Here is a 113,293-nt window from a genome sequence, read left to right as displayed (position 1 = left end):
GCCGGTTTCGGCATCGGTGACGATATTATCAATAAAATTTTCTAGAGTGCGATCGTTTGAGGTTCGCTCAACCGAGCGAGCCGAAAGCGTGAATCGCCCTCAGAAAAATGCTTAGCCTGATCGCACTTAAAGCGATCGGGCTAAACATAATCCTCGGCGCGGGTCTCGTCGCCCGCGCGATCCGAGCAGAACGCATTCATCGGCAGGCTCAACACCGCAGCCACCACCGCATTCAGCAGCACCGTCGCCAGCGCGATATAGCTCGGCAGCGTGAAGCCCAGCACATGAAACGCCCAGATCGACCCCGCGAAATGGTTCAGCGCCACCAGCCATGTGGCGCTGATGATCCCCACGGCCCACCCCGCCAACAACGCCCAGCCGTTAAAAAACCGCGTGAACACCGAGAACACGATCGCCGGAAACGTCTGGATAATCCACATGCCCCCCAATAGCTGGAGCTGCACCGCGTAGGTGGTGGGGATCACCAGAATAAACACCAGCGCCCCTGCCACCATCACCAGCGAGAAGAGTTTCGCCACCTTCGCCTCCCCGCTCGCGACACTTCCCGGCATGAACTGCGAATAAATATCGCGGGTGAAAATATTCGCCGAGGCGATGGCCATGATCGCGGCCGGCACCAGCGCGCCGATCGCGATCGCGCCAAACGCCACCCCCGCGAACCAGCCGGGGAACGCCTCAAGCACCAGCGCCGGCACCGCGAAGCTGGTGCCATATTGCTTAAACCCGGCGGCAAATTGCGGCATGTCCTTCACCCCGGAAGCCACCGCCATATACCCCACCAGCGCCAGCAACCCGAGCATGATGGAATAGGCGGGCAGCAGCACCGCATTGCGCCTTATCACCTGCGGCCCCGATGAGCTCAAAATCCCGGTCGTGGTATGCGGATACAAAAACAGCGCCATCGCCGAGCCAAGCGCCAGCGTCGCATAGCCGCTATAGGCCCCGGTGCTGCCCGCGGGGGGTGCCGCCAGCAGCAGCTTGGCGGGCGCAATCTTGGCAAAGACCGCGCCAAATCCTCCAAGTTCCGCCGGTATCACAATCACCGCGACAATCACGGTCAGATAAATCAGCAGATCCTTCACAATCGCGATCATCGCCGGCGCGCGCAGCCCGGAGGTATAGGTGAACGCCGCCAGCACCGTGAACGCCAGAATCAACGGCACATGCCCGGGAATTCCCAACGCGCCGATCACCGTCTGCATGCCGATCAACTGCAGCGCGATATAGGGCATGGTGGCGAAAATCCCCGTCAGCCCGATCGCGAGCGCCAGATGCTTGTTGCCATAGCGCCCGCGCACAAACTCCGGCCCAGTAATATACCCGTATTTATGCGCAACTTTCCAAAGTTTGGGAAACACCAGATACAAAATCGGATAGATCAGCACGGTATAAGGCAAGGCGAAAAACCCGACCGCCCCGGCGCCGAACATCAGTGCCGGAATCGCAATGAACGTGTAGGCCGTATAGGCATCACCGCCGATCAAAAACCACGAAACCCAGGTGCCAAAGCGCCGCCCGCCCAACCCCCATTCCTCGATATGTTCCAAATTCCCGGCATTCCACCGCGCGGCGGTGAAACCCAGCACGATCACCACGGCGATCAGCGCCAGAAACACAAGGGTTGCTGCGGGATAGGCCATTATTTTTCTCCCCCGTGCTCAACCCGGTAGACGATATAAATCAGCAGCGAGGCCACCGGCACCAGCGCGATCTGAAACCAGTAGAAAAACGGAAACCCGAACAGAGCGGGCGTGAGCCGGTTATAAAACGGCACGGCCAAAACCATCACAAACACCAAAAGCAACAGGATTTTTATCATGATTTCGCTCCCCTCATTTCTTACCGTTCCGGCTAGCGGAACAGCTTAGCGCATTCCACCAGGCCGTCCAACGAATTTACACGGCGACGGCAACAAACCCCACCGCATCCGGCCGTCCCGCCGCAAACCACCATTCTGGCTTTCCGGGAGGGCAGGGCAGGGCGATCAATGACGAACACACCGTGCCGAACCCATCCTTCTCGGGAATATTCAGCGTCGTCTCCCAATCCCCGGCGGCGTCCGCCAGTAGCGCCGCCCAATCCTCAAACGCCGCCGCCGAAAACCTTGGCAAATGCCTGGCAATTCGCGGATGCGCCACATCATTCGGCTCACCGGAGGTAATCATCGTCACCCCTTCGCCCAGCCGCGCCACATCCGGCTTTCCCTCGCCCAGCCCGCGTAATAAAAACGCGCCCGCCGCATCCGCCACCACCAGATTAAACGGCCGGTACGCTCCTGCATCCAGCCCGGCCAAAACCTGCGCCGCCGCGCTCGCCGAAGCTTCCCCCAGCGCCATCACCGGCAATTCCCCCCGGCTGCGTTTGCCCGCCGCCGGTCCCAGCGTGCCGGTCCGGTTCAGCACCGCCGCCACCACGCCATGCCGGTTCATCCCCAGCCAGGTGCCGCCCGCGAGTCTATCCCGCCCGGCGATCACCCCCGGCCAGAACTCCCCCGGCGGCTCCCAGGCGCGTTCCACCATCTCATCGCGGTTGGCGCCAATGAACACGCCTTGCGCGTCAATCCGCAGAATGATGGAACACACGCGCGCAAACCCTACCCAAACACGCGCTTGAAGATCACATCCACCTGCCCCAGATGCATCTCGGAGGCCATCGCCGCATCAATCTGCGCTTCGCTCACCCGCCCCGCGACCTCTTCATCGGCCAGCAAATTGGCGCGGAAATCGCGCGCTTCCGGCTGCCCCAGCTTCGTCCAGGTCGCCATCGCGTTGCGCTGCACGATCTTATACGCATCCTCGCGCAAAATCCCCGCCTTGGTCAGCGCCAGCAACACCTCGCCCGAATGCACAACCCCGCCCAGGCTGTCCATGTTCTCGCGCATCCGCTCGGGGTAGATCGTGAGCTTATCCATCATCCCCGCCAGCCGGCTGAGCGCGAAATCCAGCGTCACGGTCGCATCCGGCCCAATCCCGCGCTCGACCGAGGAATGGCTGATATCGCGCTCATGCCACAGCGCCACATTCTCCATCGCCGGCACCACCGCCGCGCGCACCAGCCGCGCCAGGCCGCATAAATTCTCCGAGAGCACAGGATTGCGCTTATGCGGCATCGCTGACGAACCCTTCTGCCCGGCGTGGAAAAACTCCTCCGCCTCGCGCACTTCCGAGCGCTGCAAATGCCGCACCTCGGTCGCCAGCCGCTCGATCCCGCACGCAATCACCCCCAGCGCCGCGAAAAACGCCGCATGCCGGTCGCGCGGGATCACCTGGGTCGAAACCGGCTCCACCGCCAGCCCCAACCTTGAGGCCACATATGCCTCAACCCGAGGGTCCACATGCGCGAACGTGCCCACCGCGCCGGATATCGCGCAGGTGGCAATCTCGGCCCGCGCCGCCACCAGCCGTTCCCGGTTGCGCGCGAACTCCGCATAATGCCCCGCCAGCTTCAGCCCAAAACTGGTCGGCTCGGCATGAATCCCATGGCTGCGGCCGATGGTCAGCGTATATTTATGTTCCAGCGCCCGCTTCTTCAGCGCCGCCAGCACCTCATCGATATCCGCCAGCAACAAATCCGCCGCCTGCGTCAGCTGCACCGCCAAACATGTGTCCAACACATCGCTTGAGGTCAGCCCCTGATGCACGAACCGGCTCTCCGGCCCCACGCTCTCCGCCAGCCAGGTCAAAAACGCGATCACATCATGGCGCGTCTCACGCTCGATCTCGTCAATGCGCTCCACATCCGCGGCATCAATCACCGCCAGCTTCGCACCGCCTTTCGCCCGGATCACTGCCGCCGCCTCGCGCGGGATCAACCCGGCCTCGGCCATCCCCTCGCAGGCCAGCGCCTCTATCTCGAACCAGATCTTGTACTTGTTCTCCTGCGTCCAGATGGCGGCGGCCTGCGGGCGGCTATAGCGGGGGATCATGGCTAACTCCTCATGTAAAATCTCAAGGCCCCGCCTAGCCTTCCGCCCCCGCATTGACAAGCCGCACAAGCGCAAGTCACTTCCCCATCATGGACCTCTCCGCGTTGCTCCCGCTGCTTGCCATCCTGCTGCAAGTCCTGCTGATCGACCTCGTTCTGGCCGGGGACAACGCCGTCGTCATCGGCCTGGCCGTCAACGGCCTGCCCCAGGCGCAGCGCCGTCAGGCCATCTGGTACGGCATCGCTGGCGCCACCGTCATCCGCATCGTCTTCGCCCTGGTTGCGCTGCAGATGCTGCACATCCTCGGCCTCACCCTGGCCGGCGGCATCCTGCTCCTCTGGGTCGTCTGGAAATCCGCCCGCGAACTGCATGGCGCCGAGGCCAACCACAGCATCAAACCCGCCGGCCGCCTGCGCGCCGCCATCTGGCGCATCATCATCGCCGACATCTCCATGTCGCTCGACAACGTCCTCGCCGTCGCCGGCGCCGCCCATGCCCACCCCTACGTCCTGGCGGCCGGCCTCGCCGTCTCCGTCGGCCTCATGGGTTTCGCCGCCACGCTGGTCGCCAAATTGCTTACCCGTTTCCCCTGGCTGGCCTGGGTCGGCATCGCAATCGTCCTATATGTATCCCTGAGCATGATCTACGACGGCACCCAGCAACTCCTCCACCACCCATGAGCGCCAGCCTCGCCCGGGCGGATAACCGCATCGCGCTCAGCGGCCCGCTCACCGCGCCGGGCCTGGGCAGGCTCTGGCCGCAGGCCATCAGCGCCGCCAGGGCCGCCAGCGGCACCCCCCTCACGCTGGACCTCTCAGGCGCCACAATCCTTGATACGTCCGGCGCCGCCCTCGTCCTCTCGATGGAAACCGCCCACGGCGGCCCGCTCACCCTCACCGGCGCCACCCCACACGCCACCGCCTTGCTCGCCCGGCTCCGCGCCGCCCAGCCGCCCCCCGGCGTTTCTCCCGGAACCCCCACACCCGAACGCCCCCCCGGCCTGTTTGAGCAGGCCAAAATCCGTATCGAATTCTTCGGCGTCACCGCTCTCGCCCTCACTGGTCTGCCGCGAAAACTCCGCTTCCTGCGCGGCGCTGATTTCTTCCGCATTGCCGACCGCGCCGGTCAGCAGGCGCTCCCGCTGGTCCTCATGCTCGGCTTCCTCATCGGCATGATCCTGGCCTTCCAATCCGCCATTCCCATGCAGCGGTTCGGCGCCGATCTCTACGTCGCCAACCTTGTCGCCATTTCGTTGTTCCGTGAGCTTGGCCCCCTTCTGGTTGCCGTCATCCTGGCCGGGCGCACCGGCTCAGCCTTCGCCGCCGAGCTCGGCACCATGCAGGTCAACGAGGAAATCGCAGCCCTCACCACCATGGGCATAGACCCCGCGACCATGCTGGTCCTCCCGCGCATCGCCGCCGCCATGCTGGTCATGCCCGCCCTCATCGTCGCCATGGATGTCTCCGGCCTGCTCGGCATGGGCTCCGTCCTCATGCTTTTCGGCTTTCCCGCCTCCGCCATCACCGCGCAGATCACCTCCGCGACCGGCCCGCAGGATTTTCTGCTCGGCCTGTTCAAAGGAATGGTCTTCGCCGCCGCGCTCGCCCTCATCGGCTGCCGCGCCGGCCTCACCGCGGGCAACGGCCCCCGCGCCGTGGGCGAGGCCGCCACCTCCGCGGTCGTCGGCGGCATTGTCGCCACCGTCCTGCTCGACGGTCTTTTCGCGGTCGTGTTCTACCGGCTGGGGCTATAGATGGCGCCCCTCATCTCCATCCAGAACGTGGCGCAAAAATTCGGCACCCGCACCATCTTCAAAAATGTCAGCTTCAACATTGAGCCCGGCGAAATCTTCGCCATCCTCGGCGGCTCCGGCTGCGGCAAATCCACCCTGCTCAAGCAGATCATCGGCCTGCTCGCGCCCACTTCCGGCCAGATCACCGTGGCCGGCCATTCCGTCGCCGATGAGGTGGAGGCCGTCCGCAAAACCATCGGCGTCATGTTCCAGTCCGGCGCCCTGTTCGGCTCCATGACCCTGCTGGAAAACGTCGCCCTCCCGCTCGCCGTCTTCACAGACCTCCCGGCCGCCGCCCGCAATGAGGTTGCGCGCATCAAACTGGCCCTGGTCGGCCTGGGCGCCGCCGCCGCGCGTCTCCCCGCCGAAATCTCCGGCGGCATGGTCAAGCGCGCCGCCATCGCCCGCGCCTTGGCGCTTGACCCTCCGATCCTCCTGCTCGACGAACCCTCCGCCGGGCTTGACCCCATCACCTCCGCCGAAATTGACCGCCTGATCCTCGACCTGCGTGACACCCTGGGCGCCACCTTCGTCGTGGTCACACATGAGCTGCCCTCCATCCTCGCCATCGCCGGCCGCTGCGCCATGCTGGACGCCAAGGCCCAGGGCCTCATCGCGCTCGGCCAGCCGCGGGAATTACAAGCCAATTCCACAATCCCCATGGTAAAAGCCTTCTTCAACCGGGAGACGCCGTCATGAACGCCCAGAGTACCGGTCTCAGAGTCGGCGTGTTCATCATCGCGGGCTTCATCGCCTTGCTGGCGCTCATCTTTTTCCTCAGCGGCGCGGCCCTTAACCCCGGCACGCCCTATGAGACCTATTTCCAGGAATCCGTGCAGGGGCTCGACACCGGCACTGCCGTCAAATTCCGCGGCGTCACCATAGGCAAAATCACCGACATCGGCCTCGTCGTGGCCGAATACCCGCCCGCCAGCGGCAACCAGGATGCGAAAGTCTACCACCAGGTCGTCGTCCGCTTCACCATCGACCCCAAAAAGCTCGGCCGCGCCAACAATATCGCCAACGCCATCGCCCACGGCCTGCGCGTGCAGATCGAACCCCAGGGCATCACGGGCCTCGCCTATCTGGAGCTGAGCTTCGTCAACCCGCAGCAATACCCCATCGCCACCGTCCCCTGGTTACCCGATTCCACCATCATCCCCTCCATACCCAGCACGCTCACCCAAATTCAGGACGCGCTGGAGCAGGTGATGTCCTCGCTCAGCCATGTTGATCTCGGCCAGATCGTCACCCAGATCAGCGCGCTCACCACCACGCTGCACGATGAAATCACCACCGGCGACGCGCATCAGGCCGTGGCCGCAGCCAACACCCTGCTCACCAACCTCAACACCACGCTCACCGCGACCGACCTGCCCGCCACCACAGCCTCCATCCGCTCCCTCGCCAGCGGCCCGCAGACGGTGCAGATCCTCGCCCAGCTCAACCAGACCACCGCGCAGCTCGCCAAAATCAGCGCGCAACTGCCCGCCCTGGTCGCCTCCTCCCAGGCCACCATCAACCAGGCCAACGAGACCACAGCCGACCTTCAGGCCCAGCTCCTGCCCATGCTGCAAGACATGAAAGCCACCACCGCCAATTTGCGCGCACTCTCCGCCGCGCTGTCGCGCAACCCATCCCAGGTGCTGCTCAGCGCGCCACCGCCCCCCGATGGAGCCAAACCATGAACCGCCGCTTCGCCTTCCTCGCCCCGCTGGCGCTCGGTTTATGTGCCCCGCTGGCGCTCAGTGCCTGCGCCTCGCTGCTGCCCGCGCAAAAATACATCCCGCGCACAACCTGGCCGCTTGACCCTCAGCCCCCGGCGCAAAACCCCGCCAACCCCTCCGGCCCCATCCTCATGGTGCGCGCCATCACCGCCGCGCCGGGGCTCGACCAGCAGGGCCTGCAATCGCTCGCACCCGGCGGCAGCCTGAACATTGACTATTACAACAACTGGGCCGCCGCCCCGGCGGATGCCGTCACCCAGGCCCTGATCAACTGGACGCAAGCCAGCGGCGCCTTCTCAGCCGTCATCTCTCCGGGCAGCCGGCTTACCCCCGCACTCATTCTGGAGGGCGAACTCACAACCCTGCTGGCCGACCCTGAGAAAAACCAGGCAACCGCCGTGCTCACCCTGGTCGTCATAAAACCCGCAGCTGGCCTCACCGCCAGCGCGCTCCCCCTGGTGCAAGAACGCATCACCGGCACCGCGCCGCTACAGGGCGCCACCCCCGCCGCTCAAGCGGCGGCCCAAACCGCCGCTCTTGCCAACGCGCTCACCCAGGCCATCACGCTCCTCACCCGCCAGGCCCGCTAGAGTGAGCTTGCGGCTGATTTTGTTCATGCAGCCTCAAACCGCAGCCTCTTCAGCTGCATTTTGACCAGCCGCACTGGTGGCAATTCAGGCAGCCGCCGTCCTTCGTAACGCCGGGCTGGTTGCATTGCGGACAGATCATGCCAAGCGCGCCCGCCGGTGCCGAGAGGTTGGCAACATGGGGTTGATGATCGGCATGGCCGCCGGGGGTCAGAAACCCGGTCTCGATCATGTGTTGCTCGATGATCCCGCCGATCGCGGCGATCAGCGAGGGCACATAGCGTCCGCCACTCCATTGCCCGCCGCGCGGGTCGAAAATATTCTTGAGCTCATCAGCCACAAACGCCACTTCGCCGCCCCGGCGGAACACCGCCGAGATCATCCGCGTCAGCGCCACCACCCAGCTGAAATGCTCCATGTTCGCAGATGAGATGAACACCTCGAACGGCCGCCGCCGCCCGGCTTCCTCAATGTCGTTGATGGTGATGTACATGGCGTGTTCGTTGTCGAGCCAGCGCAGCTTGTAGGTGCTGCCCGCAAGCTTGCCCGGCCGGGGGATCGGCGAGTGGTTCGGCTCAACCGGGATGGCCGCGGCCGCCGCCACGGCCTCCGCGTCGCTGGCGGGCTCGGGCGCGACCGAGAGGATGGAGCCGGTGATCGCGTTGGGCCGGTAGGTGGTGCAGCCCTTGCAGCCCTGGCGGTAGGCCTCAAAGTACACTTCCTGGAACGCCTCGAACGGAATATCCGCAGGCACGTTCACGGTCTTTGAGATGGCGCTATCGACATGGCGCTGCAGCGCGGCCTGCATGCGGATATGCTCCAGCGGCGTCAGCGTCTGCGCCGTCACGAAATAATCGGGCAGTTTCGCCTCCGCACCAAACTTCGCGCGATACAGCCGCACCGCATAATCCTCAACCAGCTCCTCGCGTTTTGAGCCATCGGGCTCGGTCACCTTGCGCACGAAACTATGCGCGAACACCGGCTCCACGCCGGAGGAGACATTATCGGCCAGCAGCGAGATCGTGCCGGTCGGCGCGATGGAGGTGAGCAGCGCGTTGCGGATGCCGTGCTCGCCGATCAACGCCCGCACATCGGCATCGAGTTCGCGCACAGTCTCGCCCGCCAGATACGCCGCCTGCTCGTACAGCGGGAACGGCGCTTTCTCGGCCGCGAGCCTGGCGGAGGCGATATAGGCAGCGCGGTTAACCTCGCGTGCCCAACGCTCCGCCGCCTCGGCCGCTTTGGGCGTGCCATAGCGCAAGCCCACCATCATCAGCGCGTCGGCCAGCCCGGTCAGCCCCAGGCCGATGCGCCGCTTGGCCATGGCCTCCTGGTGCTGCGCCTCCAGCGGAAAGCCCGAGGCATCGATGGTGTTGTCCATCATCCGCACGGCGACGGCGACGAGTTCGGTCAACGCCTCTTCATCGAGATGCGCCGCCGGCGTGAACGGTTCGCGCACCAGCGCGGCCAGATTGATCGAGCCCAGCAGGCAGGCGCCATAAGGCGGAAGCGGCTGCTCGGCGCAGGGGTTGGTGGAGTGGATCGTCTCGCAATAATACAGGTTGTTGCGCTTGTTGATGCGGTCGATGAACAGCACGCCCGGCTCGGCGTAGTCATAGGTCGCGCGCATCACGCTCTCCCACAGCGCGCGCGCGCGCAGGGTGCGGTAGGTGGTGCCGCCAAACACCAGCGGCCAGTCAGCATCGGCCTCCACAGCGGCCATGAAGGCATCGGTGATCAGCACCGAGAGATTGAAGTTGCGCAACCGCCCCGGCTCGCGCTTGGCGGCGATGAACGCCTCGATATCAGGATGGTCGCAACGCAACGTCGCCATCATCGCGCCGCGCCGCGCCCCGGCGGACATGATGGTGCGGCACATCGCATCCCACACATCCATGAACGAGAGCGGGCCGGACGCATCGGCGCTGACGCCCTTCACCACCGCGCCCTTGGGCCGCAGCGTTGAGAAATCATAGCCGATGCCGCCGCCCTGCTGCATGGTCAGCGCGGCCTCGCGCAGATGCGAAAAAATACTGCCGAGGTCATCTTCGATGTCGCCCATGACAAAGCAGTTGAACAATGTCACCCGCCGGTCGGTGCCCGCCCCTGCGATGATGCGGCCCGCGGGCAAAAACTTGAAATCCTCCAGCGCGGTATAAAACCGGCTCTCCCATAGTGCCGGCTCCGCCTCCACGGCGGCGAGCGCCCGGGCGATGCGGCGCCAGGTGTCCTCGATCGTGATATCCATGGGCGTTCCGCCGTCGCTCTTAAGCCGGTATTTGTCAGCCCATATCTGGCGCGAAATCGAGGATATCCGCTCAAGCGCGGGGGGCTGCGTCTGCGAGTGTCCGGCAACCATGTCCATCACATTGTCCTGTCTTCTATCCAAGCCGTTGTTCACCAACCGCGATCACGCAACCCTCGCACCGTCAAAGCAGCCCGGCTCAGGCGCTTCAACACGTCTCCATAATGCGACTCCACAAGCCTGCGGTCAGCTACTTTTTTAAGCCTGGACGGCATCGAATACAACACAATATGTAGTTGTTTATTTTTTATAAAACACAAAATAGAGGCTTGCGCTTAAGCTCCGGCCAGCCAAAAGCGGCGTGCCCGCTCCCCCTTTGGCGGGCGGCGGGCACGAAGCAAACTGGATTGAAGCATGCTTCAATCCAGTTTGCCCAAATCCATCCGCGAAAAAAAATCCTTTTTCAGCCGTGGCCGCTCAAAATCGCCAGCCGCACCTCTTCCGCCTTGGCCGCGATGTCAGCGGTTGCCTCGGGTGTCAGCGGTGGAAGGCCGAGGATGGTGTTCACCGCGGTCACCGTGTCGGCACTGATCGGGATGGTCTTGTCCGAGGCCGAGCCCAGGAAGATCGCATACAGATCGTTACTGGTCGAAGGCGTTACCGTCACCCCGGTCAGCGCGGTGGAGCCGGTCATCGACAGGTTCTTGAGCAGGCCCAGGTTTTCAAGCGGCGAATCAATCCGCACGATCGAGGGATAATACGTCTGCACGATATAGGCGAACTCAGCCGCGGGCAGCGAATAAAGCTGCGCCACGGTCATTGTCAGATCCGGCTGGCCATCAGCGGTGAGGGTCATCACCGTGGTGCCCATGGTGGTCCAATTGCTCACCGTCTCGGCAAGCGCTTTGTCGATCACGTGTTCCGGCGCCCGCGCCACGCTCAAGCGGCCAAGTTCAACGGCCGGGATACCTTCCTTCGCCCAAACCGGGCGCCCGCCGGTGGTGCCCGCCGCCGGCCTGCTGCTGTTGTCACCGCCGCCAAACCGCGGGCCTTGCTTGTCGGAGCTGGTTCCATCAGTCCCGGTTTCAGTCCCGGTGGAGCCGCCTTGCCCGTAATGGCCATTAACGCCGGTTGAACCCCCCTGGCCCATCGCGGAACCAGATGTCCCGCCAGGCGCATGGCTGCTACTGCCCCCCCCGCTGCCGCTGCCAGTGGATTGCGCATAGGCATTATCCGTTAGCCCGGAGAGCGAGCGCGACAGATGCGGCATCACAACCGCAAAGCTCAGCGCGGCCGAGCCAAGCAGAATATGCCGTAAAATCCGGGATGTGCGTGGATTGATTTTCATGTTCGTGTTCCTTCTGTTGTGCTGATAAAAATATGTGTTGTTCAGGGTGAGCGCAGAACCTTGTTGTCCACGCCCCAACTCCCCTGGCCCTCGTGGATGAAATGCTCACCCCCGTTCCCGCCGCCGATCGGCCCGGTCGCCGAACCATCTGCCGGCGGAACGATGCCGCCGCTGTCTCCGCCACCATCGTGGCCGCCGCCGCCGGTATGTCCGCCGTTTGATTCGCCGCCGCCCAGGGTTTTCCCGGTCCGCTGTCTGTGGCGCCGTGCGCGTTCCCCCGGCGTTTTGCCGGCGCCATGCCCGCCCCCAGACTCGCTCCCGCCAGACTCGCCGCCCCCGCTGTGGCCACCGCCAGACTCACCGCCCCCGGACTCGCCACCCCCGCTGTGGCCACCCCCGGATTCACCGCCACCGCCGGACTCACCGCCCCCTGCGTGGCCGCCACCCGTTTCGCCGCCCCCGCCAGCCTCTTGCGCCAATACACCGCGCGGGAGAGCAAACAGCAGCCCCGCCACCCCAAGCGTTCCCAACAGCCGCCGCCGTGGCATTTCCAAAGACGTTATCCAATTTGAATCATTTTGCATGGTAAAGCACCTTTTTGTCCTCTGGTCAGCGAGCGCCTTGCTGACGAAATGCCTCCGCCGCTGATTGAATGGCCTTGGCGCGCGCCGGCGTTGCGCTGACACACAGCAGCGCATTCACCTGGCGATAGCGTGCAACCGTAATCGGCACCGCGCTTGCCAGCGCCAGATAACTCGCAGCTAACGCCGTATCGGGCATGCGTTTTCCAAGTTCTGCCTGATAATCAGCTAATAAATACAATTCCGTCTTTGATGGACCGGCCACGAAACCAGGCGCCAATTCCATCTGGGCAGCTTGCAGGCGTTGAAGATTTGTCCCGGTAAAACGTTGTTTATCCGTAATGTCAAAACGATAATCACCACACCACGCACCACGTGGCGGCGGCTCAAACTTGCTCCCCGTCAACGGGTGCTGCGGTGACGAAACATTTTCGGCAGACGCGCGGCCAACCGGAAGTATCGCCAAAAAACCTGCAAAAACAACGCTATAAACCAACTTCATATCAGTAAATATGGCCATATCATATATCACCAGATACTATAAATGGCGTGGAACACGCCGGTTTTATGTTGCTAAGCTATTGCGTAATCAGATTGTGGTGTCATTGATATGAATCAAGCGTGCCACGCGCCATTCTGGAAATAATGAAAAAAAGAAGAATGAGTGCGCTAAATAAATGGTAATACGATAATGATGGTTGATGTGAATCAATGCATGACTGTATCCTTCATATAAAAGTGCCGTCATTAAAATTGTTGTAAATATGAATGTAAAGGCGCCCGCTCATGAGGCCTCTCAACGTTAAGCTTCAATCTCTGGCACTTCAATCTCTGGCAATTGCAGCGGCGATAGCGTTTGTTCCGCGGGTTGCGCATAGCGCCACCGGAAGTGACACGGTTACGCAACAACTTGGGGTTGCGGCGGAGGCGGGGCCTCGCGTTTTATTGGACAGTCTGGCGAGCATACTTGCCGCCGACCCATCCCTGGCAGCCACGCCCGAGGCGGCGGCCACACTTGCCCGCGCGGCGGCCTCCCCAGTGCCTGATTTCGTGGGGGCCAATCTGCCGGTTTATCTTGAGATCAGCAGCATGATTACCGCAGCCGCCCCGCCTGCACAGCGCGATGCGGTGCATCAGGCGGTAAGCCGCGAGCTGACCCGTTTCGTCGCGACGGATGTTCGCATCATGCCGCCGCTGCAGCCCGAGACCATCGGCAACGCCCCCCGGCAGGCGCCCGAAGTTGGTGGCCCAGGCTTCAAGGTTGGTTCCTTTACCGTCTACCCCGAGGTTCAGGCCGGGTTATTCTACGACAATAATATTTATGACACACGCACCGGCAAAGTCGCTGATAAAGTCGGCAGTATCTCTCCCCGTATCGCCCTAAAGTCCAACTGGGACCGCAATGCGCTCTATGCCGAGGCCGGAACCGATTTGACCGGCTACCTTACCAAAGGCAGCGAAAACACCGTTGATTGGCACGCGCTTGTCGAGGGGCGGATCGATGTCGATCGCAACACCCGCGTCCTGCTTGGCGCCTCCACGCTCATGGAACATGAAGACCGCGCCTCGCCTGACGCGGTGGAAGGGCTGACCCCAACCCCGTATTGGGAGCAGAACGGTTATGCCGGCGTGGTGCACCGCTTTGGTGATTTCAGCGTGCGCGCCGGTGGCGCCGTGGAGCGCATAACCTTTGGCAATGTCGAGGCCACGCACGGCTCGATCAACAATCATGACCGCGACCGCAACCGCTATACATTTGGTGTGTCCGTGCGCGACGATGCACAGCCAGGCTTCCGCCCCTTTGTCGAGTTCCTGGAAGACCTGCGCCGTTATGATCATTCCCCGGATGATTTCGGCTACAGGCGCAACTCTGACGGCTACCGCGCAAGCATCGGCGCGTTGTTCCGTATCTCCCCGGCCTTGTCGGGCGAGGCATCCGTCGGTGTGATGGCACGAAACTATACCGACCCGCGGTTTAAAACCATCACCACGCCAGCGGCCGATGCCAATATTCGCTGGCAGGCGGCGGATAACACCGCGGCCGTCGTGTTTCTGGACCGCTCGATCGAGGAAACCACGCTCTCCGGCAGTTCAGCCTATATATATACCGTGACGGGCGGCCGGGTGGAGCAGACGCTGAGCCCGGATCTGACCGGCTTTGTGCGCGCGGCATTCGCACATAGTGAATTCCAGCAATCTTCGCGATGGGACAACGAGGCGGATATGTCAGTTGGTGTGCGCTATTACCTTACCAGCCTGTTCTACATCGGCGCGGATTACCGCTACACGCAGCGTGTATCAGGTGACTCCACCGTGAATTTCTCGCGCCATCAAGCATATTTAATGCTCGGCACGGCATTCTGAGTTTTATTGTTCTGACGCCGTTTTGTAATTCAAGAAACCATTTCCACCATCATGTTTAATTTTTAATATGCCAGCAATTGAATTGAAAGTTTCAAATTATCCGATTTGATTCAGGTCAATGACCATTGATGTCTTCTTCGCTAGAAAATTTAAATCTGAATCGAGTATTTTATTTAAGGGAGAATTTTGTGATGAAAACGAGAGAAATGGTTTCTGACTCAAAACTTCGTGGAAGTGCCGTGATCGGATTTGGCGGTTTAATGGTAGTGCTGGCTGGCGTCGCGCTTATGAGTGAGTCCGCCATGGCGCAGACCCCGCTGCAGACCCAAACCCAGGATCAGTTGCAGACCCAAACACAAAACACAAACCAAAACCAAAATATGATGCAGAACCAAAACGGGACACAGACCCAGGGGCAACTGCAGAACCAAAATCAAAACATGAACCAAAATCAGAATATGATGCAGAACCAGAACAGGACACAGACCCAGGGTCAACTGCAAAACCAAAACATGAACCAAAATCAGAATATGAACCAAAACCAAAACCAAAACATGAACCAAAACCAGAACAAAAAACAAACCCAGGAGGAGCTGAAACAACAGGAGCGCAAGCGTAAACAGGAGGAGCTGAAACACCGTAAGCTCTTGGGCGGCAGCGGAATGGGCGGCCTTTCCGGCGGCGGGGGCATGGGCGGTGGCGGCGCTGGCGGTGGTGGCGGCAGCCACTAAAACGCGGCGAATATCTCCTCAGCGGCCCGTGCGTTGGTTGGCAAATATTGTCTTCGCCAACAGCCCGGGCCGTTGTATCGTGGCCCCCCGCGGGGGCGCACCACAATCATCAGCCGGTAAAATCCGGCCCGTTTATTGCGCCGTTGCCCCCAGAACATGGCCGTTCACCGTGGTGCCATAGAGCGAGAGCGGATTGTCGTGGAATTTCGCCCTTGTCTCGGCCACGCTGCCGGTGAAGCGCGGGTCCTGCGGGCGGTCCTGGCTGTCGATATAGGCCGCCACATCCCATGCTTGCTGGGCGCTCAGCGTGCCCGCCATGCCGAGCGGCATGTTGGCCTGAATAAAATCGGCCGCATTGTTGATCGTGCTCATACCCGCGCCCCAGTTGTAGGAATTCTTGCCCCAAACTGCAGGAAACACCACAGCCCCATGCGCCGCCGTCCCCGCGCCATCCGCCCCGTGGCAGAGCGAGCAGTTTTGCGCATACACCACCTGGCCGCGCTGGTAGCTTGGGGGCTGCGCCGGTTTGGGCAGCTCAGGGTAGCCGCGCCCCGCCATTTTGGCCCCGGTTGGCGCGTTCGTGGCAAGCCAGAACGAGTAGGATTCGAGGGCCACCATCACCGCGCTGTCAAGCGGCGGCGCCTTGCCGTTTTCGCTGAAGCGGAAACACCCCTGCAGCCGTTCGCCAAACGTGTTCACCTTTTTATTTTTCGAGCGATAGGCCGGATACGCAACATAAGCCGCCCACATCGGCGAGGAATTCGCCAGGCGCCCGCCGTCCAGATGGCAGTTATCGCAGCTCAGCGTATTGCCGGTGAACTGCGGCGCGTATTTTGGCGTGTTGCGGAAGATATTCTCCCCCAGTTTCACCGCATCGCCAAACGGCCCCGTGGGCATGGCGGCTTCTCCCGGCGGCGAAAATGTTGCGGGGGCCGGTGCCTGCGCCCGCGCCGCCCCATTGGGGAGCGCCAGCCAAGCAGCCCCGCACAATGCCAGCGTCAATACCCTGCGTGCTTCCAATTTAGCGGACTTCATGGCTTCGCTCCGTTAGCGGTGTTGGCGGGCAGGGCGGCATAATAGGCTGCCACGGCGCTAATCTGCGCCGGGCTAAGCCGGTGCGCGATGGCGGACATCAACCCCAGCGGGCCCGTTTTGCGCGTGCCGTCCCGCCAGCCGTTCAACTGCGCCGCCAGATACACCGCCGGCTGCCCCGCCAGCCGCGGAAACTGCGCCCCCACACCAGCGCCGCCGGGGCCGTGGCACGAATCGCAGGAGGGAATGCCATCGGCCAACCCCGCCTGCCAGTCTCCCCGCTGCGCCAGATCAGCGCCAGGGCCTGCGGGCAGGGCAGGGGGCACCGGTCCCGCCGGAACGGGCAGCGCCGCGTAATAATCGCCCAGCGCGGCCATATCCGGGCCGGTGAGCGGAGTGGCCATGCCACCCATGATCGCATTGCCCCGCTCATGGTTTTTGAACGCCGCAAGCTGCGCCTGCAAATACGCCGAGGGTAGCCCGGCCAGCGCGGGAAAGCCGGAAGCCTGGTTCCCCATGCCGTTGGCGCCGTGGCAGGCGGCGCATTCGCTGGCCTGCGGCGGCGTTGCCGCGGCGCTTATCGCCGGCCCGCCAAGGCAGACCGTCAGTGCAATCACGAGACCACGAAGAATACGAGACATGGCGTTTCCTGTTTTTGTTATCCCGCGGGGGCCGGGCCTGGCGTACTCCCCGTATAGGGCTTGAAGTCATAGCGTTCAAAAATTTCCAGCGCGGCGGGCGAGTGGATAAATTCCAGCCACGCCTTGGCGGCATCCGGGTGCGCCGCACCCTTCACCATCGCCCCCGCATAGATCGCGGTCGTGTTCAGCGCGGCGGGGATGGGAACATCGCTGATCGGATGCCCCGCCTGCTCCTGGAACACCGCTTCAGACTTCCAGGTGATCCCGGCATCGGCCAGCCCCTGCATCAAAAACAGCGGCGTCTGCCGGTGGTGGATATGCGTGAGAATCGTCGTGCCATTGGCAACGCCGGTCTCATAAACCTGCTTCTCCAGCGCCGCCCCCCCGGCCTTCACGAGTGATGCCTGAATTTGCCGCGCGATGCCCTCATATGCCGGGTTGGGCATCACCAGCCGCAGCCCCGGCCTGCCCAGATCCGCCAGCCCGGTGATATGCGCCGGGTTGCCCTTGGGCACCATGATCGTGAGATTATTGGTGACATAGGGCACCGCCGGTCCGGTGAGTTCGCCTGTGGTGATGAGCGCCTCAACCTTCTTCAACCCGGCGAAATACGCATCCGGCCTGGCCGTGAACGTCATGTTGCCGGAAGTGAAGGTCCCTCCCTCCTTCATCGCCGTCACCAGCATCCCCGGCGGAATCGTCACATAAAAAATGCGCCCTTTATACTGCGGGTTCTGCTGCTCAAACGCCGCCACCAGCGGCGCCATCGCAAAATAGTAGTTGCCGCCGACATAAAGCACGAGTTTGGGGTCAGTGAGATCGCCATGGAAATCCGCCATGACATCAACTTCCGGCACGGTGAATTCAAAACCCTTGTTCACCGCATCATTATTCTCGCCATGCTGCCAGGGCGGAAAAATCTGCCCCTCATAGCGCGGCGGCTGCGCCTTGCCGTTCCAGCCGATATCCGCCGCCGTGCCGGTGGCGGGCTGGGCGCGCGCATATCCAGCCATCGCGCCAGCCACCGCCAAAACAGCAATGGCCTGGAGACTCCTCGTCAACATAGACCTCTTCAAACACATGAGTCCGGCCTTTTCAGAAAATCAATGAATGTCAGGGCGGCAACAAAATCACACCGCGTAATCAAAACCTGCCTTCTGCAGCTCAGGCAATGTCCCAACCACGCCGGGGCTCAACACCACGCCTGGAATGAGATGGTTGGTCAGCTCCGCCGCCAGCGCCTCATGTGAAAGATTGTCTGGATTCACGCCATTTTTCAGCAACGCGGCGGAGAACTCCCACACCGCGTTGTGGCAGCCAACAAACACCACGCCACGGTTCTGCAACACCGTAATGCTGTTGGCCGCCGGAGAAAATGCCCCGGCCGGATTGTTGAAATCCGCCGCGTCAACCGCGGCCGCGGCCGGAACATCGATCAACGTGTTCGACGCGAACTTGCCCTTGGTGACATCCGCCAGTTTATACTTATCCCAGATCATTTGATCATATAACGCCAGATGCGCGGTGCCATGTGTGGCTGAGACCGCGAGAAAATCAGGGTGTTTCCAGGACCACACCTGCGCGTTCAACGCATTGCGCATCAGGTTGAGCCAGGGGCTCTCGATGACGGTATTATCCCAAACCTGCTTTGGTCCACCGCGATAGGCGATAAGCGCGTCCAACGCCTCGCTGTCCCACTGGTCGGGCGAAGTGAGAATCATCGGCACGGTCTTGAAATCCCGGCGGCGGGGAATCCCCGTCAGTTTCGCGGTCAGCGCCGCGAGCGTCCCGGCTGATTTCATCTCCAGCGATCCAGCCGATCCAGCCGGCGTTTGGGCCGAGGCGGTTTGCATCGCCATCGCCGTAAGCCCCACGGTGCCAATCGAAAGCCCGATCCCGCGCAGCAGATTGCGGCGGTTGGCACCGCTTTCGGCGGCAATGGCCTGATTCGAATCCTGCGTCATGGAAATTTCCTCATTATATGTTGTGATATGTTTTGTTGTGCAGAGCAAAATTTATACTTAACTGTGTGGATGCTATACTTATTGGATTTTCTGTACAATTAAATTTCTGAATGGGAATGATCGTTTTTCCTGATGGTTTTCGCAGGATGCGGCATTGTTGCGGAAATGACATTCAACGGTAAGCTTGCAGCCATGGGGACCATACACCAGGAGGACACCAAAGGTGGACGCGCAAACCGGGCCTGAACTCTCCAGCGCCGAAGCCGCCTTGCGGCTGCAACAATTCGGCCCGAACGCGGTGGCCGAGACCTCCGAGCACTGGCCGCGCGCATTGGCGGCAAAACTATGGACACCACTTTCCTGGATGCTCGAGGCGACAATCCTGCTGGAACTGTTTCTCGGTCACGGCCCGCAGGCGCTCATCATTCTGGTCCTCCTGCTCTTCAACGCGGTTCTCGGCCTCAGCCAGGAGGCGCGCGCCAAGGGCGCGGTCGCCGCCCTGCGGCAAAAACTCGCGGTGATGGCCTCGGTCCGGCGCGACGGCGCGTGGCTGCGCATTAATGCCGCGGGGCTGGTCCCCGGCGATCTGGTGAAACTCGCCCTCGGCGCGGTGGTCCCGGCTGACATTAAAATCACCGCCGGCACGGCGCTGATCGACCAGTCGATGCTCACCGGCGAATCCCTGCCGGTTGAACGCAAAGCCGGTGACACCGCCTATGCCGGCGCCATGGTCCGCCAGGGCGAGGCCACGGGCCTTGTCACCGCCACCGGCGCGCGCACCTATTTCGGCAAAACCGCCTCGCTGGTGCAGGATGCCCGCAGCGTCAGCGGTGAACAGCGCGCGGTGCTCGCCGTGGTGCGCGACCTGGCGCTCATCAACGGCGCCATCGTGCTGGCGATGCTGGTCTACGCGCATGAGATTGGCCGCAGCTTCGATGAGTCAGTGCCCCTGCTGCTCACCGCGCTGCTGGCCTCCATCCCGGTGGCGCTGCCCTCCACCTTCACCCTCGCCGCCGCGCTTTCCGCGCGCTCCCTGGTGCGCGGTTCAGTGCTGCCAACCCGCCTCGCCGCCATCAACGAGGCGGCGACGATGAGTCTGCTCTGTACTGACAAAACCGGCACGCTGACCAAAAACGCGCTCTCGATCCAGAGCATCGCCTGTTTCGGCGGCGCTGATGAGGGCGCCGTGCTGGCCGCCGCCGCCGCCGCCTCGTCGGAGGGCGGCGATCCGGTCGATCAGGTCATCATTGATGCCGCCCGCGCGCGCGGCGTGGCGGTGCCCCTGGCCGCCGCCTTCGCCCCGTTTGACCCCGCCCGCAAATACGCCCAGGCCAGCCTGCCGAACGGTGATCTGCTGCGCAAAGGCGCCCCCGGCGCCTTGCTCCCCGCAGGGCTGACCCCGGAGCAGGAGGCTGCGCGCCAGCGTCTCGCGCAAGCCGGATGCCGGATTCTGGCGGTCGCGCGCATCACCGGCAACACGGTGCAACTGCTCGGCCTGCTCGGCCTCGCCGACCCGCCGCGTGATGATGCCGCTGGCCTCATCGCCTCCCTGCGCGCTCTGGGGGTGCGCGTGGTGATGGTCACGGGCGACGCCCCCGAGACCGCCGCGGTGATCGCCCGCGCGGTGGGCATCACCGGCCAGGTCTGCGACTCAGCAACCCTGGAGACACTCAAAGCCCCGGACGATTTCGCCGTTTTTGCGGGCGTGTTCCCCGAGCAGAAATTCCGGCTGGTCAAGCTGTTCCAGCGCGATGGCCACGTGGTCGGCATGTGCGGCGATGGCACCAACGATGCCCCGGCCCTGCGCCAGGCGCAAATGGGCATCGCGGTTGCAAGCGCGACCGATGTCGCCAAGGCCGCCGCCGGGCTGGTGCTCACCTCGCCCGGTCTGGCCGGCATCCTCGGCGCCATCCACGAAGGCCGCGCCGCCTTCCAGCGTATCCGCACCTACACGCTCACAATGGTGGTCCGCAAAATCGCCTTTGCCGCCTATCTGGCGCTCGGTCTGGTCATCACCGGCCACGCGGTGCTCACCCCGCTGCTCATGGTGCTGCTCCTCATCGTGAATGACTTCCTGACAATGGCAATCACCACCGACCGCGCTTTGCCAAGCGCGCACCCCCGGCATTGGCGGATCGGCCGCATCATCGCCGAGGGCTGCCTCTACGGGCTGGCGACGCTGGGCTACGTCACGCTGATGCTGCTGGCCGGGCACGCAATCTGGCATCTGCCGCTGCTTCAAATCCGCACGCTCTCGTTTCTCACGCTCATGCTGGCGGTGCAGGCGAATGTCTATGTGGTGCGCGAGGAGCGCTGGTTCTGGTCCTCCGCGCCAAGCCCCTTGCTGGCGGCGTCGAGCCTGGTGATGGCCGCCTCCAGCCTCATGGCCGCTGGTTTCGGTGTGCTCATGGCGCCGCTTGGCAGCAACATTCTAGCCGCGATCGCCGCCAGTGTTATCCTGTTCCTGTTTCTGCTCGATCTATTGAAGCGTCTGGCCGGCCTCCTCGCGCATCGCCCGGCGGCCGAGGTGGCCTTTCCCCCGCCGCCCGGTGCATAAGGGCGCGTGACCGAGCCAACGCCCCCTCCCTACCGCGCCGCGATCATCGGCGGCGGCCCCGCCGGGCTGATGGCCGCCGAGACTCTGGCCCAGGCCGGTCTGGCCGTCACCGTGTTTGAGCGTATGCCAAGCCTCGGGCGCAAGCTGCTGATGGCCGGGCGCGGCGGCCTCAACATCACCCATTCAGAGCCGCTGGAGCGCTCCCTCACCCGCTATGGCCCGGCAGCGGATTGGATGTCCCCCCACCTCGCCGCCTTTCCGCCCGATGCGCTGCGCGCTTGGTGCGCCGGGCTGGGCCAGCCGACTTTCGTGGGCAGCAGCGGCCGTGTGTTCCCCACCATCATGAAAGCCAGCCCCCTGCTGCGCGCCTGGATCAAGCGGCTGGAAGCCCTGGGCGTCCATCTCGTCACCCGCGCCAGCTGGACCGGCTGGGACGCTACCGGCCGCCTGCAATTTGCCGATGGCGCCACCTATGCCGCCGATGCCGTGGTCCTCGCCCTGGGCGGCGCCTCCTGGCCCCGCCTGGGCGCCGATGGCGGCTGGACCGCGCTACTGCCCGATGTCCACATCACGCCCTTGCGCCCGGCCAATTGCGGCTTCAGGGTGAATTGGTCGGAACATTTCTCCCACCGCTTCGCCGGCACCCCGCTCAAGCGCATCACCCTCTCCTGCGCCGGGCGGAGCGTCCCCGGCGAGCTGATGCTCACCCGCGAGGGCATCGAGGGCGGCGCCGTCTACGCGCTCTCAGCCCCGGCGCGCGAGCTCATCGCCCGTGACGGCATGGCCGACCTGCGCCTCGACCTGCGCCCGGATCTCACCGCCGAGACCCTCGCCACCCGCCTGGCGGGCGGCGGCAGCGAATCCCTCACCAACATCCTGCGCAAGCGTGCCGGCCTCTCCCCGGCGGCCATCGGCCTGGTGCAGGAGGCCCGCCATGCCGGGGATGCAACACCCCTGGCCCTGCTCATCAAATCCCTGCCGCTGCGCTTAACCGCCCCCGCCGGTCTGGCGCGCGCCATCTCCACCGCCGGGGGCATCAGCCTGGAGGAGCTGGACGAAAACTTAATGCTCCGCCGCCGCCCCGGCGTGTTCGCGGCGGGGGAGATGCTGGATTGGGAGGCCCCAACCGGCGGCTACCTGCTGCAAGCCTGCCTCGCCACCGGCATAGCCGCCGCGCGCGGCGTGCTGACATGGCGCGCCTGCGCCGCCGCCCCTTGAGTTAGCGTGCATCTGCGGCCACAAGCCCTGCATGGCTTCTCCTCCGCTGCTGCTCCTCACCGATATCCGTGTCTCCCTCGGCTCCGTCCCCCTGCTTGATGGCGCGGGGATCGGCGTCGGCGCCGGTGAGCGCATCTGTCTGGTCGGGCGCAACGGCTCGGGCAAATCCACCCTGCTCAAAATCGCCTCGGGCGAGATCGCCTTTGACGGCGGAACCCGCTTCCTGCAACCCGGCACCACCATGCGCTACCTGCCGCAGGAGCCCGATCTCTCGGCCTTCGCCAACACCATGGAATATGTCGAGGACGGCCTCGGCCCCAATGATGACCATTACCGCGCCAAATATCTGCTCGAGCAGCTTGGCCTCACCGGGCTGGAAAAGCCCAAAAACCTCTCCGGCGGCGAGGCCCGCCGCGCCGCCCTGGCCCGCACCCTGGCCCCCAATCCTGATCTTCTGCTGCTCGATGAGCCCACCAACCATCTCGACCTCCCGGCTATCGAATGGCTGGAATCCGAGCTGAAAAGCCTCTCCGCCGGCATCGTCCTCATCAGCCATGACCGCCGCCTGCTGGAAAAACTCTCCCGCAGCATCGTCTGGCTGGACCGTGGCCAGACCCGCAGGCTCGACCGCGGCTTCGCCCATTTCGAGGCCTGGCGCGACGAGGTGCTGGAACAGGAGGAGCGTGATTTCCACAAGCTCGGCCGCCAGATCGCGCGTGAGGAAGACTGGCTGCGCTACGGCGTCACCGCCCGGCGTAAGCGCAACGTCAAACGCGTCGCCGGGCTGGCCGCGCTGCGCCAGGCCAAGCGCGAACACAACAAACAGGGCGAAGCCGCCAAAATGGGCGCCGCCGATGCCGCCACCTCCGGCAAGCTGGTGGTGGTGACCGATAAAATCAGCAAATCCTACGCCGGCCGGCCGATCGTGAAAGACCTCACCCTGCGCGTGTTGCGCGGCGACCGGCTCGGCATCGTCGGCCCCAATGGTGCTGGCAAATCCACGTTGCTGAAACTCTTTCTCGGCCAGGAGCAACCCGATTCCGGCGAGCTGAAACTCGGCACCAACCTCAACGTCATCACCCTTGACCAACAGCGCGCCGCGCTTGACCCGGCGGTGACCCTGGCCAGCACGCTCACCGGCGGCAAGACCGACATGGTCCAGGTCGGCGAGCAGAGCCGCCACGTCATCGGCTACATGAAGGACTTCCTCTTCAAGCCCGAGCAGGCGCGCACCCCGGTCGGCACCCTCTCGGGCGGCGAGCGCGGGCGCCTGTTGCTGGCCGCCGCCCTGGCCAAACCCTCCAACCTGCTCATCCTGGACGAACCCACCAACGACCTCGACCTTGAAACATTGGATTTGTTGCAGGAAATGCTGGGTGAATACCCCGGCACCATCCTGCTCGTCAGCCATGACCGTGATTTTCTCGACCGCGTCGCCACCTCAACCCTGGTGGCCGAGGGCGATGGCAAATGGGTCGAATACGCCGGCGGCTATTCTGACATGCTGGCCCAGCGCGGCCATGTTCTGGCCGAGCCGGTAAAACAGAAAACCACCGCCCGCACCGCGGCACTCGCGCCCACGGCTGCTCCGGCCACGGGAAAAATGAGTTTCAAGTTGCAGCATGAGCTGAAAACGCTGACCGCCGAGATCGAGAAACTCCACGCCACGATCAAAAAAAGCGAGAGCATCCTCGCCGAACCCGGCCTCTACAACAAGGACATCAAAAAATTCAAAGCCGCCTCCAACGCCCTCACCGAGGCGCAGGAGCGCCTGGCGGTGGCTGAAGAACGCTGGCTGGAGCTGGAAGTTCTGCGCGAGGCGGGTTAGAGCCGGATGACATGAGATGTAATCGCAACGCGATTCAATCTCATGTCTGAATCCGCCTCTTGATCATACGCTCGCTCTATTGCGCCGCCGTCGGGTCTGTCTTCGGCCGAGGATTAAAATCCGCCGGAATATGGTTGACGATGCCCTGGGCAATATCCACCGGCACAATCCCAATCACCTTGCAGCCTTGGTTGTTGTCAGGCGGTATCGCCGATATATCCGGCGTCATCGCATAAGCGGCGGGCAGGGGGCTTGTCTTGCCCTCCAGCCGCGCCGGGTCAAACGCCGAGAGCAGATTGCCCACCCCCGGCGTGTTATCATCAGCCGGCCCCAGATACGCCTGCTTGAACATCTTCAGCCCCGCCACCCGCGCCTGCGCTTCATCGGGCAGATCCGCCAGCGGCGGAAGATTATAGAGCAGATCGATGAATTTGATCACGCTGGCATGGTCGCCGCTCTCATGGCTCACCACATGCGCGCGCGCATACGGAGAGATGACAATCAGCGGAATCCGCGGCCCGCGCGAGAGCGGCAGCCCCTGCGGATCATATTCCACAAATGTTGGCGGCACATGGTCGTAATCACCCTCGGATTCATCATAGGTGATGATAATCGCCGACTGCGCCCAATATTTGCTCCGCGCGATCGCATTCACCTCGCGCGCCACCAGCGCCTCGGAGATCGCCGAGTCCGAGTATCCCGGATGATCGTCATCGCCCTGGAAATTATGCTGCACCGCTGGATCATTGAAAGCGGGCTTCAACCCAGCGATATTCCTGAACCCGCCGCGCAGGTAATAAACGCCCCCGGTGGATGACAACCGATCCGCACCAATGTCGCTAAAAAAATCTCCAAGCCCGTGCAGGTTCGCGGTCATTTCCGGGTTGTTGGCGACATAGCCGAAATACTGCGGCCCGTTATGATGGCCGATATAGCCGTCGTGCTTGTCAACACCCTTGTCATTCGGTTCGGTGTCATAACCTTCCTCATACCAGCCCCAGGGCAGCTCGGCCGCCTTGCTGGCGCTCAGCGCGGGAATATCCTGCCGCACATCGGCCAGATCAGTGGCCGGGTCCTTATCCGCCGCCGTCACTTTCCGCGCGTTATCCCCGGTCATGCTCAGCGGCAGCGACGCATAAGTCTGGTTCAGCGCCGCGATCACAGGATGTTTCGCGCCATCATGCGGATTTTGCGGCATGCCGCTGTTATCCCCTGCATTGCCGGTGCCCCACAGCGGATCATCATCCGTCACCACAGGTTCGCCCTGGCCCTTGAGCAACCCCTTGGCCCCCACGGCCTCATCGGGATGCTTCACCCATTGCGTCTCGCCCGTCTGCCCCGCGATCATCGCAATCGCGTTCGGCGTCGAGGGTCCGATGGTGTGCTGAAAAATATTGTCGAACAGCACAAAGCGGCTGGCGAAATTCCACATATACGGGATCGTGTTGCAATCCTCATAAGCCATGGTCAGCTCGCCATATTGCTTGGCCATCAGCGATGGCAGGCTCTGCCCCGGCGCGATATATTTCTTCTCTTCATCCAGCGCATAATGGTCCATCCTGGCCACGCCGTTCACCACGTCCATCTTCTCGGCCATGTTGATATGCGCATGGTCCACGTCATCAAGGTCCGCCGCATATTGGTCCGGGCCGAGGCGGAAGGGCGAGATCATCGCCATGCTGCCATCAACATTCTCAATCGGCTGCGAAAATCCCGGCGTCGCGGCGGGTGCCTGCGAAAACAACCCGTTGGCGCCGGGGAAGCTGCCAAAATAGGAATCGAACGAGCGATTTTCCTGAAAGATCACGAAGACATATTTCACATGCTTGCGCAGCAGCGCGATCTCCTGCGCCTGGCTGATCGCGGGCTCGCGCGCCACCATCGCCGCGCGCGCGGCGGCCGGGCCGCCCGGCTGCGGGCTCAGCGCATCGCCATAGGCAAATGGAGCCTGCAGCAGCGAGGACGCCGCCACCAACGCCGTGACACGTTGTAAAATCAGCTTAAAGGCCATGGGTATTTTCCTTGATGGTATGCGCAACCAGTGCAGCCCAGCCGGAAATGCCGGCGGGCGTGGCGGCGCGGATTGGATTATCGCCGAGATTATCAGGGAGAATGACATCATTGCGCCCCTCGTTCGCCCGCAGGCCAATGAGCAATGATTTGCGGGCCGTAATCGCATCGCAGCGTCCCGCCACATAAGCGTCGTGCATCTCATCGGTTTCCTGAAACACGAATTCGCGCAACGCGATCTTATGCGCGGCGAAATAGGCGGTCAGATTAAAATCCTCAGGCGAGCCCGGCTCCACGCAAATTTCCGCATTCGCCAGCGCCGCCGCATCGCGCGCCTTGGAGCCAGCCGGAACCATGATCGCCTGATTGTCGTTATAGATCACCGGGCCGGGCAAATACCCGGGGGCAATATCCCCCGCCGGCACAAAAATCACACTGCGCCCCCGCCCCGGCGGCGGCACATCGCTATCCTGCATAATCGGCGTAAAGAGCGCCCGCGCGCCAATCTGACCGGCAATTTTCTGGCAGAGCGTAATCTCCAGCCCATGCCAGGCGCCACTCACATCAGGATACGCCAGCCCCGGCGCCACCGTGCCGCCGCACGCCAGAGTCCGTGCCGCCGCGGGGGCGCCGGTGAGCACGAGCATACAAAACAAAACATAGCGCATGCCAGCTTCCTAGCCGCCGCCCCGCCGCGCGGCGAGGGGGCCAGGATGACCGTTTCATGGCATTTGCGCCAGGCCGCGTTTACTTGTCGTGATAAGGGTTATCCGTCCCGCGCAGCATGATCCGGATCGGCACGCCAGGCATCTCAAACGCATCGCGCAACGAGTTCACCAGATAGCGCATGTAAGTATCAGGCACCATCTCGGCGCGCGTGCCAAACAGCGCGAAGGTCGGCGGCCGGGCCTTCACCTGCGTGATATAACGCAGCTTCAGCCGCCGTCCTTCCACCATCGGCGGCGGAAAGCGCTCCAGCGCATGTTCAAACCAGCGGTTCAGCGCGCTGGTCGGCACGCGCGTGTTCCATTTCTCATAGGTCTCGCGGATGGCGGGGAACAATTTGCCCACACCCTCGCCGGTCTCGGCTGACAAAGGCACCAGCGTGATGCCCTTCATCTGGCTCAGCGAAATCGAAATCCGGTCAATCGCCGCCTGCTTCGCCTTCGCGCGGTCTTCCACCGCGTCCCATTTGGTCAGCGCGATCACACAGGCGCGGCCCTCGCGCTCAATCAGCCGGGCGATGTGCAAATCCTGCTCCTGCACGCCCTGCACCGCATCCACCGCCAAAACCACCATCTCGGCCCGCTTCAGCGCCTCGATTGATGACGAGGTGGACATCCGCTCCAGCCCCTCATCCACCTTCGCGCGCTTGCGCAACCCGGCGGTGTCAACAAGCCGGTATAATTTCCCATCCGGCCCGGTCAGGTCCACCGCCACCGCGTCGCGCGTCAGCCCCGGCTCCGGCCCGGTAATCATCCGCTGCTCGCCCAGCAGATGGTTCAGCAGCGTCGATTTCCCGGCATTCGGCCGCCCGACAATGGCGAAATGCAGCGGCAGATTCTCCGCATCCTCCGCGCCCTCTTCCGGTGGCGGCGGCAACAGATCCGCGATATCGCGCATCAGGTCATAAACGCCCTCGTTATGCTCGGCGGAAATCCCCACCGGCTCGCCCAGGCCCAGCTCATAGGCTTCCATGGTGGCCGCCGCCCCGCCGCGCCCCTCGGCCTTATTGGCCACCACCAGCACCTTTTTGCCCGTGCGGCGCAGCCACGAGGCAAAATGCTTATCCTCCGGCAACAGCCCGGCGCGCGCATCGAACACAAAGAGCACCAGATCCGCCTCATCCACCGCGCGGCTGGTCGAGGCGCGCATGCGCCCCGGCAGCGTATCGGGTGCCGCTTCCTCCAGCCCGGCGGTGTCCACCAGCAAAACCTTGGTGCCCGCCAGCGTCGCCTCGGCTTCCTTGCGGTCGCGCGTCACCCCCGGCGTATCGGCGACCAGCGCGAGCCGTGACCCCACCAAACGGTTAAACAGGGTCGATTTTCCGACATTCGGCCGGCCAGTGATGACAACGCGCGGGATCATGGCAGTTTCAGGCGTAGGCTGTGAGCTTGGCGTCGCGCGTGAGCTGCAGCAGCAGCCCGCCCGCGGCAATCGGCGCCATATCCGCGGGTCCTGCCAGCTTGGCGGTGGATTTGATAACCCCCGCCACCGCATCAACCAGCGCGATCTCGCCACGGCTGTTGGTGAGCACCAGCATGCCGTTCACCAGCACTGGCCCGGCCCAGAGCAGGGGTTCCTTTTTCTTTTTCATATTGCCGAACGCCGGCATCGGCAGTGACCAGCTGACCAGCCCGTCATCGGCATGGATGGCGGAGAGCGTCTGCGTGCTGTCCAGCAAAAAGGCGAAGCCCCCGGCCAGGCAGAACGGCTGCGCGCCGCTGGCGCTATGCGTCCACACCTTGGCGCCGGAATGCAGGTCAACCGCCATGGCGGTGTTGCCCAGGCCCAGCGCATACACCACGCCACCGGCGATCACCGGCGCGGCGACGATGTCGGAGAAGTCGAGCGAGCTGGCCTGCCCCGAGGCGGCGGCAAGGCTCTGCTCCCAGAGCGGCGCGCCGGAATTGGCGTCAAGCGCCGCCAGCATGCCGGAGGCAAACCCGGCGACGACAATGCCGTCAGCGAAGGCTGGCGCGCCCGCAATGGCGACCGTGGCGCCGGTGTTTTGCAGCACCTGGCCGGTAAAGCGCCAGCCCGGCGCGCCGGTGGCGGCGTCGAAGGTCAGCAGCAGGTCGTTTTGCGTGATCAGCGCCACCAGCCCGCCGGCGATCATCGGCGCCGTGCGCGTGGGAAAATCCAGCGCCTGCCGCCAGAGGATTTTACCCGTCCCGGCATCGAGCGCGAGCAGCTCGCCATAGCCGGTGCTGGCGTAGATCCGCCCCTGGTCATAGCCGATGCCGCCGCCGATATTGGGTTCGGTGGAATGCTTCGGCCGCGTGCTGGTGCGCCAGGCCCTGGCGCCGTCAGTGGCGGAGAAGGCGGCAACCTCGGCCGTGGCATCCATGGTGAAAACCTGGCCATTGGCGAGGATCGGGCTGGCCAGCAGCGGCTGGCGGAAACCGCCGCCCTGGCCCGCCGAGGCCACCCAATGCCGGGTGAGACCAAGCGGCCCCGCGGCATTGCCCGGCGCATGCGCGGCATTGCCCAGCACCTGGGGCCAGTCAGCCAGCGCCACGGCCGGCGGCAGGCTAACCGGCGGCGCGCTGGCGCTCACATCCAGAGCGCCGGTATCGGGCAGCACGGGTATCTGTGTGCCGATAATCGTCACCTTTGGCTTGGCGCAGGAGGCGGCCAGCAGGCCAAGCGAGAGGGTAAGGGCCGTACGACGTCGCATCATGTTCTGTGTCATCCGTTCAACTTTGCGAGCAAACCTTCGGCGCGGTTACGCACGCCGTCCGGGGAGCCGGGGTCGGCTGCGATCTGCGCGAGCAGCGCCTTTGCCAGATCGTTTTTGCCTTCATGCAGATAGACCAGCGCCTGCGTTTCGCGCGCCAGCCCGTGGTAGGCATTCGTATCGGCGGTCAGCGGCTGCAGCCGGGCGAGCACATCGCCATCCGGCGCATTGCCCAGCGCGTGCTGCGCCCATAATAAATTGGCGAGGCCGCGCAACAGCGGATCGGCGCTGCCATCATCGGCCACATTGTTCCACAGGCCCTCGGCCTGCGTGGCCTGGCCCGCATTGGCATACAGCGCGGCGGCGCGCAGATCAGCCAGGGTGCGGTAGCCTTCCGGCGCGCCGGCCGCGAAATCAGTGAGCGATTTCGCCCCCGCGAGCGCCTGATCGCTGGTCAGGCCGGTCCCCGCGTCGTCCAGCGGCTTGGTCAGGGCCAGATAAGCGGTGGCGGCCTTGTTGTTCTGTTGCTGTTGATACCAGGCATGAAACTGCTGCCAGCCCACCCCCGCCAGCACGGCCAGCATCGCGAGCAGCAGAAGCCCGCCATAGCGTTTGGCGAGCGCCACCGCGCGCTCATTGCGCAGATCCTCTGAAACCTCGTCAAAAATATCAACCACGCGCCCGACCTTACCGTTCAGCCCGGACCGTCTTAGCCGGGCAGCGACCGCTATACAACGAAGCGCCGTAACCGCGCCATGGTGCGCTCATGGCCGATGAGCGGCAGCAGCCCGGCCATTTCCGGCCCCTGGTCCTCGCCGGTGAGCGCCACCCGCAGCGGATGATACAGCGCCCGTCCCGCCGCCCCGGTCGCGGCGGCAATCGCCGTGGTCCAGGTTTTCCATGAATCCGGCCCCAGCGGGGCAGGGGGCAGTGTCTCCAGCGCGGCCTTCAGCACCGCCTCGCCATCCCTAATCTCGCGCGGCAGAAAATCGCCATGCACCACTTCCCACCACCGCCGCGCCTCGCTCAACATGTCGAGATTACCGCGAATGGCATGCCAGAAATCCTCCCCGGCCCCTTCCGGCAGGCGGGCTTTCACATCCTCAAAGCTGAGCGCGTGCAGCAGCTTGCGGTTCAGCGTCAGCAGTTGCCGCGCATCAAATCGCGGCGGCGAACGGCCAAAATCAGCGATGTTGAACGCCGCGATCAACTCGTCCATTCCCAGCGGCGCGGCATCCTTATTGGTGCCCAGCCGCGCCAGATACGCCGTAATCGCCGCCGGCTCCACCCCATCCGCCCGCAGGCTGCGCAGCGAGATACTGCCGATCCGCTTGGAGAGCTTCTCCCCATCCCCGCCCGAGATCAGCGGCAAATGCGCAAACCGCGGCAGCGGCCCCTTGCTCACCGCCTGGAACAGATCAATCTGCACGGCGGTGTTGGAGACATGGTCCTCACCCCGGATGATATGGGTAATCCCCATATCCGCGTCATCCACCACCGAGGTGAACGTATACAGCGGCGTGCCATCCGCGCGGATCAGCACCGGGTCGGAGACGGTGCCGAGCTTAATGTTGCGGCTGCCCAGCACCAGATCATTCCACGCAACCGCGCCGTCCGAGAGCTTAAAACGCCAATACGGCCGCTTGCCGTTGGCCTCCGCCGTGGCGCGCTGCTCCGCGGTCATGTTCAGCGCCGCCCGGTCATAAACCGGGGGCAGCTTGCGCTTCACCAGCGCCGCCCGCTTGGCCGCCAGCTCATCCTCATTCTCAAAACACGGATACAACCGCCCCGCCGCCTTCAGCCGTTCGGCAACCTCCTCATAGCGCGCCGTGCGCTCTGACTGCCTGGCCGTCTCGTCCCAGGTGATCCCCAGCCAGCGCAGATCGTCATAAATCCCCTGCTCATACTCCGGGCGGCCCCGCTCGCTGTCCGTATCATCCAGCCGGAGGAGAAATTTTCCCCCCTCATGCCGGGCGAACAGATAATTTACCAAGGCGGCGCGGGCGTTGCCGACATGCAGATACCCCGTGGGGCTGGGCGCGAAGCGAACTTTTGTCATCCAATGCGGGTTAAACCATTCTGCGCCCGGCGTGAAGTTGCCACCAAGGGCTTCGCCCTTGGACCCCAGCAGGGGGTTCCACCCCCTGCACCCCGGCCCCGGCCCCGGGCCTGAGGCCCGGACCCCATTTGTTCAGACAATTATGAACTTGGCTAAGTGGCGCTGTGGCCGAAGTTGCGGTTTTCGAGCCATGGCGGCCGTTCCTCAGCAAGCACAGCCAGCCCGTAACCACCCGTTCGGCTGGCCTGTGTCCATCGCGCCGTCCTGCCCGTCCGGTTCCGCCGGAGGACCTTTAGAAAGGGCATAATTTTGTATACCATACTTTCAACGCGACGCTTTCCATATGGGAAATACCCGTTGAGGAAAAAAATTTGCAAATGAGAACTAAAAAACAGATATAAACACACTCTTGGTTAAGGACTCCACCAATGTTGTTGCTCAATGTTATTATGGGATATGTCTTTCCCTACAAAAAAAGTGGAAAGCTTCTTCTTCGCGCTGAATTGACAAGACTGTGCGTTTCGTTGGATTTATTTCCGGTTGGGTGCTTAGATGAATTAGATCAATTAGGAATCATCGCCTATAATCATAGCTTGATAGACCTTAAAAACAGCCGACCAACAGCACTCGCCGATATGGTCGAAACAATCAATGACATCGCGAAAAATATTACAAATTATCTCGCTGGCCAATCCCAGGTGACTGACGGCGATAAAGTCTATAACATATTAGAGAAGCATAAAGTCGTAGATCGGAACCTGATTTCAAAAGAATATACATACGAAAGAGGTGAGTACGAAAACATGGTCCGAGGAGCGTACCGTTTAAACGAGGATCTCAGAAAGATAATAGCAGAAGGGAGAGATAAACTTCGGCGGCTAGGAAAAGAAGGGATCCAAATTTCTGATGTCGGCAATTTAGTTGATAAACTTAAGGCAGCCGACAATTTGGCGGCGATGAATGTTCAAGTTCCTCGAAAATCATCAGAAATTGAAAACGCGATCGTTTTTGATTTTGAGGGGTTTAATAGTCATGTTCGTCCAAATGCACTTTATTTTAAAGTTCCCCACGGTGTTTTGATCTCCACAAAGGAAAAACTTAAATCCAGCAGAATCAAGACGCACAAAGTCTATGAATACATTATAGACGAACTAGATGAAGCAACTTCAGTTTGGGAACGATTTCAAGACGAATCGTTATCAAGAAAATTTTCACTTAAATTCTAAAATCTGCGAATTTGTTGAATTCTATCACGTCGTTACTCGATATTATAATAAAAAAGTGTGATTATTATTGGACTTGAAGCGGAAACATGCAATGGCAAAACGATTTTGGCTAATTAGAGGATACAAAGAATTCGAAACAATCTATGAAGAGTTTATCCCCCAAGGATTATTAAGCGATAGGAAGCTCAGAGAATTGCTGACCTGCTTGGCTGCGAAGGAGGGAGTAACCTACAATGAGGTCGCCGGGGTATATGTAAAGCGCGGGACAAAATTAGCACACGGTGCTTTGGATGTCCAAAAAAACGAGACGAACCTGGAATATATTTGCGGAAACTACCCCAATTTTGTTGCCGTTCTTGTTGATGAAAATCACGATCTGATCAAAAGGAATTTATTGTGATCGGATGGTGCAGAAAGCGATGGGTAAGCGCAGCGCTACCCATCGCTTTCGTGCCGCATCCTGGTTGATGGGTTTCGATTCGCTGCACCCACCCTACGAATTTCTGATCATTTCGGCAATGGCGGCATTCCTGGTCTGGCAACCGAAACATGCCATTCCGCTTCCCACCCAAAGCCGAATGTTAAGCTGACCGGCGACGCAGCGAATATGCAGGGATCACCCTCGCCACCGCCCCTCACTCCTTCTTATACGGACTCTCCGCCGTCATCGCCGCCATCGCCGCTTCCATCTCCGGCCGTTCCGCCTCCAAAAACTCCCCCACCGCGCGGCGCAACCCCGCATGTCTTATATAATGTGCCGAATAAATCGGCCGGGGCAGATACCCGCGCTGGATTTTGTGTTCCCCCTGCGCCCCGGCCTCCACGCGCTTCATGCCATGGGCAATCGCGTAATCAATCGCCTGATAATAACACAGCTCGAAATGCAGAAACGGCACATCCTCCGTGCTGCCCCAGTTGCGCCCATACAGCACATCCCGGCTGCGCAAATTCAGCGCCCCCGCAATCGGCCGGCCGTCGCGCTCGGCGAGCATCAACACAACGCTCTCCCCCAGCCGCTCGCCTAATAGAGTAAAGAATTCCGGCGTCAGATACGCCCCGCCCCATTTGCGGTCCACGGTCGAGGTGTAGAATTTGTAAAACGCGCGCCATACCTGCGGCGTCAGTTCCGCGCCGCTCAGCGCGCGAAATTCCAGCCCAGCTTGCGCCTCGCGCCGCTCGCGTTTTATCGCCTTGCGCTTGCGCGAGGCCAGCGCGCCCAGAAAATCCTCGAAACTCCCATAGCCCTCGTTTTCCCAATGGAACTGCGTGCCCAGCCGTTGCAGCCATCCGGCCTCGCCCAGCGCCGCATATTCCGCCTGCGTGCAGAATGTCACATGCGCGCCCGAGCAATCCAGCTCCTCCGCCAATTGCTCCAGCGCCGCCGCCAGCGCACCATAAGGCACCCCGGCGCGCACGAGCAGGCGCGGCCCCGGCACCGGCGAGAACGGCACGGCAACCTGCAATTTTGGATAATAATTCCCCCCCGCCCGCTCGAACGCCTGCGCCCAGGCATGGTCGAACACATATTCACCGTAGGAGTTGGTTTTCGCATATACCGGCGCCACCGCCACCACCGCGTCCGCCTCATCGCGCAGCGTGATATAACGCGGATGCCACCCCGTGCGCGGGCCGACCGAGCCGCTGTCCTCCAGCGCCGAGAGAAACGCATAAGACATAAACGGATTATCGCTGGCCGCGCATGCGTCCCACGCGGCTTGCCCGATCCCGGCAATCCGGGGATAAACCCGCAAGCTTAAAAGAGGTGTACCATCAGCCATGCCGCACCATATGCGACGGGCAGGGCATTTCGCTAGTAGGATAAGGAACACACATGGCCGACGGACAGATCTCACCGCGCAAGGCAATCAACCTGGCTGACTACACGCCGCCGGTGTTCCTGGTGGACGAGGTGGCGCTGGATTTCACGCTCGACCCCGCCGCCACCATCGTGCGCGCCACGCTCAACCTCCGCCGCCAGGCTCCAGGCCCGCTGGCGCTGGATGGGCGCGATCTGGAACTGCTCAGTATCAAGCTCAACGGCGAGGCATTGGGCGGCAACCGTTATGTCCTCACTGAATCCTCACTCACGCTGGATGATGTGCCCGATGTTTTCACCCTGGAAACCGAGGTGAAAATCATCCCCGAGACCAACACCGAATTATCCGGCCTCTACATGTCAGGCACCGGCTTTTTCACACAATGCGAGCCCGAGGGCTTCCGCAAGATCACCTTCTTCCCTGACCGCCCGGACGTGATGGCCCGCTACAAGGTGACCCTGCGCGCCGACCAATCCAAATACCCCGTCCTGCTCTCCAACGGCAACAACACCGCCAGCGGCGCGGCGGGCACGCAGATATGGGCCACCTGGGAAGACCCGCACCCCAAACCCTCTTATCTCTTCGCGCTGGTCGCGGCCGATCTCGTCGCGGTGAAAGACAGTTTCACCACCGCCTCGGGCCGCGAGGTGGCGCTTGGCATCTGGGTCGCCGCCGGTGATGAGACGCGCTGCGGCCACGCCATGTATGCGTTGAAAAACGCCATGAAATGGGATGAAGACACCTTTGGCCTCGAATATGACCTCGATATTTTCAACATCGCCGCGGTGAGCGACTTCAACGCCGGCGCCATGGAGAACAAAGGTCTCAACATTTTCAACACCGCCTATGTGCTGGCCAGCCCCGCCACCGCGACGGATGCCGATTTCCAGGGCGTCGAGCGCGTCATCGCGCATGAATACTTTCACAACTGGACCGGCGATCGCGTCACCTGCCGCGACTGGTTCCAGCTCTCTTTAAAAGAGGGGCTGACCGTATTCCGCGATCAGGAATACATGGCCGATCAGTTTTCCGCCGCGGTGAAACGCATCTCCGACGTGCGGTCCTTGCGCGCCACCCAGTTCCGTGACGATGCCGGCCCGCTCGCCCACCCGGTCCGCCCCGCGAGCTACCTGGAAATTAATAATTTCTACACCACGACGATCTATGAGAAAGGCGCCGAGGTGGTGCGGATGTACCGTACGCTCATCGGCCGCGAAGCTTTCCGCAAAGGCATGGACATCTACATTGCCGAAAACGACAATTCCGCCGCCACGGTCGAGGATTTTTTCGCCGCCATGCAGGCAGCAACCGCGATTGACCTGAAGCAGATCATGCGCTGGTACGAACAAGCCGGCACGCCGGAAGTCTCCTTCGACGAATCCCACGACCCCGCCGCGCAAACCTACACGCTCACCCTGCGCCAGCACACCGCCCCCACGCCCGGCCAGCCAGTGAAACAACCGTTCATGATCCCCGTCGCCATGGGCCTGCTCGACGCCACGGGGCGCGACATCCACACCGAAACATTGATTCTGGCGCAGCCGGAGCAGAGCTTCACCTTTCATAATATAAGTGAGCCGCCCACGCCCTCGCTGTTCCGCAATTTTTCGGCGCCGGTAAAGTTGCAGGGCCAGTCCCGCCAGCGTCTTGCCTTCCTCGCGGCGAAGGACACCGACCTCTTCAACCGCTGGGACGCTATGCAGCAATACGCCACGCTGGTGCTGCTCGATGCCGTGAAGGCGCATCAGGCGGGCCAGGCTTTCGCGCTTGACGCGGGGCTGCTTGAAGCCGTCACCGCGACCCTGCGCGACGCCGCGCGCGACCCCGCCTTCGCCGCCGAAGCCTTGTTGCTCCCGGCGGAAACCTTGCTTGCCGATGCGATGAGCATCGTCGATCCCGATGCCATCCGCTTTGTGCGCGAGGCGGCCCGCAAGGCCTTGGGCGAGACACTGCGCGAGGATTTCTTCGCCGCCTACGCGCAATTCGCAGCCGTCGCGGCGTCGGACGTATCGGGCCACGCCATCGCCAGCCGCGCGCTTAAAAACGCCGCGCTGGGTTATCTCTCCGCCGCGGGCGATACCACATTGGCCGGCGCGCAATTCCTCTCCGGCGAAAACATGACCGACACGCTGGCAGCCCTGGTCAATGTCGCCGAACTGGCTGACGAACGCCGCGACGATGCCTTCGCCAGCTTCTATGACCAGTGGCGCGCCAACGCGCTGGTGCTGGACAAATGGTTCTCCGTGCAGGCCCGCGCCGGCGCGCCGGACACGCTGGCGCGCGTGCAGGCGTTGACCAAGCATAAGGATTTCGACCTGCGCAACCCCAACCGCGTGCGCGCGCTCATCGGCGCGTTCGCGGCCAACCCGTCGAAATTCCATGAGGCCAGCGGTGCGGGTTATCAGTTGCTGGCGGATACCATTTTCACATTGGATGAAACCAACCCGCAGATCGCGGCAAGGCTGACCACCGCGATGGGCAGCTGGCGGCGTTATGATACCGCGCGCCAGAGCTTGATGAAGGCGCAGCTGGAGCGCATCCTCGCCAAGGAAAAACTCAGCCCGAACACCTACGAAATGGCCTCCAAGGCCCTCGCATAAGGACGCGACAGCATGATCGAACTTTCTTATTGGACCACGCCCAACGGCCACAAGATCACCATTTTCCTCGAAGAAGCCGGAACGCCCTATAAAATCATTCCGGTCAACATCTCCAAGGGTGAACAATTCTCGCCGGACTTCCTGAAGATCGCGCCCAACAACCGCATCCCCGCGATCGTGGACAGCGCCCCGGTTGACGGTGGCGCGCCGCTCAGTGTTTTCGAATCCGGCGCCATTTTGGAATATCTCGCCGAGAAGGAAGGAAAATTTCTCCCCGCCGCGCCGCGCGAAAAATACGAGGTGCTGCAATGGCTCTACTGGCAGATGGCCGGGCTGGGGCCGATGGCCGGGCAGAACCATCATTTTGTCACCTACGCGCCAGAGCGTATCCCCTACGCGATGGAGCGCTACATCAAGGAGACCAACCGGCTCTACGGTGTGCTGAACAAGCGCCTGGCAGACCGTGAATTCATCGCCGGCGCCTACTCCATTGCCGATATGGCCTGCTACCCGTGGATTGTCCCCTACGAGCGCCAGCAGCAGGACCTCAACGATTTCCCGCATCTGCAACGCTGGTTCAACGCCATGGCCGCCCGCCCGGCGGTGGTGCGCGCCTATGCGCTGGCAAAGGAGATCAACCCCGCGCCAACCGTAACGCCGGAAGCCGCGAAGATTCTCTTCGGCCAGACGGCGTTGAAATAAACCACCCCCCTCTCAAACCAAGGATCAATTCATTTTGGAAGCCACACGCAAGAACCTGGGCGAACTTACCGACATCGGCGCCGTCGCGGCGTTGCTGGCGGTGGGCGGGCTCAGCGTCGTTGATACCGGCTGCGGCCCCGGCATCGTGGCCCGCGAACTTTGCGCGCGCGGCGCAACGGTTCTGGGCGTCGAGCCGGACCCCATCCAGGCCGCGAAAAACCGCGCCGCCCCGCCGGTCGCGGGGCTAACCTTCGTTGAGGGCAAGGCGCAGACCTTGCCCCTGGCGGACCAAAGCGTTGACGGCGTGTTCTTCTTCCGCTCGCTGCATCATGTGCCCTTAGGTGAGATGGACGCCGCCCTCACCGAAGCCGCGCGCGTGCTCAAACGCGAGACGGGGTTTCTCTGCGTGGTGGAACCGGCGATGACCGGCACGCATTTCCCGGTCATGCGCCCCTTCAACGACGAGACGGTGGTGCGCAACGCGGCCCAGGCGGCGCTGGCGCGCACCGCGCGGCGGCTGTTCGCCGTTGAGTCGCTGTTCCGTTATGTGCAATATCCGCGCTACGAGAATTTCGAGGCGATGGTGGCCCGCGTGACAGGCCAGACCTTCAACAACATCCAGCGCGAAAATGTGGAGACCGAAGAGGTTCGTAAATTATTCGCCACCGGGCTGAAGGATGGCGGCTATGTCTTCGAGCAGCCACTGTTGCTGAACCTGTACCGCAACGCACTCTAACGCAGATACATCACCCGCAGCACCACGAACCAGTTCTCGCGGTTGCCGCTCAGCTCTCCCGTGGCGTTGGTGCTCAGATGCTCCATCGTCACGGCATCATCCACATTGCCGCCGATCACGCTGAGGCGCTCCACCCCGCCCGCCACAACGATGCTGCAATGCGCGGGGAAATTTTTGCCCGTTGGTAAATCCTGGAACTGTAGCTGGCTCGCCCCCTCGCGCGGGAAGCACACCAGATCCCCCAGGCGCGGCGCATAGCTGGCGGGGTTTTCGGCGATCAGCAGCGGATGTTTAACCCCGCCTTGTGCCGCGCGGGCGGCGTAGTTGATATATGTCGCGTGGTCCGGCGCGTAGGGAAACGCCGCCCCGGCCCCCGCGATGCGCATCACGTAAGATATAAACGCCGCCGACCACGCATAGGTGGCATCCTCAGCGGGGGGAAACACCTGACCCCGCGCATCATGCTTGCCGGTATAGGCCGCGTCGTAGGCGCTGGCGTTCATGCCCTCCCACCAATACTCGCCCACACGCTCCCACAGGCCGGGCTGACGCTCCGCCATGGTGGCATCCGTCTTCACGTAGTCAGCCCCGCCGGAATCGTCCACACGGCTGCCCCAGAGCCGCCATTCGTCCATCGCCACGGCCACGGCATCGGTCCGCGAAAAAGTTTCATAAGGCACCTGCGCGAAGCGCGGCGCGTGGGCATCGGGCGCCACGCAACCGGCCAGCGCCAGCAGCAGCGCCAGGGATTTACGCAATATCCCTGAACATTTCGCGCAGCGCGAACTCATTCGCATCACACAGCCCGCGCTCGGTTATCAGCCCCGAGACCAGCCGCGCCGGTGTCACATCAAACGCCGGGTTCGCCGCCGGGCTGTCCTTGGGCACCACGCGGATCGTCGCGATCGAACCATCGAGTGCGCGCCCGGTCATCGTGGTGACTTCAGATGCCGCGCGTTCCTCGATGGGAATATCGGCGAGACCATCGCTGATCGTCCAGTCGATGGTGGACGAGGGCAGGGCGACCCAGAAGGGCACGCCGTTGTCGCGCGCCGCCAGCGCCTTCAGATAAGTGCCGATCTTGTTGGCGACATCGCCCGCGCGCGTCACGCGGTCGGTGCCGACGATCACCAGATCCACATCGCCGCGCTGCATCATATGCCCGCCCGCGTTGTCGGCGATCACGGTGTGGTTGACGCCATGTTTGCCAAGCTCCCAGGCGGTGAGCGAGGCGCCCTGGTTGCGCGGGCGCGTCTCCTCCACCCACACATGCACATCAATGCCCGCATCGTGAGCCATATAGATCGGCGCCAGTGCCGTGCCCCAGTCCACCGTGGCGATCCACCCGGCGTTGCAATGGGTGAGCACATTCACCCGCCGCCCGCCGGCCGCGCGGGCGGCGATCAGTGGCAGGCCGTGTTTGCCGATGGCCTGGTTGGTCGCCACGTCCTCATCGCAAATCGCCGCCGCCTCGCCGTAGGCCGCCGCGGTGCGCGCGGCGGGGCTGAGCGGCTGCAACGCCTGCTGCATGCGCGCCAGCGCCCAGCGCAGGTTAATCGCAGTCGGCCTTGTGGCGCCTAATACGGCAATGGCATTGGCAAGGCTTGCGTCCGACGCATCAGCGCGCATCGCCAGCGCCACGCCATAAGCCGCGGAGGCGCCGATCAGCGGCGCGCCGCGCACCAGCATGGCCTTGATCGCATGCGCGACACCTTCCATCGTGGTCAGCCGTGCAAGGTCGATCGACCAGGGCAGTTTGGTCTGGTCGATTATGCGAACCGACCAGCGATCCGTGTCGTCCACCCAGATCGAGCGGAAGGGCGTGCCATCTATTTTCATCGTATCGTGTCCTAAAGCTTTTGGTGCAGTGCGCAGACCAAGGTGAATAACCGCCGGGCGGTCGGAAAATCAATCACCACCTTGCCCGCGAGCCGTTCGATCATCAGTTCCGCGCCCTCGTTATGCAGGCCGCGCCGGCCCATATCGATCGCCTGCACGCGCGCCTCGCGGCCTTCGGCGATGGCGCTGGCGTAGCTGTCGAGCAACATCTGATAATCCTTGATCAGCATTTTGAACGGCCCCATCGCGAGCATCACGGCGACCACGGGAGCATCCTGCGCATCGCGGATGTCAAAAACCAGCCTGCCTTCCTGGATTGAGAGATGCAGGATGCTTTGCAGACCCGGATGCGCGGCGGGATGGAATTCATTCTCCGCCTCCAGATCGGCGACCGCCTGCACCCGGTCAGCTTCCTGCAACGCGGAGATCCGGTGCAGTGGTCCGCCCTCCAGGATAACCCGCGTCAAATGCCCCGTTGCTTCAGCCATTGGGATCCTCCCGCTTCATACCAAGCTTCAGCATAATGCCGATCACCGCGCCTTTTGCCATGCGCAGGGCCGCCATGCAGATCAGCGCCAGCATCGCGAGCAGCACGCCCGCCATCAAAATGCCCGGATGATAGTAGCCTTTATAAAAAAATACGACAAACAGGGCGAGCACATGCAGCACGACAAGCATGGCGATATAGGGCGGCGCATCGTCGGAGGGCATGTCGCCCAGCGGCGCCGCGCAGTTCAGGCAGCGTTCATGCACCTTGAGATAGCCATCAAATATAGGCGCCGCCCCGCAACTTGGGCAGCGGCCCATGATGCCGCGGCCGATGGTGACGGGCCAGCTGTCCGCCGCCCATTCGGGTTTGGCGTGCGTCCCGGCGGGCGGCCAGCTCTCAAAATCCGGGTGGTAGTCTTGCGGTTTGTCCATGCGCCGCATTAGTCACCGCATTGCGCCCAAGTTCAAGCCGCTGGCGGACACAGGGGCGGGATCACATCGCGGGCGTGGTTTTCAGGCAACGGTTGCATTTGTGTCCGGGAGAAAAGACCGGACGCGCGCCTCCAAAAAGAGTTGCGCCGGCGCATGTTCACCAGGTGGTTCCGCCGCGCGGTTTTGTTTTTCTTGAGCAATGTGTTTTGTCGTGCCAAACCCATGAAATATGCGTTCGATTCATTTCGAAGCGATTTTTTTGCACGAACGGCAAAAAAAATGATCGAAACCGGCTATTTCGTGACGCTTTTTGTTGACAGCGAGGTGCGACGGGCAGAATAGCGATTCTTGCGTGCGTCGCGCGATTCGCGCCGCAACCGAGTCAACTTCGTATCGGTCAAGAGGCCCCGCACGCGAACAGGAAAGACGGTCACCGACCGTGATGAGAGACGATCCAGTGCCGGACGCCAAAGAACCGAACTTCATTCACCTTGATCAAGGAGCAAACCCCGTGACCATCGAAGACACCACCGAAACCATGCGTGCCCAGCCACTGGCTGTGAAGGCAACCGCCAAGAAAACCGCAGCGAAAAAACCGGCCGCTAAAAAACCGGCCGCGAAGAAGCCGGTGGCAAAAAAAGCCGCGGTGAAGAAACCGGCTGTTAAGAAAGCCGCCGTGAAGAAGGCCGCACCGAAAAAAGCCGCGCCGAAGAAAGCCGCTGCCGCCGCGAAGAAGCCGGTTGCCAAAAAAGCCGCCGCCGTGAAGAAGGCCGCGCCGAAGAAAGCCGCTGCCGCCGCGAAGAAGCCGGTTGCTAAAAAAGCCGCCGCCGTGAAGAAGGCAGCGCCGAAAAAAGCCACCACCGCCGCGAAGAAGCCGGTTGCTAAAAAAGCCGCCGCCGTGAAGAAGGCCGCGCCGAAAAAAGCCACCGCCGCCGCGAAGAAGCCGGTTGCCAAAAAAGCCGCCGCCGTGAAAAAAGCCGCGCCGAAGAAAGTTGCCGCGAAGAAAGCTGCTCCCGCCAAGAAGGCCGCGCCGAAAAAAGCCGCTGCCGTGACGAAGGCTGCGCCGAAAAAAGCCGCCACCGCGAAGAAACCGGCCGTCAAAAAAGCCGCCGCGCCGAAGGCCGAGGTGAAGAAGCCGGTCGTCCGCAAGCCGCGTAAAATGAAAGCCCCGGCGATGCCCGAGGTTGAGATGCAGGACACCGGCGTGACTGAGGTGATTACCGCTGAGTCGATCGAGAGCTGAGACCTGATACTTTTCTGAGGTAATTTTCGAGAGACAGAAATGCGGGGGCGCTTGCTCCCGCATTTTTTTTGCGGGCGCTTGTGGCGCGTGACCTGATCAGCTCGCGAGCCAGTCCTCGATCAGCCGCCGCGCGATGGAATCCTGCGGCGGCAGATTAAAGCCAAGCGCCTTGCGGTTGGCGATATCGGCGCGGCTGAACCAGCGCGCATCGCGCATCTCGGCTTCCTCCAGCACGATCTCCCCGGTCAGCGCCTCGGCATAATAGCCCAGCATCAGCGAGGCGGGGAACGGCCAGGGCTGGCTGGAATGATACGCCACCTCGCCAACCCGCACGCCGACTTCCTCAAACACCTCGCGCCGCACGGCATCCTCCAGGCTTTCCCCCGGCTCCACGAAGCCAGCCAGGGTGGAGTAGAAATTGCGGTCCACGGGAAATTTATGCGACTGCCCGAGCAGCAGATAATCGCCGCGGACCACGAGCATGATCACCGCCGGGTCGCTGCGCGGAAAATTCTCGGCGCCGCATTGCGTACACAGCAGCACCCAGCCGCCGCGGGTGGGCGCCATGGCGCCGCCGCAGGCCGGGCAGAATTTATGCGTGGCGCGCCAGTGCAGCATGCCGCGCGCGGTGGCGAGAATCGTTGCATCATCCGTGGGCAACAAGGCGGTGAGGTTGCGCAGGTCAACAAACGCGCCTGCCTCCTCCGCCAGGGCCGTGTGCGGGTCTTCATGCGCGGAGAGGTCCACGGCGAATATCGGGGTATCGTCCTGCAGGCCGAGAAACACCCAGGGCGCCTCGGTATCGGGGATGCCGGTCATCGCGGCCTGGGGGATATCGGCGCCCGTGATGAGCGCCTTGCCGTTCCAGAACACGGTGTAGCGGCTGGCCTGATGGCGGCGCATGGTGTGCATCACGGCGTCGTCGGCGCGTAAATGCCCGGCGCGGTCGAGCCTGCCGCCGGTGTAGGGATTGGGTCTGCCAGGGATAATTTGCCGCATGGGGCGAACTTGGCAGCACATGCAGAGCGAAGCAACCTTGCGCGCCGGCGCGGAAGAGGTGATAACGCGCCTGGGAGGTCGGCGGCGGACGTGAGCCTCGCCAACCCGGTCAGGGCCGGAAGGCAGCAGCCGCAACGAGTTTCCTCATGGGTCGTTGTCCGGCCTCCCACCTCCTTTTCGTAGAAGGTTATCTGCCGCGCATGGGTTTGTTCGATGATGACACAGCGGATGACACGGCGCCCCCCGCCTTCTCCGGTCCCTCGCTGTTTGGTGACGAGCCGGAAGCTCCCAGCACCGCCGCCGCCTACCGTGTGCTGGCGCGCAAATACCGGCCCACCACCTTTAATGACCTGATCGGCCAGGAGGCGCTGGTGCGCACCCTGCGCAACGCCTTCGCGATGAACCGCATCGCCCATGCCTTCATGCTCACCGGGGTGCGCGGGGTCGGCAAAACCACCACCGCGCGTATTTTGGCCCGCGCGCTCAACTGCACCGGGCCGGATGGCAACGGCGGCCCCACGCCTGACCCCTGTGGCTTATGCGAAAACTGCATCGCCATATTGGCCGACCGCCACCCCGATGTGGTGGAGATGGACGCCGCCTCCAACACCGGCGTTGACGATGTGCGCGAGATCATCGAGGCGACGCGTTTCCGCCCGCTCTCGGCGCGGACCAAAGTGTTCATCATCGATGAGGTGCACATGCTCTCCAAGCAGGCGTTCAACGCGCTGCTGAAAACGCTGGAGGAGCCGCCGCCGCATATCAAGTTCGTGCTGGCCACCACCGAGATCCGCAAGGTGCCGATCACCGTGCTCTCGCGCTGCCAGCGCTTTGACCTGCGGCGCGTGGCGGTGAGTGAGCTCTCGGCGCATTTCACCCGCATTGCGCAGAAGGAAGCGGTGGCGATTTCGCCGGGCGCCATCGAGCATATCGCCCGCGCGGCGGATGGCTCGGTGCGTGATGGTCTCTCCCTGCTGGACCAGGCGATTGCGCGCGGCAGCGAGGATGAAACCGGGATCACCGCCGAAATGGTGGCGGAAATGCTGGGGCTGGCCGACCGCTCCTATGTGTTCGAGCTGATGGACGCGCTGGTGGCGGGCGATGCCGCCAAGGCGCTGGAAATCGCCGATGGCGCCTATGCGCGCGGGGCGGACCTGGGGGTGCTGCTGGCTGATCTGCTGGGGCTGACGCATCTGCTGACGCGGATGAAGTCTGTTCCCGCGCTGACGGCCAGCACCACGCTGCCGGAGGCTGAGCGCACCCGTGGGGCGGCGCTGGCGGGGGTGTTGAGCATCCCCTTTCTGGGGCGGTTGTGGCAGATGCTGCTGAAAGGTGTGCAGGAGGTTGAGGCCGCACCCGACCGCCGGGCGGCGGCGGAGATGATCCTCATCCGCCTGTGCCATGTGGCCGATATGCCGCCGCCGGGTGAGTTGCTCAAGCGCATTACCGAGGGCGGCGCCACGGCGCAGGGTGGTGCCGGGCCGGGGCCTTCGGGCGGGGGCAGCCGGGCGGTGGCCAATGGGGCGCCGATGGTGATGCAGGCGGCGCCGCGGGCGATTACGTTCAACGATGTGGTGGCGCTGGCGGAAACAAAGCGGGATGTGACGCTGTTCGCGCATCTGCGCCAGTCGGTGCATCTGGTGCGCTTTGCGCCGCCGGTGATAGAGCTGCGGCTGGAGCCGCATGCGCCGCGCGACCTGGCGGGGAAACTGGCGGCGCTGCTGGAGGCGGAGACGCACCGGCGGTGGACCATTGCGCTCTCCAACGCGCCGGGCGCGCCGACGATTGACCAGGCGGAGGGCAAGGCCGAGAGCGAGGTGATGCAGTCAGCGGTGACGCATCCGCTGGTGCTGGCGATTCTGGCCGAATTTCCCGGTGCGAAGATCGAGAAATTGCATCCCGGGGAGGCGGCGGCAGAGCCGGAGATGCCGGCGGATTGGGCGGCGCTGGCGCCGCCGGATGAATTCTATGAAGGAGATGACGAATGAAGAATATTGCCGGGCTGATGAAACAGGCGCAGCAGATGCAGCAGAAAATGGCCGATATGCAGGCCAGGCTGGATGCCACCGAGGTTGAGGGCGTGGCCGGCGCCGGGCTGGTGCGGGTGACGCTGACCGGCAAGGGCGCGCTGAAAAAGGTGAAGGTTGACCCGAAACTCGCCGACCCGGCGGAGACGGAGATGCTGGAGGATTTGATCGTGGCGGCGCATGCCGATGCCAAGAGCAAGTTGGACGAGCTGACGGATGCTGAGATGAAGAACGCCACGGGCGGGTTGAATCTGCCGGCGGGGCTTAAGCTGCCGTTTTAATGGGTGGTCCTGAACTCGAACGGCTGATCGGATTATTTGCGAAGCTGCCGGGGCTGGGGCCCCGCAGCGCGCGGCGGATTGTGTTGAAATTGTTGCGCGAACGCGAGACGCGGTTGCTGCCGCTGGCCGAGGCGCTGGAGGCGGTGGCGGCGAGCGTGCGGACATGTTCGGTTTGCGGGAATCTGGATTCCTGCGACCCTTGCATGATTTGTGTGAACCCGGCACGCGAGAGGCGGATTTGCGTGGTGGAGAGTGTCGCCGATTTATGGGCGCTGGAGCGGGCGCTGATTTATCGCGGGACGTATCATGTGTTGGGTGGCTCGCTCTCGGCGCTGGCGGGGCGGGGGCCGGAGGATCTGGCGATCGCCTCGTTGCTGGAACGGCTGGAGCGCGACCCGCCGGAGGAGATTATTCTGGCGATGCCGGCAACCGTGGATGGCGCGGCGACGGGGCATTATCTGGCGGAAAAATTAAAGCGGTATGGTGTGCCGGTTTCGCGGCTGGCGCAGGGGGTGCCGATGGGCGGGGCGCTGGAGGTGCTGGACGAGGGGACGCTGGCAACGGCGCTGCGGGCGCGCAGGCTGGCCTGAGGCGAGGGTGCTTCACGTGAAGCGTTTGTGAGGTTTATCGCGTAACGGTCTGTTAGTGTGGCTTAATTTTTTGCTTGCACCCCAATTTGTGCGGGTTTGTGTCGGAAAAGGAATGAGTTGGAATTTTTTATTTATAAAAAGTTAACCATAAAGTGGTTAATTTTTAGTTGATGGTTTCGAAAGGGGATATTTTCTGACCCTCAAAGGTCTTAATTTTGCGTTGGTCTGAGGCTCTCATGATTTTTGCCAAACGAATAAGCAAAACTGATATGATTGAACCGACTCCAGTACGACTCATATGTTTCTCCGGTTCCACAAGGAAATTACAAATGAATTACGATTCGGCACCTAAATGCAACGCACCTAAAATTCAACGATTGGAATGGCTAGAAAAACAAGCGCAAATCTACCAAGCGATTGGGCGGCAAAATAGAAATCAAACCTTTATGTTCCGGGCGGCGCGTCTCGAAGAAGCTGTTAACGCTAAAATTATGGCTATTGTCACGTCTGATGTGAGCACTTTTTCTAATGACTAAAATTTGCGTCAAAATTTTCGGTTGATTCGAAATTCTTTATTTTGAAACTACAATATCTTCAGTTGATTCACAGCTTAAGTCTAGTCCAAATTTTTTCTGATTTATAAGAAAGTATTTTCACGAGGTCATAAGAAATTCAATGCAAAAAACGATACTTTTAGTGTTTTTTCTAACAATTTTTGGTGCATACTTTGCTCGTGCTCAGGATTATGCACCGTTCCCGCCAGATGATCCTAATTTTCCGAGTGATAGCTCGGAACTCGATAATCCAACTCCGAGTTTTTTAGCTTGGAAGCATGATATAGATTTTAGTCTGCACGCTACGGCTTATGCTGAAGCTGCAATGGATTGCGGATTCAAGTCGCCAGCTTGGTTTGAATTAATCCAGCAGGGCGAACAAAACACATATAATCGAGAGGTCTTGCTTAAAAATTTGCCGCTCCCATCTGATTTGTCCTTAGTTTCATCTTATACGGACACTATTAGTTCTGAAATAATGGCCGAATATTCACAAACTTCCTCTAACTGTGACAAACTGAAATCACGCGGCGTTATGCCAGTATTAAATCGTATAGCGGCGCAGCTTTTGGGCGATTAGCAGGTAAGATTATTTTCTAATTATTAGTAATTTATCTTCGGTGAATGTACGATCCTCGCCAGGCATGACGGTGAGGAATGTGGTCCTGACATTGCTGTTTGTGTAGGGAGTAAGATGGGTCGCTTCGCGCGCTCGCGATGACGGTTGGGGGCAGGTGGGTGGTAGGTGAGAGGTAGGTTAGTGGGTGGCGGGAAATACGGTGGTGGATAGGGGCGTGGCGCAGGATAAAAATTGGTATTTTGCGGGGGTGTAACGTGGTAGGGTGGTCTGTGGGGTGTTTTGCCCCGTTTTAAAAAATAACAGGAGGTTGGATTGCCGGAGCTTGTGAAATTTCAGGTTGACCAGATGAATGACCGGCGGGAGATTTTTATTAATCCCGCGCAGGTTTTGTTTTTGTACCGGCATGGGCATAACGACAGCCAGACGACGATTACCTTGGTTGAAGGCAAGGTCTGGACCGTTACGGGGCGGCCGGAAGATGTGGCGCTTGAGCTGAGCTATTAGAATAGGTGGTCAGGGCGAAGCACGGGTAATTGACCGTGGAGGTATGGGCTGGAGCGTTTGTTTGAAAGGCGAACGCTTCAGGGGGAATTTGGGGGTGGTGGTTTTTTGTCCGCCCGGTGGTTGATGCGTTGCGTGCGGAGGGAGATGCCAGCTTTCGCTGGCATGACGGTGGAGGTGACGGTGACGGTGGGGGTGACCGGTGGGGGCGGGGTGACAGGTGGGGTGCGGGTAATATTTTAGTTTTGGGGGCAGGAACTTAGCCCTTGCGCGCCTTGCGCCAGGCGGCGAAAGCCACTTCGCTTTGTGGGTCCGTCGGCGGATAAAGGCCCAGTACCGATGCGCCCGCGCGGACCTGTTCGGTTACGAAATCCTCGAACAGGGTCATCTCCACCGCCTCATCGGCGATCTCGTCAGCCAGATGCGCGGGGATCACCATCACGCCATCGGCGTCGCCCACCAGCACATCGCCGGGGAACACCGGCGCGTCGCCGCAGCCGATCGGCTCGTTGACGGCGATGGCGTGGTGCAGGGTGAGATTGGTCGGCGCACTCGGGCGCACATGATAGGCGGGGAAGCCGAGACCCGCGATTTCGGCGCTGTCGCGAAAACCGCCATCGGTGACAATGCCGGCGACGCCGCGCTGCATCAGCCTGGTCACCAAAATTCCTCCGGCGGAGGCGGCGCGCGCGTCCTTGCGGCTGTCGATCACTAAAATCGCGCCCGGGGGGCAGGTCTCCACCGCGACGCGCTGTTTGTGGCCGCGGTCGCGGAAGGCGCTGATGGGGTTCAGATCCTCGCGGGCGGGGATATAACGCAGGGTGAATGCCTCGCCGACCATGCTCTGCGCGGGCGGGCTGAGCGGCAGCGCGCCCTGGATGAACTGTTGACGCAACCCGCGCTTGAAGAGCGCCGTCGCGAGCGTCGCGGTGCTGATGCGGGTGAGTTTTTCGCGTGTTTCTGGCTTGAGCATCGAATTCCCCCAAAAATGCCGGACGCCAGAGGCGCCCGGCGAGCTGAATTTAGAAAGTTACTTTTGTCTCGAACCCGAACACCCATGCGTTCGGGATGTGCTTGTAGGAGAATGTACCCGGGTTGATGACATATTGCACGTTGGGGTGGATCAGCAGCCAGGGGGTTGCGGCGAGGCCGTAGCCGACTTCGACCAGTCCTTCACCCTCGGAGAGCGAGGGGTTGGTGATGTTCTGGGCGGCGAGGGCGGCCTCCTTGGCCACGAGATTGCGATGGTTGATCCCGGCGCGGACGTAGGCGGCATTCACGAAATCATGCGGGCGCGAGTCAAACGGCCCGAGCGCCACCAGCCCGGCGGCGATGGTGTTGGCGAACACGGCGGTGCGCGCATCCGAGACGGAGTATTGCGCGAAACCCACCAGCCCGCGCTTGGCCGTGCCATCGAAGCTGAAGAGCATCTGGTCGGCCAGGATATAGGCGCCGTAACGGCCCTTATCGAGCTGGTTTGGCGTCACCGCGTCGGCCACCTTCGAGGTGTCATAATACACGCCAACCTTGTAATGGCCTGGCAGTTCCGCCGCGCCGAGCGCCGTGGTGTAGCCGATTTCAGCGGGGATGAGCGCGCCGGTGGAGCCGGAGGTGCTGATCTTCAGCCCGTTGCCGCGGTTGCCGTAGGTGGGGTTCACGTCATAAACGCCAACTTCGCCATAAAGCGCGGGGGTGACATTGAGCTTCACGCGGCCGCCCCAATGCCCGGTCGGGTTATCCGCCCAGCCGGAGGAGTTGGGCAGGTTCTGCGGGTGGGCGCAGAAGCCGACGTTCTGGAAATCGCAACCGATGGGGGTGGAGCCGAAATCATTGCCCATCGGGTAGAAGCCGAGCTTGACCATCAGCATCTTGTCGAACATCGCCTGCTCGACGCTGAGTTCGGTCAAGCGCGTGGTCTCGCCCGCGCCGTAAACCTCCTGCACCGCCAGCTTGTTGCCGATGAAATCAGCCGAGGCGTTGCGGCCCTCGCGGGTGTTGAAGCTGATGTTCATCACGGTGCCGTTCAGCCCGGCCAGCTTACCGAGGTCGATGGTCATGCCGTAATAGAGCTGCTGGGCATAGCCATTGCCCTGGCGCTTGCCGCCCGACATCACATCGGCGAATTCGCCGACATGGCCGCCGTGTATGTCGATGCCGATGTCTTCAAGCTTGGTGCGCCCGCCATTCCAGTTGCCGGTCATGGTTTTTTGGTTCAGCCAGGTTTGCAGCGACTGGGCATGCGCGGCCGATGCCGCAAGCGCCGTGCAGGCCACCGAGGCTAGTGCATAACGGCGGATGGATGTAAACTTATATGTAAATTTATTGGATGAATTTTGCGTACTCATTCGGTCGCTCCCTGGTTTGTTTTGGTGTGACGGTCGTTGTCGCGTCGGGGATGGCGTACAAATCAACGCTTAAGTTGTCAAATAAAATTATAACTAAATTACAATTTTGTGCTGAACCGGGAAGCTTCCTGCGCAAAACCTACTGAAATTAGGTGGTTTTTGGGGAAATTTGTTATGTTGTTCGGATGTTTTTGCTAAATTTGTTAAAATGGTAAAAACAATTGACATCTTTGCGCCGGCGTTGTCATATGCGGCGTGGGCACGGCGCGAGGCGCGGTGGCCGTGTATAAACGAAAATCGCCCAGGATAGCGGGTACAACGGGAAACGAACGGAAATGACAATGGAAAGAATTACACGCAGGAGCGTGCTGGGTGGCGTTGCGGCGGCGGGGGCGGCTGTTGGCCTGGCCGAGATGGGCGGCGTGGCGCGCGCCGCGACCCTGGCGCTGCCCACCTCGCCGGTGAGCCTCAGCATTGTTGACGTGGCGGGAACGCTGGCGCTCACCCGCCCGGCGTTTGACGCCTATGCCGCGCAGAAGCCGCATCTGGTCTCCAGCATTGTCTACAGCGCGGCGCCAGCGCCTGAGCTGCCGGGCAAGCTGAAGGCCGAGCAATCCGCCGGGCGGCTGGATATCGATATGGTGCTGACCGGCATCGATGCGCTCTCAGCCGGCATCGCGCAGAAAATCTGGGAGCCTTTGCTGCCCAACTATGCCGCCAGCCTGCCCGACCCGGCCAGCATCTATCAGCCGAACGCGCTCAGGATGCAGGGGTTCGCGCAGAACCAGGCGCTGGAGGTGGTGTTCTGCCCCGCTGGCCCGCTGCTGGAATACAACCCCGCGATGGTCTCCACGCCGCCGACCACGGTTGAGGGTGTTCTCGCCTGGGCACAGGCGAATCCCAAGAAGTTCATCTATGCCCGCCCCGCCAACTCCGGCCCGGCGCGTATTTTCCTGATGGGGCTGCCCTATCTGCTGGGCGACTCCAACCCGCGCGATCCGCGCCACGGCTGGGACAAGACCTGGAGCTTCCTTGCCGCTCTGGGCAAGACCATTGAATATTACCCCTCCGGCACGGGTGCCGTGATGCAGGAGCTGGGCTCGGGCCTGCGCGCGATGACCCCGACGCAGACCGGCTGGGATATCAACCCCCGCGCGCTGGGTGTTGTGCCCGCGAGCGTGGAGGTGACCAAGTTTGACAATCAGATTATCGTCTGCGACGCGCAATACATGGCGATCCCCAAAGGGGTGAAACCCGGAAAACTTGCTGTTTTGCTGGATATGATGAATTTCATGCTGGCTCCGGCGCAGCAGGCTGTCACCTATGACGCGGGTTATTTCTACCCCGGCCCGGCGGTGAAGAATGTTCCCCTCTCGATGGCCCCGGCCTCCAGCCAGCAGGTCATCCAGAAATTTGGCCGCCCGTGGTACGATGAGATGATCGCCACCGCGCCGACCTACATGCCGCTTTCCGCCGCCGATCTGGTTTATGCGCTGGGCCGCTGGGATCAGCAGATCGGCGTGATTACCGCCTGAGAAAAACCAAGAGGAGTTCAAGACCAATGACAATTTCCGCAAAAAATTTCCGGGAGCTCAGGCTTGAGGGCATGCGCCGCGACTTCGGCGGCATGAACGCGCTCAAGGATATTTCGCTCACCGTGCGGCGCGGCGAGTTCATCGCGCTGCTCGGGCCCTCGGGCTGCGGCAAGTCAACGGCCTTGAACTGTCTGGCCGGCTTGTTGCCGCTCACCGGCGGCAGCATCTGGCTTGATGAGACGCGCATCGACCATCTCAAGCCCGAGGAGCGCGGGTTTGGCATGGTGTTCCAGAACTACGCGTTGTTTCCGCATATGAGCCTGCGCAAGAACATCGGCTTTGGCCTGCGCATGCAAAAACTCCCGCGTGAGGTGATTGACGCCAAGGTGGAAGAGGCGCTGGCTCTGGTGCGCCTCACCAAGCAGGCGGATAAACTGCCCGGCCAGATCTCGGGCGGGCAGCAACAGCGCGTGGCGATCGCGCGCGCGATTGTGGTGGAGCCGCCGCTGGTGCTGATGGATGAGCCGCTCTCCAACCTGGACGCCAAATTGCGTCTGGAGATGCGCGCCGAGATCCGGCGGATTCATAATATGATAGGTTGCTCCACGATCTATGTGACGCATGACCAGGATGAGGCGCTCTCGCTGGCGGACCGTATCGTGGTGCTGCGCGATGGCGAGATGCGCCAGGTCGGCACGCCCCACGAGCTTTACGCGCGCCCCGCCCATGCCGATGTCGCCGAGTTCATGGGGTATCGCAACATTCTCAAGGCGCAGGCGCAGAGCCATGATGGCGCCAGGCTGCGCATGCGCGTGGGCGGCGCCGAGATCGCGGGTTGCGCGATCGAGGCCACGCCGGGGCGCGATGTGATCGCGGCGATGCGCCCGGAGGATCTGACGCCCAGCGAGCACGGCCCCATCGCCGCTTCGGTCATTTCCGCCGAATATCGCGGCCGGGATTTCTACGGCCTGGCCCGCACGCCCGAGGGGCTGGACCTTTGGTTCCGCTCCGACATCGCGGTGCGCCCCGGTGAGGCGCTGCGCCTTGGCGCGCCTGCGGAGCGCGTGCTGGTTTATGCCGGCGGTGCGGCGTGAGCGCGGTGATGCAAAACATGGTCCTGACCCCGCCGGTGCCCGAGCGTGTGCGTCTCTCCCAGCGCCTGGCGCGGCGGGGCTTTGATGTCACCACGCTGCTGCTGCTCCCGGCGCTGCTGTTCGTGATGGTGTTGTTCGTCTATCCGGCGATCTACGGCCTGTGGCTCTCGCTCCACCCGATGAACGGCGGCGGCTGGCTCGCCAACTACACCGCCTTCTTCAGCGACCCCTACACATACGATACAATCTTTACCACGCTGAAACTGGCCATCCCGGTGACCTTGGTGAACCTGCTCATCTCGGTGCCCATCGCGCTGCGGGTGCGCCATATGCGCTATCAGCGCATGCTTACCACCATCCTCATCATCCCGGTCACGCTGGGCACGGTGCTCACCGCGCAGGGCATGCTCAACTACCTCGGCCCGCTCGGCTGGTTTAACCGGGTGCTGATGCTGCTGGGGATCATCCATGATCCGGTGCGGCTGGTGCATGATTTCACCGGCGTGTTTCTCTCGCAGATCGTCGGCGGGTTTCCGTTCTGCTTCATGCTGGTGCTCTCTTATGTCACGGGGATCGACCCTTCGCTGGAGAGTGCGGCGGCGATGCTGGGGGCGGGGCCGTTCGCGCGATTCCGCCATATCATCCTGCCGTTGCTGGGGGCGGGGCTTGCGATCACCTTCTGTCTTGCCTTCGTGCAGGCCTTCGCGGTGTTTCCCTCCGCGGTGCTGCTCGGCGCGCCCTCCGGCCCCACGCGCGTCATCGCCATCGCCGCGTTTCATGCCGCTTATGAGGAATATGATTATTCGATGGGCTCGGCGGTCGCCATTATCATGGGCGCGGTGCAGATCATCGTGGTGATGCTGGTGATGAAGGCAAGTTCGCTTCTCTATCGCGGCCCGGTGGCCGGCGGCAAAGGGTAAGACCATGACATTCAACAACGAAATGGGCGCGCGGCTGTGGCGTCTGGCGATCTGGGTTTTCATCGGCTTCTTTATCATCAACCTCGTGGGCATCATCGCCGCCGTGGTGGTGGATTCCTTTGGCACCTCCTGGTTCAATTCCTGGCTGCCCGGCGGCTTCACCACCGGCTGGTACCGCCAGGCCTGGAGCGAGTTCCAGCTTGGCGGCGTGCTGCTGGTCACTTTTGAGGTTGCGGGTGCGGTGCTGCTGGGCTCGGCGCTGCTCGGCGTGCCCGCGGCCTATGCGCTGGCGCGGCGCGATTTTCCAGGCAAGCGCTTTGTGATGCTGATCTTCGTGCTGCCGCTCATCATCCCGCCCTTCACCTACGGCATTCCGCTGGCCTCGGTGCTTTACCAGTTTGGTCTGGGCGGCACGCTGACCGGCGTTATCCTGGCGAATTTGATGCCGAGCGTGCCTTTCGTCATTTTCATCCTGGTGCCCTTCATCGAGCAGATCGACCCCAGGGTGGAGGCGGCGGCGCGTGTCTTCGGCGCGGGCACCTGGGCGCTGCTGCGCACCGTTATGGTGCCGCTGCTGGTGCCGGGTATATTGGCGGCGCTGCTGCTGGTGCTGGTGCGCACCATCGGTATGTTCGAGCTCACCTTCCTCACCGCCGGGCCGGGCAGCCAGACGCTGGTGGTCGAGCTTTATTACTCGGTCTTCGCCGCCGGGATGCGGGCCAGCCAGTCAATTGACGCGATGGCCGTGATTTATATGGCGACGAGCCTGATCTGCCTGGTCATCGCGCTGCGCTTTGTCGACCCCACGCAGATTGTGGGCCGCGCCAAGCGGACAACGCATTGATGCCCGCGCTGAAGCTGACCCTCACCGGGGCCAATGGCGCGCTGGCGCAGGTGCTGCGCCCGCGCCTGCTGGCGCGCGGCGTGGCGCTGACCTCAACGGGCATCCGCCCGCCTGAGCCGGTTGGCCCGGGGGAGCGCGTGCTGGCCGGAGATTTGCGCGACCCCGCCGCGGCCGACGCCGCGCTGGAGGGCGCCGATATGGTGCTGCATCTGGCCGGCAGCTCGGTGGAGCGCCCGCTGGCCGAGATCATCCAGAATAATCTGGTGGCGCTGCAACAGGTTTATGAGGGCGCGCGGCGGCACAAGGTGCGCCGGGTGGTGTTTGCCTCATCCAACCATACGATCGGGATGTACCCCATCGGGCAACGCCTGCAGCTCTCCGACCCGCCGCGCCCGGATGGTAATTATGGGCTCAGCAAGGTCTGGGGCGAGGCGATGGGGCGGCTCTACTGGGACAAATTCGGCATCGAGACGGTGGCGCTGCGCATCGGCAGCGCGCTGGCCGCACCCGCCGAGCCGCGCCATTTGAGCACATGGCTCGGCCATGAGGATATGGAGGCGCTGGTCTGGCAGGCGCTGAGCGTGCCCGATACCGGCTTTCTCACCGTCTGGGGTGTCTCGGCCAATACGCGCGGCTGGTGGGACAATGCGCAGGCCGCCGCTCTTGGCTACCAGCCGCGCCAGAACGCCGAGGATTATGCCGCCGCCATTCTCGCCAGGCCAGACCCCGGCTGGCTCTGCCAGGGCGGGAGCTTCGCCACGGCGGATGTGCAATGAGCCTGACCGGCGCCTTTGCCGCGCTGGCGGATACGGGCTGCGCGGTGGGTGAATCCCCGCTGTGGGATGCCACCCGCCAGGCGCTGCTCTGGGTGGATATTCCCGTGGGGGAAATTCACGAACTCACCCCCGCCACCGGCGCGCGGCGCCTCTGGCGGCTGGAGGGGCCGGTGGGCAGCATCGGCCTGGCGGCGGATGGGCGGCTGGTGGTGGCGCGGCGCCATGAGGTTGGGCTGTTTGAGCGCGCCACCGGCGTTTATGAAACCTTGGCCCAGGTGCTGCCGCCCGACCCCGAACTGCGCCTGAACGACGGCAAAGTGGGGCCGGATGGCGCCTTCTGGGTTGGCTCCATGCATGACGCACCCCGCCGTGAGCCGCGCGGGGCGCTCTTTCGCGTCACCCCCGAGGGGCTTGTGGAGCGCCGCCGCGACGGGTTGTTCACCTCCAACGGCCTCGCCTGGTCCGCCGACGGGCGCACCATGTTTCACTCCGATTCGCGCGGCTGCTGGATCGAGCGCTGGGGTTTCGACCCCGCCACCGGCGCGATGAGCGGCCAGACCCGCATCGCCACCCCCGGCGAGGCGGAGGGCCGGCCGGATGGCGGCGCGGTTGATGCGCTGGGCTATTACTGGAGCGCCGGTGTTTCCGCCGGGTGCCTCAACCGCTACGCGCCGGATGGAAAGCTGGACCAGCGCATCCCCGTTCCGGTGCCAGCTCCCACCATGCCCTGTTTTGGCGGTGACGGGCGGCTTTATGTCACCTCCCTGCGCCCGGCGGGAGGGGCGGCGGGGCCGGTATTGGCGGCAACCGCCGCCGTGACGGGCGCCGCCTGCGCGCTCTTCGCGGCCGGAGCGCTTTGAGGTATGTTCAAGCCCGTCAACTGGGAGCGTAACGTGCCGGAGCGGCCGCTGAGAACCTTGCATGTGCCCGAGATGGCGCCGAACGGCCAAACCGGGCTGGTGCTCACCCGCCGCCAGCGCATGGGTGACCAGCTCTATGGCCAGATTTTGGAGCAGATCGTCTCCGGCCGCCTGCCTGAGGGCACGCGTCTGCCGGCTGAGCTGGACTTGTGCAAGATGTTCGGCGTCTCCCGCCCGGTGGTGCGCCAGGCCCTGCAGCGCCTGCGCGCCGATGGGCTGGTGCAGGCCCGCCAGGGTTCGGGCACCTATGTGATGGCCCGCCCCGCCGAGCGCCTGGCCGATTTCGCCGAGCCGCAGCGGGTGGCGGAGTATTTGCGGTGCATCGAGGTGCGGCTGGTGCTTGAGGGCAGCGCCGCCCGCCACGCCGCCGAGCGGCGCAACCCGGCGGAGCTGGCGGGGATAAAAGCCGCGCATGAGCGCTTCCGCGGCGAGGCGGAGCTTGGCAGCCCCAGCCCGGATGCCGATCTGGCGTTCCACATGGCCATCGCCCAGGCCTCGGGCAATAGTTTCTACCCGGCGCTGCTGGAGCATCTGCAAGAGGCGGTGGCCGGTTTCATGAACCTGTCTCTCCAGCTCACCCGCACCAGCCCGCGCGAGCGCGCCAGCCAGGTGTTGCAGGAACATGTGCTGATTTTGGAAGCCATCAGCCTGCAGGACGCGGATGCCGCCCAGGTCGCGATGCAGTTCCACCTCACGCAGGCCCGCCGGCGGATGATCGACCGCAACCGCGACTAGCCTGATCGCTTTAAGTGCGATCAGGCTCTAGCCGTTTTGCTGAGGGCGATTCACGTTTTCGGCTCGCTCGGTTGAGCGAACCTCAGACGATGGCGCTCTGGGCGCGGCAAGGCGGGGGGTTTACAATGGGCGAGGCCGGGCCAATGTTTGCTCAGAGTCCGGGGATTCAGAATAAAATCCCGGCGCGAGGAGTTTGGAGTTGATTGATCCCTTTGGCCGCCGCATTTCTTACTTGCGCCTCTCGGTCACAGACCGCTGCGATCTGCGCTGCGCCTATTGCATGGCCGAGGATACCGAGTTTTTGCCCAAGGCGGATGTGCTGGACCTTGAGGAGCTGGCGCGGCTGAGCAGCGTGTTCATCGGCCTTGGCGTGCGCAAGCTGCGGCTGACCGGCGGCGAGCCGCTGGTGCGCCGGGGCATCATGCAGCTTATCGGCGCGCTGGGTGAGCATGTGGCGGCGGGCCGCCTGGCGGAGCTGACGCTGACCACCAACGGCACCCAGCTCAGCCGTTACGCCGAGGGGCTGGCGCGGGCCGGGATGCGGCGGATCAATGTCTCAGTGGACAGTCTGGACCCCGGGCTGTTTCACAAGATCACCCGCCGGGGCGATCTGGCGCTTGTGCTGGAGGGTATCCGCGCCGCCAAGGCCGCGGGGCTGGCCGTGAAGATCAACACCGTGGTGCTGGGCGGGGTGAACGATCAGGAGATTGACCGGCTGATTGCCTGGTGCGGCGAGGAGGGGCATGATCTCTCGTTGATCGAGGCTATGCCGCTCGGCGAATTCAGCACCGGGCCGGACTTCCAGGCGCTGCCGCTGAGCGTGCTGCGCGACCAGTTGGCGCGGCGCTGGACCCTGGCCGCCACCGATTACAGCAGCGGCGGCCCGGCGCGCTATGTCACCGTTGTGGAAACCGGGCGGCGGCTTGGCTTCATCACCCCGCTCAGCCACGGGTTTTGCGAAAGCTGCAACCGCGTGCGGGTGAGTTGCACCGGCAGGCTGTTTTTATGCCTGGGTCATGAGGCCGGCACCGATCTGCGCCAGCCTTTGCGCGCCTCGGCCAGCGATGCGCCGGTGCAGGAGGCGATCCGCCGGGCCATCGGCCTGAAACCGGAAGGCCATGATTTCGTGGCCCGGCGCGCCAGCCATCAGCCGCTGGCGCGGACCATGAACCACACCGGCGGATAAATTCAGCGCTGCTGGCGGTTGCGCTCCCACCAGGCGGATAATGCCGCCGGGTCAGGGGGGAGCAGCTCGCACATGCCGCCGGTGAAGCGCAGCCAGGATTCGAGCCGGTTGACTGAAACAGTGGTCAGCAAGGGCAGCTCCGCCGCCATGGCCTGCAGCATCTCATCGGCCAGGCCGCCGCCCTCAGCCTCCAGCGGGCCGAATTTATTCACCAGGATCAGGGGACTGCGCCCGGCGATGGCGCGCCTCAGAACGGCGGAAGCGGCGGCCACGGCCGAGGGATCAACCGCGCAGGAGCCAGCGCAGGCCTCGCTGAGCATGATCGCGAAGCGCTCGCCTGTGTTCAGGCCGGTCAGCGTTATGGCATCGGGTGCATCTCCGGCGCTTTTGCTGCCCTCCTGCAGTAAACCGGCAACTTCCACATCTTGAGCCTGTTGCAGGGCCGCGAAATCCGCCAGTAGGGCATGGGCGGCGTGGCGATGCGGCAAAACCACCGCGCCCGCGCGGTATGGCCGCTGGCCTAGCTGGGCGGCGGCTTCCTCGCGCTCTTCCGGCCGGTTGATGTTGAAAAACGGGTCGCGCGGCTCGTCCGGCCATTCCACGGTTGCGGCGCCGCAGTGTTCGGCCCACAGGCCCATTTTGCGCTGCTCCTGCTCAAGCAGAAACCGCCGCAGCGGCGCGCGCAGGCTGATGGACCATAGCCCCGCCACCGGATGCCGCCGCCCGCCTGATGCCGCCACAGCGGCCAATTGCCCGCCGCACACCCCGTGGCCCAGGCGGAGCAACAGGTCAGGCGGCAAAAACGGCGTATCGGTGGGGGCGGTGAGCAGCCAGGGGAGGGCGAGGCTGTGCGCCCAGTCCAGCCCTGCCAGCAACCCTGCCAGGGGGCCGGCGTCCTCCAGCCCATCGGGCAGCACGGGCAGAGCGAGATCGGCAAAGCGCGCCGGGTCGCCATTGGCATTGAGCGCCAGCGCGCTCACCTGCGGGTGCAGCACCGCGATCAGCCGGGTCAGCATGTCCTGTCCGCCGAGGCTCTGGCGCCCCTTGTCGCCGCCGCCCATGCGCAGCGCGCGCCCGCCCGCGAGAATCACGCCCCCGGCGGCGGGCGGCGAGGTTAAGAACGGGTTCATGCGAAAAATGGCGAAAACGGGTCCGCCGGGTAGAAATCCACCAGCTCACCGGCTTGCAGGTTGCCAACCGTCTCCGGGCGCACGACCCAGCCGTTGAGGTGCAGCATGGGTTGAATCCGAAATGATTCCTGCCCCGCCAAAATAGTGGCGGCGGCCACACCATCGGCCCCGATCGCCAAATGCGCCTTCAGGAAAATCCGCAATCCCGGCCTGGCCTGATAGGTTTCAGCCAGGCGCACCCGCAACGGCGGCTCGGGCGGCAGGCCCCAGGCCGCGCGCAACAATGGGGCCACGAAAAACCGGAAGCCGGCAGCGGCGGAGGCAGGGTTGCCCGGCAGGCCGAAGAAGGGAATCCCGTTGGGCAGCATGGCGAACAGCACGGGCTTGCCCGGCCTGATGGCGACACGGTGAAACAGGATCTCGGCGTTTAGCGCCGCCAGGGCGGCTGGCACAAAGTCAAACTCGCCCTTCGAGACCGCCCCGGTGGAGAGGATGATCTGGCCCGGCCGCGCCTGCGCGATGATACCCTCCAGCGCCGCGGCGAATGCCGCCTGTGTATCGGGGATGATGCCGCTGTATTCCACCCGCGCCCCGGCCTCGCGCAGCGCGGCAGCCAGATAGGGCGAGTTGGAATTATAGATCACCGCCTCGCCCGGCGTGGCGCTGGCCTGCCCGGCGGGCACATCGCGCACTTCATTGCCGGTCGCCAGTATGCTCACATGCGGGCGCTGGCGCACTGGCACCGAGCCCACCCCCAGCGCCGCCAGCGCCATCAGGTGGCGCGAGGTCAGGCGCGTGCCTTCTCCGGTCACCACATCCTCGGGCCGAAAATCCTCGCCCTTGCCGCGGATATTGGCGCCCGGCGCGGGGGCGCTGGTGAGCGTGATGGCGGTGACCGCGCCATCGGCATCGCGGGTCACCGCCACATCCTCGATGGGACACACCGCCTCGGCCGCCGCCGGGAGCATCGCCCCGGTCATGATCTGCACCGCTTGGCCAGCGGCCAGCGGGCTCGCGTGATCGCCCGCCGCCGTTACGCCCGTAACCGGCAAAACAACCGGCGCCTGCGGCGATGCATGTTCGCAATCAGCCAGGCGCACCGCAAAACCGTCCATGGCTGAATTGTCGAACGAGGGCACCGCGAACCCCGCGCGGATTTCGCCCGCGGCGGTCCGCCCGAGGGCCTCGGCCAGCGGGGCTGTCTCGGCCTGGAGGCGCGGCGCCCGGGTGTTGAGCAGAGCGAGGGCCTGGGCGTAGGAGATCATGTTTGTTTCCGTTGATGGATGGCGTTAGGAAAGATTTGGCACGGGAGGACAGGCGATACTAGACAAGCTGGAATACCTGATTGCTTTGGCCCGTGAGCAGAATTTCGGCCGCGCGGCGGAGGTATGCCATGTCACGCAGCCTAGCTTCTCCGCCGCCATCCGGGCGCTGGAGGAAAAAATGGGCGTGCCGCTGGTCATCCGCCGCTCGCGCTTTCAGGGCTTCACGCCGGAGGGTGAGCGCGTGCTGGAATGGGCGCGGCGGATAACCGGCGATGTTCACGCCATGCGCGATGATGTGAACAGCCTGAAGCGCGGGCTTAACGGGCTGCTGCGCATCGCCGCCATCCCCACGGCGCTTGCCACCATCGCGGAACTCACCACGCCTTATCGCGCGCGCCACCCGCTGGTGCGCTTCTCGGTTCTCTCCTGCACCTCAGCGGAGGTTTTGCAGCGTCTGCACAACCAGGAGATCGAAGCGGGGATCACCTATCTGGACAATGAGCCGATCGGCAAGGCTCGCTGCATTCCGCTCTATGAGGAGCGCTACATGCTGCTCACCTCTGCCCAGGCGCCGCTGGGCGAGCGCGCGCGCGTCACCTGGGCGGAGATTGGCAAAATTCCGCTGTGCCTGCTCACGCCGGATATGCAGAACCGCCGCATCATCAACCGCCTGCTCAACAATGCCGGGCAGATCGTGGAGCCGACCCTGGAGTCCAACTCCATTGTCGTGCTGGTCTCGCATGTGCAAACCGGGCGCTGGGCCTGCGTGATGCCGGAAAAACTCGCGGAGGTTTTTGGCCTGACCGCGAAGCTGCGGGCCATCCCGATCGTGGAGCCTGAGGAGGTGCGTAAAGTGGGGCTGGTGGTGCTGGACCGCGACCCGCTCTCGCCGCTGACCGCGGCGTTGATCGCCGAAGCCACCCGGCTGCGCCGGTGATGATAGTTTTATCCTATCGTATCACTGAAATTCGATATTGTTTTCTGGGGCAATCGGCACCAGACATAGGATAGGAAATATTCAGGAGGGTCAGGGGTCGCATGCCGCACATCTGGGATTCGCTTGCCGCCGAAGACATCATCACCGCGCGCGAGGCCCTTGAAGGCCCGATGCTGCCCATTTTGCACGCCATGCAGGCGCATTTCGGCTGCATCCCCGAAGAGGCTATCCGCCTGATCGCCACGCGCCTCAACCTCACCCGCGCCGAGGTTCATGGTGTCGTCTCGTTCTATCACGATTTCCGCCGCGCGCCCGCCGGGCGCCATGTGTTGAAGCTCTGCCGGGCGGAGGCGTGCCAGTCCATGGGCAGCGAGGCCAACGCCGCCCACCTGCTGCACCGCCTGGGCCTGGGCTGGGGCGAGACCACGCCGGACGGGCGGCTGACTGTGGAGGCGGTGTATTGCCTGGGCCTTTGCGCCTGCGCGCCGAATGCGATGCTCGACGGTGAGGTGCATGGCCGGTTGGATGCCGGGGCGCTGGAATCGCTCGCGATGGAGGTGCTGTGATGCGCGTATTCATTCCCCGTGACGCCGCGGCGCTCGCGGTGGGGGCTGACCGCGTGGCGGCGGCCATTGTCTCGGAAGCACAGGCGCGCGGCGTTGCGTTGGAAATTGTGCGTACCGGTTCGCGGGGCATGTTCTGGCTGGAGCCGCTGGTGGAGGTGGAAACGCCGGGCGGGCGCATGGGCTACGGGAAGGTTGGCGTGCGCGATGTGCCGGGGCTGTTCGACGCGGATTTTCAGAGCGGCGGATGGCATGAAAAATCGACAGGCATGGTCGAGAAAATTCCGTTTTTCGCGAAACAGGACCGGCTCACCTTCGCGCGTTGCGGGGTGATTGATCCGCTGGACCTGGATGCATACCGCGCCCTTGGCGGGTATGATGGCCTGGCGCGCGCGCTGCAACTCGGCGCGGCGCAAACGGTTGCTGAGGTGAAAGCCTCCGGCCTGCGCGGGCGTGGTGGCGCTGGTTTTCCCACGGGGATAAAATGGGAGACCGTGCGGACCGCCGTGGCGGCGCAAAAATATATCGTCTGCAACGCCGATGAAGGCGACTCCGGCACATTTGCCGACCGGATGCTGATGGAGGGCGATCCGTTCACGCTCATCGAGGGCATGACGATCGCCGCCGCCGCCGTGGGGGCGACGCGGGGTTATATCTATGTCCGCTCCGAATATCCGCACGCCATACGCACTATGAACGACGCCATCGCCATCGCGTGCCGGGCGGGTCTGCTGGGCCGCGCGGTGATGGGCTCGGCGTATGATTTCGAGCTGGAAGTCCGCGTTGGCGCCGGCGCCTATGTGTGCGGCGAGGAGACGGCGCTGTTGGAAAGTCTGGAGGGCAAACGCGGGCAGGTGCGCGCCAAGCCGCCGATTCCGGCACTGGCGGGCTTGTTCGGCAAGCCGACGGTGGTGAATAATCTGGTCTCTTTCGCTACCATTCCGTTCATTCTGGAAAAAGGCGCCGCGGCCTACGCTGATTATGGCATGGGCCGCTCGCGCGGCACGATGCCGGTGCAGATCGCCGGGAATGTGAAACATGGCGGGCTGTTCGAGGTTGCGTTTGGCATCACGCTTGGCGAACTGGTCAACGAGATCGGCGGCGGCAGCGCCACCGGCCGGCCGGTGCGCGCGGTGCAGGCTGGTGGGCCTTTGGGCGCCTATTTTCCGCCGGCGCTGTTTGACACACCCTATGACTACGAAGCCTTCGCCGCGCGCGACGGGCTGATCGGCCATGGCGGGCTGGTGGTGTTTGACGACAGCGTGGACATGGCGAAAATGGCCCGCTTCGCGATGGCATTCTGCGCGCATGAATCCTGCGGAAAATGCACGCCTTGCCGCATCGGCTCCACGCGCGGCGTGGAGGTGATCGACAAAATCGTGGCGGGCCATGCGGCCGAGGAAAACATCGCCTTGGTCAAAGACCTTTGCGAGACCATGAAGTTCGGCTCGCTCTGCGCCCTGGGCGGGTTCACCCCTTATCCGGTATTGAGCGCGCTGCACCATTTCCCTGAAGATTTTGCGCCCGCCGCCATTCCCGCCGCCGCGCAATAGGAGCTGACCCATGGGCCTGATTCACGAAATAGACTATGGCACCAAACCCGGCACCGCGACACGGCTGGTGCATGTCAACATCGACGGGCAAAGCATTGCGGTGCCGGAAGGCACATCGGTGATGCGCGCGGCGATGGAGCTGGGCACGCAGATACCCAAGCTTTGCGCCACCGACATGCTGGACAGTTTCGGTTCCTGCCGCCTGTGCCTCGTGGAAATTGAAGGCCGCGCTGGCACGCCCGCCTCTTGCACGACGCCGGTTGCCGAGGGCATGGTGGTGCATACGCAAAACGCCAAGCTGGCCAAGCTGCGCCGCGGCGTGATGGAACTCTATATCTCCGACCATCCGCTCGATTGCCTGACCTGTTCGGCCAACGGCGATTGTGAATTGCAGGACGCCGCCGGGGCGGTGGGCCTGCGCGAGGTGCGCTACGGCTACGATGGTGAAAACCATCTCGATTCCGTCAAAGATGTTTCAAACCCCTACTTCCAGTTCGACCCCGCCAAATGCATCGTCTGTTCGCGCTGCGTGCGGGCCTGCGAGGAGGTGCAGGGAACTTTTGCCCTGACCATCGAAGGCTCCGGCTTCAACTCCAAGGTCTCGCCCGGCATCGGGGAGAGCTTTTTTGATTCCGAATGTGTTTCCTGCGGCGCCTGCGTGCAGGCCTGCCCGACCGCGACGCTGATGGAAAAATCAGTCATCGAAATCGGTCAGCCGGAACATTCGCAAGTTACCACCTGCGCCTATTGCGGTGTCGGCTGCACCTTCAAGGCCGAGATGCGCGGCGAGGAAGTGGTGCGCATGGTGCCCTACAAGGACGGCAAGGCCAACCACGGTCATTCCTGCGTGAAGGGCCGCTTCGCCTGGGGCTACGCCACGCATAAGGACCGCATCACCAAGCCGATGATCCGCGCCAAAATCACCGACCCCTGGCGCGAGGTGAGCTGGGACGAGGCGATTGCGCACACGGCGGCGGAATTCAAACGCATCCAGGCTAAATATGGCACGGATTCGATCGGCGGCATCACCTCTTCGCGCTGCACGAACGAGGAGACCTTTCTCGTGCAGAAACTTGTCCGCGCCGGATTTGGCAACAACAATGTGGACACCTGCGCCCGCGTCTGCCATTCGCCCACCGGCTATGGGCTGAAAAACACCTTTGGCACCTCCGCCGGCACGCAGGATTTTGACAGTGTGGATCAGGCGGATGTGATTCTGGTGATCGGCGCCAACCCGACCGATGGGCATCCGGTCTTTGCCTCGCGGATGAAAAAACGCCTGCGCGAAGGCGCGAAGCTGATCGTGGTGGACCCGCGCCGGATCGATCTGGTGCGTACGCCGCATGTAAAGGCTGATTATCATCTGCCGCTGCGCCCGGGCACCAATGTCGCGGTGATCAATGCGCTGGCGCATGTGATTGTCAGCGAGGGGCTGGTGGACGAAGCCTTTGTGCGCGAGCGTTGCGACATGGCCGATTTTGCCGAATGGGCGGCGTTTATCACCGAGGAGCAAAATAGCCCCGAGGCGGTTTCCGCACTCTGCGGCGTGCCCGCGGATTTGATCCGCAAGGCGGCACGGCTTTATGCGACCGGCGGCAACGGCGCGATTTATTACGGCCTGGGCGTGACCGAGCACAGCCAGGGTTCGACCACTGTGATCGCCATCGCCAACCTCGCCATGGCCACCGGCAACATCGGCCGGCCGGGGGTGGGGGTTAATCCGCTGCGCGGCCAGAACAATGTGCAGGGCAGTTGCGATATGGGCAGCTTCCCGCACGAGTTTTCCGGCTACCGCCATGTGTCGGACGACGCAACGCGCCAGATGTTCGAGGCTGTGTGGAACGTGCCTTTGAGCGGCGAGCCGGGCCTGCGGATTCCCAACATGCTGGATGCCGCGGTGTCAGGCACGTTCATGGGGCTCTACATTCAGGGCGAGGATATTGTGCAGTCCGATCCGGACACAAAACACATCACCGCCGGGCTCGCCGCGATGGAGTGCGTGGTGGTGCAGGATTTGTTCCTGAACGAGACAGCGAATTTTGCGCATGTGTTCCTCCCCGGTTCCACATTTTTGGAAAAGGACGGCACCTTCACCAACGCCGAGCGCCGCATCCAGCGGGTGCGCAAGGTCATGGCGCCAAAAAATGGTTATGGCGACTGGGAGGTGACGCAGCTTCTCGCCAATGCGCTGGGGATGCACATGCATTACGCGCATCCATCTGAGATCATGGATGAGATCGCGCAGCTTACGCCGACATTTGCCGGCGTCTCCTACGCGGCGCTCGATCGTCTGGGTTCCATCCAGTGGCCATGCAATGAGCAGATGCCGGAGGGAACGCCGACCATGCATGTCGGGCATTTTGTGATCGGCAAGGGCAAGTTCATTATCACTGATTACGTGGCGACCGATGAGCGCACCGGGCCGCGCTTCCCGCTGCTGCTGACCACGGGGCGGATTCTCTCGCAATATAACGTTGGCGCGCAGACGCGGCGGACGGAAAATAAACTCTGGCATGAAGAAGATTTGCTGGAAATTCATCCGCATGATGCGGAGAATCGCGGCATCAAAAACGGCGATTGGGTGAAGCTCGCAAGCCGGGCGGGCGAGACCACCTTGCGGGCGAAAATCACCGATCGCATGGCGCTGGGAGTGGTTTATACCACCTTCCACCACCCCGAGACGCAAGCCAATGTCATCACCACGGATTTTTCTGATTGGGCAACGAACTGCCCTGAATACAAGGTGACGGCGGTGCAGATATCGCCCTCGAACGGCCCGACGGATTGGCAGGTGAAATATCAACATTTGAGCGGCCAGGCACGGCGCATCGCTGTGGCGGGGGCGGCTGAATGAAACCAGCGCCGCCACCCGTTATACGTGTGGATGCGGCTGCCTGGCGTGGCGGCCAGCACAAAACCATATCCCGGGCATTGCCCGAGGAAGTGGCCGTTGCGATCACCTACGACCGCGCCACGTTCGCGGTGATGATGGCAAGCCCGCTCGACCTGGAAGACTTCGCCGTAGGTTTTTCATTGTCTGAAGGTATCATCAATCATGTTGATGAAATAACTGATTTTGAAACGGTTGTGGTTGATGACGGCATCGAATGCCGGATGACCCTGTTGCCCGAGAAGCGTGAGGCGCTGGGCGCGCGGCGCCGGCATATCGCAGGGCCGTTGGGGTGCGGCCTGTGCGGGTTGGATAGTTTGGCGCAAGCGGCCCGGGCGTCGCCGAAAGTACAGGCCGCCGCAACCATGACAGCGGCGGCGATCGCTGACGCGGTTTCCCGCATGGCGCGCCTGCAGGTTTTGAACAACGAAACCCGCGCTGTGCATGGCGCGGCGTTTTTTAATCCGGCGCGGAATGATCTGCTGCTGCGCGAAGACATCGGGCGCCATAATGCATTGGATAAACTGACCGGCGCGGTGGCGCGGCGCGGTGATCCACCAGGTGCTGGCGCTGTTCTTCTCACCAGCCGCTTGTCACTCGACCTTATTCAGAAGACAGCGGTATTTGGCGCCGGGATACTGGTGGCCATTTCCGTGCCGACGGCGCGCGCCGTGCGCGAAGCGGCGCAAGCTGGAATAACACTTGTCGCCGTGGCGCGTGATGATGGGTTTGAGGTGTTCACCCATCCGGGGCGCGTGATTTTTGGAGCGCAGAGCGATGTCGCCTGACAAACTTGTTTATATGGCCAACCAGATTGGAAAATTTTTCGCCCATAAAAGCGACGAGGAGGCCATTGCCGGTATCGCCGAGCATCTCAAGAGCTTCTGGGAGAAGCGCATGCTGGCGGAGATCTACGGGTATCTGGATGCCGGCGGCAAAGGACTGGACGACCGGCCATCGAGGGCATTGCAACAGCTTCGCCAGGCCGCGGAATGAGGTGATTTCAGCGCGCCGCCGCCCTTGTGGCGCGTCTCTACTCCCGCACCAAAATCCCCGTCATCCCCGCCGCCAGCGCGGCCAGCACATCGCGCAGTTCCAGCGCCACGCACCCAGCCGTCGGCGCAAAATCCGGGGTTGCCACATGCAGAAAAATCGCCGATCCGCGCCCCGGCACGATGGGTGAGAGATTCCACCCGAGCACGCCGATTACGTCATAAACCCCATCGGCGCGCCACAATGGCTCATGGCTGGCAGGGTAGGGCAGGGCTACCGGCCGGTTATAGGCCACATCCGCAACATCATCGCACCAGCCGTCAAACTTGCCAATCGGCTCAACCGGCACGGCGCACACCGGCGGCTTCACCCGGTCCGCCCGGTACATTACCCGCAGCAGTTCCAGCCGCCCCAGCGGCGTCGCGCCGTCGCCTTCAACCTTATGCCCGCTCACGCCGCCGCGCCCGCACACCGCGCGCAGCCGCAGGCCAGCGCCTTGCAACACGCCATCCTGGTATGAAAACTCAACCAAGATAATGCCCGAACCGCGCGGCCTTGGTTGCCAGATAAGCATCATTCACGCCGTTGGGCGCGAATTCATGCGGCACCCGCTCCACCACCTCGATCCCGCAGGCTTCCAGCGAGGCTACCTTCTCCGGGTTATTCGTCAACAAGCGTATCCGCGTCATCCCCAGTGCCCGCAGCATCGCGGCGGCAATTGAAAAATTCCGTTCATCGGCCTGCCACCCCAGCGCGCGGTTGGCGTCCAGCGTATCCAGCCCACGGTCCTGCATCGTATAGGCTCGCAATTTGTTGATCAGCCCGATCCCCCGGCCTTCCTGCGCCAGATACAGCACCGCCCCGGCCCCTTCGGCCGCCATGCGGGCGATTGCGCCGCGCAGCTGCGGTCCGCAATCACATCGTAAACTTCCCAGCAAATCGCCGGTGAAACATTCCGAATGCACCCGCACCAGCGGTGCCGTCTGCGCCGCCGGGTCGCCGACCAGAATCGCCATATGCTCAATGCCCTGGTCCAGCGCGCGGAAGGCGATCAGCCGTGCATCCTTCGCATCATCAAGTGGCACCGCCACCTCGGCCACCTTGGTCAGCGAGGCTGCCAACTCTGCCGGATACGCCAGTAAATCCTCGGCCGGCACACTCAGCAGATCATGCCCGGCGGGCAGGCTGGCCCAGCCATGCCGCACCGGCGCCGCCACCATCGCGGGCAATAAACGTGCAAGTTTCCCCAGCGCCAGCGCTGCCTCGGCCGCGGCCGGTGCGTCCACCATCTCAAATTCGGGGAGAATTTGCTCCATCGTCGGGTCCGCCGCGCGCTTGAGCGTTTCAGCGTCAATCAGCGGCCGCGCCAGTTTTAAGGCAATGGCGGGCGCGTTCGCTTCCACCTCGTGCCGTAGCACGGCGGCGGCGCGGGAGGGGGCCAGCAACAGCACAGCCTGCCCGCTGGAGAGCACGTCAATCAGCCGCAGGCCTTCAGCCCCCACGGTCTCCGCCGGCGCGATGATCAATGGCCGGCGCGCCGCCAGCACCACCGGCACGCCACGCCTGGCCTCGGCAATTGCCCGGTGTACGGCGCGTGTCCGCGGGGTGCCCAGTGTTGTTCCGGCGGATGTTAAAGCGATCTTCATGGTCTACAAATAAGCTGCCCACGGTAGTTCTACCAGAGGTACTGACACTGGCGTAAAACAACTCTATATTTAGAGTCATAATGGAGACACACATGGCCAGCGAGCACCCGATTCTTGTTGTGGATGACGATACCGCCCTGAGAACAGTGCTGGTGGAGCAACTTGTGCAAAATGGCGAGTTTGAGCCAACCGAGGCGGAAAGCCTCGCGCAGGCCGAATTAAAGCTTAACGAGGCACATGCGCGTTTCGATGTTATTCTGCTCGATGTCAGCCTGCCTGACGGCGATGGCCGGGATTATTGTAAAATGCTCCGTGCCAGGGGCATTAAAACACCGATTATCATGCTCACCGGGCATATGGAGGAAGGTGATGTCGTCAGCGGTCTCGACGCCGGGGCCAATGATTATATCGCCAAACCATTCCGGCTGAATGAGTTGCTGGCCCGTATGCGCGCCCAGATGCGCGCTTTTGAGGGGTCGGAGGATGCGGTCTTCACGATTGGGCCGTATATTTTCCGCCCGTCGGCCAAGCAATTGCAGGACCCTGAGCGGAATAAAAAAATCCGGCTCACCGATAAGGAGAGCGCGATTTTGAAGTTTCTCTACCGTGCCGCGGGCAAGTCAGTTTCGCGCCATGTCCTGCTCAACGAGGTGTGGGGCTATAATGCCGCGGTGACCACACACACGCTGGAGACTCATATCTACCGGCTGCGCCAGAAGATCGAGTCGGACCCGGCGATCTCCCGGCTGTTGCTGACGGAAGGCGGAGGCTACCGGCTGAATGCCGATGGCGGCGTGGCGGTTTCTTAATCTCGAACGGAGGGTGACGCTTACGCCGGGGGCCGCCGTCACCGCTCAGGCTTTTTTTCCGTCACCTGACCCAGCATCAATGCCCTCGACCGGTATTGCGAGGAGATCGTCCAAAAAGGCGCGCGTGACCGCGCTTATCTGGCGGCGCGGACGGGTTACGGCAAAAAAATGCGTATCATAGCATAATGTTGCCGGGTTCAATGGCGCCAGCAGCCCCTGCGCGACATAGGGGGCCGCGAAGTGCCGCGGCAGGAAGCCCAGGTGATGGCCGGAGAAAATCAGCACGGCGAGCGCCTCCATATTATCCGCCGTAGCCCCTACATGGGAAGGCAGCCCGGCCAGCCCGGTGTCGGGGAGGGGGTAGCTGCGCCAGGCCCAGTCGCACCGGTTTACGTCTTCGGCCTCGAGCGATCCGGCGCGGCTGAAAACGGGGTGTTCGCGGCTGCAATAGGCTTCCTGGCGTTCGGTGAAGAGCGGGGTAAAATGCAGGCTGGGGGCGCGGTGCCAGAAATAAGCGATGGCCAGGTCGAGCTGCCCGTTCAGCAGGCGCTCCTCCAGCTCCCCGGGTGAGCGCACCAGCAGGGTCATCCGCACAGCCTCGTCGCGCTGCCGGAAGCGGGCGATGGCCGCGCTGATCCGGCTGTTTTGTTCGGCGGGCATGTGGCCGATCATCCCGATGCGCAGGTTTCCGACCAGCTGCTTATCAAGGCTGCGCGCTCCCTGGTGAAAATCGCTGATGGCGCTCATCAGGCCATACGCCATCTCGGCGAAGACCGCGCCCTTGGGCGTAAGCTGGAAGCCGCCGCGCCCCCGTTCGCACAGGCGGAAGCCCAATCGCGTTTCCAGGGTCGAGAGCTGGGTGCTGATCGTGGATGCGCCGACATTCAAGGCTATCTGCGCCGCCGAGACCCCGCCGGCCTCAACGACGGCAAGGAAGACCCGCACAAGCCGCAGGTCCAGGTCGCTCAATCTGCCTAACAAGGCGCCTCCGATACTTCGATAAACATCAATGTAAGATTTTCTGATTTGCGATTTTTGTAATCATTCAAACATAATTACCATCAAAGTGGAAACTTTTTAAAATCGACCGGAGTGAATAAAAATGTCCGAGCCTCGCGCCCCCGCGCCATTTCCACAGCCTTTGAGCGGCAATGAGATGCCCCGTTGCGGCGGTATTGCCTCAATGATGCGCCTGCCTGTCGAGACCGACCTCTCCAAGCTCGACGCCTGTTTTGTTGGCGTGCCCTTTGACCTTGGAACCTCCAACCGCACCGGGACACGCGCCGGCCCCCGCCAGATACGCAGTGAATCGGTGATGCTGCGCCCCTACAATGTGGCCACCCGCGCCGCCCCGTTCGAGCGCATGCGCGTCGGCGATTATGGGGATATTCCCATCAATCCGTATAATCTGCTGGATTCCATAGCGATTATCGAAGCCGCGTATGACCGCATTCTCGCGGCTGACTGCCGCCCGGTCACGCTGGGCGGGGACCATACCATCGTATTGCCCATTCTGCGCGCGATGCACCGCAAGCACGGCAAGGTCGGGCTGGTGCATGTCGATGCGCATGCCGATGTGAACGACACGATGTTCGGCGAGAAAATCGCTCATGGCACGCCCTTTCGCCGGGCCGTGGAAGAAGGATTGCTCGATTGTGACCGTGTGGTGCAGATCGGCCTGCGGGGCACGGGCTATTCGGCGGAAGAATATGACTGGGGCCGCGCGCAGGGGTTTCAGGTGGTCCAGGCCGAGGAGTGCTGGCACCGATCACTGCAGCCGTTGATGCAGGGCGTGAAGGCGCGGCTCGGGGATGGCCCGGTTTATTTGAGTTTTGATATCGACGGGTTGGACCCCGCCTATGCCCCCGGCACCGGCACACCCGAGATCGGCGGGCTGACCGTGCCGCAGGGGCTGGAGATTATTCGTGGTCTCTCCGGGGTTAATCTGGTTGGCGGCGATGTTGTGGAGGTGTCTCCTCCGTTTGATCCGTTTGGGACGACGGCCTTGCTGGCCGCAAATCTCGCGTTCGAAATCCTCTGCATCATATCGGAGAGCGCATGAGCGCGCAGGGGGAGGAGGCGGCGGTGCTGCGCGCGGCCGCGCATCTGGTTGCGTGTTTTGCCGCGCATGATACGGCGGGCTATTTCGCGGCGTTCGCGCCTGAGGCCAGCTTCATCTTTCACAGCACGGCGGAGGTGTTGCCGTCGCGCGCCGCGTATGAGGCGCTGTGGCGGCGCTGGGAGCGTGAGGATGGTTTTCGGGTGCTTGCGTGCGAATCGTTTGAACAAAGGGTCAGTATTCTTTCCGGCATCGCGATTTTTACGCACCGGGTGGAGACGCGCCTTGCGTTTGGCGCGGATGAGCAGCAGAGCGCTGAGCGCGAGACCATTATATTCCAGCGCCAGCCCGGCGGCGGCTGGCTCGCCGTGCATGAGCATCTCTCTCCCTACAATTTTGTTTGAAAATACAGGCAAAAAATAAAATCACGGACGCTTCGTTGTTCATTTTCGTTACAGGAGGAAATTATGGAGACATTAGCCGACACTGAAGCTGGAGGCGTGCGAAACGGGCCCCAGCTTGGCATTGAATCGCGTTCGATCGATTATGTGCCGCAGCATGAGCGCCACGGAAAAGTTCTGAATCAGGGGCCGTTCTGGTTCCTCGGCAATTTTCAGTTCTTCACCATTGCGATTGGCTTTATCGGGCCGGGCATGGGGCTGGGCTTTGGCGCCACGGCACTGGCCAGCACGCTGGGCATTTTATTCGGCACGCTGTTCATGGCGTTTCATGCCAGCCAGGGGCCTGATCTTGGTTTGCCGCAGATGATCCAGTCGCGCGCGCAATTTGGGTATCGCGGGGTTATCCTGCCGTTGCTGGGTACGCTCTTTACGTTTGCGGGCTTTAACGTGGTTGATACAGTGTTGATCAGCCAGGGCCTCAACCATCTCTTCGGCTGGGGCATTGCCGCGATCTCCATCACCCTCGGCCTGGTCGCGGCCGTCATCGCCATTTACGGGCATGACTGGCTGCACATCATTTTCCGGATTCTCTTTTGGATCAGCCTGCCGCTTTATATCATTTTGACTTTCGCGATTTTCAACGGCACCATCAAAGCTCAGCCGCCCGGGCATATCGCGTTCACCTGGGTTGCCTTCGCGGCGCAGTTCGCGGCTGGCGCCTCCTACAACATTACATATGCGCCTTATGTATCAGACTACACGCGCTATCTGCCGCGCGGCAAATCGCGCAGCGGCTTGGTCTGGTCAGTTTATCTGGGCGCCAGCCTGGCGGCGATTTGGCTGATTGCACTGGGCGCCTGGCTTGCCACCTATTTCGGCGCGTCGGATGGCATGGTCTCCACCAATGGCGCGGGTAATTTGATCTTTCCGCATTTTGGTACGCTGACGGTGCTGGTCTCCGTCGCCGCGTTGACCGCCACCATGGGGCTGAATGCATATTCGGGGATGCTCACGATCCTGACGGGCGTGGATTCACTGGTGAAAATCAAGCCGACAAAATCCGTGCGGATCGTTGGCATTGCGGTTCTGGCGTTGATCTGGCTCGGCATCTCGCTTTCACTGACCGCCAACGCCATCAATACATTGTATGATTCGCTCTCCATCATGCTCTATCTGCTGGTGCCTTGGACGGCTGTGAATCTGACGGATTATTTCTTCGTGCGGAAAGGCCGTTATGCCATTGCTGATTTCTTCACGCCAACCGGGATTTATGGCGCGTGGGGCGGGCGCGGCATTGCGGCTTACATTATCGGCTTTATTGCCAGCGTGCCGTTCTTTAATCTTGCGGGCATGTATGAAGGGCCGATTGCCCATGCGCTGGGAGATGTTGATATCTCCTGGGCGCCTGGCCTGCTGGTTGCGGCGGGTGCCTATATTCTCTTGTCACGCAGCATCAACTTCACGAGGGAGCGTGAGGCGATGAACATCAGCGCCCATGTGCTCGAAGCGGCGCATTTATCGGATTAAGAATGTGAAGCGCCAAGGCCGCAGCGGAGTATCCGTTGCGGCCTTGGTTATGTGACGGGGGATGGCCGGGGAGATGCCAGCTTGCGCTGGCATGACGGTGGGGGCAGGCGGCGTTGTGGTGATTAGAGCCTGATCGCTTTAAGTGCGATCAGGCTCTAATCATTTTTTTGAGGGCGATTCACGCTTTCGGCTCGCTCGGTTGAGCGAACCTCAAACGATCGCACTCTAGATGCCCATTTTGTCGCGGAAGCGGTAGTACCACGAGCCCAGGACGGTGAGCGGGACGCGCAAAGTTTTGCCGCCGGGGAAAGGGTAGTAGGGCAGGCTTGCGAAAATATCGAAGCGGCTGGCCTGGCCGGCGATGGCTTCGCCGAGGATGCGCCCGAGCAGGTGGGTGGTGGTGACACCGTGGCCGCTGTCGCCGTGGGAGTAGTACACGGTGGGGGAGAGCCGGCCCATTTGCGGGAAGCGCGTAAGGGTGAGGGCAAAACTGCCGCTCCAGCTGAAGTCTATTTTCGCGTCCTTCAGGCTGGGGAAGGTTTTCAGCATGTTGGGGATGATCTTGGCGCGGATGGCCGCCGAATCCTGAGCGCCGTAGACGGTGCCGCCGCCGTAGAGGATGCGGTTGTCAGCGGTGCGGCGGAAATAGTCGAGGAAGTAGTTGCAGTCCTCGACGGCGAGGTTGGAGGGCAGCAGTTCGGCCGCGGCGGCGCCCAGGGGTTCGGTGGTGAGCACCTGGGTGGAGACGGGCATGATCTTGCCGCCGATTTCAGGCAGCAGGTTGCCGATGTAGGCGTTGGCGCAGACGATGACGAATTTGGCGTGGACCTCGCCGTTGGCGGTCTTCACCACGGGGTTGGCGCCGGTGCTGACCGAGGTGACGCGCGAGTCCTCGAAAATGCGGGCGCCGAGGGTCTCGGCGGCGGCGGCTTCGCCCTGGACCAGGTTGAGCGGGTGCAGGTGGCCGCCCTGGTGGTCAATGAGGCCGCCGATATAGCGGTCTGTCTTCACATGCGGGGCGAGGCCCGCGCGGTCCAGCAGCTCAAAATCAGAGTAGCCGTGCTGGTTCCAGATTTTAACGTGGTGTTCCAGCCCGCGCATCTGTTTGGCGGTGAAGGCGGTGAACATGTTGCCGGGGAGAAGGTCGCAGGCGATGGCGTATTTGGCGGCGCGCTCGCGGATGATCTGGCCGCCCTGCATGGCCATGGCGCCGATCTGGCGGCCGGCGGCCTCGCCGTAGCGTTTGGTGATGACATCCAGGTCGCGCGAGTAGCCGTTGACGATCTGGCCGCCGTTGCGCCCCGAGGCGCCGAAGCCGACGCGCTGATCCTCCAGCACGATGACCGAGAAGCCGCGTTCGGCCAGTTCCAGGGCGGCTGAGATGCCGGTGAAGCCGGCGCCGATGATGCAGACATCCGCGCGCTCAGTGCCCGCGAGCGGGGGGCGGGCGTTCTGCCTGTGGGCGGTGGCGGCGTAATAGGATGGGGCGTGCTGGCTCATTGTTTTCCGGGTCCAAGCAGGGCGACGCCGAAGATGGCGCCGAGGATGGTCATGGTGATGACCATGAGGCGGATTTTATAGGCCTCCGCGCGGGCCTGCGCCACCACCTCCTGGCGCATGTTGGCCTGCGCGGCGGCGATGCGGGCGGGCAGCGGGGCGGTGCCGTTGGTCACGATCGCGGCGGTGTCGGCATCAACATCGTTGGGCAGGCTGGCGATGGCCGCTGCCTGGGCGGCCGGAGTGGGGGCGTTCAGCACGGCATCGAGCGCTGCCTGCTGGTGTTGCTCATCCACCACCGGGGCGGGGATGGAGAAGCTGGCGAAGGTGCCGATGAGGCCGGGGAAGAGGAAGCAGGTGAGCAGGAAGCCGATGCGCGAATAGGAGATTTTTGCCATGGCGGAGGAATTGGCCTGATTGGCGGTGTTGTCAAATCATACCGCCTCAGCTTTTTTGGTGGCGGATGGGCGTAAACTGATGAAAGTGGCAAAAAATGCTGACGGGTAAAGTGGCGTTGATTACGGGAGCGAGCGCGGGGATCGGGATGGCGACGGCGCGGCTGTTTGCCGGGCGGGGGGCGAAAGTGATGTTGAGCGGGCGCAATGCGCAGGCGGGGGAGGCGCTGGCGGCAGAGTTGGGGGGTGAGTTTCTGGCGGTGGATGTGGCGGCGCCGGAGGCGGCGGGGCGGCTGGTGGAATGGGCCGTGCGGCGGCATGGACGGCTGGATGTGCTGGTGAACAATGCGGGGATATTGTTCCAGGGGGATGCGCAGGACTGCACCGATGCGCAATGGGATATGACGATGGCGGTTAACGTGACGGCGGTGTTCCGGCTCTCGCGCGCGGCTGTGCCGGTGATGGCGGGGCAGGGCGGCGGGGCGATTGTTAACGTGGCGTCGGACTGGGGGTTGGTCGGCGCGGACCGGGCGGTGGCCTATGGCACCAGCAAGGGGGCGGTGGTGCAGCTCACGCGCAGCATGGCGGCGGACCATGCGCGCCAGGGGATAAGGGTGAACGCCGTATGCCCGGGCGACACGGATACACCCATGTTGCGCCGCGAGGCGGGGGCGGCGGGGGAAGTGCGGCTGCGCGCGATGGCCGAGGCGATTCCAATGGGGCGGCTGGGTCAGCCGCGCGATGTGGCGGCGGCGATTGCGTTTCTGGCCTCCGAGGACGCCGCCTTCATCACCGGCGCGATGTTGCCGGTGGATGGCGGGAACTCGGCGGTTTGATGCGCCGGTGGGTTATTCGCGGATATCCTGCCAGGCTTCGGTGAAGGGTTTTTTGCGGAAGGTGGCCCAGAAGAAGTTCATGGAGTAGCGCAGCCCGATGGTGAAGACGCCCTCGCCCGCGAGGCGGCGGCCGGAGGATTGGGCGGGCAGGCGGAAGGTGAACTTCACGCCGCCGACCTTGGAGAGACGGCGGGCCATGTCGGTGTCTTCGCCGTAGAAGGAGAAGCGCAGGTCGGGGCTGCCGAGCTTGAGCATGGCGGAGCGTTTGACGATGAAATTGCCGCCCTGGAGCATGGAGCCGACGTTGAGCACGAAGCGGTTGAGCAGGTAGGCGGTGAAGGCGAGGCGGTAGTAGGCGCCGACCACCATGTTCACGCGGTTTGGCACACCGTAATAGATGTAGGGGCCGGAGAGGGCGACCAGGGCGGGGCCGCGCTCAAACTGGCGCATGACCTCGGTGAGCCAGCCGGGGGGGATGATTGTGTCGGCGTCAATATTGGCGATGAGCTCGCCGGTGGAGTGCTCAAAGCCGCACCAGCGCGCCTGGACCAGGCCTTTGCGGGGTTCATCGACCACGGTGACGCCGGGGATGCTTAAAGCGATCTCGCGCGTGCGGTCAGTGCTGGCGTTGTTGACGACGATGATTTCGGCATCCTTGCCCAGCTCCTGGCCGGCGCGGAGAATCTCGTCGCGGATGGCGGTGAGGGAACGGGTGAGGAGGGCCTGCTCGTTATACGCGGGGACGACAAAGCTGATTTTCATATCCAGGGCTCCAGGCGACTCGATGGCTTTAGCGGCTGTAACAGGCTATCAACAGAGGATCGGAGGCCAAGGCCAATGACCGTTTGGTGACAGTGTAAGTAGGCATACGGGTTGACAGGGCGGGGCAGGGGCGGCATACCGCGCCACCGATTGAACACTTTAACCCGAGAGCCTCTTATGAAGATCCGTAACTCCTTGAAATCCGCGAAGATCCGCGACAAGAACTGCCGCGTGGTCCGCCGCCGTGGCCGGGTGTACGTGATCAACAAGAAGAATCCGCGCATGAAAGCCCGTCAGGGCTGACACGGCGGCGCATTCTTGGCACCTGAACAAACCCGGCCCTTTGGCCGGGTTTTGTTTTGCGTGGCGTTCGCGGGTGGCGCAGTATGCGGGCCATGAAACAATTGGACCCAAAACCGGAGGTTATGGCGCGGCGAAGTGAGATTATCGCTGGGCTGCGGCGGATTTTGCCCGAGCGGGCGGTGATTGCGCAGGCGGTGGAGCTGAAGCCTTATGAGACGGATGCGCTGACCGCCTACCGGCAGGTGCCGCTGGCGGTGGTACTGCCCGAGGATGAGGCGCAGGTTGTTGATGTCCTGAAGTTTTGCGCGGCCGGGGGGGTGAGGGTGATCCCGCGCGGGGCGGGAACGTCGCTCTGCGGCGGGGCGCTGCCGCTGGCCGACTCCGTGGTGGTCGGGCTGATGCGGATGAACCGGATACTCGAGATCAACTACGCGGACCGCTATGCGGTGGTGCAGCCGGGGGTGACGAATATCGGCATTACGCAGGCGGTGGCGGATGCCGGGTATTTTTATGCGCCCGATCCATCGAGCCAGCTTGCCTGCATGATCGGCGGCAATGTGGGGATGAATTCCGGCGGCGCGCATTGCCTGAAATATGGGGTGACGGCGAATAACCTGCTGGGGCTGCGGCTGGTGACGGTGGCGGGCGAGGTGCTGGAGATCGGCGGGGCGCATTGCGACGCGGCGGGGTATGACTGGCTGGGGCTGATAACCGGCTCGGAAGGGCAGTTGGGGATTCTGACCGAGGTGACGGTGCGGATTCTGCATGCGCCGGAGGGAGCGCGGGCGATGCTGGCCGGATTCGCGAGCAACGAGGTGGCTGGGGAGTGCGTGGCGGCGATTATTGCCTCGGGCATTATTCCGGTGGCGCTGGAGTTCATGGATAAGCCGGCGATTCATGCGTGCGAGGCTTTTGCCCATGCGGGGTATCCGCTGGATGCGCAGGCGCTGCTGATAATCGAGGTTGAGGGATCGCAGGACGAGCAGGCGGATATGCTGGGCCGGCTGCGGGAGATTTGCGAGCGGTTTGCGCCGGTTTCGATGCGGGTGGCGCAGACGGAGGCGGAGTCGGCGGCGATCTGGAAGGGACGCAAGGGGGCGTTTGGCGCGGTGGGGCGGATTTCGCCGGATTATCTGTGCATGGATGGGGTGATACCGACCAGCCGGCTGGGCGAGGTGCTGCGGCGGATTGAGGAGATGAGCGCGGCATATGATCTGCGGGTGGCGAATATTTTCCATGCCGGGGATGGGAATTTGCATCCGCTGATCATGTATGATGCGAATGATCCGGCGAGCTTTGCGAAAGCGGAACGGTTTGGCGCGGAGATTTTGACGTTGTGTGTCGAGGCGGGGGGATGTTTGACCGGCGAGCATGGCGTGGGGGTGGAGAAGCGCGAGCTGATGCGGGTGCAGTTCTCCGAGAGCGAGCTTACGCAGATGCGGGCGATGAAGGATGTTTTTGATCCGCAATGGTTGTTGAATCCGGCGAAGGTGTTTCCGTTGTGAGCGCGCGGGTTGATGCGGCGTTGCCGGGGGGCGTGATTGTGCCGCGCGATGAGGCGGAGCTGGCCGGGGTGGTGCGCGATGCATCTGCGCCGATGCTGGTGCAGGGGAATGGAACCAAGGCGGGGATGCTGCGGCCGGGGCGGGCGGCGGCGGTGTTGAGCACGGCGGGGATGAGCGGAATTACGCTGTATTCGCCAAGCGAGTTGGTGATGCGCGCGCGGGCGGGGACCGCGCTGGCGGAGATCGAGGCGGCGCTGGCGGCACATGGGCAGCAGATGATTGCCGAGCCGTCGCATTTATTTGGTGAGGCGCAGACGATTGGCGGCGTGGTGGCGGCCAATGTTTCCGGGCCGCGGCGCATTAGCGGCGGGGCGATGCGCGACCATGTGCTGGGGCTGCGCGCGGTGAACGGTAGCGGTGAGATTCTGAATTTTGGCGGGCGGGTGCTGAAAAATGTCACCGGGTTGGATTTGACGAAGCTGCTGACTGGGAGTTTTGGCACCCTGGCGGTGATTACGGAGGTGACATTCAAGGTATTGCCGGTGGCCGGGGCGGTGGGCACGATTGTGGTGCGGGTTGCGGATGCGCAGGCGGCGGTGGCGGTGATGTCGGCCGGGCTGGGGTCGCCGTTTTCGGTCTCGGGGGCGGCGTATTTGCCGGGGAGCCGGGAGGTTTATTTGCGGGTCGAGGATTTTGCTGAATCGGTGGCGTATCGCTGCGGGAGGCTGGCGGGGCAATTTGCCGGGGCGGAGATTTTGGGGAGCGGTGAGAGCAAGGCCCTGTGGCTGAGCATACGCGATTGCGAAGCGCTGCCGCCGGGTGAGGCGATGTGGCGGGTCTCGGTGCGGCCCTCGGCCGGGCCGGGGGTGTTGCGCGATGTGGCGTTTGCCGGGGTGACCGGGTTTTTGGATTGGGGCGGCGGGCTGGTCTGGCTCAGCGGACCGGCGACGCATGAGGCGCATGAGGCGGTGTGTGCCGCGGCGCGGACCGGGGGCGGTGTATGGTGGTTGATGCGCGGGCCGGAGGCGTTGCGCGCGGTGGTGGAGGTGATGCCGCCCGAGGCGCCCGCGCTGGCGGCGTTGCGGCGGCAGGTGGTGGCGAAGTTTGATCCGCGGGGGATTTTTAATCCGCTGAAGATGTGGGCGGCTTAGACATGCAAACGAATTTTACTCCGGCGCAGCTTGCTGACCCCGAAATTGCGGTGGCGAATGAGATTTTGCGGCGCTGTGTGCATTGCGGCATGTGTACCGCGACCTGCCCGACGTTCGTGACGCTGGGTGATGAGCTGGATTCACCGCGTGGGCGGATTTATCTGATTAAGGACATGCTGGAGAGCGGGCGCGATGCCGGAGCGGAGGAGGCGTTGCATATTGACCGCTGCCTCTCCTGTCTTTCCTGCGTGACGACGTGTCCTTCTGGCGTGGATTATATGCATCTGGTGGACCATGCGCGCGTGCATGTGGAAAAGACGTTTAACAGGCCGTTAGCGGACAGGTTGATGCGCGCCGGGCTGGCCTGGGTGCTGCCGCATCCGGCGCGGTTGCGGGCGGCGTTGTTGCTGGCGCGGCCGGCGCGCGGGTTGGGATTTTTATTGCCGGGGCATGGCATGTTGGCCAAGCGGTTGCGGGCGATGTTACGGCTGGCGCCAGGGGCGGTGCCGCGCGCGGCGCCGTTGGGGCGTGTGTATCAGGCGGTGGGCGCGCGCCGGGCGCGGGTGGCGTTGCTGGCGGGGTGCGCGCAGCAGGTGTTGGCGCCTTCGATTAACGCGGCGAGCATTGCGCTGCTCAACCGGCTGGGGGTTGAGGTGGTGATTCCGCCAGAGGCGGGTTGTTGCGGCGCGCTGGTGCATCACATGGGCCGGCATGAGGCGGCGCTGGCGGCCGCGCGGGCGAATGTGGCGGCGTGGATGGCGCAGGTTGAGGGCGAGGGGCTGGATGCCGTGCTGGTGAACACTTCAGGTTGCGGCACGGTGGTGAAGGATTATGGGTTTTTGCTGCGTCATGAGGATTGTGCCGCCGGTGCGGCAAAAATTTCTAGCCTCACGCAGGATATTTCTGAATTTCTGATGAAGTTTTATGAGCCGGTGCGCGCGGCGCCGGGATTGAGCGTGGCGTATCATGCCGCGTGTTCGCTGCAGCATGGGCAGCAGGTTACGGCGCAGCCTAAAACATTGCTGCGCAAGGCGGGATTTAAGGTGGTGGAGCCGAAAGACGCGCATCTATGCTGCGGCTCTGCGGGAACTTATAATCTCATGCAGCCGGAGATCGCGTCGGCGCTGCGGCGGCGCAAGCTGGATACGTTGCGGGCTTTGGGGCCGGATGTGATCGCGGCGGGGAATATCGGCTGCCTGACGCAACTCGCGGGCGATGGTGTGCCCACGGTGCATGTGGTGGAGCTGCTTGACTGGATGGCGGGCGGCGAGAAGCCGCAAGCGTTGAGGTGAGAGGGGCGGGTTAAATCCCGCCCCTTCACAGTTAGCCGGCAAGTAAGGTTGATGGCCGGGGCAGGAACATTCCGGCCTGGGCGCGGTAGGCGGCGTAGGCGCTGCTGAGGCCTGACATCGCGAATTTACGCTCCTCGCGCGTTGCGGCGTCAAAATAGAGTGCCGCCATGATGGCGGGAGCGGCCCAGGCAAGCATGGTTTGGGCGGCCAGGGCGGTTGCGAACCAGAACAGCAGATACGCCAGGTAGAAGGGGTGGCGAACATACTGGTAGGGGCCATGGTGGAGCAGGAAACTGGGCTGGTCGGTGTCGAACGCCAGGGTGGGCGGCGTGCGCCGGGTGGCGCGGATGGCCCAGGTGAAGACGCTGTAGGAGGCGGCGAACAAGGCCAGGACCAGGGGCCAGGCCTGTGAGACGCCCGAGGTGAGGTGCCAGGCGAACCAGGCGAAACCGAGCAGGCTGAGGCCGCTGGTCACTTTCATGCCAAGCGGCATGGCGCCGGTCTGGCGGAAGTGTTTTTTTACGGCCCAGGAAAAGGCGGCAAAGCAGGTGAGGCCGGCGAGGCCGGTGATGGCGGTGAATAAAATATGCATGATTAATCCTCCAGGAAAACTTTGACGGTTTCGCCGTGCAGCAGCCCGGCGTAGGTGGAGAGGGTTTTTTTGTCGGCGCCGACAATGGGAATTTCTTCCCTGATGCGGTCGAAATCTGATTCCGGGCAGGACATCAGGTTGGTTTCGAACTTCACGCCGGCGTAGCGGCGTGGGCCGTCGATATAGCCAAAGTGCATGCGCTTGTAGAACGGCGTGTGATTGCGGCGCACGCAGGAGAGCATCATGTCAGCGTTGGCTTCCGTCAGCCAGTAGGAGACGAAGCGGAAGAGTATGAACACGAGCTGGTAGTTCGTGGCGTAGTCAGGGTGGCGCACCAGCCGGTTGATTTCAGTGAGCTTGGCTGGGCGCCCGTGCGGCACGTTGGCGGCCAGATCCGCCACGGCTTCGGGGAAGATCCTGGAGGCGGGAATTTCATCCCAGCCAACGAGGCCGGGGGTTTGGTCCAGCACGCAAAGCCTGACGGATGCGACGGGCTGCCCTGATTGGTAGATGACGATCGAGCGGCTGTTTGGCTTCAGATCGTCGGCATCGGAAAACAGCCCGCCTGGCTGCGGGTCGATATAGCCGCCGGATAGATAGCTGGCGTGGCGGACGGCGTAGGCGTCGGCCTTGGTTTGGTCATCCAGGGCCATGCGGGCGGTGATGCCCGAGGTTTGTATTTGTGGTCTGGCTTTTCCGCGAATGAAGTTAGTGGTGGCAGTTTGTAAAGAACTCATTTAAATCCTCCTTGGTGCAACTCAAACAAGAAGAATTAGTAATCACTTCAGCCCCAAGATGCAGGCGAAAAATGTCTGTTTGCGGATAAAAAGTGTGATTTTTTGAAGGCGTGTCTTCCTGAATGGCCCTCACGGCAAAAAAATACATTAACAAAGCATTATAACTTACTGTGATTAAATTATAGTCGCTCTGCTGTTGGCTTGATGGTTGCGGCACGGGCGGAGTTTGATTTTTTGCAGAATTAGAAGGCCGAAGACGGTTGACCAGTGTATTTTCGTGAATTCAGGGCGGCGGCGCTTTTGAGCGCGTGAGGAGACCCGCGGGGGGGACACCCGGCGCGTGGAATAAACGCGGGCAATTAAAGATGGCCGGCCGTTAAGAAAGGCGTTACGTTAGGTTGAGCTTATGGAAGTGGCCGGTTGAGGTTGGTCCGGTTTGCCAGGAGGATTGGATTTTTAAGATCAGTGGCCATGGGTTGCGGCCGGCAACCAAGGGAAACGAGGGGGTACCCAATGAGGGAGCACTTAATGAGGGTGCACTCAACGAGGGCATGCTCCAGGAGTCCTCCCGGCTGTTGCGCCGCTTCACCAAGAGCTTTGGCAGGCTGGCTGCCGGGCTGAAGGTACCCGCTGATCTGTCCGAACGGCTGCTGCTCGATCAGGCGTCCGACTTTAGCTATATCATCCTGGCGATCTCATTGCTTGGCCTGAACCAGATCGGGCTGTTGCTGATTTATTTTTTCAGGCAACCCGGAGCGCTGTTACGCGGGCTGATGTTTTTGGCCGTGGCGGTGTGCTATTTTATCATCATGGGGAAGGCCCGTCTCTGGCTGCGGCGCGATAAGCCGCTGGGGGAAGATGCGAAGGCATACATCCGCGGCATGTCGCAGTTGCTGGCCGTGATGGGTGTTGTCTGGGCCGTGTTGTTTGTTATTCTCATGCGCCAGCATGATACGGGCCAGCTCAGCCTCCTCTACGGCGTATTTGTCGGCTGTCTGGCGACGCCGGTAATGGTTTCGCCGATTTCCTGCGCGATTTCATATTGGCTGCCGACCTGTCTCGGCATCTGCATCGCGTGTGTTTTCGCCACCACCTTTGAGCCGTTTGCCCTGGTTAATCTGATTGCTTTCATGGGGCTGACGGGTTTCTGCATTCTCTATCTCAACAGCCGGCTGAATGAACGCGCGGTCAGCTCTCTCCGGCTTGAGGAGAACGGCGAGGTTATCAAGCTGCTGCTGCGCGATTTTGAGGAAAGTGCGAGCGACTGGCTGTGGGAGACCAGCGCTGGGTTGGAGTTGAAGCCGGTGAGCCACCGGCTGGCGCAGGTGGCGCATCGCCCGGTGGAGAGTTTCCGCGGGCAGTTTCCGCGCGCGATGCTGGGGGAAATCATGAATTACGATCATCGCCCTGGCTCGCCGATCGACCGGCTGTGCCGCGTGATCGATGAGCATTCACCCTTCCGCGATATGATCGTGCCGGTATTGATTAACGGTGAGGAGCGCTATTGGTCGCTCACCGGCAAGCCCATTCTCGACAAGGACGGGCGGTTCTCGGGGTATCATGGCGTGGGCTCGGACATTACCGGGCAGCGGCGCCAGCAGGAACAGATTGCGTTTTTGGCCCGCCATGACAGCCTGACGAAGCTGGCCAACCGCGTGTTGTTCAACGAAGTATTGCATCAGGCGTGCGATAATTGCCAGCAGACGGGTTTCGCGCTGTTGTGTCTTGATCTCGACCATTTCAAGGCCGTCAACGACACGCTGGGCCATGCCACCGGCGATGGCGTGCTGGTGGCGGTGGCCGAGCGGCTGCGCGGCTGTATCCGGGAGTTTGATATCGCGGCCCGGCTGGGGGGCGATGAATTCGCCATTATCCTGGTCACCGAGGACCCGCAGGAGGCGGGGGGGATTGCGTCGCGGATTATTGAGCGGGTGTCGCGGCCTTATCATTTTGACGGGCAGATGGTGCAGATCGGCATGAGTGCCGGCATCACCATGGCGCCGCGCGACAGCCGCAACCCGAGCGGGCTGATGAAGAACGCCGACCTCGCGCTGTATAGGGCGAAGGCCGAGGGGCGGGGCACATGGCGCCTGTATGATGTGGAGATGGACGAGCGGCAGAAGGACCGCCGTATTTTGCAGTCGGCGTTGCGCCAGGCTGTGTTGCGCGACGAATTCCGCCTGGAATATCAGCCGCTGGTGAATTTGGCCGATGGGCGCATTGTTGGCGCGGAGGCGCTGCTGCGCTGGCAGCACCCCGAGCGGGGGCTGTTGCCGCCGGGTGATTTTATTGCCCTGGCGGAGGATGCCGGGTTGATCGGGCAGATCGGCGAATGGGTATTGGGGCAGGCGTGCCGGGAGGCGGCGAACTGGCCGGAGCATGTAGGGATTGCGGTTAATCTATCGCCGCTGCAGTTTCGCGACAGCGGGCTGGTCGAAATTATAGACCGTGCGCTGGCGCAGGCCGGGCTGGCGCCGGGGCGGCTGGAACTGGAGATTACCGAGACCACCATGCTGGAGACCAACAGCGAGACGGTGGATGCGCTATGGCAGTTGCACGGGCGGGGGGTGCGGGTCGCACTCGATGATTTTGGCACGGGCTATTCCTCGCTCAGCTATCTGCGGCGGTTTCCCTTCGACAAGATCAAGATCGACCGCTCCTTCATCCGCGACCTGGGCTATGAGAAGGATGACAGCTCGATTGTTCTGGCGATCATCGGCCTGGCCGAGCGCATGGGCATGGTGGTGACCGCCGAAGGGGTGGAGACGCCCAGACAGGCGGAAATTCTCAACTCCTACGGCTGCGGCCAGGCGCAGGGGTATTTGTTCAGCCGTCCGGTATCGGCCGCGGTGTTTGGTGAGCTCCTCGTTACCGGAACGCCGTTGTGCCCTTGGCAGAGCGTGGCGGAGCCGCTTGCCCGCACGGCGGCGCAGTAGGGTTTTCAGCGCGCGGGCATCAGATAGGCTGGCATTTGGCAAGCGGGCGCGGAAGCGGCATTAATGCCGGGTATGAATCCTAGCGACGCAACAGGTGCTTCTCCGGCCATGGCGCAGTGGTTCGCCATGAAGGCGGAACACGAGGACGCGCTGCTGTTCTTCCGCATGGGCGATTTCTATGAGCTGTTTTTTGCTGATGCGCAGGCGGCGTCGGCAGCGCTGGATATCGCGCTGACGGCGCGCGGCAAACACCAGGAACAGCCGGTGCCGATGTGCGGTGTGCCGGTTTCGCAGGCGGAGATGTATCTGGCGCGGTTGATCCGCCGGGGGTTCAGGGTTGCGATTGTCGAGCAGATGGAGGACCCTGCGGCGGCGAAGGCGCGCGGGGCGAAAGGGCCGCTAAGCCGCGCGGTGGTGCGGCTGGTGACGCCCGGCACGCTCACCGAGGAGTCGCTGCTGGAGGCGGGGCGGGCGAATTATCTGGTGGCGATTGCGCCTGGTGGCGGGCGGCTGGGCGTGGCCTGGGCGGATATTTCCACCGGGTTGTTCGAGACACAGGCCACCGATGCGCCAGGGCTGCTGGCGGTGCTGGGACGGCTGGACCCGGCGGAGATTCTCTGCGCCGAGGCGGTGGAGCTTGGCCCCTATGCGGCGCGGCTGGTGGCGCCCGGGCGGCTGGCGATGCAGGCGCCGGCGGGCGCGGCGGCGGCGCGGCGCGAGCTGGCGCGGGTGTTCAATGCCGCCAGCCTGGATGCGTTTGGTGTGTTCAGCGATGCCGAGGTGCTGGCGGCGGGGCAGGTGCTGGCTTATATCGCGGCGACACAGATGGGGGCGATGCCAAGGCTCTCGCATCCGGTTCCGGCGGGAGAGGCGGGGCAGCTGGAGATGGACGCGGCGACGCGGGCCAGTTTGGAGATTTTGAGCAGCCGGGGCGGCGGCGAGGCGGGCAGCCTGCTGGCGGCGGTGAAACGCACGGTGAGTGCGCCGGGGGCGCGGCTGTTGGCGGCATGGCTGGCGGCGCCGCTCAACCGGTTGGATATGTTGCAGGACCGGCAAGGCGCGTGGCTGGCGCTGCGTGATGCGGGCACGGCTGAGGGTATGCGCGGGGTTTTGCGCGGGGCGCCGGATGTGTCGCGCGCGTTGGGGCGGATTGCGCTGGGGCGGGCGGCGCCGCGCGATTTGGCGGCGATCGCGGCTGGTTTGAGCACGGCGGAGCGGCTGCGGCCGATGGTGCCGCAAGGGGGGCGGTTGCTGAATGAGGCGGTGGCGGCGCTGGACCCGGCGCCGGGGCTGGCCGAGGTGCTGGGCCGCGCGCTGGCCGAGCCGGCGCCGTTGCGGCTGGAGGATGGCGGGGCGATTGCGGCGGGGTTTGACCCGGAGCTGGATGCGCAACGGGCGCTGCGCGATAATACGCGCCAGGTGATCGCGGAATTTCAGAGTGAGCTGGCGGCGCGGTATGGCGTCGCGTCGTTGAAGATTCGTCACCACGCGCAGCTTGGGTTCGTGATCGAGGTGCCGGCGGTTGCGGTGGAGAAGCTGCGGGAGAACCCTGAGTTGATTTTACGCCAGGGGATGGCGAATGGCGCGCGGTTCACACATCCTGAACTCTCCGCGCTGGACCAGCGGATTGCGGAAGCGGCGGCGCAGGCGGCGGTGCGTGAGAAGATTGTGTTTGCGTGGCTGGTGAAGCAGGTTTTGGCCCAGGCCGAGGCGTTGGCGGCATGTGCGCAGGCGTTGGCGTTGCTCGATGTGTTGCAGTCGGCGGCGGCACTTTCGGCGACCAACCGGTTTTGTTGTCCCGAGCTTTCGGATGATGAGGAATTCGAGATAAAATCCGCGCGCCACCCTGTGGTGGAGGCGGCTTTGCCGCCGGGGGTTGGGTTTATTCCCAACCATTGCACCCTGGCGCCGGGGCAACGGCTGATGTTGCTGACCGGGCCGAACATGGCTGGTAAATCAACGTATTTACGCCAGAACGCGCTGGCGGTGATATTGGCGCAGGCGGGGATGCCGGTGCCCGCAGAGGCGATGCGGCTGGGGCTGGTGGACCGGCTGTTCTCACGCGTGGGGGCGGCGGATGATCTGGCCAGCGGGCGCTCGACATTCATGGTCGAGATGATCGAGACCGCGGCGATTTTGCATCAGGCGGGGCCGAAGAGTTTTGTGATCGTCGATGAGATCGGGCGCGGCACGGGCACGCGCGATGGGCTGGCGATCGCGCAGGCGGTGCTGGAGGCATTGCATAACGGTAATCGCTGCCGTGCCATATTTGCCACACATTTCCATGAACTATTTCAACTCGCCGAGGCTTTGCCCAGGCTGACCCCATATACGATGCGGGTGAAGGAATTTAAGGGCGAGGTGGTGTTTATGCATGAAGTGGTTCGCGGCGCGGCGCAGCGTAGCTGGGGTGTGCATGTGGCGCGCCTCGCGGGGGTGCCCGAGAGCGTGGCCAGGCGTGCGGAAATTTTATTGAAGGCGGCGGAGCGTAATGTTCCGGCAACTTCGGCGCTGCCATTATTTGCCAGTGTTGTTCAGGAGCCAGATGATGCACGGCCGGATTTGTTGAAGGAGCTTGAGGCGCTGGACCCGGACCGGATGAGCCCGCGCGAGGCGCTGGATGCGTTATATGCCCTGCGCCAGAGGTTGAGCGGGGCCGGGAATGCGTGAACATCGCGCGCGCGCGCCGGATCTGCGTAAAAATCTCGGCAAATTGTTAAAACACGGCTTTCCCATATCCGGCGGATTGATCTAGCGTGTACGATATGTTGACCACTCCCAAACAACCCGAAATCGCCGCGGCTCTGGCCGAACTTGTGCCGTTGGGCGATCCGCCGCCGCGTGATGTGGCTCTGGCCGGTTTCCGCCGCCAGCTTGGCCGGATTCAGAGCTACGTGCAGCAGCGCTTCGAGCGCGATGGATTGAACGGGCTGACAGCCGCGCGGTTGCATGCGGGGTTGATGGACGAGCTGGTGAATTCGTTGTTTGCCTATGCGCTGGCGATGTTGCCGCTGGAGGAGCGCGACAGGCTCGCGATGGCGGCCACCGGCGGTTATGGCCGCGCCACGCTGGCCCCGTTCTCCGATATCGACCTGCTGTTTCTCACCGGGGGCAAGGCCTCGCTGAAGATGGACCGGGCGGTTGAGTTTATTTTGTATTTTCTTTGGGACCTGGGCCTGAAGGTTGGCCACGCGACCCGCTCCATCCCTGATTGCCTGGATGAGGCGCGCAAGGATGTCACCATCCGGACCTCGCTGCTGGATGCGCGCTGCCTGACGGGAGACCGGGCGCTGTTCGCGGATTTCCAGAAGGCGTTTCGCGCGGATTGCGCGGCTGATGGGCCGGGCGCCTATATCATAGCCAAGCAGGCCGAGCGCGCCGCCCGCCACCGCAGGTTTGGCGAGACGCCGTTCATGGTTGAGCCCAATGTGAAAGAGGGCAAGGGCGGCCTGCGTGATTTGCAGACGCTCTACTGGCTGGCGCGCTACGTGTTTAACACTTTCGCGATGACCGAGCTGGTGGGCAAGGATGCGCCAGGCGGCGGGATTCTGACCGCGACCGAGGCGCGCTCATGCAAGCGGGCGTGGGAATATCTGTGGAGCGTGCGCTTTCATCTGCACTATGTTGCCGGGCGGGCGGAAGAGCGGTTGACGTTTGATTTCCAGCCCGTGGTTGGCGCGCGCATGGGCTATACGCGCCATGGCCGCCAGGATGGGGTGGAGCGTTTCATGCGCCATTATTTTTTGATGGTGCGCGAGGTGGCGCGGGTGACCGGCGTGCTGGAGCCTGCTCTGGTGCGCGCGGCGCTGGGCCCGCCGGCGATTGCCGCGGAGACCGATGCGGCGCTCGTGGAAGCCGGGTTCGTGCTGGCGGACGGGAAGATATTATTCGCGCCGGGGCATGACCCGGAGACTGACCCGGCCAGTATTTTCAGGATTTTGCTGTGCGCGCGCGACCGTGGGCTGGAATTGCATCCGCTGGCGCTGCGCACGTTGATCCGCTCCGCCCCGCTGGGCGCGGAGCTGCGCGGCGACAAAAAAGCCGCGGCGATGTTCATGAACCTGCTCTGCGGCCAGGAGGAGCATGACGGCGATGAGCGCACATGCGATTCCGCGCGCTGGCTGGGGCTGTTGAACGAGACCGGGGTGCTGGGGCGTTATCTGCCGGATTGGCGGCGCATTGTCGGGCAGATGCAGTTTGATACCTACCATGTGTACACCGTGGATGTGCATACGGTGCATGCGATCAGGGTGCTCAACACCATCGAGGCGGGAGAGCTGAAGGAGATCGCCCCGGTTGCGACCGACCTGATCGACCAGGTGCAGTCGCGCCGGGCGCTTTATGTGGCGCTGTTGCTGCATGATATCGCCAAGGGGCGGGGCGGGGATCATTCGGTGCTGGGGGCGGAGATCGCGCTTTATGTCGGCCCGGCGCTGGGGTTGAGCGCCGAGGAGACGGAAATGGTCTCCTGGCTGGTGCTGCATCACTTGATGCTGACGCAGACGGCGTTCTCGCGTGATATTGATGATCCGAAAACCATTCTCGACCTGGCTGATACCATTCAGAGCCCGGAGCGGCTGCGGCTGCTGCTGGTGCTCACGGTTTCGGACATGCGGGCGGTCTCGCCAAAGGTCTGGAACGGCTGGAAGGCGACGCTGCTGCGCGAGCTGTATGCGCGCGTGGCCGAAGTGCTGGAGGGGGGACTCTCCACCACCGAGCGCGATACGCGCATCAGCCGGGTGAAGGAGGTTGTGGCCTCGCTGCTTGGCGACTGGCCGGAGCTGGCGCGCGAGGAGTTTCTCTCGCTCGGCTATCCCTCATACTGGCTCGGGTTTGACCCTGAGAGCATCGAGCGGCATGCCCGCATGATCCGCGATGCCAAGCAGCGCAGCGCGCCGCTGACCGTGCATGCCGAGCCGTTGCCGGCGCGCGCGGTGACCGAGGTTGTGGTTTATACCGCCGACCATGCCGGGCTGTTCAGCCGGATCGCCGGTGCGCTGGCGATTGCGGGCGCCTCTATCGTGGATGCGCGGATTCATACGCTGACCGATGGCATGGCGCTGGATACGTTCTGGATTCAGGATGCCAACGGCGGCCCGTATGACGCGCCGCACCGGCTGGCGCGGCTCTCCTCGCTGATCGAGCAGGCGCTTTCGGGCCGGTTGCGGCTGGAGGCTGAAATCCGCAAGGCGACGCGCAGCCTGATCCCTGGGCGGATGCGCGCCATCCATGTGCCGCCGCGCGTGGTGGTGGATAACCGCGCCTCCAACCGGCATACGGTGGTGGAGGTGAACGGGCGCGACCGCCCCGGCCTGCTGCATGACGTGACCTCGGCGATTTCGGCGCAGGGGCTGCAGATCGCCTCGGCGCATGTGACCACCTATGGGGTGCGCGCGGTGGACGTGTTTTATGTGAAAGACGTTTTTGGCATGAAGGTGGAAAATGAGCGCAAGCTCAACCAGCTGCGCAATGCGCTGCTGGAAGCCTTGAGCCCCAGCGTGGATGATCCGGCGCCGCAGCCCCCGGTGAAGCGGCGCGCCGTGGCCTGAGGGCCTTGGCGTTAGAGCATGGCCGCTTTAAGTGCGGCCATGCTCGCGCATCTTTGCTGAGGGCGATTCATTCACGGTTTAGGCCGCTCAAGATGAGCGGACCTAAACCGATCGCGCTCTAGCAGGTGGATTCAGGTCTGAGATTGGATCGCGGGGCGGTTTAATCTCAGATCATCGGGCTCTGGCGCGATCTGGCCCGGCATGCGCCCAAAATTGTTTGCCGCCCGCGTTGCGGCGGGTTTTTCGGTGATGAACCAGAGGCTGAACAGCAGGTTTTCCAGCAATGTGCGGCGGCGGAAGCGCGTGCAGCGCAGGGCCGCGAGCCGGGGAATAACGCCGCCCTGCAGGGCGGATTGGATGGTTTTGAGGTCGTGGCGGGCCTGAGGGGTCAGCTGGTTGGCGCTGGAGGCCAGAATGTCGGCGTGCCGGTGCATCATGGTCATGAATATTTTCGGGCCGCGGCGGATGGCGGCAAGCGCGCGGGCGGGTAGCGGCCGGGCCGAGCCGATCAGATTGTTTTTATGCAGCCGGTAGAGCACCTGTGGCCGCTGATCGTAAATGATCCGGCCGCCACAGGCGGAAACAACGATGTAGCTCCACCAGTCATGCACCGTGCCCTCCGGCCGCCCCAGGGCGGCGACCAGGGTGGCGGCGGGGGCGTTCATTACCAGCGTGTTGCCGTTGGCGATGTTCTGCGTGAGGCTGGCGGGAAAGCCCGGCGTGTTGTCGTGCAGCGCGGAGAGTTTGGTGCCGCGCAGGGCTGCGTCCACCAGATATTGCCGGGCGCAGTAAAGGGCGGGCTCGTTGCCGGCGAAGCGCAGTGATTCCATTGCGTGTTGGAGTTTGTCGGCCAGCCAGACATCATCCTGGTCAGAAAAGGCGACCATCTCGGCGCCGTGGCTCTCGCGCAGCAGGGTCAGGAAACTCTCCGCGGCACCCAGATGCGGGCCGGAGCTGGCGGCTTGCGTGCAGCGGCCGGGGTTGCTGGCGGTGAAGTCGCGCATGATGGCGGTGGTGGCATCGCTGGAGCCATCATCACGCCAGAGCAGAACCCAGTTGGTGTAGCGCTGCGCGGTGAAGCTTTCGAGTTGCGCCTTTAGAAACTGTTCGCCGTTGTAGGTTGAAAGCAGGATGGTGATGGTTGGCCGGACAGAGGCGGGAGAGTTGCGGCTCAACAGCCGGCACCACGGCTGGCGCGTTCGGGCATGGGAGATATGGCTCTGATCATGCGCTGTTTCGTGTCCTTAATAAACCATGTCTTCGCGATTCGTTATACAGAGGCAACGCGGCTCTAGGCAATGAATCAGCCTTATCTATGTTGCATTGCCGCATGAAAGTCCCGGCGGGCGATCAGCCTGGGGGGTCAAGGGTCAGCAATTGCTGCACGATTGGTCCCAGGCTGGTGCGCCAGGGAGGCAGGGTGATGCCGAAAACCTGCGTGAGTTTGGCGCAATCAAGCCGCGAATCGGCGGGGCGGCGGGCGGGGGTTGGCCAGTCGGCGGTGGTGATGGGCTGCACCTCCGGTGGTTTTTGGCTGGCGGCGGCTTCCGCGAAGATGGCGGTGGCGAAACCGTGCCAAGTGGTCTCGCCTGATCCGGTGGCGTGGAAAATGCCGTGGTATTGCGGGCGCCAGCCGGTTTGTTGCAGGCGGGCGGCGATGGCGAGGATCGCCTGGGCGAGGTCCGGCGCGGCGGTGGGGGTGCCGCGCTGGTCGGCCACCACGCGCAGGGTGGGGAAGCGCCGCGCGGCGCCGAGCATGGTGCGGGCGAAATTTTTGCCGTGCGCGGCGTAGACCCAGGCGGTGCGCAGGATGATGGCTTTGGCAGTCGTGTTGTTCAGGATGGCGGCTTCGCCGTCGCGTTTGGTGGTGCCGTAGACGCCGGTGGGGTTGGTGGGGTCGCTCTCAACATAGGGTGCGCCTTTGGCGCCGTCGAACACATAGTCAGTTGAGACGTGGATGAAGGGGATGTTGGCGGCTTCGCACAATTGCGCGAGCTGCAGCGGGCCGGTGTGGTTGCCGGCGCGGGCGGCGTCCTGGTCGGTTTCGGCTTTGTCCACCGCGGTGTAGGCAGCGGCGTTGATGACGAGGTCAGGCTTTGCGGTGGCAAAGCAGGCCGCCACGCTTTCCGGCTGCTCAAAGTCAAACGCGGGCCGCGCCACGGCGCGGAAGGCAATGCCCCGTTCCTGGCACAGTTTTACCAATTCCTGGCCAAGCTGCCCGGTGCTGCCGGTGATGAGGATCATTTGTAATTGAACCAGGGTTCGCAATCGGCGAGGCGCGGGGCCACCATGTCTTTGTCAGAAAGCAGGGCTTTGCCGGGCTCGACGGGCCAGGGCAGGGCGAGGGTGGGGTCGTTCCAGATGACGGCGCGTTCGGCGGCGCGGTCGTAATCACCAGTGACTTTGTAGATCACCTCGGTGTTCGGCTCGATGGTGCAGAAGCCATGCAGGAAGCCGCCGGGAATCCACAGCTGCGCCCAGTTTGCCTCGCTTAAGATTGCGGCGGCGTATTTTCCGTAGGTGGGCGAGCCGTGGCGGATGTCCACCGCGACATCCCAGATCGCGCCCTTGATGACGCGGACCAGTTTGCCCTGGATGCTGGGGGCGAGCTGGCAGTGCAGGCCGCGGATGGTGCCTGGTTGCGCGGAGAGGCTGTGGTTGTCCTGCACGAAATGCTCGTTGAAGCCTTGCGCGCCGAGTTTGGCGGCACTCCAGGTTTCGGAGAAAAAGCCCCGGGAGTCGCCGAATTTGGGCGGGGTGATGAGCAGGACTTCGGGGATGTTGAGCGGTTCGATTTTCATCAGTGGTGTATTCCGTTGGCGATGTCTTGCAAAATCCGGCCAAGCTCGGTTTTGCTGATGAGCTGGGCCTGCGCTTTGAGCTGGGCGGCGTCGATGAAGCCCATGCGGAAGGCGACTTCCTCCGGGCAGCCGACCAGATTGCCTTGGCGGCTCTGGATGGTCTGCACGAAGGTGGCGGCCTGGATCAGGGAGTCTGGCGTGCCGGCGTCCAGCCAGGCGGTGCCGCGGCCCAGGCGCTCAACATGCAGCGTGCCCTCGTGCAGGTAGAGCTGGTTGAGATCGGTGATCTCGAGTTCGCCACGGGCCGAGGGTTTCACCTGGTGGGCGAATTCGGTGACGCGGTGGTCGTAGAAATACAGCCCGGTGACCGCCCAGGGGGAGGTGGGGTTTTTCGGTTTTTCGACGATCTCGATCGCTTTGCCCTGAGAGTCGAAGCTGACCACGCCGTAGCGTTCGGGGTCGCGCACCTGATAGGCGAACACGGTGGCGCCCTCGGGCCGCGCACCGGCGGCGCGCAGCAGGGTGGAGAGATGGTCGCCGTGGATCAGGTTGTCGCCCAGGGCCAGGGCGCAGGGCTGGCCGGCGATCCATTCCTCGCCGATGATGAAGGCCTGGGCGAGGCCATCCGGGGTGGGCTGTTCGGCATAGGTGATGCGCACGCCCAGATGTGAGCCATCATGGAACAGGCGCTGGAATTGCGGCAGGTCGGTGGGGGTGGAGATGATGAGCACGTCGCGGATGCCGGCCAGCAGCAGGGTGGAGAGCGGGTAGTAGATCATCGGCTTGTCGTAGACCGGCAGCAACTGTTTGGAGGTTGCCTGGGTCATGGGGTGCAGGCGCGAGCCGGAGCCGCCGGCGAGGATAATGCCCTTGGTGATCATGCTTTTTCTCCTCCCAGGCGCTGCCCGGAATATTTTTTGGCGGCAATGGCGCGCCACCAATCCTCGTGGGCCAGATACCAGTCGATGGTGGCGGCGAGGCCGCGTTCGAAATCATGCGCGGCCTTCCAGCCCAGCGCCGCTTCAGCGGTGCTGGGGTCGATCTCGTAGCGGTGGTCATGGCCGGGGCGGTCACGCACATAGGTGATGAGCCGCGCGCGCGGGCCGTTGGGGCTGGGGCGCCGCTCGTCCAGAATGGCGCAGATGGCTTTCACCACGTCGATATTTTTGCGCGGCTGGCGGGGGCCGATGCAGTAGGTCTCGCCGGGTGTCCCGGATTCCACGACCTTGAGCAAGGCCTGCGCATGGTCGTCAACGAACAGCCAGTCACGGGTGTTTTGCCCATCGCCATAAACGGGCAGGGGCTTCTCCTCGATCGCGTTGATCAGGATGAGCGGGATCAGCTTTTCGGGGAACTGCCAGGGGCCGTAGTTGTTGGTGGTGTTGGAGACGATGACGGGAAGACCATAAGTGTGGCCCCAGGCGCGGACCAGATGGTCCGACGCGGCCTTGGTGGCCGAGTAGGGGCTGCGCGGGTCATAGGGGGTGTGTTCGTTGAACGGCGGGTCTTCATCAGCCAGGGCGCCGAAAACCTCATCGGTGGAAATATGGTGGAAGCGGAAGCTTTCGCGGCGCGCTGGGGAGAGGGTTGCGTAATATTCGCGGGCGGCTTCCAGCAGGGTGAATGTGCCGGTGACGTTTGTGTGAATAAAGGCGGCGGGGCCGTCGATCGAGCGGTCGACATGGCTTTCGGCGGCCAGATGCATCACCGCGTCCGGCTGATGGGTGGCGAAGGCGGCGCGCATGGCGGCGGAGTCGGTGATGTCGGCTTTGATGAGCGTGTGGCGGGGGTGGGCCAGCGCCGCCTCCAGCGCATCTTCCGAGGCTGCGTAGGTCATTTTGTCGATATTGATGATTTCATGCTGGCTGGCGGCGATGGCGTGCCGGATGACGGCGGAGCCGATGAAGCCGCAGCCGCCGGTGAGAAGAATTTTCATGCAACATCCTGGTGTAAGGCGATCTTGACGGGGCCGTTCAATCAGACATTGCGCCTGCGCGCAACCGCTCTGGCGGGTTTTGCCGCGGTTGTGTTGAGTGCGGCGGCGTTGAGCTGGGCGGTGACGCGGGCGAGGTAGGCGGCCTGTTCCGCCTGGGTGGATTTTCCGGGTTTCAGGGTTTTCACGATGATTTTATGCATGGCGGCGATTTCGGCGGCGTGCGCCTTGGGGGAGAGGCGTTGCGTGACACCGCCGGCGTGCCGGCGGTGGGTGTTGAGTGGTTCGGCCAGATACACCACGCTGCCCGCCTGCCCGGCTAACAAAGTGAGATAGAGCAGCCAGTCCCCGGCGAGGCGCCAGGTCTCGAGTTCGGGCAGGTTATCAAGCGCTGCCAGCAGCGCCTCGCGCCGCCAGAGCACGGCGCTGACATTGGGGATAAGGTTGCGCACGGTGAGGATGCGCTGCGCGAAGGCCTGCGCGTCCCATAGGCCCGAGGCTGCGAGTTCCTTCACGCCGGAATCGAAATAATAGGATTGGTAGCTGGGCATGACCTGTTTGCCGGTCTCGTCCACGGCGCGGCTGTCGGTGAAGGCGAGCAAGGGGGCTTTGGCGCCGCTCATCGCTTCCATCAGGCGCGAGAGGAAGCTGGGGGCGGCGCTGTCGTCCGCCTCGCAGAGCCAGATGAATTCGCCTTTGGCCTCGCGCGCGGCGCGGCGCCATTGCGCGAAGACGGAGCCCGCGTTTTTTTTGTTGGCGATGATGCGGATCTCGCGGTTGGCGGCCTCCGCGGTGGCCTGGGCGATGGTAAGGGAGTCGTCCGGCGAGGCGTCGTCGAGGAGGAGGATTTCCGCCAGCGGGTAGGTTTGCGCGAAAATTGAATCCAGACGCTCGGGCAGGTGGCGCGCGTAGTTGTAGTTGATGACGGCGGCGCTGACGCTTTGCAGGCCGGGTTGGCTCAGGCGCAGGAGTTTTTCCACATAGGCGGGGAAGTCAAATTTCTGCGCGGCCATGGCGGCGAGGCGCGGGCGGAGGAGTTGCAGTTTTTCATGGTCGAGCAGGCTGGTCATCTGCGCCAGGAAATCCTCGGCATCGCCGAGTTTGGCGACGCGCCCGGCTTTCTCGCGGCGCAGCAGCTCGGGGATGCCGCCGGATTCGTCGAAGGCAACGCAAGGGACGCCGCAGGCGAGGGCTTCCATCACCACGGTCGGGTAGGGGTCCTCGCGCGAGGTGAGGGCGAAGATGTCAGCGGCGGAGAAATATTCGGCGATGCGCTCGGTGAAGGGGATGTGGTGGAAACGGCCGGTGGCGATCAGCTTGTTCATTTCCGGGGCGAGATAGGTTTTCAGCACGGGCTGGATGTCGCCAACCCAGACGAAATGGACGCCGCCGCGCAAGGCTGTGAATTTACGTGCCAGTTGCAGGAAGAGATCGAACCCCTTGCGGATATGCGCGAAGCCGGCGCCAAGCACGAGGAAGTCTTCGTCCTCGATGTTGAGCTCGCGGCGGGTGCGCTCCCGCGCGGCGGCGTCGAACGTCATGTTCTGGTAATTGCCTTGTGGCAGGATGATGCTGTTCGTGGTTTGCAGATTGACCGCGGCGCTGAATGTCGCCGCGGCGTAGCTGGAGGAGAACACCAGATGGCTGGCGGCGGCGGCGCCGAGGCGGGCCTGGATTTCGAGGTTATATTCCTGCAGCAACTGCGGCATTTCATGCACCAGCAGTGTGGCGCGGATGCCGCGATGTTCCAGCCAGGGGACCACGCGCGCGGAGGCCGCGGAGTTGACGATGGCGGTGCGGATGCCGGCGGCGCGGTATTTGTCGAGCAGATTGCCGATGATGGTTTTGTCGTAGGCGACGCTGACCTCGGCTGTCTCATAATATGGGCCGAGCAGCGGGCCGACGCCGAGCAGCAGGAGGTGGATCTTGATGCCCCATTGGCGGCGCAGGCGGCGCGCGAGGTGCAGCAGCAGAAGCTGTGCGCCGTGCGGCTGCGCATCGTGGCCAATGAGCAGGATTCCGGCGGCGAATTCGGCGGTGTCTCGCTCGCAGATGGCGCGGCCGGTGGCGTTGAGGAAGGCGGCGCCGAAATGAACGTCAGGCTCCAGAAAGGCGCCCTCGGCCCATTCGTTCCAGGCGTTCACGCACAGGACCGGCTCGCCGTGGAATGGTTTTTGTGTGGTTTGGTCTATGAGTTTCTCGAGCCATGCCTGGTATTTGTCCGGCGTGGCGCCGTGCAGGACCAATCCCTTCCCCTCGCGGCGGGGGTCGTTGTCCCAGCCGGGGACGATGGTTTTGATCAGCGGGTAATCTGGCGTTTTCATCGTCAGTGAGGTTTGCGCGATGGCGTTGTAGTCATGCACGGTGGCGATGAAATCAGGGTCCAGCAGGTCGAGCGTGCCGTTGAGGCGCTCGGTTTCCTGGCTGAGCTTGTGAGGGGGGAATTCCACCGCGCCGTCCAGCCCGTAGGGCGCTGGGTCGTAATCGCCCAGGCTCTGGGCCATGACGATCAACGGGTTTTCGTTGTGCAGTTCGTGGAACATCCGGCGCCATTTTGCGATGCGCGCGGTGGCGCCGGGGATCAGGGTGACGCGGTAGATCATCCAGAGCGGGCGGCCTTGGATGCGGATGTAGCGCGGGTCGGCGAAAAGCCGCGCGTAGCAGGCGATGAGGGCGGCATCGTCGCTGTCCAGATATTCCTGCGCGATCAGCACTTCGTTTTCCAGGCCGTCCCAACGGCGGGTCCAGTTTTCGTTCGCCCACATCACGCAGAACGGAAAATCCAGGCTCGGGTCGGCGAGCAGTTGCTCCAGCGGCGCCTCGAGGAGGCGGTGGCGGTTGAACCAGTAGGTGTAGAAAACGAAGCCTGAAAGCCCGGCGCCTTTGGCCATCTCGATCTGGCGGCGCAGGGTGGCGGGATTGTCCAGCGAATAATAGCCAAGGTCGCGCGGGATGCGCGGTTGCAGATGACCAACGAAACGCGGCAGGGCGCGGCCGAGGTTGGTCCAGTCGGTGAAGCCCTTGCCCCACCAGGCGTCGTTCTCGGGGATCTGGTGGAACTGCGGCAGGTAATAGGCCAGCAGCTTGGCTTTGCGCTTGGCATGGGCGGGGAGGGGGCGCAATTCCTCGAAATGCGGCGAGGGGCGGGTGGCGTGTTTGAGGGCGGCCGGAACCAGGCCTTCGTGCTCGGGCCGGGCGGGCATGAACATCCCGCTTTCGCGGTTGGCGAGGTAGTGCAACAGCGGGTTTTGCCCGCCCAGCATGCCCGCGTAACGGTTGAGGTAGAAGGCGATGTCAAACGCGGCCGAGGGGTTGCGGCCCTCGGTGGCGCCGAAGACGAGAAAATGCTCGAACGGGTCAGCGCCGCCGGCGGCGACGTCTGGGTTATGTTCCAGGTAATGGGCGGCATCGAACAGCGGCACGGGGTTGACCTGACCGGTGAACCGGCGGTCCAGGTAGTGTTTCAGGCAGAGGTCCCGCGCGGCCAGGCCGTAGGTTTCACGGTACCAGCGCACGGAGAAATAGGGCGAGGGGTCGCGGCCCTCGGCGTCGCCGAAGGCGATGTAGTGCAGCAGCGGGTTGACATTCGCGGCGGCGATTTCAGGGTTTTGGGCGAGATACCAGCCGGGGTCGAAATACGGGTTGGGGCGCGCGCCCTGGCGCCAGCCGATCTGGCAGAAATGCGAAACGCCGTCCTCGCCGCGGGCTTCGGCCTCGCGGTGCTGCGAGAGATACCACGGCGAGAGAAACAATCCGCTCTGGCGGATCACCATGATTTCGGTCTGCAAATTATCCGCCAATGCTCGTGTCCTCCAGCGCTACCATGCGGCAGTTAAGGCTGGGTTGTCGACAGCCGCGGCGGGTGGATTATTCGAAGGCGGCGTGGTCGAGGGCGGCGGGCCGGCTGATCTCGGGGCGGCGCATCAACAGCAGGCAGGCCATCGCGGGGATGGTGCTGAACAGCATGAATTTATAGTCATCCATATACGCAATGATCTGCGCCTGGGTGTTGATCATGGAGTCGAGCAGCGCGGCGCCGCGGGGGGTGGCGGGGTTGAGCAGCTGGCTCACCGCGCCGCCGGTCTGTAGCTGCCGGCTGAACGGGGTGATGAATTGCGCCAGGTTGGCGTGGACATATTGGGTGGCGCGGCTCAGCAGCGCGGAGGTGACCGAGATGCCCACCGCGCTGCCGACGTTGCGCACCAGGCTGAGCAGGGAGGTGCCCTGGGTGCGCAGTTCGGCCGGGAGCGTGTAGAAGGCGACGACCTGTAGCGGCACGAAGACGAAGCCCAGGCCAAAACCCTGGATGCCGATGGTGAGGGCTATGTAGGATTGGGTGACATCGGGCGTCCAGCCGATCTGCATGTAGATGGAAAAGCCGAGCACGATGTAGCCAAAGAGCATGAGCAGGCGCGCGTCGGTGCGGTTGACCAGGCGCCCGGCGATGAGCATCGCGGCCATGGTGCCCGCGCCGCGCGGGGCCATGATAAGGCCCGCGGTGGCCACCGGGTAGTTGCCCAGGTTTTCCAGATAGGGCGCCAGCAGCGCGGAAGAGGCCAGCAGCACCATGCCGACCGAGCCCATGGTGATAAGGGCTGCGAGGAAATTACGGTCGTCGAACACGGCGCGGGGGATGAAGGTGTTGCGCCCGGTGAGCATATGCACGGTGAACAGATAGAAACCCAGCGCCGCGATGATGAAACAGCCGATCACGGTGGTTGAGGAGAACCAGTCCAGCTCCTGGCCGCGGTCCAGCGCGATCTGCAGCCCTGAGAGGCCGATTGAGAGCACGGTGAAGCCGGTCCAGTCGAATTTGCTGGTGCCGCGCGGCTTGACCTTGGGCATGAGCAGCGCCAGCCCGGCGATGGCGGCGATGCCGAACGGCAGGTTGACGAAGAAGACGTAACGCCAGTCAAAATTGGCGGTGAGGTAGCCGCCGAGCGTGGGGCCCAGGATCGGCCCGACCATGACGCCCATGCCCCAGACGGACATCGCGGTGCCGCGCTGGGCGGCTGGGTAGATGTCCATCATGGTGGACTGGCTGAGCGGCACCAGCGCCGCGCCAAAGGCACCTTGCAGCAGGCGGTAGACGACGATCTGGCTCAGCGACCCGGCGAGGCCGCAGAGCATCGAGGTGATGGTGAAACCCACGAGGCAGGCGATGAACAGGTTTTTTCGGCCAAAGCGCGCCGAGAGCCAGCCGACCGGGGCGGTCATGATCGCCGCCATGACGACGTAGGAGGTCAGCACCCAGGTGATCTGGTCGTAGGAGGCCGAGAGCGTGCCCTGCATATAGGGCAGGGCCACGTTGGCGATGGTGGTGTCCAGCGCCTGCATCAGCGTCGCGATCATCAGGCAGACGGTGAGCAGGGTTCGGTTTGGAATCTCCTCCCCGGCGGCGGGTTGTTCCGCGGACATCAGAAGAGGTCCGACAGATGCCTGTGATGCTGGGTGTCGATGGAGATTTCGGCGCTCATGCCATCGCGTAGCTGGAAGCCATCTGGACCGGAGGTGATTTTGACGCGCACGGGGATTCGCTGCACCACCTTGACCCAGTTGCCCGAGGAGTTCTGCGCCGGGAGAATGGAGAATTCCGAGCCGCTGGCGGGGCTGATGCTCTCTACCACGCCTTTCCAGGTCTGGCCGGGGTAGCTGTCCACGGTGATGGTGACATTCTGGCCGTCACGCACCCAGGTGAGCTGGTCTTCCTTCGGCTGGCTGGTGATGAAGACGTCGGTATCGGAGACCAGACCGAAGGCGGCGGTGCCTGCGGCGAGATACATGCCCGGCTGCAACTGCTCGACCTGGGTGACATAGCCGGAGTAGGGGGCGCGCACGACGCTGTCCTTCTGCGAGACCAGGGCGTTGTTCAGGGCTGCCTCGGCGCTCTGGTAGCCGGGGGTGTCTTCCACGGGAATGTTGGCGTTGTCGTTGAGTTTGGCGAGTTGCAGGCCGGCGGCCTGTTGCAGCTCATCGAGCTTGGCCTGATCGGCGGAAAGGGCGAACTGCGCGTCATCGAAGGTTGAGCGGGTGACGCCGCCATTGCGGACCACGGCGGCGAAGCGGGCGAGGTCGGCCTGATCCTTGGCGACCTGGATTTTTTGCTGGCCGATTTGCGCCACTGCCTGGGCATAGCCGCGCTTGGCGGCCTTCACATCCAGCACGGCCTGGGCCAGTTGCGCGCGCGCGGCGGCGACGGCGATGTTGAAGCCGGTCTGGCTCAGGCTGAACAACGGCTGGCCAGCGGTGACGTGCTGGTTGTCATGCACATAGACTTGCGCGACCAGGCCGGAGACATCGGTGGAGAGGGAGACTTTCGCGCCGTCGACATAGGTGTCGTCGGAGCTGACATAGCGCCCGCTGGTGAGCCAGAAGATAAGTGTTGCGATCACCACCACCAGCACGCCACCGAACATGAGCACCGGGCGCAGGAGCCGGTTGCGGTTGATGCGCCGGACCGCCGCGGCACCCGGCCGGTCCGGCTGGGCGGATTTTTCCCGTGCGACGGTGTTTGCCTGGGACATTATGCCGACTCCTTGAGTGTGGTGGCAGGCGGGACCTGCAATAGGTTGGTTTTCATATGTTGCAGGCCATTGATGATGGTCTCACGGGTGGAGATGGGAATGCCATCGACGATGAAGGCGGCGAGACACTCCCATTGGCGGGTGATTTCCTCCAATTTGGCGGTGGCCCTGGGGAGCAGGTGCAGGCGCCAGATCCGCCGGTCCTGCTCGTCGGCGCGGCGCTCCACCAGGCCGGCGGCTTCCAGCCGGTCCACCAGCCGGGCGACCGAGATCGGTTCGACTTCCAGCAGATCGGCGACTTCCTTCTGGCTGAGGCCGGGATTGCGGGCGAGACGCAGCAGCAGGCTCCATTGCGCGCGGGTCATGCCCATCACGCGGGCGCGCTTGTCCGCTTCGACGCGGATCAGCCGGGCCACGTCATGCAGCAGTATGAACATATCTCGATCGAATTCTGGGCTCATAGCGGACTACATTATAAGCGCGCTTATAATTTACACCAGGCTTTTGCGCCTATCTGCCCAGCGCCTCGTGCAATACGGGCACAATGCCGGAGAGGGCGATCTGTACGCCGATGCCCAGGAGCAAAAACGCCGCGATGCGGGAGGTGACCTGCCGCCCGACGGTGCCCAATATGGCGGCCATGCGGTCTGCGGTGGTGTAGGAGAGCCAGATGAGGATAGTCAGGGTGAGGACCGCGAGGCTGGCGCCGGCATAGAAAGCGGCCATGGCCGAGAGGCCGTCGGGCCGCACTGTGCCGAGGGAGACCGCGACGGCGATGGTTCCCGGCCCGGTGGTGAAGGGCAGGGTGAGCGGGAAGAAGGCGAAGCCCGCGAGATTCTGGCTATGCGCCTCGCCGACCGGGCGGGCTTCCTGCTCCTTGCGGGCCGAGGTGGTGTCGGGTGCCGAGAGCATCTCATAGGCGCGCATGGAGACGACGATGCCGCCCGCGATGCGCAGGGCGTTGAGCGAAATGCCGAAGAAGCTGAGGATATAGGTGCCGGCCCAGAGCGAGACCAGCATGACCATGGTGGAGTAAACCGCCACGCGCCGGGCCAGCGCGACACGCTGCGCGTGGGATTGCTGGGTCGTGACCTCGTTGAAGATGATGGCGCCGCCCAGCGGGTTGACGATGGAGAACAGCGCCGGAAAGGCGAGCAGGAAAGCCGCGAGCGCGCCGGTGAGGATCATGGCGGCAGGCTAGCAGCTTGCCTGGGGTAAGACCAAGGGGGTAAGCCCGGGGCCATGAACAATTTGCTTGCCCCGGCGCTGTCCGGTTTCGCCCTCATGGCCGGGTTGATCGTGGCCATTGGCGCGCAGAACGCGTTTATTCTCCGGCAGGGGCTGTTGCGGGCCAATGTGGGGCTGCTGGTGAGCATCGCCATCGGGATTGACGCCACGCTGGTGATCGCCGGGACCGCCGGATTTGGCGGATTTGTGCACGCGCATGCGGATGTGTTGAAGGTGATCTCCTGGGCCGGGGCGGCGTTTATCGCCGGGTATGGGGTGTTGGCGGTGAGGCGGGCGCTGCATCCGGAGAGTCTGATGCCCACCGACGGTGCGCGGCTAACCCCCGTGCAGGCGGCGCGCACGGTGCTCGCGGTCTCGCTGCTCAACCCGCACGTGTATCTCGATACGGTGGTGCTGGTGGGGGGGATTGCCGGGCGGTATCCAGGGATGGCGCGCGGCGCTTATACGCTGGGCGCGGTCGCGGCCTCGGCGGTTTGGTTCTCGCTGTTGGGCTTTGGCGCGCGGCTGCTGGGGCCGGTGTTTGCCCGGCCCCTGGCCTGGCGGGTGCTCGATGGCGTGATCGCGGTGATCATGTTCGCCATCGCCGCCAGCCTGGTGGCAAGCGCGGTTTAGAGCTTATGCCTGATCGCTTTAAGTGCGATCAGGCTCTGGCCATTTTCTGAGGGCGATTCACGCTTTCGGCTCGCTCGGTTGAGCGAACCTCAAACGATCGCGCTTAGAGGATGCGGCCGGCCACGGCGTCGAGGTTTGCCAGTGCGGCGGGGTCGCGGGCCTCGGGCGCGGTGATGAGCGCGTATTCCAGCGCGCGGTCGCAGCCGGCGGGGCAAAGCCCGCGCGGGGCGCCGATTTTGGGCAGCACGGATTTGACCAGGTTGCGGGCCTTCTCGGCGTTGTCGAGCAATACGCGCACCACGGCGTCAACTGTCACCGCGTCGTGGTCTTCGTGCCAGCAGTCGTAATCGGTCACCATGGCGATGCTGGCGTAGTCGATCTCGGCCTCGCGGGCGAGCTTGGCCTCGGGCATGTTGGTCATGCCGATGACCGAGCAGCCCCAGGAGCGGTAGAGGTTGCTCTCCGCCAAAGTGGAGAATTGCGGGCCTTCCATGACGAGGTAGGTGCCGCCGCGGGTGACCGGCAGGCCGAGTTCCTTAGCCGAGGCTTCCAGCGCGTCGCCCAGGCGCGGGCAGGTGGGGTGGGCCATGGAGACATGCGCGACGCAGCCGGGGCCAAAGAAGCTTTTTTCGCGCGCGAAGGAGCGGTCGATGAACTGGTCGACAATGACGAAATGGCCGGGGGGGAGTTCCTCTTTCAGCGAGCCGACGGCGGAGAGGGAAATGATGTCGGTCACGCCGGCGCGCTTCAAGGCGTCAATATTGGCGCGGTAGTTGAGGGCGCTGGGCGGGATTTTGTGGCCGCGGCCGTGGCGGGGCAAAAAAATGACCTTGGTGCCGGAGAGTTCGCCGAACAGCAGCTCGTCGGAGGCCTCGCCCCAGGGTGTGGCGATCCGCTCCCAGCGCGTGTTGGTCAGGCCTTCGATATTATACAGCCCGGACCCGCCGATGATACCGATGACGGGGGAAATTGAGTCAGCCATGCCTGCGCCCTTTATGGAGAATGAATTTGCGCCCGTTTAGGGTTTTCGCGCGGGTTTGACTATGGGCGAATAAAAAACGGCGCCTCGGGTGAGGCGCCGTTTTTGAGTGGCCAGGGGGTTGAGGCGGGGTTAGGCCGTCTCGCGCCAAATTTTGCGCTTCGCCGCGATGGCGATGATGCTCAGAAACGCCAGGAAGAGAACGGCGCGCAGACCGATCTCGTGGCGCGCGTTCAGGTTCGGGTCGGCGGACCAGGCGAGGAAGGCGGAAACGTCGGAGGCTTCCTGCGGCAGGGTGGCGGCGGTGCCGTCGGCGTAGGTGACCTCGTTACCCTTCAGCGGCTGGGGCATGGCGATCTGCTGGCCGGGGTAGGCGGTGTTGTAGAACCGGCCGGGCAGCAGGGTCACGCTCGCGGGGGCGGCGGCATAGCCGGTGAGTAGATTGTAGACATAGTTCAGCCCGTGCGTGCGGGCGCTCTCGATGGTGGAGAGGTCCGGCGGCAAGGCGCCTCCGAATGCGGCGGCGCCAACGGACGGGGCCTTGAAGGTGTCATCCAGCGTGGCGGGCGAACCGTCCGCCAGTTTCACGCTGGCGGCGATGCCGGCGGCTTGATCTGGGGAGAAGCCAAGGGCTTCAAGGTCGCGGTAGTGCAGCGCATTGGCGGCGTGGCAGCTGGCGCATACGCTCTGGTAGACCAGGAAACCGCGTTGCACGGCGGCTTTATCGTAGCTGCCGAAGGTGCCCTGCGACTGCCAGTGCGGGGGGTTCAGGGTGTCTTCGGCGTGTGCGGCGGCGCTGAACAACAGGCCGGCGGCCAGGATGGGAGCAAAAATACGGCGCATTATTTAGCCTCCAAGGCTGTGACCAGCGGGGTAAGCACCAGGAAGTGGAAAAAATACCAGATGGTGAAAACCACCGTGAGGCTGCCGGATATGGTGCAGGCGGGGTCGGATACGCTCCAGCCCAGGCCGATGACATCGAGCAGCAGTAGGCCCGTCAGCAGGCGGTAGAACAGGCCGCGCTTGCTGTTGGGGGATGAACGGTCGAGCCAGGGCAGGGCCGCGAGGACGGCCAGCATGACGATGGCGCCGAAGATGCTGCCCGCGGCGGTGGAGAACACCGAGGCCACGGCGCTGACCGGGGACAGATACCAGGGCGGGCTGAGCACGGCGGGGACGATGAGAGAGTCGGACGCGGCGCGGTTGAGGGGGTTGAGCCCATAATGTGGCGCGAAGAACATCAGCACCGCGAAGATGAGCGCGAACACCGCGAAGGCCGCGAAGGTCTGCGATGTGTAGTAAGGGTGGCAGCTCACCGGATGTTGCGGCTTGGTCTGGCGGGCCAGCGCGCGTGCGGCGCAGCGGCTTGCCCCAAGAGTGCCGAGGGCGGCCAGCGCCAGCACGGCGTGGAAAACTTCCAGCCGGGCGAGGGTGCCGGCACCGTTCGGCCCGCCGAAGAACCAGCGGCCGATGACGCCCGCCACGCCGCCCAGGGCGGTGGCGGCGGTGGTGGCATTGGTGAGGCTCCAGTAGGAGACCGCGCCGTCGCTTAAGGTATAGCCGAGCCAGCCAACGAGCAGCAGCAGGGCGAACAGCTTGACGCGCAGCAGCCAGACCAGCTCGCCGGGAGCCCGGTAGGCGCCGGTGTAGATGTCGCGAAAGAGCAGCCAGTAGACAGCGGCGAAGAGCATTGTCACGCCGGTGGTGTGGAAGCCTTGGATCAGCCAGCCGCTGTTGACGTTGCGGGCGATGAACTGGATGGAGTCAAACCCGTGCGCCGGGTTGTAATACACCGCCAGCACCAGGCCGGAGGCGAGCAGGAACAGCACCGCGCCGGTGATGAGCGCCGGCAGCGTGGCTGCATATGGCGCGCCGCGCTCCAGCGTGGGGGCGCAGCTGCCCGCTTCCTTGGCGGGGCAGGGCAGCCGGGAGGCCAGCCAGGATTTTTTAACGTCTGTGCTCATATTGCTGATCCTCAGCCGAACTGAATTTGCGCGTCGTTGATGAATTTGAAGCGCGGAATCGCCAGATTTTTGGTCGCCGGGCCGCCGCGCACGCGGCCCAGAGGGTCGTAGACGCTGCCGTCGCAAGGGGAGAGCCAGCCGTCAAAGGGGCCGCGCGGGTCGGCGGGGGCGTTGCCTTCCAGCGCGCAGGGGGAGCCGGTGTTGAGACCCACCACGACGACGAAACTGTCATAACCGGGCTTCACGCGGCTGGCGAAATCGGCGGGGTCAACCAATGTGCTGGTCACCACGGCCTGGGTGTCGGCGATTTGTTGCGCGGTGAGCTTGCGGATGTAGATCGGCAGGCCGTTCCAGGTGACGGTGATCGCGGTATTTTCAGGGATGCCGGCGACATCGACGATGAGGTGCGCCGCCGCCGTGCCATCGGCATCGGGCCCCAGAGCGTCAATGAACGGCCAGATGACCGCCCCGGCGCCCACGACCCCTGTTGCCACGGTAAGGATTTTCAAAAAATCACGCCGGGAGTCCCCGCCGTGCCCCACTGCATGTTCTGACGTACCAGCCATCTCGTCTCCTGCCGCGCAAGTTATTCTCGGACACGCATGGCGGGAACGACGGAAAATTTCAAGAGTGGATGATCGTTCATGAAGCCCGTATGATGATTTCAGCATGAATGATTTATCCGCCCCCCCCGCCCATGAAGCCCTGAAACCTGCCGCCACCGCGTGGTTTGCCGCCCTGCGGGACCGGATATGCGCGGCTTTTGAGGATATTGAGGATGCGGGCGGGGCTGATCCCGGCCGTTTCGTGCGCACCGCGTGGGAGCGGCCCGAGGGCGGCGGCGGCGTGATGAGTGTGATGCGCGGGCAGGTTTTTGAGAAGGTGGGGGTGAACATCTCCGTCGTGCAGGGGCATTTCAGCGCCGATTTTGCCAGGCAGATGCATGGCGCGGGCGAAAATGCGGCGTTCTGGGCAGCGGGGATCAGCCTGGTTGCGCATATGCGCTCGCCGAAAGTGCCGGCGGTGCATATGAACACGCGGATGATCGTGACCACCAAGGGCTGGTTCGGCGGCGGCGGGGATCTGACGCCGTTGCAGCCGGGGACGGCGGAAGCAGGCGAGGATGCGGCGTTTTTCCATGCCGCCTACAAGGCCGCGTGCGACCGGCACGGCGCGGATTATTATGAAAAATTCAAAAAATGGTGCGACGAGTATTTTTATCTGCCGCACCGCAAGGAGCCGCGCGGGGCGGGGGGGATTTTTTATGATTACCTCGATTCGGGGGATGCCGGGGCGGATTTTGCCTTCACCCGCGATGTCGGGGAGGCGTTTCTGGCGGCCTACCCGCAAATTGTGCGCCGGCGGATGGGGGAGAGCTTCACGCCCGAGGAGCGCGAGGCGCAGCTGGTGCGGCGCGGGCGGTATGTGGAGTTCAACCTGCTGTATGACCGCGGAACCATGTTCGGGCTGAAGACGGGTGGCAATACGGAAGCGATTTTGATGTCGATGCCGCCGGAAGTGAAATGGCCGTAAGCGCGCCGCCGGTTTTTTCGGCCGATGATTTTGGGTTGTCGGTTGGGGTGAACGAGGGGGTGGAGCTGGCGCATACCCAGGGCGTTTTGACCCAGGCAAGCCTGATGGTGGCGGCCCCGGCGGCGGCGGATGCGGTGCGCCGGGCGAGGGCGCTGCCGGGGTTGAAGGTGGGGCTGCATCTGGTGCTGGTGGATGGCGACTCGCTGCTGGGCCATGCGAAGCTGCCGCACATCACGGGGCCGGATGGAAGGTTCGGGCAAAACCAGGCGGCGCTGGGGGTTAAGTATTTTTTTTCAGGCGCGGCGCGGCGCGAGCTGCGGGCGGAGATACGCGCGCAGTTTAAGGCGTTCGCGGCGACGGGGCTGAAATTGCACCATGCCGATGCGCATAAGCACATGCATCTGCACCCCACCGTGGCGGCGATGATGATTGCGGTGGGCCGCGAGTTTGGCCTGACGCGGATCAGGGTTCCGGCCGAGCCGCCTTGGGTGATGAAGGCGTGCGGCGCGCGCGTGGGGTTTGGCGATTACGCGCTTTATTACTGGAGCCGGTTGTTACGCTTCCAGGCGCGCGGGTTGAAAAGCACGGCGCATGTGTTTGGCCTGAAATGGTCCGGGCATATGACCGCCGGGCGGATGCGCGGGCTGATGCAAAACCTCCCGGAAGGCAGCGCGGAGATTTATTTTCATCCGGCATCGTATCGCGATGCGCAATTGCAATTGTTGATGCCTGATTATGAGCATGAGGCGGAGCTGGCGGCGCTGTTGGCGCTGAAAAAATCGCAATAAAAAAACCCCGGATGGCTCCGGGGTTTTTCGTGAACTGGCAGAAATCAGCGCTTGCTGAACTGGAAGCTGCGGCGGGCTTTCGCCTTGCCGTATTTTTTGCGTTCCACCACGCGCGAGTCGCGGGTGAGGAAGCCGGCGACCTTCAGGATGCCGCGCAGTTCGGGCTCGTAGAGGGTGAGCGCGCGCGAAATGCCGTGGCGCACCGCGCCGGCCTGGCCGGAGAGACCGCCGCCGTTGACCGTGCAGAACACGTCAAACTGGTTGTAGCGGTCAGCCACCAGGAAGGGCTGGGTGATGAGCATGCGCAGCACCGGGCGGGCGAAATAAACCGGCGCCTTTTTGCCGTTGACCATGATCTCGCCTTTGCCGGGCTTGATCCACACGCGGGCGATCGCGTTTTTGCGGCGGCCGGTGGAGTAGGAACGGCCCTGCGCGTCGCGCTTGGGTTCACGCTTGGGCGTGGCGGCTTCGGCGGAGACGACGCTGGGGAGGTCTTTCAGGCCGGCGAAAGCATTGTTGGTATCGGACATTTTTACGCTCTCCGGTTCTTGGCGTTCAGCGCGCCGACATCGAGGGTTTTCGGCTGCTGGGCGGCGTGCTTATGCTCAGGCCCGGCATAGACGTAGAGGTTCTTCATCTGCTGGCGCTGCAGCGGGCCGCGCGTGATCATGCGCTCGATGGCTTTTTCCACCACGCGCTGCGGGTTGGCGCTGGCGAGACGGTCTTTGATGGAACGGCCCTTGATGCCGCCGGCAAAACCGGTGTGGTAGTAGAGCACGGACTGCTCAAGCTTCTTGCCGGTGAGCTTCACCTTTTCGGCGTTGACGATGATGATGTTGTCACCACAATCAACATGCGGGGTGAACTGCGGCTTGTGCTTGCCGCGCAGGCGGCTGGCCACAATCGCGGCGAGACGGCCCAGGATCAGCCCTTCGGCGTCGATCAGGACCCATTCCTTCTTCACATCCGCTGGTTTCAGCGAAATCGTCGTTTTCATATGTTTGCACCTATTTAACTAGCGTGCGGGCTTATCGGGATTTGGCGGGGTTAAGTCAAGGGGTTGGGTGTGTGGTATTATGATACCGTGCCGTCTGACGGAGGGAATCGATAAGGCTTTCCTCGGGTTTCCAGCCCAGTTGGCGCGCGGCGGCCGGGTTCGCGATGAAGTTTCCGGCCAGACTCTGCCATGATTCCGCCCGGCCAAGCAGGGCCGCGGCAAATTTAAGCAACTGGGGCGAGCAGGCGAACAGCTTGCGCTCTACGCCCAGCCCTTCGGCCAGCGCGCGGATCAGCTCCGGGGTGCTGATGGCCTCGGGGTGGGCGGCGAGCACGCTCTCAGGCGGGGTGGCGCTGCGCAGGACCGCCAGGACAATGCGGGCCAGATCGTCGCGGTGGATGAAGCTGCGCTGGTTTTCGATGGCGGCGAAGGGGAGCGGGATGCCGCGCGCGAGCAGTTTGAGCAGCAGCGCGATATTGCCGGGGCAACCGGGGCCGATGACGGCGACCGGGCGGATGATGCTCAAACCGGGGCCAAAGGCGGCGGCGACCTCGTGTTCGGCCTGTAGCTTGCTCTCCGCGTAGGCGCCTTGCGGGTTTGGGGGTGTGGTGTCGGTCACCGGGCGGTTGTGCGCGCGGCCGTGGATGTGCGCGGTGGAGATGAGGATGAAGCGGCTGGCGCCGGCGGCGCGGGCGGCGCGGGCGAGGTTCACCGCCGCATCCAGATTTGTCCGGCGCCAGGTTTTGGCGCTGACCCGGCGTTTATGGCCCAGCCCGGCGGCGTGGATCACCGCTTCCACCGGCGGCAGGCGCAAGCCTGGATTGGACAAATCCCCGGTGATGAAGGGGATGATGCCGGGCGGCAGGGGAGCCGCGGCGCGCAGGCCGCCAACGGCGGCAATGCCCTCGCCCGCCAGCGCGCGCAAAATGGCGCCGCCGATATAGCCGGTGGCGCCGGAGCAGAACACCTTGTGGGCCGTGGCGGTCAATCCAGCCGCGGTTCGGTCCGGCGGAAAGGTTTGGGCGCCGGCGCCGGAGCTGGGGCCGGCGAGGGGCTGAGGCGCTCGCGGGGGTAGACCACCGGCGCGGTCCGCGGCACCGGATCAGCCGGGCGGGGGGCGGGATGCACCGGGCGCGGCGGCGGCATCACTGGTTCCTCATGGGCGGCCGGATAGACGGTGGGGGATTTTTTAAGGCGGCTGAAATTCGGAATCTCGTCGTAGGGGCTGAATTCAGATGGCGCCGGGGGCAGGCCGCCGGAGGCGCGCAGGGTCATCATGCGCAGATCCTCGTGCAGCGAGTCGATTTGTTCCTCCAGCGATTCCAGCCGTGCCTTCACGCCAAACACGCTGAAGGGCATGAGCAGGAAGGCCAGTGCCCAGAGCAGCACGGGCAAGGCCAGCACCAGAAAAATCCAGGCCGGCATCCAGTCCGGCAGGGCGAAGGGCAGGTTGAGCAGCATGGTGCGTTTATACCTTATTAGAGCGCGGCCGGTATAGTTTTAAGCGGAATTCGTAAAACCATGCGGGCGGCTTACGAATTGTTTAAATCTAATTGTTTAAATAGAGGCTGATGCTCACCCAAGG

General features: G+C 63.2%; 106 protein-coding genes and 1 other RNA gene (1 of these 107 cut by a window edge). 54 read left to right on the top strand and 53 right to left on the bottom strand.

What is annotated here, in order from left to right:
- Positions 1-45, top strand: partial view of a hypothetical protein gene (locus QQJ84_RS13675; RefSeq protein ID WP_284258850.1) — the 3' end only. It extends 435 nt beyond the left edge of the window; 45 of the gene's 480 nt are visible here — the last part of the coding sequence; its start codon lies beyond the left edge, outside the window; it ends in the stop codon at positions 43-45.
- Between the two features lie 95 nt (positions 46-140).
- Here the strand turns inward: QQJ84_RS13675 and mctP are convergent, their stop codons facing one another.
- The 4 genes from mctP to purB all read right to left on the bottom strand — a co-directional run bounded on the left by mctP (position 141) and on the right by purB (position 3,946).
- A complete protein-coding gene (mctP, locus tag QQJ84_RS13670; RefSeq protein WP_284258849.1) occupies positions 141-1,661 on the bottom strand; it encodes a monocarboxylate uptake permease MctP in 1,521 nt (506 codons plus the stop codon).
- Entirely contained in the window at positions 1,661-1,840 is a 180-nt protein-coding gene (locus QQJ84_RS13665; protein ID WP_284258848.1) for a DUF3311 domain-containing protein, read from the bottom strand. The genes mctP and QQJ84_RS13665 overlap by 1 nt, the downstream gene beginning before the upstream one ends.
- A 76-nt stretch (positions 1,841-1,916) precedes the next feature.
- Positions 1,917-2,603 carry an NRDE family protein gene (locus QQJ84_RS13660; RefSeq protein ID WP_284258847.1) on the bottom strand — a complete coding sequence of 229 codons (687 nt, stop codon included), beginning with the start codon at positions 2,601-2,603 and terminating at the stop codon, positions 1,917-1,919.
- A gap of 11 nt (positions 2,604-2,614) precedes the next feature.
- Positions 2,615-3,946: an adenylosuccinate lyase gene (purB, locus tag QQJ84_RS13655; RefSeq protein ID WP_284258846.1), complete on the bottom strand. Its 1,332-nt coding sequence runs from the start codon at positions 3,944-3,946 to the stop codon at positions 2,615-2,617.
- 89 nt (positions 3,947-4,035) lie between these two features.
- Here purB and QQJ84_RS13650 point away from each other — a divergent pair, with 89 nt between their 5' ends.
- Genes QQJ84_RS13650 through QQJ84_RS13630 form a run of 5 tightly spaced genes read left to right on the top strand, consistent with a single transcriptional unit; the run spans position 4,036 to position 8,055 of the window.
- A complete protein-coding gene (locus QQJ84_RS13650; protein ID WP_284258845.1) occupies positions 4,036-4,626 on the top strand; it encodes a TerC family protein in 591 nt (196 codons plus the stop codon).
- Positions 4,623-5,699, top strand: a complete 1,077-nt coding sequence (locus QQJ84_RS13645) for an ABC transporter permease (protein ID WP_284258844.1) — start codon at positions 4,623-4,625, stop codon at positions 5,697-5,699. Before QQJ84_RS13650 ends, QQJ84_RS13645 begins: the two co-directional genes overlap by 4 nt.
- Positions 5,700-6,437 (top strand): ABC transporter ATP-binding protein, encoded by a 738-nt coding sequence (locus QQJ84_RS13640; RefSeq protein ID WP_284258843.1) that lies wholly within the window; start codon positions 5,700-5,702, stop codon positions 6,435-6,437.
- Entirely contained in the window at positions 6,434-7,426 is a 993-nt protein-coding gene (locus QQJ84_RS13635; protein ID WP_284258842.1) for an MlaD family protein, read from the top strand. The genes QQJ84_RS13640 and QQJ84_RS13635 overlap by 4 nt, the downstream gene beginning before the upstream one ends.
- Positions 7,423-8,055, top strand: coding sequence for an ABC-type transport auxiliary lipoprotein family protein (locus QQJ84_RS13630; RefSeq protein WP_284258841.1), 633 nt, complete (start codon positions 7,423-7,425; stop codon positions 8,053-8,055). The genes QQJ84_RS13635 and QQJ84_RS13630 overlap by 4 nt, the downstream gene beginning before the upstream one ends.
- A gap of 49 nt (positions 8,056-8,104) precedes the next feature.
- On the opposite strand, the gene QQJ84_RS13625 is transcribed toward QQJ84_RS13630, so the two are convergent.
- Together QQJ84_RS13625 and QQJ84_RS13620 are read right to left on the bottom strand one after the other, a co-directional pair.
- Positions 8,105-10,441: an adenosylcobalamin-dependent ribonucleoside-diphosphate reductase gene (locus QQJ84_RS13625; RefSeq protein ID WP_456304815.1), complete on the bottom strand. Its 2,337-nt coding sequence runs from the start codon at positions 10,439-10,441 to the stop codon at positions 8,105-8,107.
- A 319-nt stretch (positions 10,442-10,760) separates the two neighbouring features.
- Complete coding sequence (locus QQJ84_RS13620) at positions 10,761-11,645, bottom strand: hypothetical protein (protein ID WP_284258840.1); 885 nt, start codon at positions 11,643-11,645, stop codon at positions 10,761-10,763.
- A gap of 296 nt (positions 11,646-11,941) precedes the next feature.
- Between QQJ84_RS13620 and QQJ84_RS13615 the strand changes: the two genes are divergently transcribed.
- On the top strand, positions 11,942-12,217 hold the full coding sequence (locus QQJ84_RS13615; RefSeq protein WP_284258839.1) for a hypothetical protein: 276 nt from the start codon (positions 11,942-11,944) through the stop codon (positions 12,215-12,217).
- Between the two features lie 37 nt (positions 12,218-12,254).
- Here QQJ84_RS13615 and QQJ84_RS13610 read toward each other — a convergent pair whose 3' ends face one another.
- Positions 12,255-12,746: a hypothetical protein gene (locus QQJ84_RS13610; protein WP_284258838.1), complete on the bottom strand. Its 492-nt coding sequence runs from the start codon at positions 12,744-12,746 to the stop codon at positions 12,255-12,257.
- 425 nt (positions 12,747-13,171) lie between these two features.
- Here QQJ84_RS13610 and QQJ84_RS13605 point away from each other — a divergent pair, with 425 nt between their 5' ends.
- Positions 13,172-14,590: an outer membrane beta-barrel protein gene (locus tag QQJ84_RS13605; protein WP_284258837.1), complete on the top strand. Its 1,419-nt coding sequence runs from the start codon at positions 13,172-13,174 to the stop codon at positions 14,588-14,590.
- Positions 14,591-14,781: 191 nt separating this feature from the next.
- Positions 14,782-15,321 (top strand): hypothetical protein, encoded by a 540-nt coding sequence (locus QQJ84_RS13600; RefSeq protein ID WP_284258836.1) that lies wholly within the window; start codon positions 14,782-14,784, stop codon positions 15,319-15,321.
- 132 nt (positions 15,322-15,453) lie between these two features.
- Here the strand turns inward: QQJ84_RS13600 and QQJ84_RS13595 are convergent, their stop codons facing one another.
- From QQJ84_RS13595 to tetH, 4 genes are all read right to left on the bottom strand, one after another.
- Entirely contained in the window at positions 15,454-16,356 is a 903-nt protein-coding gene (locus QQJ84_RS13595; protein WP_284258835.1) for a c-type cytochrome, read from the bottom strand.
- Positions 16,353-16,994: a c-type cytochrome gene (locus tag QQJ84_RS13590; RefSeq protein WP_284258834.1), complete on the bottom strand. Its 642-nt coding sequence runs from the start codon at positions 16,992-16,994 to the stop codon at positions 16,353-16,355. The genes QQJ84_RS13595 and QQJ84_RS13590 overlap by 4 nt, the downstream gene beginning before the upstream one ends.
- Before the next feature lie 17 nt (positions 16,995-17,011).
- Complete coding sequence (locus tag QQJ84_RS13585) at positions 17,012-18,058, bottom strand: substrate-binding domain-containing protein (RefSeq protein WP_348522683.1); 1,047 nt, start codon at positions 18,056-18,058, stop codon at positions 17,012-17,014.
- A gap of 66 nt (positions 18,059-18,124) precedes the next feature.
- The gene (gene tetH / locus QQJ84_RS13580) at positions 18,125-18,958 is read right to left on the bottom strand and encodes a thiosulfate dehydrogenase (RefSeq protein WP_284258833.1); all 834 of its coding nucleotides are present in this window, start codon (positions 18,956-18,958) and stop codon (positions 18,125-18,127) included.
- A gap of 223 nt (positions 18,959-19,181) precedes the next feature.
- Between tetH and QQJ84_RS13575 the strand changes: the two genes are divergently transcribed.
- From QQJ84_RS13575 to QQJ84_RS13565, 3 genes are read left to right on the top strand one after another with little or no spacing between them, the layout of a single operon-like run.
- Positions 19,182-21,515, top strand: coding sequence for an HAD-IC family P-type ATPase (locus QQJ84_RS13575; RefSeq protein ID WP_284258831.1), 2,334 nt, complete (start codon positions 19,182-19,184; stop codon positions 21,513-21,515).
- Between the two features lie 6 nt (positions 21,516-21,521).
- On the top strand, positions 21,522-22,733 hold the full coding sequence (locus QQJ84_RS13570; protein ID WP_284258830.1) for a BaiN/RdsA family NAD(P)/FAD-dependent oxidoreductase: 1,212 nt from the start codon (positions 21,522-21,524) through the stop codon (positions 22,731-22,733).
- A 31-nt stretch (positions 22,734-22,764) separates the two neighbouring features.
- Positions 22,765-24,561, top strand: a complete 1,797-nt coding sequence (locus QQJ84_RS13565) for an ABC-F family ATP-binding cassette domain-containing protein (RefSeq protein ID WP_284258828.1) — start codon at positions 22,765-22,767, stop codon at positions 24,559-24,561.
- Between the two features lie 76 nt (positions 24,562-24,637).
- On the opposite strand, the gene QQJ84_RS13560 is transcribed toward QQJ84_RS13565, so the two are convergent.
- From QQJ84_RS13560 to gltX, 6 genes are all read right to left on the bottom strand, one after another.
- The gene (locus tag QQJ84_RS13560; protein ID WP_284258827.1) at positions 24,638-26,572 is read right to left on the bottom strand and encodes a phospholipase C; all 1,935 of its coding nucleotides are present in this window, start codon (positions 26,570-26,572) and stop codon (positions 24,638-24,640) included.
- Complete coding sequence (locus QQJ84_RS13555) at positions 26,562-27,239, bottom strand: type 2 periplasmic-binding domain-containing protein (RefSeq protein ID WP_284258825.1); 678 nt, start codon at positions 27,237-27,239, stop codon at positions 26,562-26,564. The genes QQJ84_RS13560 and QQJ84_RS13555 overlap by 11 nt, the downstream gene beginning before the upstream one ends.
- Before the next feature lie 79 nt (positions 27,240-27,318).
- Positions 27,319-28,659 (bottom strand): ribosome biogenesis GTPase Der, encoded by a 1,341-nt coding sequence (gene der, locus QQJ84_RS13550; protein WP_284258824.1) that lies wholly within the window; start codon positions 28,657-28,659, stop codon positions 27,319-27,321.
- Positions 28,660-28,666: 7 nt separating this feature from the next.
- Positions 28,667-29,974 carry an outer membrane protein assembly factor BamB family protein gene (locus tag QQJ84_RS13545; RefSeq protein WP_284258822.1) on the bottom strand — a complete coding sequence of 436 codons (1,308 nt, stop codon included), beginning with the start codon at positions 29,972-29,974 and terminating at the stop codon, positions 28,667-28,669.
- An 8-nt stretch (positions 29,975-29,982) separates the two neighbouring features.
- The gene (locus tag QQJ84_RS13540; protein WP_284258820.1) at positions 29,983-30,648 is read right to left on the bottom strand and encodes a tetratricopeptide repeat protein; all 666 of its coding nucleotides are present in this window, start codon (positions 30,646-30,648) and stop codon (positions 29,983-29,985) included.
- Positions 30,649-30,698: 50 nt separating this feature from the next.
- Entirely contained in the window at positions 30,699-32,030 is a 1,332-nt protein-coding gene (gltX, locus tag QQJ84_RS13535; RefSeq protein WP_284258818.1) for a glutamate--tRNA ligase, read from the bottom strand.
- Between the two features lie 428 nt (positions 32,031-32,458).
- Here gltX and QQJ84_RS13530 point away from each other — a divergent pair, with 428 nt between their 5' ends.
- On the top strand, positions 32,459-33,256 hold the full coding sequence (locus QQJ84_RS13530; protein ID WP_284258817.1) for a hypothetical protein: 798 nt from the start codon (positions 32,459-32,461) through the stop codon (positions 33,254-33,256).
- A gap of 91 nt (positions 33,257-33,347) precedes the next feature.
- Positions 33,348-33,656, top strand: a complete 309-nt coding sequence (locus tag QQJ84_RS13525; protein WP_284258815.1) for a hypothetical protein — start codon at positions 33,348-33,350, stop codon at positions 33,654-33,656.
- Positions 33,657-33,891: 235 nt separating this feature from the next.
- Here QQJ84_RS13525 and QQJ84_RS13520 read toward each other — a convergent pair whose 3' ends face one another.
- Positions 33,892-35,034, bottom strand: a complete 1,143-nt coding sequence (locus QQJ84_RS13520; RefSeq protein ID WP_284258814.1) for a GNAT family N-acetyltransferase — start codon at positions 35,032-35,034, stop codon at positions 33,892-33,894.
- A gap of 53 nt (positions 35,035-35,087) precedes the next feature.
- Between QQJ84_RS13520 and pepN the strand changes: the two genes are divergently transcribed.
- Genes pepN through QQJ84_RS13505 form a run of 3 tightly spaced genes read left to right on the top strand, consistent with a single transcriptional unit; the run spans position 35,088 to position 39,111 of the window.
- Positions 35,088-37,673 carry an aminopeptidase N gene (gene pepN, locus QQJ84_RS13515; protein ID WP_284258813.1) on the top strand — a complete coding sequence of 862 codons (2,586 nt, stop codon included), beginning with the start codon at positions 35,088-35,090 and terminating at the stop codon, positions 37,671-37,673.
- 12 nt (positions 37,674-37,685) lie between these two features.
- Positions 37,686-38,375, top strand: coding sequence for a glutathione binding-like protein (locus QQJ84_RS13510; protein WP_284258812.1), 690 nt, complete (start codon positions 37,686-37,688; stop codon positions 38,373-38,375).
- A 34-nt stretch (positions 38,376-38,409) separates the two neighbouring features.
- On the top strand, positions 38,410-39,111 hold the full coding sequence (locus QQJ84_RS13505) for a class I SAM-dependent methyltransferase (RefSeq protein WP_284258811.1): 702 nt from the start codon (positions 38,410-38,412) through the stop codon (positions 39,109-39,111).
- Here QQJ84_RS13505 and QQJ84_RS13500 read toward each other — a convergent pair.
- From QQJ84_RS13500 to QQJ84_RS13485, 4 genes are read right to left on the bottom strand one after another with little or no spacing between them, the layout of a single operon-like run.
- Positions 39,108-39,869, bottom strand: coding sequence for a DUF2272 domain-containing protein (locus QQJ84_RS13500; protein WP_284258809.1), 762 nt, complete (start codon positions 39,867-39,869; stop codon positions 39,108-39,110). The genes QQJ84_RS13505 and QQJ84_RS13500 overlap by 4 nt on opposite strands.
- Positions 39,862-40,950, bottom strand: a complete 1,089-nt coding sequence (gene mtnA, locus QQJ84_RS13495; RefSeq protein ID WP_284258808.1) for an S-methyl-5-thioribose-1-phosphate isomerase — start codon at positions 40,948-40,950, stop codon at positions 39,862-39,864. Before mtnA ends, QQJ84_RS13500 begins: the two co-directional genes overlap by 8 nt.
- Positions 40,951-40,961: 11 nt before the next feature.
- On the bottom strand, positions 40,962-41,438 hold the full coding sequence (locus tag QQJ84_RS13490) for a UPF0262 family protein (protein WP_284258807.1): 477 nt from the start codon (positions 41,436-41,438) through the stop codon (positions 40,962-40,964).
- Positions 41,431-41,871, bottom strand: a complete 441-nt coding sequence (locus QQJ84_RS13485) for a DUF983 domain-containing protein (RefSeq protein WP_284258805.1) — start codon at positions 41,869-41,871, stop codon at positions 41,431-41,433. Before QQJ84_RS13485 ends, QQJ84_RS13490 begins: the two co-directional genes overlap by 8 nt.
- Before the next feature lie 511 nt (positions 41,872-42,382).
- Here QQJ84_RS13485 and QQJ84_RS13480 point away from each other — a divergent pair.
- Positions 42,383-43,114 carry a hypothetical protein gene (locus QQJ84_RS13480; RefSeq protein ID WP_284258804.1) on the top strand — a complete coding sequence of 244 codons (732 nt, stop codon included), beginning with the start codon at positions 42,383-42,385 and terminating at the stop codon, positions 43,112-43,114.
- Between the two features lie 96 nt (positions 43,115-43,210).
- Here QQJ84_RS13480 and nudC read toward each other — a convergent pair whose 3' ends face one another.
- On the bottom strand, positions 43,211-44,113 hold the full coding sequence (gene nudC / locus QQJ84_RS13475; RefSeq protein WP_284258803.1) for an NAD(+) diphosphatase: 903 nt from the start codon (positions 44,111-44,113) through the stop codon (positions 43,211-43,213).
- A 72-nt stretch (positions 44,114-44,185) separates the two neighbouring features.
- Here nudC and ffs point away from each other — a divergent pair.
- From ffs to QQJ84_RS13440, 7 genes are all read left to right on the top strand, one after another.
- Positions 44,186-44,284: signal recognition particle sRNA small type (gene ffs / locus QQJ84_RS13470), an RNA gene on the top strand.
- A gap of 29 nt (positions 44,285-44,313) precedes the next feature.
- A complete protein-coding gene (locus QQJ84_RS13465) occupies positions 44,314-46,101 on the top strand; it encodes a DNA polymerase III subunit gamma/tau (protein ID WP_284258802.1) in 1,788 nt (595 codons plus the stop codon).
- A complete protein-coding gene (locus QQJ84_RS13460; RefSeq protein ID WP_284258801.1) occupies positions 46,098-46,421 on the top strand; it encodes a YbaB/EbfC family nucleoid-associated protein in 324 nt (107 codons plus the stop codon). Before QQJ84_RS13465 ends, QQJ84_RS13460 begins: the two co-directional genes overlap by 4 nt.
- Positions 46,421-47,011, top strand: coding sequence for a recombination mediator RecR (recR, locus tag QQJ84_RS13455; RefSeq protein ID WP_284258800.1), 591 nt, complete (start codon positions 46,421-46,423; stop codon positions 47,009-47,011). Before QQJ84_RS13460 ends, recR begins: the two co-directional genes overlap by 1 nt.
- A gap of 329 nt (positions 47,012-47,340) precedes the next feature.
- Positions 47,341-47,547: a hypothetical protein gene (locus QQJ84_RS13450; RefSeq protein WP_284258799.1), complete on the top strand. Its 207-nt coding sequence runs from the start codon at positions 47,341-47,343 to the stop codon at positions 47,545-47,547.
- A gap of 139 nt (positions 47,548-47,686) precedes the next feature.
- Entirely contained in the window at positions 47,687-48,145 is a 459-nt protein-coding gene (locus QQJ84_RS13445) for a hypothetical protein (protein WP_284258798.1), read from the top strand.
- A gap of 312 nt (positions 48,146-48,457) precedes the next feature.
- Entirely contained in the window at positions 48,458-48,649 is a 192-nt protein-coding gene (locus tag QQJ84_RS13440; protein WP_284258797.1) for a hypothetical protein, read from the top strand.
- A gap of 256 nt (positions 48,650-48,905) precedes the next feature.
- On the opposite strand, the gene QQJ84_RS13435 is transcribed toward QQJ84_RS13440, so the two are convergent.
- Positions 48,906-49,619: a ribonuclease activity regulator RraA gene (locus tag QQJ84_RS13435; protein WP_284258795.1), complete on the bottom strand. Its 714-nt coding sequence runs from the start codon at positions 49,617-49,619 to the stop codon at positions 48,906-48,908.
- A 49-nt stretch (positions 49,620-49,668) separates the two neighbouring features.
- The gene (locus tag QQJ84_RS13430) at positions 49,669-50,991 is read right to left on the bottom strand and encodes a carbohydrate porin (protein WP_284258793.1); all 1,323 of its coding nucleotides are present in this window, start codon (positions 50,989-50,991) and stop codon (positions 49,669-49,671) included.
- A 341-nt stretch (positions 50,992-51,332) separates the two neighbouring features.
- Here QQJ84_RS13430 and QQJ84_RS13425 point away from each other — a divergent pair, with 341 nt between their 5' ends.
- The 8 genes from QQJ84_RS13425 to moaA all read left to right on the top strand — a co-directional run bounded on the left by QQJ84_RS13425 (position 51,333) and on the right by moaA (position 59,001).
- On the top strand, positions 51,333-52,526 hold the full coding sequence (locus tag QQJ84_RS13425) for an extracellular solute-binding protein (protein WP_284258792.1): 1,194 nt from the start codon (positions 51,333-51,335) through the stop codon (positions 52,524-52,526).
- Positions 52,527-52,552: 26 nt separating this feature from the next.
- The gene (locus QQJ84_RS13420) at positions 52,553-53,620 is read left to right on the top strand and encodes an ABC transporter ATP-binding protein (protein ID WP_284258791.1); all 1,068 of its coding nucleotides are present in this window, start codon (positions 52,553-52,555) and stop codon (positions 53,618-53,620) included.
- Between the two features lie 8 nt (positions 53,621-53,628).
- Positions 53,629-54,540 (top strand): ABC transporter permease, encoded by a 912-nt coding sequence (locus QQJ84_RS13415; RefSeq protein WP_284258789.1) that lies wholly within the window; start codon positions 53,629-53,631, stop codon positions 54,538-54,540.
- 4 nt (positions 54,541-54,544) lie between these two features.
- The gene (locus QQJ84_RS13410) at positions 54,545-55,384 is read left to right on the top strand and encodes an ABC transporter permease (protein ID WP_284258788.1); all 840 of its coding nucleotides are present in this window, start codon (positions 54,545-54,547) and stop codon (positions 55,382-55,384) included.
- Positions 55,384-56,160, top strand: coding sequence for an NAD-dependent epimerase/dehydratase family protein (locus tag QQJ84_RS13405; RefSeq protein WP_284258787.1), 777 nt, complete (start codon positions 55,384-55,386; stop codon positions 56,158-56,160). Before QQJ84_RS13410 ends, QQJ84_RS13405 begins: the two co-directional genes overlap by 1 nt.
- The gene (locus QQJ84_RS13400; protein ID WP_284258785.1) at positions 56,157-57,020 is read left to right on the top strand and encodes an SMP-30/gluconolactonase/LRE family protein; all 864 of its coding nucleotides are present in this window, start codon (positions 56,157-56,159) and stop codon (positions 57,018-57,020) included. Before QQJ84_RS13405 ends, QQJ84_RS13400 begins: the two co-directional genes overlap by 4 nt.
- A 3-nt stretch (positions 57,021-57,023) precedes the next feature.
- A complete protein-coding gene (locus QQJ84_RS13395) occupies positions 57,024-57,815 on the top strand; it encodes a FadR/GntR family transcriptional regulator (protein ID WP_284258784.1) in 792 nt (263 codons plus the stop codon).
- A gap of 199 nt (positions 57,816-58,014) precedes the next feature.
- The gene (gene moaA / locus QQJ84_RS13390; protein WP_284258783.1) at positions 58,015-59,001 is read left to right on the top strand and encodes a GTP 3',8-cyclase MoaA; all 987 of its coding nucleotides are present in this window, start codon (positions 58,015-58,017) and stop codon (positions 58,999-59,001) included.
- A 2-nt stretch (positions 59,002-59,003) separates the two neighbouring features.
- Here the strand turns inward: moaA and mobA are convergent, their stop codons facing one another.
- Positions 59,004-60,131 (bottom strand): molybdenum cofactor guanylyltransferase MobA, encoded by a 1,128-nt coding sequence (mobA, locus tag QQJ84_RS13385; RefSeq protein ID WP_284258782.1) that lies wholly within the window; start codon positions 60,129-60,131, stop codon positions 59,004-59,006.
- Positions 60,128-61,396 carry a molybdopterin molybdotransferase MoeA gene (locus QQJ84_RS13380; RefSeq protein ID WP_284258781.1) on the bottom strand — a complete coding sequence of 423 codons (1,269 nt, stop codon included), beginning with the start codon at positions 61,394-61,396 and terminating at the stop codon, positions 60,128-60,130. Before QQJ84_RS13380 ends, mobA begins: the two co-directional genes overlap by 4 nt.
- Positions 61,397-61,451: 55 nt before the next feature.
- On the opposite strand from QQJ84_RS13380, the gene QQJ84_RS13375 reads away from it, so the two are divergent.
- The 6 genes from QQJ84_RS13375 to QQJ84_RS13350 all read left to right on the top strand — a co-directional run bounded on the left by QQJ84_RS13375 (position 61,452) and on the right by QQJ84_RS13350 (position 68,335).
- A complete protein-coding gene (locus QQJ84_RS13375; protein WP_284258905.1) occupies positions 61,452-62,333 on the top strand; it encodes a LysR family transcriptional regulator in 882 nt (293 codons plus the stop codon).
- 101 nt (positions 62,334-62,434) lie between these two features.
- The gene (locus QQJ84_RS13370) at positions 62,435-62,899 is read left to right on the top strand and encodes a formate dehydrogenase subunit gamma (RefSeq protein ID WP_284258780.1); all 465 of its coding nucleotides are present in this window, start codon (positions 62,435-62,437) and stop codon (positions 62,897-62,899) included.
- On the top strand, positions 62,899-64,449 hold the full coding sequence (locus QQJ84_RS13365; RefSeq protein WP_284258777.1) for a formate dehydrogenase beta subunit: 1,551 nt from the start codon (positions 62,899-62,901) through the stop codon (positions 64,447-64,449). Before QQJ84_RS13370 ends, QQJ84_RS13365 begins: the two co-directional genes overlap by 1 nt.
- 10 nt (positions 64,450-64,459) lie before the next feature.
- Positions 64,460-67,303, top strand: coding sequence for a formate dehydrogenase subunit alpha (gene fdhF, locus QQJ84_RS13360; RefSeq protein ID WP_284258776.1), 2,844 nt, complete (start codon positions 64,460-64,462; stop codon positions 67,301-67,303).
- Positions 67,300-68,127 (top strand): formate dehydrogenase accessory sulfurtransferase FdhD, encoded by an 828-nt coding sequence (gene fdhD, locus QQJ84_RS13355; RefSeq protein ID WP_284258775.1) that lies wholly within the window; start codon positions 67,300-67,302, stop codon positions 68,125-68,127. The genes fdhF and fdhD overlap by 4 nt, the downstream gene beginning before the upstream one ends.
- Positions 68,117-68,335: a formate dehydrogenase subunit delta gene (locus QQJ84_RS13350; RefSeq protein WP_284258773.1), complete on the top strand. Its 219-nt coding sequence runs from the start codon at positions 68,117-68,119 to the stop codon at positions 68,333-68,335. Before fdhD ends, QQJ84_RS13350 begins: the two co-directional genes overlap by 11 nt.
- Positions 68,336-68,372: 37 nt before the next feature.
- Here the strand turns inward: QQJ84_RS13350 and QQJ84_RS13345 are convergent, their stop codons facing one another.
- Positions 68,373-68,864 carry a L,D-transpeptidase family protein gene (locus tag QQJ84_RS13345; protein ID WP_284258771.1) on the bottom strand — a complete coding sequence of 164 codons (492 nt, stop codon included), beginning with the start codon at positions 68,862-68,864 and terminating at the stop codon, positions 68,373-68,375.
- Complete coding sequence (gene ribA / locus QQJ84_RS13340) at positions 68,857-69,978, bottom strand: GTP cyclohydrolase II (RefSeq protein WP_284258769.1); 1,122 nt, start codon at positions 69,976-69,978, stop codon at positions 68,857-68,859. Before ribA ends, QQJ84_RS13345 begins: the two co-directional genes overlap by 8 nt.
- Before the next feature lie 92 nt (positions 69,979-70,070).
- On the opposite strand from ribA, the gene QQJ84_RS13335 reads away from it, so the two are divergent.
- Positions 70,071-70,787, top strand: a complete 717-nt coding sequence (locus QQJ84_RS13335) for a response regulator transcription factor (RefSeq protein WP_284258768.1) — start codon at positions 70,071-70,073, stop codon at positions 70,785-70,787.
- Positions 70,788-70,832: 45 nt separating this feature from the next.
- Here QQJ84_RS13335 and QQJ84_RS13330 read toward each other — a convergent pair whose 3' ends face one another.
- Entirely contained in the window at positions 70,833-71,756 is a 924-nt protein-coding gene (locus QQJ84_RS13330) for a LysR family transcriptional regulator (protein ID WP_284258766.1), read from the bottom strand.
- A gap of 133 nt (positions 71,757-71,889) precedes the next feature.
- On the opposite strand from QQJ84_RS13330, the gene speB reads away from it, so the two are divergent.
- The 3 genes from speB to QQJ84_RS13315 all read left to right on the top strand — a co-directional run bounded on the left by speB (position 71,890) and on the right by QQJ84_RS13315 (position 74,774).
- The gene (speB, locus tag QQJ84_RS13325; protein WP_284258764.1) at positions 71,890-72,849 is read left to right on the top strand and encodes an agmatinase; all 960 of its coding nucleotides are present in this window, start codon (positions 71,890-71,892) and stop codon (positions 72,847-72,849) included.
- A complete protein-coding gene (locus tag QQJ84_RS13320) occupies positions 72,846-73,250 on the top strand; it encodes a YybH family protein (RefSeq protein WP_284258763.1) in 405 nt (134 codons plus the stop codon). The genes speB and QQJ84_RS13320 overlap by 4 nt, the downstream gene beginning before the upstream one ends.
- A gap of 63 nt (positions 73,251-73,313) precedes the next feature.
- Complete coding sequence (locus QQJ84_RS13315) at positions 73,314-74,774, top strand: purine-cytosine permease family protein (RefSeq protein WP_284258762.1); 1,461 nt, start codon at positions 73,314-73,316, stop codon at positions 74,772-74,774.
- Between the two features lie 225 nt (positions 74,775-74,999).
- Here QQJ84_RS13315 and QQJ84_RS13310 read toward each other — a convergent pair whose 3' ends face one another.
- Both QQJ84_RS13310 and QQJ84_RS13305 read right to left on the bottom strand, forming a co-directional pair.
- On the bottom strand, positions 75,000-76,274 hold the full coding sequence (locus tag QQJ84_RS13310; RefSeq protein ID WP_284258759.1) for an NAD(P)/FAD-dependent oxidoreductase: 1,275 nt from the start codon (positions 76,272-76,274) through the stop codon (positions 75,000-75,002).
- A complete protein-coding gene (locus QQJ84_RS13305) occupies positions 76,271-76,669 on the bottom strand; it encodes a hypothetical protein (protein WP_284258758.1) in 399 nt (132 codons plus the stop codon). The genes QQJ84_RS13310 and QQJ84_RS13305 overlap by 4 nt, the downstream gene beginning before the upstream one ends.
- 95 nt (positions 76,670-76,764) lie before the next feature.
- Here QQJ84_RS13305 and QQJ84_RS13300 point away from each other — a divergent pair, with 95 nt between their 5' ends.
- Entirely contained in the window at positions 76,765-77,502 is a 738-nt protein-coding gene (locus QQJ84_RS13300; RefSeq protein ID WP_284258756.1) for an SDR family NAD(P)-dependent oxidoreductase, read from the top strand.
- Between the two features lie 12 nt (positions 77,503-77,514).
- On the opposite strand, the gene QQJ84_RS13295 is transcribed toward QQJ84_RS13300, so the two are convergent.
- Positions 77,515-78,264: a glycosyltransferase family 2 protein gene (locus tag QQJ84_RS13295; RefSeq protein ID WP_284258754.1), complete on the bottom strand. Its 750-nt coding sequence runs from the start codon at positions 78,262-78,264 to the stop codon at positions 77,515-77,517.
- A gap of 177 nt (positions 78,265-78,441) precedes the next feature.
- Between QQJ84_RS13295 and ykgO the strand changes: the two genes are divergently transcribed.
- The 4 genes from ykgO (at position 78,442) to glcF (ending at position 82,515) form a co-directional block, all read left to right on the top strand.
- Positions 78,442-78,567 carry a type B 50S ribosomal protein L36 gene (ykgO, locus tag QQJ84_RS13290; protein ID WP_284258753.1) on the top strand — a complete coding sequence of 42 codons (126 nt, stop codon included), beginning with the start codon at positions 78,442-78,444 and terminating at the stop codon, positions 78,565-78,567.
- A gap of 92 nt (positions 78,568-78,659) precedes the next feature.
- Positions 78,660-80,072 (top strand): FAD-linked oxidase C-terminal domain-containing protein, encoded by a 1,413-nt coding sequence (locus tag QQJ84_RS13285; RefSeq protein ID WP_408862127.1) that lies wholly within the window; start codon positions 78,660-78,662, stop codon positions 80,070-80,072.
- A complete protein-coding gene (locus QQJ84_RS13280; protein WP_284258751.1) occupies positions 80,036-81,223 on the top strand; it encodes an FAD-binding protein in 1,188 nt (395 codons plus the stop codon). Before QQJ84_RS13285 ends, QQJ84_RS13280 begins: the two co-directional genes overlap by 37 nt.
- Before the next feature lie 2 nt (positions 81,224-81,225).
- The gene (glcF, locus tag QQJ84_RS13275; RefSeq protein WP_284258750.1) at positions 81,226-82,515 is read left to right on the top strand and encodes a glycolate oxidase subunit GlcF; all 1,290 of its coding nucleotides are present in this window, start codon (positions 81,226-81,228) and stop codon (positions 82,513-82,515) included.
- A 31-nt stretch (positions 82,516-82,546) separates the two neighbouring features.
- On the opposite strand, the gene QQJ84_RS13270 is transcribed toward glcF, so the two are convergent.
- Positions 82,547-83,107, bottom strand: coding sequence for a methyltransferase family protein (locus QQJ84_RS13270; RefSeq protein ID WP_284258748.1), 561 nt, complete (start codon positions 83,105-83,107; stop codon positions 82,547-82,549).
- 2 nt (positions 83,108-83,109) lie between these two features.
- A complete protein-coding gene (locus QQJ84_RS13265) occupies positions 83,110-83,844 on the bottom strand; it encodes an N-acyl amino acid synthase FeeM domain-containing protein (RefSeq protein ID WP_284258746.1) in 735 nt (244 codons plus the stop codon).
- A gap of 551 nt (positions 83,845-84,395) precedes the next feature.
- Here QQJ84_RS13265 and QQJ84_RS13260 point away from each other — a divergent pair.
- From QQJ84_RS13260 to QQJ84_RS13250, 3 genes are all read left to right on the top strand, one after another.
- A complete protein-coding gene (locus QQJ84_RS13260) occupies positions 84,396-86,780 on the top strand; it encodes a putative bifunctional diguanylate cyclase/phosphodiesterase (protein WP_284258745.1) in 2,385 nt (794 codons plus the stop codon).
- Positions 86,781-86,852: 72 nt separating this feature from the next.
- Entirely contained in the window at positions 86,853-89,450 is a 2,598-nt protein-coding gene (mutS, locus tag QQJ84_RS13255) for a DNA mismatch repair protein MutS (protein WP_408862158.1), read from the top strand.
- Positions 89,451-89,545: 95 nt separating this feature from the next.
- A complete protein-coding gene (locus tag QQJ84_RS13250) occupies positions 89,546-92,329 on the top strand; it encodes a [protein-PII] uridylyltransferase (RefSeq protein WP_284258742.1) in 2,784 nt (927 codons plus the stop codon).
- A 131-nt stretch (positions 92,330-92,460) separates the two neighbouring features.
- Here the strand turns inward: QQJ84_RS13250 and QQJ84_RS13245 are convergent, their stop codons facing one another.
- The 10 genes from QQJ84_RS13245 to QQJ84_RS13200 form a co-directional block, all read right to left on the bottom strand.
- Positions 92,461-93,504, bottom strand: a complete 1,044-nt coding sequence (locus QQJ84_RS13245) for a glycosyltransferase (protein WP_284258741.1) — start codon at positions 93,502-93,504, stop codon at positions 92,461-92,463.
- Positions 93,505-93,679: 175 nt separating this feature from the next.
- The gene (gene rfbD, locus QQJ84_RS13240) at positions 93,680-94,573 is read right to left on the bottom strand and encodes a dTDP-4-dehydrorhamnose reductase (RefSeq protein ID WP_284258739.1); all 894 of its coding nucleotides are present in this window, start codon (positions 94,571-94,573) and stop codon (positions 93,680-93,682) included.
- The gene (rfbC, locus tag QQJ84_RS13235) at positions 94,570-95,130 is read right to left on the bottom strand and encodes a dTDP-4-dehydrorhamnose 3,5-epimerase (RefSeq protein WP_284258737.1); all 561 of its coding nucleotides are present in this window, start codon (positions 95,128-95,130) and stop codon (positions 94,570-94,572) included. The genes rfbD and rfbC overlap by 4 nt, the downstream gene beginning before the upstream one ends.
- The gene (rfbA, locus tag QQJ84_RS13230; RefSeq protein ID WP_284258736.1) at positions 95,130-96,011 is read right to left on the bottom strand and encodes a glucose-1-phosphate thymidylyltransferase RfbA; all 882 of its coding nucleotides are present in this window, start codon (positions 96,009-96,011) and stop codon (positions 95,130-95,132) included. Before rfbA ends, rfbC begins: the two co-directional genes overlap by 1 nt.
- The gene (rfbB, locus tag QQJ84_RS13225) at positions 96,008-97,066 is read right to left on the bottom strand and encodes a dTDP-glucose 4,6-dehydratase (RefSeq protein WP_284258735.1); all 1,059 of its coding nucleotides are present in this window, start codon (positions 97,064-97,066) and stop codon (positions 96,008-96,010) included. The genes rfbA and rfbB overlap by 4 nt, the downstream gene beginning before the upstream one ends.
- A 41-nt stretch (positions 97,067-97,107) precedes the next feature.
- The gene (locus tag QQJ84_RS13220; RefSeq protein WP_284258734.1) at positions 97,108-100,863 is read right to left on the bottom strand and encodes a glycoside hydrolase family 99-like domain-containing protein; all 3,756 of its coding nucleotides are present in this window, start codon (positions 100,861-100,863) and stop codon (positions 97,108-97,110) included.
- A gap of 67 nt (positions 100,864-100,930) precedes the next feature.
- Entirely contained in the window at positions 100,931-102,481 is a 1,551-nt protein-coding gene (locus QQJ84_RS13215; RefSeq protein ID WP_284258733.1) for a DHA2 family efflux MFS transporter permease subunit, read from the bottom strand.
- Positions 102,481-103,587, bottom strand: a complete 1,107-nt coding sequence (locus QQJ84_RS13210; protein WP_284258732.1) for an HlyD family secretion protein — start codon at positions 103,585-103,587, stop codon at positions 102,481-102,483. The genes QQJ84_RS13215 and QQJ84_RS13210 overlap by 1 nt, the downstream gene beginning before the upstream one ends.
- On the bottom strand, positions 103,587-104,048 hold the full coding sequence (locus QQJ84_RS13205; protein WP_284258731.1) for a MarR family winged helix-turn-helix transcriptional regulator: 462 nt from the start codon (positions 104,046-104,048) through the stop codon (positions 103,587-103,589). The genes QQJ84_RS13210 and QQJ84_RS13205 overlap by 1 nt, the downstream gene beginning before the upstream one ends.
- Positions 104,049-104,097: 49 nt before the next feature.
- Positions 104,098-104,775 carry a MarC family protein gene (locus QQJ84_RS13200; protein WP_284258730.1) on the bottom strand — a complete coding sequence of 226 codons (678 nt, stop codon included), beginning with the start codon at positions 104,773-104,775 and terminating at the stop codon, positions 104,098-104,100.
- 54 nt (positions 104,776-104,829) lie between these two features.
- Between QQJ84_RS13200 and QQJ84_RS13195 the strand changes: the two genes are divergently transcribed.
- Positions 104,830-105,447, top strand: coding sequence for a LysE/ArgO family amino acid transporter (locus QQJ84_RS13195; protein ID WP_284258729.1), 618 nt, complete (start codon positions 104,830-104,832; stop codon positions 105,445-105,447).
- Between the two features lie 103 nt (positions 105,448-105,550).
- Here the strand turns inward: QQJ84_RS13195 and QQJ84_RS13190 are convergent, their stop codons facing one another.
- The 4 genes from QQJ84_RS13190 to petA form a co-directional block, all read right to left on the bottom strand.
- Positions 105,551-106,429, bottom strand: a complete 879-nt coding sequence (locus QQJ84_RS13190; RefSeq protein WP_284258727.1) for an S-methyl-5'-thioadenosine phosphorylase — start codon at positions 106,427-106,429, stop codon at positions 105,551-105,553.
- Between the two features lie 129 nt (positions 106,430-106,558).
- Positions 106,559-107,269 carry a cytochrome c1 gene (locus QQJ84_RS13185; RefSeq protein ID WP_284258726.1) on the bottom strand — a complete coding sequence of 237 codons (711 nt, stop codon included), beginning with the start codon at positions 107,267-107,269 and terminating at the stop codon, positions 106,559-106,561.
- Positions 107,269-108,390, bottom strand: a complete 1,122-nt coding sequence (locus tag QQJ84_RS13180) for a cytochrome b N-terminal domain-containing protein (RefSeq protein ID WP_284258724.1) — start codon at positions 108,388-108,390, stop codon at positions 107,269-107,271. The genes QQJ84_RS13185 and QQJ84_RS13180 overlap by 1 nt, the downstream gene beginning before the upstream one ends.
- A gap of 11 nt (positions 108,391-108,401) precedes the next feature.
- A complete protein-coding gene (gene petA, locus QQJ84_RS13175; RefSeq protein WP_284258723.1) occupies positions 108,402-108,956 on the bottom strand; it encodes a ubiquinol-cytochrome c reductase iron-sulfur subunit in 555 nt (184 codons plus the stop codon).
- 103 nt (positions 108,957-109,059) lie between these two features.
- Between petA and hemF the strand changes: the two genes are divergently transcribed.
- Together hemF and hpnK are read left to right on the top strand one after the other, a co-directional pair.
- Positions 109,060-109,923, top strand: coding sequence for an oxygen-dependent coproporphyrinogen oxidase (hemF, locus tag QQJ84_RS13170; protein WP_284258721.1), 864 nt, complete (start codon positions 109,060-109,062; stop codon positions 109,921-109,923).
- The gene (hpnK, locus tag QQJ84_RS13165; RefSeq protein ID WP_284258720.1) at positions 109,914-110,711 is read left to right on the top strand and encodes a hopanoid biosynthesis-associated protein HpnK; all 798 of its coding nucleotides are present in this window, start codon (positions 109,914-109,916) and stop codon (positions 110,709-110,711) included. The genes hemF and hpnK overlap by 10 nt, the downstream gene beginning before the upstream one ends.
- 44 nt (positions 110,712-110,755) lie before the next feature.
- On the opposite strand, the gene rpsI is transcribed toward hpnK, so the two are convergent.
- From rpsI to QQJ84_RS13145, 4 genes are read right to left on the bottom strand one after another with little or no spacing between them, the layout of a single operon-like run.
- A complete protein-coding gene (gene rpsI / locus QQJ84_RS13160; protein ID WP_284258719.1) occupies positions 110,756-111,241 on the bottom strand; it encodes a 30S ribosomal protein S9 in 486 nt (161 codons plus the stop codon).
- A gap of 2 nt (positions 111,242-111,243) precedes the next feature.
- Complete coding sequence (gene rplM / locus QQJ84_RS13155; RefSeq protein ID WP_284258718.1) at positions 111,244-111,708, bottom strand: 50S ribosomal protein L13; 465 nt, start codon at positions 111,706-111,708, stop codon at positions 111,244-111,246.
- Between the two features lie 55 nt (positions 111,709-111,763).
- A complete protein-coding gene (locus QQJ84_RS13150) occupies positions 111,764-112,696 on the bottom strand; it encodes an NAD-dependent epimerase/dehydratase family protein (protein ID WP_284258717.1) in 933 nt (310 codons plus the stop codon).
- Entirely contained in the window at positions 112,693-113,169 is a 477-nt protein-coding gene (locus QQJ84_RS13145) for a hypothetical protein (RefSeq protein ID WP_284258716.1), read from the bottom strand. Before QQJ84_RS13145 ends, QQJ84_RS13150 begins: the two co-directional genes overlap by 4 nt.
- Between the last annotated feature and the right edge of the window lie 124 nt (positions 113,170-113,293).

The organism is Acidocella aquatica, assembly GCF_030160635.1.
Taxonomy (GTDB): domain Bacteria; phylum Pseudomonadota; class Alphaproteobacteria; order Acetobacterales; family Acetobacteraceae; genus Acidocella; species Acidocella aquatica.
This window is presented reverse-complemented; position numbering and strand designations above follow the sequence as displayed.

Bases quoted from the DNA above. Each gene is read 5' to 3' on its own strand.
- QQJ84_RS13190 (WP_284258727.1), bottom strand. From the start codon at position 106,429: ATGGCTGACTCAATTTCCCCCGTCATCGGTATCATCGGCGGGTCCGGG.
- gltX (WP_284258818.1), bottom strand. From the start codon at position 32,030: ATGACAAAAGTTCGCTTCGCGCCCAGCCCCACGGGGTATCTGCATGTC.
- QQJ84_RS13305 (WP_284258758.1), bottom strand. From the start codon at position 76,669: ATGGCAAAAATCTCCTATTCGCGCATCGGCTTCCTGCTCACCTGCTTC.
- QQJ84_RS13595 (WP_284258835.1), bottom strand. From the start codon at position 16,356: ATGAAGTCCGCTAAATTGGAAGCACGCAGGGTATTGACGCTGGCATTG.
- QQJ84_RS13195 (WP_284258729.1), top strand. From the start codon at position 104,830: ATGAACAATTTGCTTGCCCCGGCGCTGTCCGGTTTCGCCCTCATGGCC.
- glcF (WP_284258750.1), top strand. From the start codon at position 81,226: ATGCAAACGAATTTTACTCCGGCGCAGCTTGCTGACCCCGAAATTGCG.
- QQJ84_RS13335 (WP_284258768.1), top strand. From the start codon at position 70,071: ATGGCCAGCGAGCACCCGATTCTTGTTGTGGATGACGATACCGCCCTG.
- QQJ84_RS13320 (WP_284258763.1), top strand. From the start codon at position 72,846: ATGAGCGCGCAGGGGGAGGAGGCGGCGGTGCTGCGCGCGGCCGCGCAT.
- QQJ84_RS13665 (WP_284258848.1), bottom strand. From the start codon at position 1,840: ATGATAAAAATCCTGTTGCTTTTGGTGTTTGTGATGGTTTTGGCCGTG.
- recR (WP_284258800.1), top strand. From the start codon at position 46,421: ATGGGTGGTCCTGAACTCGAACGGCTGATCGGATTATTTGCGAAGCTG.
- QQJ84_RS13410 (WP_284258788.1), top strand. From the start codon at position 54,545: ATGACATTCAACAACGAAATGGGCGCGCGGCTGTGGCGTCTGGCGATC.
- rfbC (WP_284258737.1), bottom strand. From the start codon at position 95,130: ATGAAAATCGAACCGCTCAACATCCCCGAAGTCCTGCTCATCACCCCG.
- ribA (WP_284258769.1), bottom strand. From the start codon at position 69,978: ATGAAGATCGCTTTAACATCCGCCGGAACAACACTGGGCACCCCGCGG.
- QQJ84_RS13365 (WP_284258777.1), top strand. From the start codon at position 62,899: ATGCGCGTATTCATTCCCCGTGACGCCGCGGCGCTCGCGGTGGGGGCT.
- QQJ84_RS13565 (WP_284258828.1), top strand. From the start codon at position 22,765: ATGGCTTCTCCTCCGCTGCTGCTCCTCACCGATATCCGTGTCTCCCTC.
- QQJ84_RS13180 (WP_284258724.1), bottom strand. From the start codon at position 108,390: ATGAGCACAGACGTTAAAAAATCCTGGCTGGCCTCCCGGCTGCCCTGC.
- QQJ84_RS13640 (WP_284258843.1), top strand. From the start codon at position 5,700: ATGGCGCCCCTCATCTCCATCCAGAACGTGGCGCAAAAATTCGGCACC.
- rfbA (WP_284258736.1), bottom strand. From the start codon at position 96,011: ATGATCACCAAGGGCATTATCCTCGCCGGCGGCTCCGGCTCGCGCCTG.
- QQJ84_RS13215 (WP_284258733.1), bottom strand. From the start codon at position 102,481: ATGTCCGCGGAACAACCCGCCGCCGGGGAGGAGATTCCAAACCGAACC.
- QQJ84_RS13510 (WP_284258812.1), top strand. From the start codon at position 37,686: ATGATCGAACTTTCTTATTGGACCACGCCCAACGGCCACAAGATCACC.
- mtnA (WP_284258808.1), bottom strand. From the start codon at position 40,950: ATGAAAATAGATGGCACGCCCTTCCGCTCGATCTGGGTGGACGACACG.
- petA (WP_284258723.1), bottom strand. From the start codon at position 108,956: ATGGCTGGTACGTCAGAACATGCAGTGGGGCACGGCGGGGACTCCCGG.
- fdhF (WP_284258776.1), top strand. From the start codon at position 64,460: ATGGGCCTGATTCACGAAATAGACTATGGCACCAAACCCGGCACCGCG.
- QQJ84_RS13430 (WP_284258793.1), bottom strand. From the start codon at position 50,991: ATGAGTACGCAAAATTCATCCAATAAATTTACATATAAGTTTACATCC.
- QQJ84_RS13545 (WP_284258822.1), bottom strand. From the start codon at position 29,974: ATGATGCGACGTCGTACGGCCCTTACCCTCTCGCTTGGCCTGCTGGCC.
- mobA (WP_284258782.1), bottom strand. From the start codon at position 60,131: ATGAACCCGTTCTTAACCTCGCCGCCCGCCGCCGGGGGCGTGATTCTC.
- pepN (WP_284258813.1), top strand. From the start codon at position 35,088: ATGGCCGACGGACAGATCTCACCGCGCAAGGCAATCAACCTGGCTGAC.
- QQJ84_RS13645 (WP_284258844.1), top strand. From the start codon at position 4,623: ATGAGCGCCAGCCTCGCCCGGGCGGATAACCGCATCGCGCTCAGCGGC.
- QQJ84_RS13465 (WP_284258802.1), top strand. From the start codon at position 44,314: ATGGGTTTGTTCGATGATGACACAGCGGATGACACGGCGCCCCCCGCC.
- QQJ84_RS13400 (WP_284258785.1), top strand. From the start codon at position 56,157: ATGAGCCTGACCGGCGCCTTTGCCGCGCTGGCGGATACGGGCTGCGCG.
- QQJ84_RS13185 (WP_284258726.1), bottom strand. From the start codon at position 107,269: ATGCGCCGTATTTTTGCTCCCATCCTGGCCGCCGGCCTGTTGTTCAGC.
- QQJ84_RS13590 (WP_284258834.1), bottom strand. From the start codon at position 16,994: ATGTCTCGTATTCTTCGTGGTCTCGTGATTGCACTGACGGTCTGCCTT.
- QQJ84_RS13530 (WP_284258817.1), top strand. From the start codon at position 32,459: ATGTTGTTGCTCAATGTTATTATGGGATATGTCTTTCCCTACAAAAAA.
- ykgO (WP_284258753.1), top strand. From the start codon at position 78,442: ATGAAGATCCGTAACTCCTTGAAATCCGCGAAGATCCGCGACAAGAAC.
- QQJ84_RS13420 (WP_284258791.1), top strand. From the start codon at position 52,553: ATGACAATTTCCGCAAAAAATTTCCGGGAGCTCAGGCTTGAGGGCATG.
- QQJ84_RS13450 (WP_284258799.1), top strand. From the start codon at position 47,341: ATGAATTACGATTCGGCACCTAAATGCAACGCACCTAAAATTCAACGA.
- QQJ84_RS13435 (WP_284258795.1), bottom strand. From the start codon at position 49,619: ATGCTCAAGCCAGAAACACGCGAAAAACTCACCCGCATCAGCACCGCG.
- QQJ84_RS13200 (WP_284258730.1), bottom strand. From the start codon at position 104,775: ATGATCCTCACCGGCGCGCTCGCGGCTTTCCTGCTCGCCTTTCCGGCG.
- QQJ84_RS13620 (WP_284258840.1), bottom strand. From the start codon at position 11,645: ATGAAAATCAATCCACGCACATCCCGGATTTTACGGCATATTCTGCTT.
- QQJ84_RS13205 (WP_284258731.1), bottom strand. From the start codon at position 104,048: ATGAGCCCAGAATTCGATCGAGATATGTTCATACTGCTGCATGACGTG.
- mutS (WP_408862158.1), top strand. From the start codon at position 86,853: ATGAATCCTAGCGACGCAACAGGTGCTTCTCCGGCCATGGCGCAGTGG.
- QQJ84_RS13610 (WP_284258838.1), bottom strand. From the start codon at position 12,746: ATGGCCATATTTACTGATATGAAGTTGGTTTATAGCGTTGTTTTTGCA.
- QQJ84_RS13260 (WP_284258745.1), top strand. From the start codon at position 84,396: ATGCTCCAGGAGTCCTCCCGGCTGTTGCGCCGCTTCACCAAGAGCTTT.
- nudC (WP_284258803.1), bottom strand. From the start codon at position 44,113: ATGCGGCAAATTATCCCTGGCAGACCCAATCCCTACACCGGCGGCAGG.
- QQJ84_RS13350 (WP_284258773.1), top strand. From the start codon at position 68,117: ATGTCGCCTGACAAACTTGTTTATATGGCCAACCAGATTGGAAAATTT.
- QQJ84_RS13425 (WP_284258792.1), top strand. From the start codon at position 51,333: ATGGAAAGAATTACACGCAGGAGCGTGCTGGGTGGCGTTGCGGCGGCG.
- QQJ84_RS13300 (WP_284258756.1), top strand. From the start codon at position 76,765: ATGCTGACGGGTAAAGTGGCGTTGATTACGGGAGCGAGCGCGGGGATC.
- QQJ84_RS13585 (WP_348522683.1), bottom strand. From the start codon at position 18,058: ATGTTGACGAGGAGTCTCCAGGCCATTGCTGTTTTGGCGGTGGCTGGC.
- QQJ84_RS13315 (WP_284258762.1), top strand. From the start codon at position 73,314: ATGGAGACATTAGCCGACACTGAAGCTGGAGGCGTGCGAAACGGGCCC.
- QQJ84_RS13485 (WP_284258805.1), bottom strand. From the start codon at position 41,871: ATGGACAAACCGCAAGACTACCACCCGGATTTTGAGAGCTGGCCGCCC.
- QQJ84_RS13490 (WP_284258807.1), bottom strand. From the start codon at position 41,438: ATGGCTGAAGCAACGGGGCATTTGACGCGGGTTATCCTGGAGGGCGGA.
- QQJ84_RS13380 (WP_284258781.1), bottom strand. From the start codon at position 61,396: ATGATCTCCTACGCCCAGGCCCTCGCTCTGCTCAACACCCGGGCGCCG.
- QQJ84_RS13630 (WP_284258841.1), top strand. From the start codon at position 7,423: ATGAACCGCCGCTTCGCCTTCCTCGCCCCGCTGGCGCTCGGTTTATGT.
- der (WP_284258824.1), bottom strand. From the start codon at position 28,659: ATGATCCCGCGCGTTGTCATCACTGGCCGGCCGAATGTCGGAAAATCG.
- hpnK (WP_284258720.1), top strand. From the start codon at position 109,914: ATGGCCGTAAGCGCGCCGCCGGTTTTTTCGGCCGATGATTTTGGGTTG.
- fdhD (WP_284258775.1), top strand. From the start codon at position 67,300: ATGAAACCAGCGCCGCCACCCGTTATACGTGTGGATGCGGCTGCCTGG.
- QQJ84_RS13145 (WP_284258716.1), bottom strand. From the start codon at position 113,169: ATGCTGCTCAACCTGCCCTTCGCCCTGCCGGACTGGATGCCGGCCTGG.
- QQJ84_RS13650 (WP_284258845.1), top strand. From the start codon at position 4,036: ATGGACCTCTCCGCGTTGCTCCCGCTGCTTGCCATCCTGCTGCAAGTC.
- QQJ84_RS13525 (WP_284258815.1), top strand. From the start codon at position 33,348: ATGGCAAAACGATTTTGGCTAATTAGAGGATACAAAGAATTCGAAACA.
- rpsI (WP_284258719.1), bottom strand. From the start codon at position 111,241: ATGTCCGATACCAACAATGCTTTCGCCGGCCTGAAAGACCTCCCCAGC.
- QQJ84_RS13370 (WP_284258780.1), top strand. From the start codon at position 62,435: ATGCCGCACATCTGGGATTCGCTTGCCGCCGAAGACATCATCACCGCG.
- QQJ84_RS13295 (WP_284258754.1), bottom strand. From the start codon at position 78,264: ATGAAAATCAGCTTTGTCGTCCCCGCGTATAACGAGCAGGCCCTCCTC.
- QQJ84_RS13310 (WP_284258759.1), bottom strand. From the start codon at position 76,274: ATGAGCCAGCACGCCCCATCCTATTACGCCGCCACCGCCCACAGGCAG.
- QQJ84_RS13415 (WP_284258789.1), top strand. From the start codon at position 53,629: ATGCAAAACATGGTCCTGACCCCGCCGGTGCCCGAGCGTGTGCGTCTC.
- mctP (WP_284258849.1), bottom strand. From the start codon at position 1,661: ATGGCCTATCCCGCAGCAACCCTTGTGTTTCTGGCGCTGATCGCCGTG.
- rfbB (WP_284258735.1), bottom strand. From the start codon at position 97,066: ATGAAAATTCTTCTCACCGGCGGCTGCGGCTTCATCGGCTCCGCCGTC.
- QQJ84_RS13395 (WP_284258784.1), top strand. From the start codon at position 57,024: ATGTTCAAGCCCGTCAACTGGGAGCGTAACGTGCCGGAGCGGCCGCTG.
- QQJ84_RS13635 (WP_284258842.1), top strand. From the start codon at position 6,434: ATGAACGCCCAGAGTACCGGTCTCAGAGTCGGCGTGTTCATCATCGCG.
- QQJ84_RS13265 (WP_284258746.1), bottom strand. From the start codon at position 83,844: ATGAGTTCTTTACAAACTGCCACCACTAACTTCATTCGCGGAAAAGCC.
- rfbD (WP_284258739.1), bottom strand. From the start codon at position 94,573: ATGATCCTCATCACCGGCAGCACCGGGCAGCTTGGCCAGGAATTGGTA.
- QQJ84_RS13270 (WP_284258748.1), bottom strand. From the start codon at position 83,107: ATGCATATTTTATTCACCGCCATCACCGGCCTCGCCGGCCTCACCTGC.
- QQJ84_RS13280 (WP_284258751.1), top strand. From the start codon at position 80,036: ATGGTTGTTGAATCCGGCGAAGGTGTTTCCGTTGTGAGCGCGCGGGTT.
- tetH (WP_284258833.1), bottom strand. From the start codon at position 18,958: ATGACGCAGGATTCGAATCAGGCCATTGCCGCCGAAAGCGGTGCCAAC.
- QQJ84_RS13615 (WP_284258839.1), top strand. From the start codon at position 11,942: ATGCCCGCCCCCAGACTCGCTCCCGCCAGACTCGCCGCCCCCGCTGTG.
- QQJ84_RS13600 (WP_284258836.1), top strand. From the start codon at position 14,782: ATGAAAACGAGAGAAATGGTTTCTGACTCAAAACTTCGTGGAAGTGCC.
- QQJ84_RS13285 (WP_408862127.1), top strand. From the start codon at position 78,660: ATGAAACAATTGGACCCAAAACCGGAGGTTATGGCGCGGCGAAGTGAG.
- QQJ84_RS13405 (WP_284258787.1), top strand. From the start codon at position 55,384: ATGCCCGCGCTGAAGCTGACCCTCACCGGGGCCAATGGCGCGCTGGCG.
- QQJ84_RS13560 (WP_284258827.1), bottom strand. From the start codon at position 26,572: ATGGCCTTTAAGCTGATTTTACAACGTGTCACGGCGTTGGTGGCGGCG.
- hemF (WP_284258721.1), top strand. From the start codon at position 109,060: ATGAATGATTTATCCGCCCCCCCCGCCCATGAAGCCCTGAAACCTGCC.
- rplM (WP_284258718.1), bottom strand. From the start codon at position 111,708: ATGAAAACGACGATTTCGCTGAAACCAGCGGATGTGAAGAAGGAATGG.
- purB (WP_284258846.1), bottom strand. From the start codon at position 3,946: ATGATCCCCCGCTATAGCCGCCCGCAGGCCGCCGCCATCTGGACGCAG.
- QQJ84_RS13250 (WP_284258742.1), top strand. From the start codon at position 89,546: ATGTTGACCACTCCCAAACAACCCGAAATCGCCGCGGCTCTGGCCGAA.
- QQJ84_RS13210 (WP_284258732.1), bottom strand. From the start codon at position 103,587: ATGTCCCAGGCAAACACCGTCGCACGGGAAAAATCCGCCCAGCCGGAC.
- speB (WP_284258764.1), top strand. From the start codon at position 71,890: ATGTCCGAGCCTCGCGCCCCCGCGCCATTTCCACAGCCTTTGAGCGGC.
- QQJ84_RS13445 (WP_284258798.1), top strand. From the start codon at position 47,687: ATGCAAAAAACGATACTTTTAGTGTTTTTTCTAACAATTTTTGGTGCA.
- QQJ84_RS13460 (WP_284258801.1), top strand. From the start codon at position 46,098: ATGAAGAATATTGCCGGGCTGATGAAACAGGCGCAGCAGATGCAGCAG.
- QQJ84_RS13555 (WP_284258825.1), bottom strand. From the start codon at position 27,239: ATGCGCTATGTTTTGTTTTGTATGCTCGTGCTCACCGGCGCCCCCGCG.
- QQJ84_RS13520 (WP_284258814.1), bottom strand. From the start codon at position 35,034: ATGGCTGATGGTACACCTCTTTTAAGCTTGCGGGTTTATCCCCGGATT.